Origin of the sequence: Pedobacter anseongensis (genome assembly GCF_037482965.1) — a bacterium.
Taxonomy (GTDB): Bacteria; Bacteroidota; Bacteroidia; order Sphingobacteriales; family Sphingobacteriaceae; genus Pedobacter; species Pedobacter anseongensis.
Window position 1 is genome coordinate 634,385 of sequence record NZ_JBBHKB010000002.1, and the last position, 115,343, is coordinate 749,727.

The following is a 115,343-nucleotide window of genomic DNA, read 5'->3' on the forward strand; positions in this document are numbered from 1 at the left end:
ACAAATTTTAATAAAATTTCGGAGCCAACCGCTCCGAAATTCATTTTTTAAGCGCCTGTACCCAAGAAAGATACAACAACCGCAAATAGTGCAACCGCTTCAACGAATGCTGCAGCAATTAACATCATCGTTTGAATTTTAGACGCAGCTTCTGGTTGACGAGCAACACTTTCTAAAGCTGAACCACCAATTTTACCGATACCAATACCTGCACCAATTGCAGCTAAACCTGCACCAATTGCAGCAATACTTCCTACTACCATTTTAATTTAATTTATATGTAAACAATATTGTTTCTAATTAATGGTCGCCATGTTCTTGTACGGCCAAGCCGATAAACAAAGCGGTTAATACAGTAAAAATAAAGGCCTGTATAAAACCTACTAACAATTCAATCATACTAATAAACACCACAAATACTACTGATACTGGCGCAATAAAAGCTGATTTAAACACAAAGATTAAGCATAATAGTGCTAACACTAAAATGTGGCCTGCCGTTATATTTGCAAACAAACGTATCATTAAAGCAATAGGCTTTGTAAAAATACCCATCAACTCTAAAGGTGCTAAAAATATCTTCATTGGCACTGGCACACCCGGCATCCAAAAAATATGCTTCCAATAGTGACCATTTGCTTTAACATTGGTAATAAGGAATGTAATTACAGACAACACAAGTGTAAGGTTTATATTACCAGTTAAGTTTGCACCTCCTGGAAAAATAGGCACCATCCCCAATATATTATTAAACCAGATGAAGAAAAATACCGTCAATAAATAGGGCATATATCCTTCGTACTTGGCACCCAAATTAGGAATAGCGATATCATCTCTGATAAATAGAATAACCGGCTCAATTAAAGATTGGAAACCTTTTGGCGATTTACCAGCACGTTTCCTATATGAATTTGCCACACCAATAAATACAATTGCCAGTATTACAGCAGAAAATATTAATGTGAATACATTTTTTGTAATTGATAAATCTAATGGCATTCCATTAGCAACCTTGTGTTTTGCATCAACACTCACATATTCACCATGTTCATTTGGTGTAGCAGACGCCACGTAAATTTTCTCATGATAGTTTACAAACTTTTGGCCATTTTTTTCTACAACATGTTTTCCTTCACTATCATGATGGAATGCACTCGACATAAAAGTAACCAAACCATTGTCTGTCCACAACAGTACAGGAAGCGGTACCGTAACCGACTTTTCCCCTTCACCCCACAGGTGAAAACCATGCGCATCGGCAATATGATGTAAAATAAAACCTGTAATATCGAACTTCTCTTCTTTAGCTCCTTCTGCAGCTGCAGTTGCATGATTTTCTGCCGAAACTGGAGCTTCCGGGGTCGGATGCGCCGAAACATTTAGACTAAAAAATGCTAAAAAAAGCGCAAAAGCGGTGCTTTGTACAATTTTTTTTGATTTAAAAATATGACTGAAGTGCATTTACTGTATGTTTTTTACTTTTTTATTGAGTGGCGCAAGTTACACAACAATGCGTAAATTTCAAAGCCACTAAATAAGAAATATAAAGAAAAAAAATTGAACACAAAAAGTAGGCGGTTTACAGGTGTTGTAAGCACATAAACGAGAATAAAAGCCATCGAAAAAAGCATCTTTATCCCAAAAGATGCCATGATGGCCATCACTCCCGATTCTGGTTTTCTTTTAATGCCAATATAAGCAACTAAGTAGGCAATAAAAGTAATCCCTACCATGAAACTATATATTACCCAAAACTTTTCAATCAATAAAGTGGTGGTTGGAAAAACGTATGGCAAAGCAATCACTACCCCTGCAATAAGCAGTGTAAATAGAAAATAATAAAGAATAAAACGCGCTAAGCTCAAAATATATTGGTTTCTGCAAAGATACGAGAAAGCAGACAAATATTTAGATTTTTGGAAATAGGAAATTGTAACTAGACCAGACAGATTACCCCAATGACTATTTCCTATTTCCTATTTTAGTCAGCGACCTTACTACCATATACAAAGAAAAAATTACCCCTAAAAAACCTAGCATTGCAGCATATGTAGATTTATCATGCGCCTGGTGTTCATCAATCTTATACCCAATAAACGTAAACAGACCTATTGTAGCTAACATTTGAAATGCCATACCTGTATATTTAGCGAAATTATTTGCCTGTTTTCCGGCATCATCTTTTTCGGGATTTGTCATAATATGTGATTGGATTAAAAATATACCCTAAATATTAATATTTTATTGCCGCAATAAAATATTTTTGCATACATTTTGTTATATTGTTAATAAGCACTCAATTTAAATTCTTGAACACTTACGCAAAAATTAGTCTTAAATTTAGTTTAACCTGCTTTGGCATGGTTCTACTATATGCATGTTCAACACAAAAAGATAATGCAGCAAATAGAAGACTGCAAAACCTTTCTGCTCGCTATAACTATATTTATAACTCAAATGTTTTACTTACTACCTATCTAGAGAATCTATCTCAAACCTATAAAGATAATTATGAGCAAATTTTAAGCATATACATTGCCCCCCCTTCTATAGATTATTTAAGCGATGGAGCAACAACAAGCGAGAACAAAGAGCTCGACGATATTACTTTAAAGGCACAAACTATTGTAAGTGAAAAGAATTTTAGCAATTATATTGACGAGGCCTATATGTTATTGGGAAAGGCAAATTTCTATAAAGGAAATTATTATAATGCTGCTGAATACTTCGATTATGTAGAACGGGCTTATAAAAAAAACAAAAATGTTTATTTAAATGCGCTAAACTGGAAAGCAAGAACGTACATGCAATTGCAAAACGACAAAATGGCTTTGCGTTTATTAGATTCTGTTGCCGTTACACTCGATTCGGTTAAACGTGGAAAAGCGGATCCCTTAGCCACCCTTGCACAAATGCACATCAATAAACACGAGTATAAAAAAGCCATTGAATTTTTAGAAAAGGCTGTTAAAACTTCTGGTGATAAGCAAAGTCGCACTCGATGGCCTTATATTTTAGGTCAACTTTATGAATACGATAAAAATTATGAAGCAAGTTTAAAAAATTACACCAGAGTTGAGCATAGCAATGCGCCTTTTGAAATGTATTTTAACGCTAGGTTAAGTAAAATAAGAGTTAATGATTTAATTAATCAACAATCATCAGATCGTAAAAAGCAATTGCTAAAGCTAATAAAGGATGATAAGAATTTAGATTATGCAGATCAGATTTATTATGAGGTAGCCGAAGATTATTACGGCGATCGCGACTTTAAAAAAGCAGAAGAATTTTACAAGTTATCTGTCAAAGAAAGTACAATTAACCAAAACCAGAAAGGTTTATCGTACTTAAAACTAGCTGACCTTTACTTTAAAGATAAAAGCGATTATGTGAACGCAAAATTGTATTATGATAGTGCATTAAACACGCTTCCTAAAAACTATCTGAATTACGAGCAAATCTTAAAAAAAGCGCAAAACTTAACTTACTTAAGCGATCGCTACCAAATTATTAATACCCAAGATACTTTACAGTCTATTGCCCGTCTTGCTGCTCCTGATCGGGAAAAGAAAATTGCTTTAATGTTCGAACCCAAATTAGCTCCTGTAACTGCAGAAGTAAAAAATACTGCAAAAAAAGAGCTATCGGCTACCATCACAAACGAAAACAGAAACAATACCTTTTATTTTAGTAGCCTGACGGCCATAAGTAGAGGCTTTACAGACTTTAAAAAACGATGGGGAAATAGAATTTTGGAAAACAATTGGAGGCAAAGCGTGAAATCATCTTCGCAACTTACCCAACAAAACCAGTTAAATGCAAATTCAGGTGGCAATGTTACACCAGCTAATCCGTCAGATGCTTATACAAAAGATCAAACAGCTATTCAAATTCAAGCCTATACCAATTTGTTACCGCTTACCCAAGAGCAATTCATCCAATCAAATCAAAAAATTATTGATGCTTATTTAGAAATTGGTGCATTTTATCAACAAGTGCTGGAAGACCAGCAGGAGGCAATTAAAGTATATGAAATTTTATTAACCCGATTTCCTAAGAACAATCACCTCGAAACCATTTATTACAGCTTGTATTTGGGATATAAAGCTATAGATAAAACTCAATCTGATTACTATAAAAATTTAATCATTAGTAATTACCCATCTTCCTCGTACGCAAAAACAATTTTAGACCCCTCCTATAGCACCAAACAAAGCGCATTGGATTTAGCGATAAACAAACTCTATAACGAGGTTTTTTCGCTATACGAAAAAAAGGATTTTGCGGCTGTAATTAAAAGTGTAAATGATGCCAACCAGCGTTTCCCAGGGAATTCGTTGCAAATACAATACGATTATTTAAAAGCAATTGCCATTGGCAGAACAGAAAACCTTGATAGCTTATTAGCTGCTTTCCAAAAAATCACCATCCAGTTTCCCAACGATTCACTCATTACCCCCTTGATAAAGGATCATTTAACCTACATTAACTCAAACCTAAATATTTTTAAGAACCGAGAAATTGCGTTGTTAGATTTTGATGAAACAGCACCCAAATTTGTTGCTCAAAAAGCAAATCCAGTAGTCATTTCTAATCAACCACCACAACCCGTACCAGTGCAAGTTCCACCTGTAATAACCGCCACAAAGCCGGCTCAAACACCTACCATTGTTAATCAACCCCCTACACCAGTGCCTAATACCATTAAAACCGATGGTTTATTTACTACGGCAGAATCGAAAACTTATTATTTTGTAGTTAATGTTGGAACTACAGAGCTTAGTGTAAGTTCTTCAAGGTTCGGAATTGGTCAATTTAACCGGGGAACTTATGCTGGAAGCAATTTAAAACATCAACTTATAGATTTACCTGAGGACCAAGTGATATATATTGGTAATTTTGAAGATGTAAATCAAGTACGCAATTATGCTGAAGAAATAAAACCCCAATTACCTAAAATAATGAAAGTGCCAGCTACCATTTATAAGAGTTTCTTTATAAGTAAAGAGAATTTTGATAAAATTAAAGACAGGGCGACTTTAAACAGGTATCTTGAATTTTTTAAAACTAACTACGAACAACAATGAGTAAACCGTTAAGTCCAGAACTTACCAAAAAATATAATCTAAGACTATGGAAGCTTTTAATAGGCGGATTGGCATTTTTCGCCCTATTTATTGTTTGCATAGGTTTCGGGTTATTTGGCGATATCCCATCTTTCAGAACCATAGAAAACCCGAAAAGTAACGAAGCCACCGAGGTGATTTCTGAAGATGGCAAGGTTTTAGGAACCTATTTCGTGAAAAACCGGTCAAATGTAAGTTATTCCCAAATTTCTCCAAATGTAATTAATGCCCTAATCGCTACCGAAGACATTCGTTTTATGTCGCATTCGGGTATCGACTTTAAACGTACATTTACGATTTTCGCCTATGCCCTGATGGGCAAAAAACAGGGGGGAAGTACCATCACCCAACAATTAGCATTAAATCTTTTTTCTGAGGAAGGCAGGCAAAAAAATTATCTTAAACGAATTATACAGAAATTTCAAGAGTGGGTTATTGCGGTTAAGTTAGAACGCAATTATACCAAAGAAGAAATTATTACCATGTATTTAAATACAGTCGATTTTGGAAACCAAGCATACGGTATTAAATCGGCCGCCAGAGTTTATTTTGATACTACTCCAGATAAGTTAACGGTACCTCAAGCAGCAGTTCTAGTAGGCATACAGCGCGGAATAACGCGTTATTCGCCAACTAGAAACCCAGAAAGGGCATTAACTCGAAGAAATACCGTAATGGCTCTAATGGTAAAGGCAGATTTTTTAACGCAACAAGAGTTTGAAACCGCTAAAGAAAAGCCACTTAATCTCCATTTTAATCCAGCCACTTCGAACGATGGCATAGCTCCCTATTTTAGAGCGGTCCTAAAGTCGGATGTACGAAGGATTTTAGAAGAGCGCTCCATTACCAAAAATGGCGCACCTTACGATTTAGATCGAGATGGCTTAAAAATTATTACTACCATTAACTACGACATGCAAGTGTATGCTGAAGAAGCACAAAGAGAATACATGAAAATTTTGCAGAAGCAATTCAATAACAGTTGGAAAGGTAGAAATCCATTCAAAGGCATGGAATTGCAAATAGATCAAGGTGTAAAAAGATCTGACCGTTATAAATCATTAAAATTAGATGGAAAAACGGATGAGGAGATTGCCGCCGATTTTAATACACCTACCAACCTGAGCATTTTTAGCTGGAAAGGAAATATTGACACGGTAATGAAACCGATCGACTCTGTTAAATATTACAAACTATTGTTGCGAAATGCGATGATGGCGATGGATCCAAAAACCGGATTTATTAAAGCTTGGGTAGGTGGAATTAACTTCGAGCATTTTAAATATGATCAGGTAAAAACTGGAACCCGACAAGTAGGTTCTACTGCAAAACCGTTTACCTATGCCGTAGCTATAGAAAATGGTTATTCTCCTTGCATGCAAGTGGAGAATGTACCTGTTACGATTTCCAATCCGGGTAGCGAAGATTGGACTCCAAAATCGTCGGGCACTTTACCCGGATCGATAACTCTTCAAAAAGCTTTGGCCTATTCTCAAAATTATATTGCTGCTTATTTGATGAAAGCCGTTGGTCCGACCGCGGTAGTAAATGAGATTAAAAAAATGGGAATAACTTCAGAGGTTCCAGCAGTTCCTTCAATTTGCTTAGGTTCTTTCGATGCTTCAATTTTTGAAATGGTAGGTGCTTATGGTGTTTTTGCAAATAAAGGTGCATGGATACAACCTACTTACATCACTCGAATTGAAGACAAAAATGGTGTAGTACTTTACGAAAGTAAACCTATTGTTAAATTGGCGATGAATGAAGAAAGTGCGTATGTGATGACCCGAATGCTAAGAGGGGTAATTACAGGAGGAACTGGTTGGAGATTAAGTGGAAAATATGGAATAAACACTCCTATTGGCGGTAAAACTGGCACTACTCAAAACAACTCGGATGGCTGGTTTATGGCCATATCGCCAGATATTGTAGCTGGGGTGTGGACAGGGTGTGAAGATCGTGCATTCCATTTTACAAGCACACGTGATGGAGAGGGTGCCAATTCTGCTTTGCCAATTTTTGCGGGATTTATGAAGCGCGTATATGCCAATCCCAGATTAAAAATAAGTAGAGCCGATTTCGAACCGCCAAAAGAGGGAGTTGGCATCGAGCTCAATTGCGATTTATACACAAAACCAAACGATCAAGAGCAAAATGAACTCGATAAAAAGTTAGGGTTTTAAATCGGTGTAATGTTTAACTAATGAGCGCTTTCGATTATAAAAAGGCATTGATAGACGTTCCGCATAAACCCGGAGTGTATCAATATTACGATGCAGAAGATTTGCTAATCTACATTGGGAAAGCAAAAGATTTACGAAATCGTGTTGGCTCGTATTTTAATCAAGATAAACAGCAATTTAACGGCAAAACTAAAGTGCTGGTTTCTAAAATCAGGAGAATAAGCTTTACCATTGTAGATACAGAGATTGATGCTTGGCTATTGGAAAATAGCTTGATAAAAAAGCATCAGCCTAAGTATAATATTATGCTTAAGGATGATAAAACCTATCCATGGATTATCATTAAAAAAGAAAATTTCCCACGAGTTTATTGGACGAGGAAATACATCAAAGATGGGTCTACTTATTTTGGCCCTTATGCATCGGTAGGCATGATGCATACCATATTAGATCTTATCAAAGAGATTTATACATTAAGAACATGCAACCTCCCGTTAACACCTCAGAACATTAACGATGGCAAATTTAAGGTCTGCTTAGAATATCAGATCGGAAATTGCAAAGGTCCTTGCCAGAATTACCAAAGTAAAGAAGATTACGACCAAAATATTGAAGAAATAAAAGATATTTTGAATGGAAAAATTGGCAATGTAATTAAAAATGTAAAACAGGTGGTAAAATTAGCTGCCGAAGAGTTAAACTTTGAGCTTGCACATTCCTATCAGAAAAAGTTAACCTTTTTAGAAAAATATCAAAGTAAATCTACCGTCGTAAATAGCGCAATTACCAATATCGATGTGGTAAGCATTGCATCAGACGAAAGATATGCTTTTGTAAATTATCTAAAAGTGATGAATGGAAGTATCATACAAACGCAAACCATAGAAATTAAAAAGCGACTGGACGAAACGGATGAAGAATTATTAACCATTGCAATATCTGAGTTTAGAACCAAATTTAAGAGTACCTCAAAAGAAATTGTGGTTCCATTTAACATTCCCCTAATTGATGACAACATAAAACTTATCGTTCCTAAACTTGGTGAGAAGAAAAAATTATTGGAACTTTCTGAAAAAAATGTATTATTCTTTAGAGAAGAGAAATTAAACCAATACGAAAAACTGAATCCAGATTTACGTACCGATCGAATTTTAAGTCAAATGAAAATCGATTTAAGATTAACGCAACTCCCTCAACATATAGAATGTTTTGATAATTCCAATTTTCAGGGGAAGTATCCTGTTTCGGCAATTGTAGTTTTTAAAGATGCCAAACCAAGTAAAAAAGATTACAGGCATTTTAATGTGAAGACGGTAGAAGGCCCGAACGATTTTGCCACCATGGAAGAAGCCGTTTTTAGAAGGTATAAGAGAATGTTAGATGAAGAGGAAACTTTGCCCCAGCTTATCATTATCGATGGCGGCAAGGGCCAATTATCGTCGGCCTTAACGAGCTTGAAGAAATTAGGTATAGATAAAAGAGTAACGGTAATTGGCATCGCAAAACGATTAGAAGAATTATACTATCCCGGAGATAGTTTACCATTATATCTCGATAAAAAGTCGGAGACGCTGAAGATTATCCAGCAATTACGAGATGAAGCTCATCGCTTCGGAATCACTTTTCACCGCAAAAAAAGAGATCAAGGAACACTCAAAACCGAACTCGAACAAATTGAAGGTATTGGAAAGGCAACGGCCGGTAAATTATTGGTTAAGTTTAAATCGGTAAAACGAATTAAGGAAGCGAAAGAAGAAGAATTAGCAGCATTGCTAAATAAGAGGCAAATGCAAGCGCTGGCACAGTATTTTGCTGAATAACTTTTTCACCATCTAAACAGCTTAAGGGTAACTGAGGCTAGGTGACAAATTTTTACAACCTGTGAAACCTAAGATGGTGGATAAAGACCTGATTAAAGGCATTTAACTTAGATTTTCTAAGCTGCCTTCGATGGTAAAGAACAAAAAGAAAGACAAATTGGCTACCTAGTATTCCCAAAGTCCCTGCTCAAAATCAGATAAAATTTTCTTGAATTTCTCTGACTCTAACAATCTCTCTTTAGAGTTTGCAATGTAATCTTGAATTCTATTATCTTCTGCGTTAGACCATTTGGTAATATTGCTATAGAATAATCTTCTAACAAAAACATCATCAAAATTAATTCCAGATCGATCATTCCCATTATTGGCAATTTTTGTTTTTACCAATACTTCGCGCAAATCATCATACCTGAACCAGCCCGAAACCACAGATAGCTCGACACCGCTTTTACCAAGCGAATCGACAACAGGGTTCCCATTGTTATCAACTTGGGTTTTAGTATCGGTACGAACGAGTGCAATACCTACTATTCTAGGCTCAAAAATTCCTCTTTTAATATCCAGTACCCAATCTTCCTTAATCCTTATCGTATTAAAGGTTGCCTTAAAAAACTCGTTATTTGCTCTATTAATTTCATTAGTATTTGGATTAATACCCAAAAATGCGGTATCAGCGCTAGAGCTGTTAATTGCATTAGGGTCATTTTTCTTCGATGCATTTATAGGTTGACCTTTAAAGCTCTCATCATCACCGGCATACATATCTAGTTCTCCATTATTTAATGCCGCATAAATTACACCAACTAAATTTACCTGCGGAGATGCCAATATGGAATTACCCCTATCACGTAAATCTATTTCTCTCCACACCCGCTTAACGTAAGCAATATCTTCATCATTAATTACCGAAAAAGGCACTACCGTATCTGCAACAGCAGTCTCAGTTCCTATGTAACCATCCTTTTTAGGAATTAGTTTTTTTTTCGGTGTTACTTTTACATCGCTACCAACTGGGGGAGGAACAGTTCCCTGTGTTTGTGCAAACACATAACCCGTTGCAAAAATAAATAAGATTACTAAAATTATTCTCTTCATCGTTTCAATTATTGAACTGTAAATACCATTGAGTTTACCATAGGTTGGCGTCCGTCTGGCATTTGAACTACTATACCATCAATATAAACTCTAGAATTATAGGGCAAATTAGCTAATGCCGCTCTTGCTGGTGCACTAAATGTATCTCCAGTACATGCATAAGGCTGTGCGTCTTGTCGAGCCTTTTGAATAGTTACCACAAACTTAATTACCTTAACCTTAATATCGAATTCGAAATTATCTAATGAAGCAGTTATCTGGTTCTCTAACGATATTTTATTCCCAGATATTGCCCCAGACAGTTTTCCTGCATATTTTGCAGTGGGGTTAGGAATAGGTTTAACTCTGAATACATTACTTCCTAAACTTAACGTTTTACCATCTGAAGTACCTGAAACATTAATGGTTACTTCTTTACCAATCATACTTCCTGGCACATTAACCAGGTATCTTCCTGCCGAACCCGACAATTCTCCCGCCGAGATGCTTGCTTTAATACTTTCTAATGAAAAACCTGGAGCAGAAATTGAGAAAGGGTTTGGTATACCTGCGTAAATTACATTTAAGTTGGTAGACGAAACCGTTGCCGATGGTTTTGCAACCTGATAGGTAATGGGCTGGGTTTCGTAAGTTTTAATTTCACCATCAGCTTGCTTAACACGGATGGTTCCTTTCCAAGTATATGAACCCACCGCACCGGTACCTCCAGTGTAAGTACCAACACCATCCTTAACCAGCAGCGCATTTCCACCTACCAAAATATCAGGATTAGATTTCGAGTCACTAGCCGTTAAGAAAACTTCAGCTTTATAGGGTTGACCTTGGATAACATAACTTCCTGAAGGTACTGCAACAGCTTTAAACCTATCCAACACAATTTGTGTTTGATTCATGCTTCCAAGCAGTTTTTCCACAATCTCCTTTTCAGCACTTTTCAAATCACTTTGTATCTGAGTTAAAATAGTATTCGCAGCTGTTAAAGGTATACCTTCTCCAAAGTTAACATCCTCCCATTTTTTCCCATTTACCGATTTAACTGGGTCTTTTGCTGCCAAAGAAAATGAAACATTGGCCTGATCTTTAGGATCTAATAAGGCTATTAACTTTGCTCTAGTCTCGTTAATTTTCGCCTTTAAACGTTCACCTTCTTTTTTATTAATCATGATATTGTTTGCAATATCCATATTCTCTCTCAATACAAAATCGCCTGTTTCTTCATCAATGCCCTCACCAGCAGTCATAAATTCAGCCTTAAGGCGTTGAATTTGTTTGTTCAGTTCTTCGGAATATGCTCTAGCTTTTTGTGCTTTATCCCATAAGGGTTGCGCACGTTCTGGTTTATTCTTCAATTCGTTATTCTGAAATGAGCTAAACACTTGATCGAGACCATTGCTTACATCAGTTCTGGAAGCATCTAAAGTATCATTGAGATTCTTAAAAGCATTTAGTATTGTATCTGAAACGTTTAGTGCAAGCATTGCTAACAATACCAAATACATGATATTGATCATCTTCTGCCTTGTCGTTTCTCTTCCTCCAGCCATAGTTAATTAGGTTTTGTTTTTGGTGATTTAATTAAAAAAACTAATTAAGTACGCGGTTGATTCATTGCCGTTAGCATATTTCCATAAATAGAATTCAAGGAGGCAAGATTTTTAGCCAATTTACCCACTTCATCTTTGAACTGTTTTGAATCTTCCATCGAATCGTTAAAGTTGTTCATTGTTAGTGATAAATTTGAATAGAATTTATTCATTGATTTTAAATGGGCGCTCGAATCTTGTAATTCTAATTCATACACCGCATTTAAAGCTGAAAGGTTTTTAGCTAAGTTATTTACTTGATCGTGATAGGCTTTAGAATCGACATTGCTCTCGCCCATTTCTTTCAATTGCGAAGTTGCTTTCTCGAAAGAGGCACTTAAATTATCGAAACCCGCTGAGGCGGTTTTAATTTTACCGGTAAATTCATTGGTTGCAATTGCAGCATCTGAAACATTAGAAATGGTTGCCACTTTATCGCCAAACGTGCGTAAACCTGTCCCTAAACTTTCGATTAATTCTGGTCCAATTTTAGCATCTACCAACATTTTATCTAATGCGGCAGTAGAAGAAAATCCAGTAGTTGGAGCAGCAGCTCTTACTGTAGCTTTTGGCAACTCGCCTTTAAAGCCTTCGTTTAATTCTGGATACACGCGTTCCCAAGGCAACTCTGGCTCAGGTGGGAAAAATCCAGTTAAAAAGAATAATACAGCTTCAACTCCTAATCCCACGCCAATAATAACATTTGCCCAAGATCCACCGAAGTGAATAATTTTACATAATGCTCCGATAATAACTATACTCGCTCCCCAGGAAATTGCTACGTGTAACCAACCTGGTTGTTTTCTTGCTGCCATATTCTTTTTTTGAATTTTTTTAGTTTTTTGAAATTAGTTTAAGCTGTTACCTGCGAAATCTGATACACAACGAAAGCCGATGTATGACCGAGCTTTATCTTGCACTTCGTAAGTACCCACAGAATTTTGAAGGAAAAAGCCAATATCTTTCCATGAACCTCCACGAACAACTTTCGAGCCTTTAGCAGTATTTGTATAATTTGGGTTAAAATCTAACAATAAGCTGGTGGCTGATCTATTATAAGCAGTATTTGTCCACTCGGCCACATTACCTGCCATACAATATAAACCATAATCATTTGGCAAGTATGCTTTTGCATTTACAGTGTACATCCCACCATCATCGGTGTAATTTCCTCTGCCTACTTTAAAGTTAGCTTGTAAACAGCCTTTAACGTTCATGATGTATGGACCACCCCAAGGGTATTTTGTTTGTGCATTACCCCCTCTGGCTGCGTATTCGAACTCCTGATCAGTTGGCAATCTATATTTTGCCCTAGAATTAACTGGAATTCCTCTTGCAGCGCCCACATTGTTATAGGAAACCGTTCTCCAATTACAAAATGCATTAGCTTGTTCCCATGTTACACCCACAACAGGATATTCATCATAAGAAGGGTGATTAAAATAGGACTCAACCATCGGATCGTTCTGCGAATACGAATAATCCATTTTCCATACCATAGTATCTGGATAAACCTGTACCGAAGGGTGTTCATTCGTTTTACCTGGTGTAGGATTGTCGGTATAGGTTTCGATAAAATCTTGTCTACTTTTATTTGGATCGTTTCTGCCTGCAGCAACTAAATCTGAATTCACATAGCTATAGGCATATCTTAGTTTTCTAACGTCGATTTCATTTCTTCCTGGCAAAGCATCATTACCTGTATAATACATATTTTGCAATTTGGGAGTATACTGACTTCTTTTACCCCAAAGCGCTCCTTTCCTACTTGCAGCTTTCCAGTTAATGTTTTGTGGACCTGTAGGTGTAGTTCCAGCAGGAACTGCCTTATATAAACCTGGTGCACCCGCCTGACCCATCGACGTGATGGCGATTGAATCTCTAACCCAGTTTACAAACTGCCTATATTCGGCATTGGTAATTTCGGTTTGATCCATATAGAAGGCTGTAAAGGATGTCATCCTACTTGGTGTACCCGAATAAAAACTAATGTCTTCCTCCGTCATACCAATCAACGTTCTACCTTGTGGGATGAAAACCATACCAAAAGGAATTGTTTTATTCTTAAATTTTTTATTGTATGCGCCTACTAGTTCTCCCTGTTGACCATTCTTAGAACAACCAAAAAAAAGAACTGAAATGGCTAAAAAACCAAGAAAGTATATTTTTCTCATAAAATCAGTTATAGCAATATCAAATCTATATTAATAGCAATTTTATCGAAAATCATCGATATATCCAATATTTTGCATAAATAAATAAAACAAAATTTGAATAAAACTTTTCAACGTAAAAAGATGAGATTTATTACTTGTTCGATTTTTTGATATAATTTTCTATCGCCATAATCATTGAAGGGGCTTCTGGACTTGGAGCTGCAATGTCGACGATTAAGCCTGCATCTTTCACTGCCTTGTGCGTATTTAATCCAAACGCAGCAATTCTAGTTTTATTTTGCTTAAAATCTGGGAAATTAGTATAAAGAGACTGGATGCTCGATGGACTAAAAAACGCGATAATATCGTAAAAAACCTCTGCCAAGTCGGAAAGATCACTCACTACAGTTCTAAATAAAACGGCAGGTGTAAAATCGTAGCCATTTTTCTGTAGAAAATTCATGGTATCTTCAGTTGCTACATCAGAACAAGGGTAAAGAAATTTTTCCGTCGCATGTTTTTTTAATACTTCGGCCAAATCTGAAGCGGTTTGCTTGCCAAAAAAGATCTTACGTTTTCGGTATTGGATATACTTTTGCAAGTATAAAGCTGTAGATTCAGAAATGCAGAAATATTTTAAGTCGGCCGGCACTTCGTACCGCATTTCTTCACAAATTCTAAAGAAATGGTCAACCGCATTGCGACTGGTAAATACAACTGCCGTAAATTCCGCTAAATTAACTTTATCCTTTCTGAAATCTCTTGCCGGAACCCCTTCGACATGAATAAAAGACCTAAAATCAATTTTCAAATTGTACTTTTTAGCCAAATCGAAATAAGGTGACTTTTCCGTTTCGGGCTTTGGCAATGTAATCAATATACTTTTTACTTTGAGTACTCTATCTTCGTTCTTTTCCTGCATATTAGTAGTTACCGCTTAAAAACCTATTGCTTTGATTAATATTAATATAGGGCAAATTTCGAGGGTGCAAAAGTACAAAAATAAATAGACTTTTGAAAATCGATTTTGAGATAAAATATTAATTCCCGCTCTAATCAGTTGTAAAGCAAATATAATTACCAATAAAACAACAGAAGTTGCCATATAAAATTTGCCATAATGAGGTGGCGACAACGCAAATGCAATCACCAATGGCATGAAAAGTAGTGAGGCATTGAAATAAGTCAAATATAAAATAGAAATGTATTCATTTATTGGCTTCTGCACGTTAAAGAAGTAACCAAGTAAACGAAGTACCACAATTTTGAGCACATATAAAGCAATGATCCCAATAGATATGGTTACAAAAACTTGAAAACCATCTTTGGCAAAATTTACGTCTTCGTGTTTTGCTGCTAAATAAAAAAATAAACCTATAGTAAATCCAAAATGGACAAACAAGAGAAAAAAGGGCCACGAAGTAAATAAATTTTCTTCCCTATTAATGTTACTCAATACCCGATTACTAAAAAAGGATTGTACAATTGCCGTTAACTGCTTATCAAAAATAGTTTTTAAAAAGGCAAAGAAAACAAGCAAGAAAGCGATGGTGGCAATAATCCAACCTTCACCACGAGAAATTAAATTTCCCTGCTGGTATTTAATAACGTGTTCTGCATGTCGATAGTTACGAAGTGATTCTTGAAGGTAAAGAAAAGGTTGCCAGAAATTTTTTTTTAAACTGTCGCTGTATAAAGCAATTTGTATCGAATCGCGTGCACGTAGCAAAACGGGAGCCACAGTATCTCTTTTACTAATAATCGATTGAGTTCTTGCACTATCTAAACTATCTATTGTTCTAGCTCGAAGTACAACTGAATCGACCTGTTGAGGGGCAAAGCCCACAATACCTAAAAAAAGAAGTAGAATCAGTATCCGGTACATTTGGCAAAAATAGTGCTTTATTCTTGTTTTATTAGATTTGCCGATATTTATGCTACTTGTTTCTTGAATTTGGCAATAATAACCCCAGTTAGAAAGATAACCAAGGTACCAATAACAATTACCATATTCGCATGTAATGGATTTCTCAGAAAGGCATATTCTTCAGGTATCAAATAAGAAACGGTCATCCATACAATCACCAAAATACCCGTAATTGTTGCTGCAAAAGCTTCCATATTTCCCGATTTTTTACTCAGAATCCCCAAAAGGAAAAGACCAAGCATTCCGCCTGCAAAAATGCCCGAAAGCTGCCACCAAATATCCAGAATACTTTTCACTCCAATCATTGCAATTCCGGTAGCCATACCTGCAAAACCAAACACAATTGTAGCTATATAAAGAAGCTTCATGTTTTGTTTTTCACTGAGACTGGGCTTGAAATAGCGCTTGTAAATATCTTCCACAAAAACAGTAGCCGATGCATTCATTCCAGAACTAATGGTACTCATTGCAGCTGATAAAATTGCCGAAACAATTAAACCAACAAGACCTGTAGGAATCATCGTTACCATAAAATGAGGCATCACTTTATCTCCATAATCAGAAGGATTAAGTGTGGCCGCAAGATTAGAAATTTCTGTTGCCGAAGCCCCCTTAACAAGGCGTTCTGCAGCCGCAGCCAGCTTTACAGGTTCTATCATTGCTGGATTAACTTGATAATACGCGTATAAGCAGGTTCCTATAATGAAAAACAATAAAGATGCTGGCACGTAGATCCACACGCAAAGCCATATCGATTTAGAAGCTTCTTTAGCTGATGAGGCCGTATGGTAACGTTGTACGTAGTTTTGATCCATACCAAAATTGTTCAAATTGATAAAGAAGCCATACAATAATACCACCCAAAACGTGGCTGTTGTAAAATCAAGATTTAAGCTACCCAAAGAAAATTTGTGGTCTCGAGTACCAATGTCGATAATCTTACTTATACCTCCGGGCATATTGGAAACCACCAAATAGACAATTAAAACGGCCCCTAATGTTTTCAATACCCCTTGCACCACTTCCGTCCAGATCACTGCTTCTATTCCACCCATTACAGTATATAGAATAATGCATATTCCGGTAATTAACATAATTAACTGCATATCGAAGCCTGTTAGGGCTTGCAGGGTAAGCGATATCCCAAAAAAAATGGAGCCCATTCGTGCTAACTGAGTTAATAAAAAACAAACAACCGCATAGGTTCTAGCCCAGGGGCCGAAGCGTTTTTCGAGGTTGGTATAGGCAGAAACCTCCCCTGTAGCACGGTAAAATGGCACAAAATATTTAGCGGCCACCCATGCTGCTAAAGGCATGGAAATACTGAAAACAAATGCATTCCAATTGCTGCCAAATGCTTTGCCTGGCACACCTAAAAAAGTATTGCTACTTAAAAAAGTAGCGTATATAGAAAGACCAATTGCCCAACCTGGAATTTTGCCCGAGGCTTTGGTAAATTGTTCAGCGCTCTTGTTTTTTCTTGAAAAAAAAACACCAACCAGTACCATTGCAACAAGGTATAGTGCTATGATAGCAAGATCTAATATGGGCAAGTTGTTCATCATAGATTTTAATTGGTCATATATACTACCGTATTTCTTGCGCTAACCGTACAATAGCTTTTATGAGCTGATAATTGTTACTTTTGTTACCTGTAAAACGAGACGAGTAATAACTAAGTAACAGAAATAGCATAAACCATCGAAAATACAAAAAATTAAGAGAGAAACTAGCATGGCCGGCATCTATATCCATATCCCTTTCTGCAAAAAAGCATGTACCTATTGCGATTTTCATTTCAGTACATCTTTAAAATATGCAGATGAAATGGTAGATGCCATTTGTACTGAAATCCGTTTAAAAAAAAATCGTCTGCAAAATGAAAGTATAGGAAGCATCTATTTTGGTGGAGGCACTCCCTCTGTGCTATCAACACAGGCATTCGAGAAAATATTCGACACGTTAAATGCATGTTTTTCCATATCGGCCGATGCCGAAATTACGATGGAGGCTAATCCCGACGACCTCGATCATCAAAAAATAAATGCATTGAGGCAGCTTCCTGTAAACCGTTTCAGCATAGGCGTCCAATCCTTTTTTGAGGAGGATTTAATTTGGATGAATAGGGCGCACACGGCTATTGAAGCCGAAACCTGTATTAAAAGGAGTCAAGATGCAGGCTTCGAAAATCTGAGTATCGATTTAATTTATGGTTACCCTTTATTAACAGATCAGAAATGGTTGCACAATATTGCTGCGGTAATCGATTTAAAAACGCCACATATCTCTGCCTATTCGCTAACGGTTGAACCGAGAACCGCTTTGGCAAACGCTATTGAAAAGGGAAAACAGCTGGGGCTAGATGATGAGCAAAGCGCTTCCCAATTTATACTTCTTAATGAGCACATTACTGGTTCAGGATTTGAGCAATATGAAATTTCGAATTATAGTCTTCCAGGACGTTACGCTGTACACAATACCAATTATTGGAGAGGTGTGCCTTATTTAGGTATCGGTCCATCGGCGCATGGTTTCGATGGCACTACACGTTATTTAAATGTTGCGAATAATTCTAAATATTTAGCCTCATTAATTAAAAATCAACTTCCAGAAACCATAGAAGAACTATCGAAAATTAATCGATTTAACGAGTATATTATGACGGCCTTACGTACCCAATGGGGAGTAAACCTGAATAAAATTGAAATCGACTTTGGAAAAACGTATGCGGAACAAGCTCGATCACAGGCATCGAAATTTATAGCTGACGAGAAATTAATGCTCAACAAAGATATCATCACCCTTACGAAAAAGGGCAAATTATTTGCCGACGGAATTGCAGCCGAGTTTTTTGCTGAGGAAGATTCATCCACTACAGGCTATAGTTGAAGCTGGGATTTTCGCAGTTATTGTTTTTATTAGCCTGTTAAATTTATCCATAATTGGGTATTCTTTTCGATTATGTTCATTTTTAATGTGTATGGACATTTAGACTATGAGTTGTTTTCCGTAAAATTTCGTAAAAGCAAAGTTGGCGGAGGATAAATACTGGAATGGCGCAATGAATAAATTTAAAAAATATTTACGCTCCTAAAATCCGACCTCATTTATTCTCCGTATCTGCTTTCATATTAATCAAAAAGCAATATGAAAAAAATATTTTACTCAGCAATTGTCGTAGTAGCTATGGCATTTGCTAACAATGCTCAGGCACAAAAAAATCCGATGGTTGGTGGCGCTGCGATGTATGCGAACAAAGATATCGTAGACAATGCGGTTAACTCTAAAGACCACACTACTTTAGTTGCAGCAGTTAAAGCGGCAGGATTAGTTGAAACCTTAAAAAGCGCAGGTCCATTTACCGTATTTGCACCAACAAATGCTGCATTCGACAAATTACCTGCAGGTACAGTAGGCACTTTGGTTAAGCCTGAGAACAAAAAAACATTAACTACCATTTTAACTTATCATGTAGTTGCTGGTAAAATGGGAAGTAAAGAAATTGCAGCAGCAATAAAAGCTGGTGGTGGTAAAGCAGAGTTAACAACCGTACAAGGCGGGAAATTATGGGCTTGGATGGAAGGCAAAAAACTAATGCTTAAAGACGAAAAAGGGGGCACAGCAATGGTAACTATCAAAGATGTTTTTCAAAGCAATGGAGTAATTCACGTTATTGATACTGTTTTAATGCCAAAATAGCATTAAGCGTGTTCTTATCTACCAAATTAAAGCGTTCTCGATATCGGGAGCGCTTTTTTTTATCTTGTTAACATCGAATTATCATAGCCTTAACATTTATGAGATTAATCATATTTTTTTTAAATATTAATTTACACTTTTGTATTGGACAATTAATTAAACCAATTATTTTCCAAGATTTACTTGATTACACATTATGAGTTTTATTTTAAAACCTGTTGATACTGTTGAGACTATTAGTCCAGAAGATTTTAAAAAAAATTACCTGGACCCTAGAAAACCCTTAATTATTAAAGGCTTAACAAAAGATTGGCCCGCTCGAGAAAAGTGGACAACAGCTTATTTAAAAGAAATTGGTGGCGATATTGAGGTAAATTTAGTTGATAATTCGAAGGCCGACCCAAACAAACCTATTAATGCTTCTATAGCAAGCATGAAATTTGGGGATTACTTAGATTTGATAAAGCGAGAGCCTACTGAATTACGCATTTTCTTTTTCAATTTATTTAAGCATGTTCCAAGTTTAATTAATGACATCAAGATCCCAAAAGATTTGATGGGAGGATTTATCGAAAGCATGCCTGCCATGTTCTTTGGTGGATCTAATTCGGTAACTTTTTTACATTACGATATCGATTTACCTCATCTTTTCCATACTCATTTTGGCGGCAGAAAACATATTATCTTGTTCGATAACAAGTGGAAAGAGCGTTTATATTGTTTACCAAATGCTACGTATGCCTTAGAAGATTATGATGTTGCCAATCCAGATTTCGAAAAATTTCCAGCATTAAAGGGCGTAGAAGGTTATGAAGTGTTCTTAGAGCATGGGGATACGTTGTTTATGCCTACAGGAATGTGGCACTGGATGAAATATGTTGATGGATCTTTCTCCTTAAGTTTAAGAGCCTGGGATAAATCGCTCACTAGAAAAGCTGCGAGCGTTTTCAATTTGGCGGTTAAAGGTGGCTTAGATAGCGTGTTAAAAATGGCGCTTAAAAAGCCTTATGCAGAATGGAGAGAGCGAAGAGCAGTAGTAATTGCCGAAAGGGCGATGCGGAATGGGAGTCCGAAGTAGGATATTCTAGTTTTTTCACTTATCTTTCAGTTTAATACTTATAGCCGTTGCATGACGCTACGACCATAATAATTACTTCAAAAGAATAGTTTGAAAAATCTCTCAAAAAAAAACGATCAAATTAAAACTGGTCTCTACGCTGCAGTAGTTGTTTTTTTGGCTTATACCATGATTTTCGGATTTCGAAAATCGTTTACTGTTGCCACTTTTGACGGCATTACCATAGCAGGCTACAGCTACAAAACCCTATTGGTGATTTGCCAGATGTTGGGCTACCTTTTGGCCAAATTTTATGGCATTAAATACATTTCTGAATTAAAACGAACGGGTAGAGGCAAAATCATTTTAGTACTAACCGGCTTGGCTTGGCTTTGCTGGTTATTTTTTGCCCTCACTCCAGTCCCTTATAATATTGCTTTTCTTTTCTTAAACGGTTTTCCATTGGGAATGTTATGGGGTGTAGTGTTCTCCTATGTAGAAGGACGCAGAAGTACCGATTTTATTGGTGCAACCTTAGCTGTAAGTTTTATTTTTGCATCTGGTTTTGTGAAATCGGTTGGCGCCTGGTTAATGGTTAATTTTGGCGTTTCAGAGTTTTGGGTGCCATTTTATACTGGATTAGTGTTTGCACTACCGTTGTTGTTTTTTGTATTTTTAATGGAGAAAATTCCTCAGCCCACTGCCAATGATATTGCTTATAGGGCAGAGCGAATAGCAATGTCTCTTGCCGATAGAAAAAACTTTATTAAAGAATTTTTAGGGGGATTAATTGCCTGCGTACTTATTTATTGTTTCGCTACCATATTTAGAGATATCCGCGATAATTTCGGGGCAGAGATGTGGAAAGAAATGGGATTTTTTAATCAACCTACCCTATTCTCCAAAACAGAAACACCTATAACGTTAATTGTGCTTCTACTAATTGGAAGCATGGTATTAATTAGAGATAATTTCACTGCACTTAAAACTGCCCATTATTTTATTTTAGCAGGATTTTTACTGGCTGGAACGTGCACGGTTTTATTTTGGATGCATTCTATCTCGCCACTTTTGTGGATGACTTTGGTTGGGCTGGGCCTGTATATGGTGTATATTCCCTTTAATGCAGTATTTTTTGATCGTTTAATCTCTACATTTAAGTATGCGAGTAATGTGGGCTTTTTGATTTATATCGCCGACTCATTTGGTTACGTAGGGAGCATTGGTGTGCTTTTGAGCAAGGAAATCTTCAAAATCCAATTGAATTGGGTTACGTTCTTTTCGAATAGTGTAGTGGTTCTTTCGGTAATGGGAAGTTTGATTACGTTGTACTCATTATACTATTTTAGTAAGAAATACAAGCAGCTAAAATTATCGTCCAAATAGGCGCCAAATATGACATCCGGCTTAAAATACTAACGCACTAAACTTTTACCTTCGGTATTCCGTTTATACCCAATATGAGAGGTTTTCAATTTTCAAAATTCTTGGCCAATACTCGCCCAAAAGGGGGGTTCGATGAGATGCTCAAACTCTTTACCGAACTGCTAAATTACACAGCGGGTGATGCAGGAGAAACCTTAGCGTGGATGAATGAATTGGATAAACAATATAAGTTTACCAATAATGATTATGCCATGGGCGATTTTATTGATGACCTAAAGGAAAAAGGTTACCTCAAAGAAGAAAATGGAGAGGTTAAAATCACCGCAAAGACTGAACAAACCATTCGAAAGTCTGCCTTAGAAGAAATTTTCGGGAAACTTAAAAAAGCAGGAAAAGGAAACCATAATAGCAATATTTCGGGTATTGGAGAAGAGAAAAACGCCGATAGAAGAGAATATGCATTCGGAGATAGTTTAGATCAGATTGATATGACTGCCTCAATTCAGAATGCGCAAATTAATCATGGTATTGGCGATTTTACACTTACAGATAGGGACTTAGAAGTTGAAGAAAAAGATTACAAAACACTCACTTCAACCGTGTTAATGATCGATATCTCCCACTCCATGATTTTATACGGAGAAGATCGAATTACTCCAGCAAAGAAGACAGCGATGGCCCTGGCCGAGCTCATTAAAACCAAATATCCAAAAGACACACTCGATATTGTTGTGTTTGGGAACGATGCTTGGCCCATCACTATCAAAGATCTGCCTTATTTACAAGTTGGTCCTTATCACACCAACACCTTAGCTGGGTTGGAGCTGGCTACCGATTTATTACGTCGTAGAAAAACACATAATAAACAAATTTTTATGATTACCGATGGAAAACCCACTTGTTTGAAAGAAAATGGAAAGTATTATAAAAATAGTATGGGATTAGACCGAAAAGTTATTGGCAAAACCCTAAATATGGCTGCCCAGTGCAAACGATTAAATATTCCAATTACTACTTTTATGATTGCGCAAGATCCGTATCTTCAGCAATTTGTAAGGCAGTTTACCCAAGTTAACGGAGGAAGAGCATTTTACAGCTCTTTATCTGGCTTAGGGGAATATATTTTTGAAGATTATATTAAGAATAGAAGAAAAACTTTTAGATAAAAGGGTTGAAAAGTTGGAAGGTTTAAAGGTTGGAAGGTTGCAATTAGCCACCCAGAACTTTAAAACATTAAAACTTTAAAACATTTCAACAATAAAATAATGATAGAAATAAAAACACTAGGCCAACTAAAAGCCACAAATTATACCTCACAAAGCGTTAAAGACGAACTGAGAAAAAATCTCATTAACCAGTTGCAAAACAAAGAAGCTGGTTTTGAAGGTATTCTTGGTTACGACGAAACGGTAATTCCAGAACTTCACACGTCAATTTTATCACGTCATAATGTGTTGCTATTGGGCTTACGCGGTCAAGCCAAAACACGTATTGCCCGTTTAATGGTCAATTTATTGGACGAGTATATCCCATACGTTGCTGGGAGCGAGATATTCGACGACCCGTTGAACCCTATTTCGTGGTTCGCCAAAAATGAAATTGCACAAAAAGGCGATGATACCCCCATCTTATGGCAGCACCGCAGCGAACGGTATACCGAGAAGTTGGCAACTCCTGATGTTACCGTAGCAGATCTAATTGGCGATGTAGATCCAATTAAAGCGGCTACGTTAAAATTAACTTATAATGATGAGCGAGTAATCCATTTCGGACTTATTCCAAGGGCACACCGAAGCATTTTTGTAATTAACGAACTGCCAGATTTGCAGGCAAGAATACAGGTTGCTTTATTTAACATGCTTCAAGAAAAAGATATACAGATTAGAGGTTTTAAGCTACGTTTGCCATTGGATATTCAGTTTGTATTTACAGCCAATCCGGAAGATTATACTAATCGTGGCAGCATTGTAACCCCATTGAAAGATAGAATCGAAAGTCAAATTTTAACTCATTATCCAAAAACGGTAGAAATAGCTAAAAAAATTACGTTCCAAGAAGCGAAACTTACTCAAGAGCAACGCACCTTAATTGAAGTAGATGGTCTGGTTAAAGACTTAGTTGAGCAAGTAGCATTTGAAGCACGAAAAAGTGAGTTCATTGATCAAAAATCGGGAGTTTCGGCACGTTTAACCATTTCTGCCTACGAAAATTTAATTAGCACAGCAGAGCGAAGAATGTTGATTAATAACGAAGCGTTTACCTTTGTTCGCCTATCAGATTTAAGTGGAATTATTCCGGCAGTTACCGGGAAGATAGAATTGGTGTATGAAGGCGAATTGGAAGGCCCTGCAAAGGTGGCGCACACCTTAATTGGTAAATCCATCAAACATTTGTTTGCCAGATATTTTCCGGATCCAGAAAAAGCAAAGAAAAGCAAAAATGCAAATCCATATACCAAAATAACCGATTGGTTTACGGAGGGGAACACGATTTCGATTGGCGATGAGTTAGTTCTAGCAAATTATAAGAAAGCGCTAATGGAGGTTGACGGATTATACGAGCTAGTTAAAAAATTCCATCCAAAGTTAAGCGAAAACCAGACCTTACTATTAATGGAATTTGTATTGCATGGCTTGGCAGAATTTTCTCAATTGAGCAAAGACTACCTAAACAGTGGTTTTGGATTTTCTGATATGTTCGATAGCCTTTTCAATGTAGATTTGGCTGATGATGAGGATGAAGATTTTAGATAAATTATGCGTACTCCTGTTATCTTGTTATTTATAAGCGTTCTTTTATTAGCCTTTGATTATTATTGTTATTCGGCTATTTTATCCGTTTTTAAAAAGTGGAAGCCCACTACTAAAAAGTTTTTTACGACAGCGTATTGGAGTTATACAATCTTATTAATTATAGGTGTTTTTTGTGCAATATATTTTCAAAAGGTATTATTTCTATCCCTTAAATCAATTATTCTTGTCGCTTTCTTCTTAACGGTAATCTGCAAGCTATGTATGTTGCCGTTTTTGTTAGTCGATGATTTAAGGAGGCTAGTGATCAAGTTGGTTAGCATAACAAGAAAACCAACCACCCAAAAAACCAAAAAACCAACTACCGAATCAATCACACGTTCTGAGTTTTTAACCAAAGCGGGTTTAATTGCAGCAGCAGTTCCTCTAAGTTCATTAAGTTGGGGAATTATTTCGGGTGCTTACGATTATCATGTAAAAAGAGTAAAGCTCATCCTTCCCAATTTACCAAAAGCTTTCGACGGGATTAAATTGGGGCAAATCTCAGACATTCATTCGGGAAGTTTCTACAATAAGACTGCCGTAAAAGGCGGTGTAGATATGTTGATGGCCGAGAAACCAGATTTTATTTTTTTTACGGGCGATTTAGTAAATAACTTAACGAACGAAGTTAGAGATTATCAAGATATTTTCACAAAAGTTACAGCGCCATTAGGTGTGTATTCGACATTAGGCAATCACGATTATGGCGATTACTATTTCGGTAGAGAGAGTTCGCCTGCAAAAGTAAAAAATCTCCAGGATATGATTACCACACATAAACTGATGGGGTATGATTTGTTGATGAATGAAAGCCGAAGATTAAAGGTTAACGGAGAAGAGATTGGGATTTTAGGCATTGAAAATTGGGGAACAGGACGGTTTCCGAAGTATGGGAAAATGGAACTTGCGGTAAAAAACACAGACGATTTACCGGTTAAATTATTACTCTCTCACGATCCATCTCATTGGAGAGGAGAAGTGCTAGAAAAATACAGTGATATCGATGCCATGTTTAGCGGGCACACCCATGGCATGCAATTTGGGGTGCGTTTAAAAGAATTTCAGTGGAGCCCTGTTCAATATATTTACAAAGAATGGGCAGGATTGTATCGTGAAAAGCAACAACAATTGTATGTAAATGTTGGATATGGATTTTTAGGCTATCCTGGTCGTGTAGGAATCCTGCCAGAAATAACGATATTTGAGTTGAGGAGGAGTTAATACAACACTCAAAATTAGTTATGATAAAAAAGGCATTTTTTTCTAGTTTAGATTTTCTGCTTTTTAGCAATTTATTTATTGCCTTTTGTGCTGTTGCTCAAGGTATGGTTACCTATTATTTACTCAAACTCCCTCCTGAGAAACCAGTTCTCGCGTTTTTATTTTTCTCAACATTAATGGTTTACAACTTAAGCATGCTCTTATCCAAACCAGAGCAGCCGCATAAATCACCATTTAAAAGGGTAAGGTGGATTTTCTCACATCACCGCTTAATTATATCGATAACGTTAATTGCTGGGCTCTGCATTGTCCCAATTGCTTTACTTTATCTCAGTTACCAATCTAAATTGTTGATGAGCTTTGTGGGTATACTCGCTCTTGCCTACAATTTTCCCTTTTTAAAAATTGATCAGAAAAACATCGGACTAAGAAATATTCCTGGAATAAAGTTATTCCTAATCGCCTTTGTATGGTCGGCAAGTTGTGTTTTATTACCAATTGTTGAGGTAGGGAAATATGGTATTTCAGTGTCACTGGGAGAAACATTGCTTCTTGTCGGGAAACGATTTCTATTTATTTGCGCCATCACTATTCCTTTTGATATAAGAGATTTATTTCAGGATAAGCTTTATGAGTTAAAAACTGTTCCAGTAATGCTGGGCGAGAAAAAGGCCTGGATATTTTGTCAAGCACTGCTAGGAGCTTATCTCGTACTGCTAATTTTGTTTACGAAAACAATCAATGCAGATGTAATTGGTATAGCTTTAACCATTTTTATCACAGGTTGGCTCATCTTCAAATCTAACCTTAAAAAGAATGAATATTATTATTTCTTCTTTTTAGATGGCACAATGCTATTGCAGTTTTTAATAGTATTGGGGCTTAGTTATTTTAAACATTAAGAAATCAAGGAATATTAAGGCTAAATTTTCTTAATCCCTTAATGTTTAGCAGTAAGCGTGAAGGTTTTTTCCATCTTACATCCAACCTATCCCGCATTAAACCGATACCCTATGCCTCTAACCGTTTGCAATAACTGCGGATTATCTGGGTTCAATTCAATTTTTTTACGTAAGCGTACAATGTGCATATCTAATGTTCTCGTATTTACATCAGAATTATATCCCCAAACCACCAGCATCAATTCATCTCGATTGATTACTTTATTTGGATTACGCAAAAAGTATAACAATATGCGGTTCTCTAAAATGGTTAATTCGATTTTTTTACCTTCGCGAAACAGGGTGTGGATATTGGGATGATGCTCCATATTCCCGAAGCGATGGATTTCAGATCGATCGTTATTCAATAAAAATTTAACTTTACTATCTAGCATTGCCACTAAAACATCCATATTAAAGGGTTTAGTAACATAATCAGAAGCGCCAAAATTATAAGCATCAATTTTATCTACATCTTGTGCCTTTGCGGTCATCATAATCACTAAACCTTCATAGCCAGCCTTTCTAACTTCTTCGCATACTTCTGCACCCTCTTTACCCGGCAACATCCAATCTAGCAGTACAATATCCGGCTTTTCGGTCATGATGCTTTCTACCGCAGATAAACCATCGCTGTTTTCTAGCACTTGATACCCTTCTGCTTGTAAACGATGTACGACTAAAAAACGAAGATTTTCATCGTCTTCTACGATTAATATTTTAATTCCTTTAGACATGTTACTTTATTTATGTTATAACGTTTTAATGTTGTAACGTTTTAATGTTCTTGAGCGTTGAGATAAAACAACTTTCCAACATTTCAACATTTCAACTTTCTAACCACTTAATTCCCTATGTAAGGTAGCACAATTTTAAACTCTGTTCCTTTATCGACCACACTCTTTACCGAAATTTCGCCGTTCATAAAGTTAACCAGTTCTTTACAAAAAGCCAAACCTAAGCCCACACTTCCATTCTGATTATAACGGTTCTGTATGCGATAAAACTTTTTAAAGATATTATTTATTTCTGATGATGGAATACCTATTCCTTCATCTTTAAACCTGAATACAATTTTATCTTTAATTAGCCGCGCGGTAATGTGCAACTTCTTATGTTCTTTATTCGAATATTTATAGGCATTTTCTGCCAAGTTATCGAATAAACTACCTAACAAAACCGGATCCGTAATAAATGTAGTAAAACCCGAAATCTCGTACGTGAATTCAAAATCAGGGTGCTTTAACTTATGTACATCGATTGTGCTTTCAATAAAATCTTCTATATTTATTTGATCGCGGTTTAAGGTGATCGCTTTATTTTCAATTTGTGTAAAAGCTAGCAGCTTGTTCATTAAACCGTTTAGTTTATCTGCCTCCTCATCTAGGATCTTTCCGTATAGTTTCTGTTCTCTTTCGGTTATATTTGCAGCGCTCTTAATATTATTTCCTGCAATTTTAATTACGCTAACAGGTGTTTTAAATTCATGCGTAAGGTTAGTTACAAAATCATATTGTAGTTTAAACATTTTATGGTTAATATTTAAGTTTCGGTAAATGAGGAAAGCTACTAATACTAAGACCCCATAAAATAGAAATAACAAAGAGGCAATGGGTAAGAAATAGCTAAAAATCTCCTTTTTCACGAATGATTTTGAGGAGATAAAATAGAGCTTGTAATCTGAAAATGCCCCACCTAAGGTAATTTCTCCTGTTATATCTGAGGATGTATCTAAGGGATCGTAATTTATCGACTCAATTCTTACATTCTGATATAGCAATGGTCGAGTATTTTTTATTTTAATCTTACTAGGATCCAGTTTAAACGAAAGCATATCTTGCTGATAAACAGGCTGCAAATTTAGCTTGTTCATCATCATCCGCTTATAAACCTTTAAAATTTCGAAGCTTGGAATATTAAAATAGTCGATTCCATTCGATTGAATATTCATGAAGTTGCCAGAAAGTTCTTCCTGACTAGGGACTTTTGTTGTATCTAGCACTTTAACAAAAGTTCCCAATTTAACGGAGGCTTCATTAAAATCTTCTAAATTGGCGTGGTTTCTCACTTCGTTTTCTCCATAAAGCTTAATAGAATCTTTGGGAATGTGCTTTCCAAATTGATAAACATTCTTAACTGAAATCGAGAGATCTCCATAATCCACCCTATTTTCGTCATACTTAACATTTTTAACTTCAGCGTCATAAAATATGACCTTAGTTACGAATGGATATTGTGTTAGGATCGTATCCACAAATTTGGTAGCCAGCGCCGAATCTAAATAGCCATTATAAAAAGAGATTTCAGGTAATTTGTTGAAGAAGAAATCATTATAAGGCTTCATGCTTTCTTCGAGCACATTGGCTTTGGCCGATACAAAATCGTTTTCTATATTCTTCCTGCTAAAATTAAATGCTAAAAAAAGGGAAAGAATAAATACAAGTGAAATTAAGACAATAAAAGTTACTATCAACGAAAAATTCTTGCGGTAACCACTATCCTTTTCTGAAACCATGCTAACTGGTTATTTCTTTTTCAAATTGCTTTCTAAGAATTGTTCTAAAGCAGTATATACCTTTTGTCTAGCTTCCTCACGCCCCATTGAGAATGGAGCTTCTTCCTTTTCAAAATAGGTAACAGGGATATTCCGCTTTTTAAGTTCCTTCACTAAACGGATTGCATCGCTTGGATTAATTCTAGGATCTTTAACATTCTGTGTAATAAAGATAGGGATATTAATTTTATCGGCATGGAAAACGGGTGAGACTTGTCGCATAAAATCCACATCGGTTTCTGGATTACCTACAATATCATAAACCATCTGCAAGTTCGACTTTAAAAAAGGCGGAATAGAGATCAGGTAATTGAATAAATTAAGAACACTCGAATTCGAAGCAACACATTTATACAAATTCGGACTTTTAATCGCACTATTTAAGGCGATAAATCCTCCAAAACCACTGCCATAAATTGCAATTTTTTGCGGGTTGGCAATTTTCTCTTTAATTAACCATTGCACCCCATCATCAATATCATCTTGTATTTTTCCGCCCCATTGCTTAAATCCAGCCACATAAAAACTCTTTCCATAGCCTGATGAGCCTCTGTAGTTCACCTGAAATACAGCATATCCTCTATTGGCTAAAAATTGAACTTCAGCATTAAAACCCCAATTATTTCGTTGTCCTGGCCCATTATGAGGCACCACCACAACAGGTAAATTTTTCCCGCTCGAGTTTAACGGTAAGGTGAGGTAACCATTTATTTCCAGGCCATCGCGAGAAGTATATTTTACAGGTTTCATCTGGCACATCTCCAATTCATTAATGGAAGAATTAATGTCGCTTAATTTTTTTAAGGTGCCCCTGCTGGCATTATATAAATAATAAGAGCCTGGATTACGGTCCGTAAACGTTCTAACAATAAATACGTTTTCGCTTTTATCTTGGTCTATGATGCGCGATTCGGTATTCGGTAATAATTTATCCAACTTATGATAAAAGTTTTTAGCACTTGGATTTAGATAATATTTTTCCTTTTTCCAATTTTCGTACACTACGTACTCCATTTTACCCTTATTCTTAGAGTACTGGGCATCAACTACATTTAAAGTGTCGTTTGCAAACAGAACACTTCTTTCTTTTCCGGTTAAGCAGTTGAGCTCTACTAATGCCGATTTATCCCTATCTACATCAGAAATTGCATAAATAATATTGGGTTCATTTTCCGAAAAGGCAATCGGCATAATGGTGGTTCTAAAATTAATGGTAATAACAGGTTTAAATGTTTGTGCCTCATTTTCTCGAACTAGCAACGTCTGATTTACACCATCATTAGACACTGCCATTCTCAATTTACCCCTACTATCCGTCATCCAGCTTGTTATGTTGCCTGGATTTTGAGCCACCATGTCCATTTTTCCGTTGCGTACGTTTAATCGGTAAACATCAGATACAGTAGAGTCTCTTTTATTCGAAAGTACCAATAAATATTTATCATCAATGAGCTGGTCTTCTAGAATACGGATCCGTGTTTTTTCGTTTACGCTTAATTGACGTTCGTTCTTACCTTGTTTATTGATGATGAAAAGGTCTGACTGATGACGTACACCTTCCTTCTCCTTATAATAAATGAGTTCGTTATTACTTACCCATGAGTAAAAGCTAATATTTTTTTCTATCAACTTGGTGAGTTGAGTAGATTTACCAGTTTCCAGATCTTCAACAAAGAGATTTTGTTTTTTGTCTTGTAACTTCAGATAAGAAAGGCTTTTGCCATCGGGCGAAATACGATAGGTAGCTTTGTCCTGCGATTTGAAAAAATTATTCACAGGAATTACATCTACTTTGCTTTCTTGCTTACAAGCAAACAGTAGTGCAATGAGTATCAGCCAACTATATTTCTTTGCAATTGCCATATTTCATTCTTGAGGTAAAAATACATACCACGGGATTGAAATGCCGTTTAACATTAACATTGTTACGTATTAAACATCAGCATTTGGTACTCAATGTAGCAAGATTGCGCTGCATTTATAGAAAATATACAGTAACAATTAGAATACGCTGATACAATTTTCAACAATTTAATTTCCTTTTTATCGGTGATGAAGCGATCATGATTTTGTATTATTTATCGATGAGCTTTGGGAAAATCAGGATGGTTGCCTATTTTAGCATTTGTAATAGTCTGTCTTGTTTTAATCACCCGATATGTCAATAAAGAAATTTAGCTTAATTGTTTTTTTATGCTTTTCGTTCTTTTTGCTAAGAGCTCAAGACCAGATTGATGAAGAATTGGCTTATCAATATTATCAACAAGGCGAATACGACAAAGCAGCAGTTTTATTAGAAAAGCTCTTTAATCAGACCAAAAACGATAATTATTTTGAGCTCTATTTTACTTCCCTTATAAAAATTAAGAAGTATGCGGAAGCAGAGACCATGACTAAAAAATTAGCTAAGCAATTCCCCCTCAAAACGCAATATCCAATTGCTTTGGGTAGGATATACTTAGAAAATGGCCGAACTGAAGAAGCAAATAAGCTATTTTTAGATGTAATTGATCGAGTACAAAAAGACGAATTTAGCATTCGAGAATTAGCTCAGCATTTTTATCGGTTTGAAGCGTATGATATGGCAATTAATACGTTTTTAAAAGGCAGAAAGCTATTGGGTGATGACCAGGCCTTTATTTTTGAGCTAATTAGTATCTATCGTTTTAAGAAAAATAAGACAAAGCTAATTGATGAATATATCAGTGTGCTTTCGTCGAACCCCCAAATACTCCCCCAAGCACAAAATGCCTTTGCATCTACATTTGAAGGCAATTCAGATTATCAAGTATTACAAGCTGCATTATTAAAAAAACTGCAAAAAGAGCCAGATGTTGAAGTGTACAATCAACTATTAATATGGCAATTTTTGCAACAGCAACAATATGAAATCGCTTTAAGGCAATTGATTGCACAAGATAAGCGAACAAAAGATGATGGAGCCTCGCTTTATAATACAGCTAATACATTCGTGTTCAATAAAGCCTATCCAACTGCAATTAAAGCCTTTGAGTACATAATTACTAAAGGCAAAGAGAATCCATATTATTTAGGAGCACGAATTCAATTGGTAAACACAAAATTTGAGTTGGCAATTACAGGAAAATATGAGAATCAAGAGCTTAATTTATTAGCCGATCAGTATAGGAGCATTTTAGATGAGTATGGAAAAAACTCACAAACGATGTTTGCTCTCCAGCGATGGGCATATTTACAAGCATATTACTTAAACGATCTAAAAAAGGCGGAAGCAGCCTTAGAAGAATGCCTTACCATCCCCGGAATAGCACCCATGGATCTAGGTAGAATTAAGTTAGAACTTGCCGATACCTATATTTTAACCCAACAGCCTTGGGAGGCCGCTTTAATTTATGAGCAAGTTGCAAAGCAGTTCGAAAATCAACCTATAGGTAACGATGCGAAATTTCGTTCAACTAAGCTTTCTTTTTACCAGGGTGATTTTAAGTACGCAAAATCTCAGGCAGATGTTTTAAAAGCTTCGACCTCTCAATTGATTGCAAATGATGCACTAAACTTAAGTTTATTGATTTCAGACAATTTGCTAAGCAAAAATGATAGCCTAGCACTAATTATGTATGCGCAATCAGAGATGATTCAATTTAGGAATAAGCCAGCATTAGCATTAGCTAAACTCGATAGTATTGGCATTTTGTACCCAATGAATAGCCTAACAGATGATATTTTAATGGCTAAAGCTAAGATTTTCCTAAAAACAAGTGAAGTAAATAAGGGAATCGACATGCTAAACGAAATTATCAAATCATATCCAGAGAGTATTTGGACAGATGATGCATTATTTATGTTGGCCGATTTGTATGAAAAGAAGTTGGATAGCGTAGACCAGGCAAAAGCACTGTATCAGAAATTGATGAACGAGTACCCAGGAAGCATCTTTAATGCCGAGGCCCGTAAACGATTTAGAAATTTAAGGGGCGACAATTTAGGCACATAGCTTAAATTTTTTATCTTTACCGCATGTTATTATACAACGTAACCTTGATTATTGAGGAATCGGCTGCTGAAGAATGGCTACAGTGGATGAAAGAAGTTCATATCCCAGAGGTAATGGCAACTGATAGATTTGTTTCTAATCGATTATTAAAAGTATTAGACTCGCCCAACGAAGGAGTAACCTATTGCGCGCAATACGTTGCAGAAAACGAGGCAAATTATCAAGATTACCAAACCAATTTCGCTCCTGCTTTACAAGCTAAGCTGCTAACAAAGTTCGAGAATCGCTTCGTTGCTTTTCGGAGCCTGATGGAGTTTGTTGGGTAATACTGGCTAATTTATTTCTTAATTAAGTCATAAAGCTCATCTAATTTCGGAGAAAGTACAATTTCTATCCTGCGATTTTTGCTTCTACCTTCGGCATTAGCATTTGAGCCAAGCGGTTGGAATTCCCCTTTACCAGTTGCGGTCATCCTTACACTTTCTACCTTTTGCTCTTCGGTTAAAAAGCGTACTACAGAAGTTGAGCGAAGCACGCTCAGGTCCCAATTATCTTTTATCTGACCTAGATTCGTTATTTTTTGAGAATCCGTGTGTCCTTCTACTGCAATATTAATTTCAGGTTGCTGTTTTAAAACAGTTGCTAACGAAGTAAGTGCCTGCTTCCCTTTCTCATCAATAATTATACTTCCTGATGGGAATAATAATTTATCCGTTAATGAAACGTAAACCTTACCATTTTTTATCTCTACGGTTAACCCATTTTTGGTAAATCCGAGTAAGGCTTCTTGAAGTTTAGCTTTTAGCTGATTCGTAGCTTCATCACGTTTACGCAAAATCTCTTCCACTTCTTTTAAACGTTGCTCACGCTTTTTTAAATCTTCAGATAGTTTATTCAAGTTCCCTGAAAGTTTATTGATCTCAGAAGAACTGTTGCTACGTAACTTAGAATAATTTGCATCCATTTCAGCATATTGGGCTCTTAAATCGGCCAGTTGCCCATTTAAACCCACTGTATCTTTTCTTAATCTTGCAATCAATTGCTCCAAACCTTCCCCCTTTAACTGCGATTCGTTCCAGCCAGTAGCTAATGAATCTTGTTTAGCCAGCAAAGCTTTATACTTTTTTGGTGATAAGATTACGCACGAAGTGATTGTTGAGGTAAAAAGGAAGAATGATAGGGCTAAGAAAGTATTTTTCATTTGGGTTAGTTTTTTATTGATTCGTTTCTTGGTCGTTTCCCTTCATTCGATGGTTATTTGCGCCATGCTATAGCCATCGGATGAAGGTACTGTAATGGTTAATTGAAAACTGTTAACTGGCAGTTGCTTTTCTCAAAAATAGCACGAAAGGTTGAATAATTTCGAAAGCAGTTTTCAACTTATTAACGATAGTTGGCTTAAAAAATTCTGCATCTCCAATTTTATAAATGGCAATAAAGCTCTTTAACTTAAGTATCTCTATTTGTGGATGATCAATTTCATAGCCCTTTGGTGCTTTTTTAAGTTTATCTTCCTGGCTTAAAGTATACGTTTTCTTAAAATCATCAGCAGCGATAACACTTAAAAATTCTGATGCATTATAATCAATTTCCTCTCTAATCATTTTTAAAATCTGCGGTTCAGGCTGCCAAAATCCCACGCCAAAAAAACAATTACCGGGCTGTAAGTGAAGATAGTAACTTGGTGTATTTGGCCCATAACCTTTTACATCAAACGCAATACCATAATTCTTTTTATAAGGATCTTTATTTTTACTAAATCGGACATCACGATAAATGCGCATCAATGCCTTTTTAGGCTCTGTATCTGCCGAGTACTGCGGATCAATGGCCGAAAATTCTTTAATTAGTATGGCAATCATCACTAATAAATCGGCCTTTGCCTCTTCGTAGAGATGCTTATTTTCAGCAAACCATTCGCGGTTATTATTTTCGCTTAAAAGCTCGAGAAAATGTAAGGTCTTCTTCTTTAACATTTTTCAATGGTTAAATTATTTCATTATCAAAATAGTATGCCAATTGTGCGCACAGCTGCAACACACAACCCGCAGCCTCCAACAATTAAGGTTTATCATACATTGCGTTATATTTAATTTTGGGCGATAACCAATGTAATAAAATTATGCGTGAATATCGATAATTGAATGGGGATAATAGCAAAGAACCTAGAAAAATTACGCCTACATATAGCCAAATTGCGCCAAAATCTAATCGACCTCCAGAAACAAAATAGGTAGCAAAACCCATAGCAATCATCTCGGCCATATTCATAGCGTAACTTACATACATGGCAGCATAGAAGTACCCAGGTTCAATTTCGAAGCGTTGGTTACAATGGCTACAACAGTAATTGGTTCGCTGAATGTTAAAGCCATATAAACTACCGGAAAAAATATCTCCTCTTCGGCAGCTGGGGCATTTTCCGTGAATAAGTGCGTACCATTTTGAAGTATTCTTCATCCCGCGCAACTCTTGTTATGAACTTATGGATTCTGCGGTAATTTTCTTACGGTAATTTCGATACCATAAGATCCCTACACCGGCAATGAGAATATAAGGAAATATTAAAAGATAGATAACGCCTTGATTTATGCCCTTTGATTGCGTATTACCATTTTTGCTCCCTTGCTCGGCATTAATGGTGCACATAGAACATTGCGCTTGTGCCTTAGGCACGGTTGCAAAGATTGAAGCTAGTAAAAATAGAATAAAAACGATCTTTTTAAACATAGCTCAAATATACGGATAAATCATAAAGTGCATTTAAAAATTTTGTCATAAAAAAATGCCCCCGATTTGGTCGGAGGCATTAAACATAAACTAGGTATTATAGAGCGCCGTAAATAAACGAACCTAGATTTCCAGTCCGGTATAGCCCTCCCAAATTGGGCACAGCTGGATTACTACTCGAAACCCAATCTATTTTAAATGGACCAGTAAGCATATAATCTGCCAATGGCTTAATTTGTACAGCCCTCGTTGGCCAGTTAACGTTAGGCACAGGATTATTATCAAGTGTTATTACATCTCCGACCTTTGTATAATTATAAGTAGCAGAGGCTACAAATGCAGATGTACCGGACAAATAATTTACTTCTACAGTAAACACGCTATTACTTGTAAGGATAAAATTTGTAGAGGTAACAGACCTGCCAGTACCAATAAATAGGGCAAGCATTTGATTATAAACAGCTGTAAACTCTGAGGTTACCCCAGCAGCTAAACCTGTAGATGGTATAGATATTCTTCTATAAGGGAAAGTTGTAGGGAAGCCAAATAATGAAGCTAAAGGCGTTAAAGGCGAGGGGTTAGACTTAATAATATATTCAGTCCCTTTATCATCATAGAATGCAAGCGTAGTAGCGTCTTTAAAAAGAATTCTCACTAATCTAACTCCATTAATAAGAATTCCATTACCTAATAGCTCTGCTCCATTTAAGTTAAATGCATACTTTCCAGTCCCAGATAAAACTTTACCATCTGATGCAAGGCCAGACAAATCTATCCTTTTTCCTAAGGTTAAATTATTGGTGGTATTAATAGATACGCCAATTTTAGCAAGCTGAGCCCCGGTACCCAGTTCAATATAAGGGTTTTTAATCCCAGACATAGAGGTTGAAAACTTATCAATCGCCGTTTTATATTCCCCAGCTAAATAACTGGCTTTCTGTGCTGCTGTAGCTTTTACCAGTTTAAAAGGTTGCCTGTATTTCTTCCCTATAAAAATGATGCTATCTCCAGCTATCCTATCGAAAGTAAACTCGATGTCACTACTATAACCAATCTTAGACGCTCCTCCCAAAGTGCCATTCGGATCGTCGAGCATGGAAATATAGTTATAGGTATCGAAAACAAGTTCAGTGCCCAAATCTTGCTTAATTCGATAATACGAAGCTCCTGATGTTGATGAACTTGTGGCGGTCATGTCTCCGTACATAACCACATTATTTGAATTATCAAAACTCATGTAAAAGCCATAGCCTCCACCCGCTTGTGTAGGTAAAGTTGCGATCCAGCCATTTGTTGCACCCGTTAAGGTGGAAGACACTAAACTGATTTGTTCTGCCGCACGTTCTTGGGGCAGCTTATCAAATTTAGCAACATATGATGTCTTTTTGCAGCTTATCAGTATCGATAGCACTGCAACACATAAAAATAATCTTTTCATAATTTTAATAAGCAAGAGGGCCATAAAAATAGTTAGTAGGTGAGCCTTTTATACTAAATCCACCTATCTTCATATAATCTTCAACACTTGCATTTACAGGAAGCCAATCGGCAACCAACGTGTTGTTAGTTAAGTAATCTAAGAATGGTTGGATGGATGCTTTTGTAAATGCAGCATTTCCTACCCAAGGCGCAGTTGTCCCGGCAGCTGTTCCAGTAGTAAATGTTACTTCACCCGCATTCACATTAATGGCTGTATTTAGGGCATAAAACGATTGGTAGGTTGTTGTTCCGCCAGTAAAATTAGCCTCAACATACATTGTGGTCGGCGAAGTAAAATTTAGCTTAAGAAAATTAAGATTATACCCCTGAGCAGCAATGGCCGATTTTACCCCATTATAAAGCAATGCAAATTCTGCTGATCCACCATATTTAATATAAGTATCAGAAGTTGTACTTACCGTCATCGATGCAAATGTTGGAATCAAGTTCGTTGTCGAAGCTGGGTAACGTCTTTTATTTAACCAATATGCAAATTTTGTTTGATCGCGATTAATACTCTTCATGTAAAGTTGCACCTCTTTTTGCAAAGCTTTAAAATTAATACCTAAGTTGGTAAAGTAATTGATTACATTATTTTGTTTTTGAATCAATCTACTCTTACCTTCAGCCGATGCGCCATTGGCCCAATCATCATACCATACCTGACCATTGATTAATGACCAACTAACAGTTTCTGCATAGTCCTCCGTATGTACTCCGCTTGCATAGCTCGTTACAAAACCGTACTTACGTGCAGTATCGGTCGGTGTTAAATCATACGGTTGCTTATACAAACCTCTCGAAATGGTTTCAAATTCAGGTGGTATAGGAATAATCTGATTTAAGATGTGTGTTTGCTCGTGGTGCATAATTCGCTGCCTGTCCCAAGCATAGAATTGACCTGCTGGTAAGGGTTGGTATTCGTTAACCCCATACAAGGTTATTCTTCTCCCTCCAGCTGCGGTACCTGCAACCCCTGGATCGGAGGTATTTGCATACGAATATGACCCAAACAACACCCATTCTTTAGGTATGTATTTTTTGGCAAACGCTTCTCCAGCAACTTTTACATAGGGATTAATGAAACCATCCAATACAATCTGCATCGTTGGCTGGATATTCTCCAATTTACTAGGTACAACATTCGCAGTATTGCCATGATAATAGCGGTTATATCTGTAAATCACATCAATATTAAATGGATTTAGGAAATTAGTTGCTATCCATTTGTCTAAAGGAGAATTCGCATTAGGGTTATCGGGATTAAAGCCACTATAATCTACATTTAATTTTTCTACTTTACGGCATGCAGAGGCGGTAATTATTAATAAAATTACGCCTGTTATTTTAAGTATTTTCTTCATTTTCATCTTATCTAGGATTCAATTCTACACCCGACAATTTAACTTCAACTGGTAGTTGGAATAGTCTACGCGGATTATCTGGTTTTAATTCGGTAAATGTTTCTAAACCATTTGCATCGTAATTATTGTGCTTTACCGTCATTTTTTTTCGCATCAAATCAAACCAACGAATTCCTTCAGATAAGAACTGCGATTTTTTTGCATCTAATATGGCTGTAATTAAAGCCTCTTTGGGATCGGTTATTGTCGGATAAAATGTATTAATTTTAGCTTGTGTTATCGCATCATTGTTAGGATTAAACCCACTTATTCTGACACTATAAAAATCAGTTAAATCCTTTAATGCGAGGTTAGTCTGACCTAACTCTGCATATGCCTCAGCCCTGTTCATTAATGCCTCATCAACTGTTAGTGCTGCAAAAGTTAAATAAGGGAAACCAGTGCTTGGGGTAGTGTAAAAAAAGTTCTCCTTATACTTATAAGTCGTATAATTCGGCACCCCAAAAGATAAGATTTTATTATCCAACGTTTTTCCGGTAACGTTAAATGGAGCTTGGAACATCTTAACCAAATTAACTCCATAACCATGGCGAGGCGAAGTGGTGCGCTGATAGGTAGAATATGCATTAATTACAAGGAGGTTATATTTTTGGCCACTACCCATAAAATTTGTACGGTGTTCTTCACTTGTCCAAAGTTTAATTGTGGTAGAAATTGGCCGCATGTTATTTACGAAATCATTTCCACTTACCGTTAAGGTGGCGTTATCAATCACTTTTTGCCATTCACCTAGCGACAAATATAAACGAGCGCCAAAAGCTCTTGCCGCTGCAGGTGTAAAGTGATATTTCGGCACGTCGTATGCAGAGGCTGATAGTAATTTAACACCTTCTTCATAGTCCTTTTTTATACTTTCATAAGTAGAAGCAACTGTACCTCTTGTGTACTGCTGTATTACTTTGGTTTCTGGCTTAGTTACATAAGGAATACCTGGCGCTGTATTTGCTCCGCCTATAGCATAAGAAGTGGCAAATAAGTTCACTAACATATAGTGTGCATATGCGCGACATACTAACGCTTCGCCTTTATAAGGCAATGCATCTGAACCAAGATTTTCTGTTTCAATGGCCTCTAAGGCTTGATTCGCAGCAGCGATAGCCTCATAGCATGCATTCCAATAAGCAGTTGGGGAATTGGTGCCATCGCCTATTACGTCTTGCCACGCATACGGTAAATCAAAAACATCGGATGTTGTTCCAACACCAACTCCTTTATCTTCTGTATTATCTGAAGCTGCCTCAGTAAACGTTAGGTAATCTCTCGAAGGATACGCAGTGGCCACAAGTTGTGATAATTTTTCTACGGTGTTAATTTCGGCTCTATTATCTGGAGCTTGGTCGAGGTATTTTTTACAGGAAGGCGTAACAAACAATAATGCCATTCCAAGTATTAAACATACTATTCTATTCATTTTCATAATTTCTTTCAATTAAAATCCAACTTTTAATGATAAGGTATATTGTCTTGATACAGGAAGGGCTACCCCACCAGTTGCATAAAACTCAGGGTCTTGTCCGTTCAAACGTTTATCAGAATATAATAACAAAAGGTTATTACCTACTAATGAAACCGAGGCACCAGTCATCTTTAATTTGGTGTAAATGCTTTTAGGAATGTTGTAAGACAGTGATATTTGTCTTAATTTAATATAATCTCCTTTGGCTACGCGTTCGGTTGAGAAATTATAAAGGTTATAAGGGTATCTAATATCCACAACAGCTCCATTTGCATCAACGATTTTGGAAGCCGATAATTGATCTAAAATAGCAGGAACTGAAGTGAACTTTTCATCACCTGGCATAACCCATCTATTTAAAATATCTCTACTCATTGAAGATAAATCATTAAAACTACTTTGTGAGCTAGGATTTAATCTGATCACGTTACCTGCTGAAAATCCCAATAATGCCGATAATGATAGGTTTTTATAGCTAAACTGGTTATAAAAACCACCTGCAAAAGTTGCATCTAATGGGCCTTCATACTTTAAATTTAAGAGCTCATCACTCTGTAAGTATACATAACTGGTTGGTCTGCCATCCGTACCAATAAATGTTGGATAGCCATAGTTATGATCTAAACCAGCAAATTGAACAGAGAACAAGCTTCGCTGGGGATAATCTTCTACTGGTGATCCATTAGCAGAAACCGATCTAAAGATATTTGGATTGATTTCTAGATTAGTTACTTTATTTTTATTAAAGCCAAAATTAAAATTGGTGGTCCATTTAAAATCAGAATGGTCAATTGCTTTACCCATAATGGCAAACTCTATTCCTTTACCAGACATTCCCCCATAATTTGCTATTTTAGTATACTCACCCCCAATGCCCGAGGTTTGAATAGAACCAATTAAATCAAAAATATTTCTTTTGTAAACATCTACAGTTAGGTTTAATCTACTTTTAAGTAAAGCCACGTCTAATCCAATATTTAAATCTTTAGTCTTTTCCCAAGTTAACTCCGAATTTTCTAAATTAGAGATATAGATAAGTGCCTCTTGATCGTTTAAATTTGGTCTTCTCGAAATTTGGTTATAAAATACTGCAGAAGAATTTGTTGCATTGCCAATGCTCGCTACCAATCCATACGATGCTCTTAACTTAGCACCATACAGGATGTCGCTTTTTGGCCAAAAATCTTCATCGCTAATGTTCCAACTTCCTGCCACATTCCATGTTGGCAACCATCTAGCGTTTGCATTTTTTCCTAACTTATTCGACCCATCGTATCGACCAGAAAGTTTTAAGGTATACTTTTCCTTGTAGGTATAGGATGCATTTGCAAAAAATGCGGTATACCGTTCGAAATTATTACCCATACTAAAATAAGCTTTCCCTTCTTCGGCCGACTCTTTGAAATATTTGTAATATGGCGTTACTAAACCACCATTATCGAATTGATAACCTACGCCATCGAACGATTCTTTTTGGCGGTCGATGTAACGAACCTCCATTGAACCAAATGCTGAAATGTTATGGTCAGAATTAAATGTTTTGCTAAAATTTAAGTTTTGTCTAAAGTAATAAGATTTCAAATTATCATTAGATACTTTATAGAAACCGCCAGAAGGTAAAACACTAATGGGTAAACTTCCTGGCAAATCAGGGTCAGTATAAAGATTTCCATTTGCCTGAGATGAAGTTGCATCATCAACAGTTCTAAAAGAAGTAGCCATATTCGAGCTTTCTAAAATAGAGATTTGCGTTTCTGTCTTCACAAAACGATAGGCCCCATCTACTGAATACGATAAACTTGGAAGTATTTTATAGGTTAGATTTCCCTGAACTTTAAAATCAAGCATTCCCAAATTTAGATAGTTCGTATTTAACTCATTAAGAATGTTAAATGGCGCACTGTTTTGTCTGAAATACTCTAACTTTCCATTTTCATCGTAAGGAGTAATCATGCGACTGGTATTAAGCGCATAGGAATACGGATTGATGTCGAAATTTCTAAAGTAATTTCCGTATACAACATCTTGTTGTAGCGAAGTAGCACCTGGTGTTTTCTGATTTCGTATCGATCCCGAACTTAAGAGTTCTGCACTAAGCTTATCACTTACGTTAAAATTTGCACGATAATTTCCGGTAAAACGTTCAACACTATTACCAATGGTTACTCCATTATCTTTCGTAAACGATGTTGATGCATAACTCTTAAATTTATCAGTACCCGAGTTTATACTTAATGAATGTTCTTGTTGCAAGGAATTCTTAAATAACACATCAAACCAATCGGTATTAGCATTTGCATATCGAGTTAAAAAGGCAATTTTACTTGCATTATCATTCTTAAGTAGAAAATTACCATTTGCATCTACCTCGTATAATTTGTTATACATTTTGTAGAATGGCCCACCACTTGTACCTCTCGAAGCGGTTGGAACTTGATAATAACCTTTATTCTGCATCTCGATTAAGACGGCCATTTGATCGGCAGAGTTCATCACATCGAAATCGGCATATGTTGGTTTGTTAGATGTAGTAAAGTTTGTCCTATAGCTAATTGCAGGTTTACCTTGCGTTTGTCTACCCTTTTTTGTAGTTACTACAATTACACCGTTCATCGCCCGAGCACCGTACATTCCCGTTGCTGCAGCATCTTTTAGAATGTTAAAGCTTTCAATATCATCAGGATTTAAACCTGCCACAGAAGAACCAATTAATGTATTCGCATCACCTGTGGTAAGAGCTTCATTTGATATGTTTACAACATCTTCTAAAATGATACCATCTACAACCCATAGTGGCTTATTGTCACCTGAAAATGAGGTTGCCCCACGAACGCGAATTTTTGGTGCGGCACCAAATGTACCCGAAACATTCTGAATAGTAACCCCAGCAACCTGACCTTCTAACATCCGGCTCACATCGGTAACACCTGCTCTTTCAGCATCCGAAGCTTTAACCAAGGTTGATGCACCTGTAAATGTTTTCTTTTCTAGGGTTTGATAACCTGTTGATACAATATTTACTTCCTTAAGCAGTTCAGAATCCTCTTCCAAGTCTACATTAATCAGTGTTTTACTACCTACTGTAATTTCAACAGTTTTAAAGCCTAAATATCTAAACACCAAAACACTAGATGCATCTTTTGCCGAAATTTGGTATTCACCTTTCTCATTTGTAGAGGCAACAACATTCGTCCCCTTTACAAATACGCTAACGCCCGGAATTGCTTTTCCTTCTTTTTTATCTTTAACAACACCTTTAATGGTAATGTCTTTTTTGATTGTTTTTATAACCGTTTCTTGCGCTTTTAAGATCACCTGGTTTCCAACTTGGCGGTAATCTATGTTCTTTTGCTTTAACGTCTCTAATGATTCTTGAATAGTTCCCAATTTCTCAGGAACATCGAGCACCATGGCTTTACTAATTTCGTCTGCATCATAAACGAAACTAACCTTGTATGCCCTTTCAATTTTTTTAAGGTAATTTTCTAATCTTTCTGGCTTCCCTTTGCCTTGCTGTGAATCAGCATTAGCCACGAAGGTCCAAAAGATTGCACCAACGAGCAGTACCTTCCGGCAACAACTCATTACAGTTTTTCTTTTGTAGAAGTTTTTCTCCATAATAGTTTTTAGTTGATTTGTTTAGGTGTTATTAGGTTGATTTGATTGTGTTCTTTTTTGATTTTAATATTATAGGTCTCATTTAAGATAACCAACACGTCGTTCAGGCTCTGGTCTTTAAAATTTGCATTTAATTTTTTTGCCGTACGCCGATCGTTTTGAAGCTTAATTACTACGCCATAGTAATTGGTTAATTGCTTACATACTTCTTCTAGCGGAGTATCTACGAATACCAAAGATTTTGTTAACCAAGCATCTTGATTTACTGAACTTTGAGATAAAAACTCTTTCTTTTTAATATCATATGCTAAGCCTTGTCCAGCGGTTAATATTGAAGTTGCACCCTCTTTATATGGTGAAAACAACACTCTTCCTGTTTTAACGCCCAATACGATACTTGAATCGGTTAGTCTGATGTTAAATGAGGTACCCAATACGGTTACATCCGATTTATCCATGGTTACCTTAAAAGGATGATGTATATTTTTAGCAACCTTAAAAAAAGCTTGTCCTTTGGTTAAAATCACTTCACGAGTTTCGCGTTTAAATTCAGCCGGATACTTTAACTCACTATTTTGTGCTAAAATTACAACAGAGCCATCCGCTAGTTTTACCGAGTCGATTTGGTTACTTGAAGTAGTTTTTACTAGATAATTAGGTGTATTACTGTCGATATAGAACCAATAACCCAGGGCTAGTATTAGTAAAGACGCAGCTACGCCACTAAACCATACCTTTGCAAATGATTTTTTTGGAATAATTTGATGCAAATTCTTTGCGAACCGCTTTGTAGAATCGGCTGCATTTATTTCTTCAAGTTTTGCAGCTTCGGCAGCGTATTTCCAGATCTTTTCAATTTCTAGAAAATAAGCTTCATTTTCTTTAGATGCCGAACGAAACGAGGAAATTTCTACTTGTAGCGATGGGCTAGTGGGATTGTTTAAATATCTCGTAATCAGATCAAGAGATTGGTCGTGCTGAGGCATATAATTGGAGTAGGTTATATGCTATGACAAACGGAAACAAAAAAACCCCTAGTTTGTTTTTAAAAAATTAACTAAAACAAAAAAAGGTTGAAAATTATCTTAATTCTATCCGATTTATATGGTGATTTCTTCTCCAATAATGATTTTCGCAACACTTTTAATGCTAGAGCAATGTGATTTTCTACTGTGCGTTCTGAAATAGCTAACATACTCGCTATCTCTTTATACTTTAAGCGTTCGAAACGATTAAGCTTAAAGATTTTTTGGCACTGGGGAGGTAACTTATCAATCTCAGCGTGTAATAATACAATAAGATCATTTTCTTCGTCTAAATCAATTAAATATTCTTCTGTAAATTCGGCAGCTATTTTTTGATGATGCTGTGCAATATTTTTTTGCCGATTAACATGGTTGATGGATGCGTTAATAACTGATTTATAGAGATAGGACTTTATAGATTTAACTTCTACTAAATTTTCGGGAGCTTCCCAGATTTTTAAAAATACATTTTGCACAATTTCTTCTGCAATGAAGGCATCTTTTATATGTTTACTGCTTGCCAATAATAAACGCTGAAAAAATAAAGTATAAAATTTCGTGAAGGCAGTTATTTCACCCTCATGGATTATCGTCACCAAATCATTGCCTGTCTCTATCTCCACTTTTAGCAATTGTGTGTTCTTTGTTACATTCGAAGATAGAGATTCTGCAGTATAATTCCAGTGGCTTTATGCAGAATAATAAGGGGAAATCATCAGATATACAATTACACCCGTTACCGCTACATACAACCATAGGGGAAAAGTTATTCTGGCAATCTTTTTATGTTTATCAAAACGTTCTGCTAAAGCCCTTACATAGGTTACCAATACGAATGGAATAATAATTACCGATAAACTTATATGTGTAATTAAAATAAAATAATAAACATATCGAACACTACCTTCTCCTCCAAAGGGGGTCGAGTTAGCGGTCATATGATAGGCCACATACATGCCTAAAAATAGAACGGAAAGCAAAATGGCAAATTTCATCAAATTTTCATGAAGCTTTCTTTTTGCATTTTTTATGGCCCAAACCGCTATTAATAAAACTACAGCGGTTAATCCATTAATGGTAGCATAAATTGGAGGTAAAAAAGACAAGGGTTTTATGGTTGGATCCCATTTCCTTAAATTAACTCCAAAGAGCAACGCAACCACTAACGGAATAGCGATTGATAAAACGACGATCCACTTATTATATTTTTTTTCTACTGATGATTCCATTGTGGTTTTTTGGCTTGTTTGTGACTGATTTTTTGGGGGCTTTATCTTTCCGTCTTCCCGACTTTCGGGCTACTATCTACCTACCGTCCTTCATATTCCTCAGCTCTTCTGCTATAAGCACTTTAATCTCATCATCCAATTTTGAAAGAGCTTCGTTATTTGTTGCTTCATAATAACCTCGAATGCGGTGTTGGGTGTCGATAAGAACGAACATATTACTAAATGTAAACTTTGTTTCGCCGTTTTTAGTGCTTTTAATAGCATCCAAAAAAAGTCCGTCATGTATAAATTGATAAATTTCCGTGCTATCACCAGTTAGCAAATCCCATTTTTTTGTATTGGCTGAAATCTGATTGGCATACGTGTGCAAAAGATTGGGTTGGTCTACTATTGGGTCGATACTAACGCTCATAAAGTGAAGCATTGTATTTTTACTATACATTTTCGTAAAGCCTTCCATTGCCTTATTGGCAAAATCGACTCCAAACCCGCGATTACTAGCATGAAATAGATTCAATAGAAAAATCTTTCCTTTATGATTTTCCCAACTTACTGTATCGCCATACTGATTAATCAGTTTAAAATCGGCAATTTCGTGATATATGGTATCTGGAATCTTCTCTCCCCTTACCGAATGAAAAGTTTTAGCAACTTGCTTAGGGCCATAAATAGCGAGTGGCTTGTATCTATTTTTTCCTTTTTCTTGAAGTAAATAATATAAAAATCCTGGTACCGCTAAAATGGTTACCAGGATTAATATCTTTTTAATTCGATTAGAATTCATTAATGTTGAAACATGTGATCGTGTATATAGTTTCCTTCTACAAGCATTAAAACAATGAAATAGATAATGAATACGAACGAAACTGTTAAGGCAAGTTGTAGTCCAAGTTTTTCAAATTTTAAGTGCATAAAGTAGGCTACAATATAAAAGGCCTTTAATAAAGTTAAGCCAATGTAAATGAAATTACCTACATGATGAGACATGTATCCGTTAGGGATAACCCATAAGGCTATAATAAATTCGATAACAGTAATCAATAGTAATACTCCAAATACCGACCAAATTTTCTTTTTTGTCATTCCTTCATGCTCGCCATGTGCATGTTCTTCTGAATGTACGTTGTGCTCTGACATATATATTTATTTATAACGTAAAATTAAACCAAGTAAAAGAAAGTAAATACAAACACCCAAACTAAATCTACAAAGTGCCAATATAAACCAACTTTTTCGATCATAAGATAGTGCCCACGTCTTTCGAAAGTACCGTTGATGGTCATAATTAAAATAATGATATTAATCATCACACCACTGAAAACGTGGAAGCCGTGAAAACCTGTAATCGTAAAGAACAAATTGGCAAATTGTTGGGCTGCAACACTGGATATTGATCCTTTAAAGAAATGCGCCAACTCTTCTGGACCAGGGATTGAACCCCACCAGAAACCCTCATGGTGCAAGTGCGTCCATTCTATGGCTTGACATCCTAAGAACATAAAACCACCTATTATGGTAGCCACCATCCACCAAATCACTTCTTTTTTTGCCTTTCTATGACCTGCCTCTACAGCTAATACCATAGTTACCGAACTCATGATCAATATAAATGTCATTAATCCCACAAACACCAAAGGGTATCCGCTGTCGGCAATACCAGGTATAGACTGAAATACCAAATCGGGCGAAGGCCATGTAAACTTTGTAAACCTTTGTGCTCCATAGTAAATTAACAATGAAGAGAAAGTGAAGGCATCTGATAGTAAGAAAAACCACATCATTATTTTGCCATATTCTACCGACCATGGAGAATGGCCACCAGCCCATGCAGTGGTTTTAACTTGATCTAATTTCGATAATGAATCCATTTAGTAATCGTATAATAGTTTGTTAAAAATTCTAACTGTTCAAAAGTAAAAAAACATACAGATATATCCATAAAATATCTATAAAATGCCAAAAAATTGAAGCAATTTCTTGTTTATAAATTGCTTTCTCTGGTGATAATGCTTTATAAGAACCGATTAAGCTATTCAGAATAAAGCAAAGCCCTGCAAAAATGTGCAATAAATGAAATCCCGATACGATATAAATCATCGAGATCGCTGCATTGTTGTTAATCAACGTAGCTCCTGTATGATACAGAGCAGACCATGCACCAAATTGCATATAGCCAAAAGCAAGCCCTAAAGCCAGTGTAATCCATAAAAATAAGCGTTGAGTACTTATCTTTCCACTTTTTAATGCTCGTGTAGCTAAAAATAGGGTGATACTACTCGCCACTAGAACAATAGTACTATAAATGAACATATCTGGCAATACCAAGCCATGTCCTTTATCTTTAGATGCCTTAAATACGATATAATAGCTTGTCCACCCCCCAAACATAATGGTCGATGAAACCACAAATAACCAAACAATAAATTTTTTTGGCCGTGGATCAAATTGCACATTCTGCGCTGCTGTAAATTCCATTTTATACTATTAAATTAAATAATAAGATGAGTTGTACCAGTGGGATATAAAAAAAGGAACAAAACATCACTTTTCTTGCACTGGACAAATCTAGTTTAACCATTAATTGATAGGCGTAGTAACTAAAAGCGATGCCAGCCACAATAGAAACGCCTGCTATATAAAAGCCTCCAAAACCACGAATAGTTGGTAATAAGCTTACTGGTATTAAAATCAATGTACTTATAAAAGTAATGATGGCACTTGCTCTATCCCTTTTCTTTGTTGGCAATAGTCTAAATCCTGCTTTCTTATAATCATCATCTAATACCCAAGCAATTGACCAAAAGTGGGGAAACTGCCATACAAATTGGATAACGAAAAGTATAATTGCAATTTCATAGTCGATCGGCACGTATCCAACCTCCGATTGGCCGCCTATTGCCGCTACATATCCAATTAACGGTGGCAAAGCCCCTGGAATTGCGCCAACAAATACGGCAATTGGCGATTTACGTTTCAAAGGGGTATAGGCGAATGCATATAATAAGATGGAGAATACAGAAAGGTACCCAGTTTCTGGATTTAACTGCACTAATAATGACGTCCCCGCTATTCCCATTACTAATCCTAAAACTAAACCTTGCCCTGTAGTCATTCTTCCAGCTGGCATTGGTCGGTCTTTTGTTCTCGACATTAATTTATCTAAATCAACCTCAATAATTTCATTAAAACAATTTGCTGCACTTGTAACCAAAAAACCACCTGCGATTAAAATAAGCCAGTTTGTCCAATTAATACCTTCAGCAATACCTCTTTCAATTTGTATTCTCGATCCAATTAAAAAGGTAATGGATGCCGAAAACACCACCAAAAAAGTTAGTCTGAATTTTATTAATTTAGAAAAGTCTGAAAAAAACTGTTTCAATTTAATTGGTTTTAGGTGTATAGGTATCTGTTCTGTATACTAATAGGTAGAGGTAGTATTGGAGACTAAATAGCATCGTTGAAAATAAAATGTGTACGGCCTGTGCATAAGGAGGTAAAGCAAGATAAGCAAGTAAAAATCCACTTGCAATTTGTACGATCAAAATCACAATAATATAATTAGCGGCCATTAAAGGCAGTGCTTTACCACTAAAACGGTCGGTTACCATTTTGTAAACGATAAAGTTACATATCGCCACTAGAATAGCAAAATCTCGGTGATAAGAAAACACGCTTCCCACCTTTGTAATCCATGTATTTCTAGCCGAAAATTGTAACGATTTAGCAATTGAGTCGATGCTTTCACGTACTTCTGTCCCCATTACGATCTGCAAAATGCTCACGATAATGGTAAATGCTAAAAACCCTTTAAGCCAGGCAATACGGTACATAATCACGGTTCTTTGCTTATGCAGTTGCTTAGCATAATTATAAGTATAAATAGAAATCGCTAAGATTACAAGTGCCAAAAGCATATGTACAGTAACCACCCACTGGGTAAGATTTGTTGAGACCACAATAGAACCTAACCAGCCCTGGTACCCCACCACAAAAATATTTATGATGCTTAATACCAAAATTCGTTTCGCCGTCTTGCGATAAATAAATGCATATGCAGCCGTGCTCAACAAAAATAAACCCAATAGAACACCTGCTAACCGATTAACATATTCTGTCCATGTTTTTGCCGCATTAAATTCTTCTGGAATGGTTATGCTTTGATCGCGCCTAATTTTACCTGCGAGTTCCACTTTACCCATACTTTCGAGGTATTTCGCAAACTTTTCATTCTTAGCTAGCCTTTGGGCAACATATTTTGCTTTATAATTTGCGGGCAATTGAGAAACATCGGTTGGAGGAATGTATTGATCAAAGCACTTTGGCCAATCGGGACAACCCATTCCTGAACCGGTACTACGCACTATGCCCCCTGCCAAAATAACCAACAGCGTTACAACAATTGTTATAAAGTTCAGTCTAATAAATCCATTTTCAGATTTAGAAATCATTGGTTGTAGAATAGATTAAAAAAATAAGGTACCTGTTGTAAGTTACGTACTTTCAGCAGATACCTTATTTAATATGCTTAAACTAGATAGCTAGTTTACTCTGCTGTTTGTGAAGGTTTGTTTTTAGCGTCCCAAGCCTTTTGAATTTCTTCAGCTTCTACATTTCCTTCAAAATCATGTGGCATATTAGAGCTCATGGTTTCAGAGAAAGGAGTAGTTTGTTGGATAAAATCGGCATCAGAACCTGGTTTACTATAATCGTAAGGCCAACGATGTACTGTTGGGATTTCTCCCGGCCAGTTACCGTGGATACGGTCTACTGGAGCCGTCCATTCTAACGTATTTGCCTCCCATGGATTTTGTGTAGATTTCTCTCCTTTAAATATAGAGTAAAAGAAGTTAAATAAGAATGCTACTTGAGCTAGTGCGGCTACAATTGCCGACCATGTTACCAAAACGTTTACCGTTAACCATTTTTGCATGAATTCAAACTCAGTGAATGCATAATAACGACGAGGAACACCATCCAATCCTAAAAAGTGTAATGGGAAAAACACAAGATAAGCACAAATAAAGGTAACCCAAAAATGCAAATAACCTAGTCTTCTATCCATTAAACGACCAAATAACCTAGGAAACCAATGGTAAACTCCAGCAAGCATTCCGAAGATCGCTGCAGAGCCCATTACCAAGTGAAAGTGGGCAACCACAAAATAAGTATCGTGTAAGTTAATATCTAAGGCAGCGTTACCTAACCAAATACCAGTTAAACCACCTGAGATAAAGAAAGATACTAAACCAATAGCAAATAACATTGCTGGCGTAAAGCGGATATTACCTCTCCAAAGCGTAGCCAACCAGTTAAAGGTTTTAACAGCAGAAGGAACCGCAATAATTAGTGTAGTAATCATAAATACACCACCTAACCACGGATTCATACCTGTAACAAACATGTGGTGACCCCAAACGATAAATGATAAGAGCGTAATGCCGATTAAAGAGTAAACCATGGCATGGTATCCGAAAATTGGTTTTCTTGAGTTCACCGAAATAATCTCTGAGGAGATACCCATTGCAGGCATAATTACGATATATACCTCTGGGTGACCAAGGAACCAGAACAAGTGTTGCCATAAAATTGGGGATCCACCTTGATTTGGTAAAATATCGGTACCCATTACAATGTCAGACAAGTAGAAGCTCGTACCAAAACTACGGTCGAACACCAATAAAACTACACCTGCAACTAATACAGGAAAAGATAGAATACCTAGAATAGCGGTTAAGAAGAATGCCCAAATAGTTAATGGCATCTTCCACAGATCCATTCCTTTTGTACGCATGTTTATGATGGTTGTTACATAGTTGATACCACCCATTAACGATGAAGCAACGAATAACACCATACTAATTAGCCATAATGTCATTCCCAATTCAGAACCAGGTATTGCTTTTGGAATGGCGGATAAAGGCGGGTAGACCGTCCACCCTGCACTTGCAGGACCTGTTTGAATAAAGAATGAACTCATCATGATTACACAAGCCATGAAGAAGAACCAATACGAAAGCATGTTTAAGAAAGGGGATGCCATATCTCTTGCACCTACTTGCAATGGAATTAACAAATTACTAAATGTACCACTCAAACCTGCAGTTAACACAAAGAATACCATGATGGTACCGTGAATGGTTACGAGCGACAAGTAAAAGTCGGCCTTAATTCTACCACCTTCAGCCCATTTACCTAAGAAAGTCTCAAGGATTGGGAAGGTTTTATCTGGCCATGCCAATTGAATTCTAAATAAAATAGATAAACCCATTGCAATCACTGCCATAATGATACCAGTTATTAAAAACTGTTTGGCAATCATTTTATGGTCCATGCTAAATACATACTTAGACAGGAAAGTTTCATGGTGATGACCATGAGAATGAGCATCGTGGTGGGTATCGTGTACTGATATAGTTGACATAATAAGGGCTCTATATTATTTTTTTAAAGCGATTTGACTTGTTTTTGCAGTATCCTTTGCAGTAGTATCTGCTGCGGCTGGCGCCACTGCTGGCTCAGCTAGTAATGGTAATTTAAAAACTTTTCTTAAATCATTGGTTAGATAAGTAGCTTGTTTAACCACCCATTCTTTATACTCCTGCTCTGAAACCACTCTTACTGCTTTTTGCATATTGTAGTGATTAGTACCACAAATTTTTGCACAAAGTAAGATATATTTGAAATTAGGGTCGTTTGTTTTTGCCTTCATTTCGGCAGTAGTAATGGTCGGTGTAAATTCGAAGTAAGAAGTCATGCCTGGCACGGTATTTAATTGCACTCTAAAATGAGGCATATAGAAACTGTGCAGCACATCTTTACTGGTTAGCGTAAAACGAACGGGTTTATTTACCGGCAATACAATTTCATCGGCCACTTGATCATCCAAGCTATTTTTATCGTTAAAATCGATACCTAATCCATTAAGTCCAGTGATCAATTTATAATTTTTCTTTCCTACAACTCCATCAGCACCTGGATAACGTACATCCCATACAAACTGAGAAGACGTAATTTCAATGCTAATCGGCTTGTTATTTGGGTCTTCCATTTTGTAAAATATAGATCTCCATGTTAAAAACCCATATAATACAAGTATTGTTAAAACGAAAGCCGGAATAACAGTCCAAATTCTTTCTATTGTGTTATTATGAGGATAATAGTATGCTTTTCTATCTTTATTGTGCCTATACATGTACGCGAAAGCGAACAATATAATATGTGTGGAAATAAATACGATAGTGGTAATAATCAACGTTACATTTAGCATTTCGTCAATTCTAACTCCATGCTCAGATGCAGCCTCAGGTAAAATCATTTTTCCATGCACCGTATATTCCCAATACACACCATATAAGCCGACTACAAGGAACAATGCAAATAAAACCGCATTTATTTTATCCCAATTGATTCCTTCGGCTTTACCTTCTGTTGCACGGCTTAGCTCGTAAACTTTTAATGCTTTACCAATAATGGCAACGAACAAACATAGTAGCAAAAACAGCAATACATAAAACACTGTAGTTTTATAAATCGGTGTCATATCTACAGGTTTAGCAGCTGCAGCCGCGGCTCCTTGTGCAAATGCGCTGGTGCTTGTAAACGCAGTAAATAATACTGCTAGAGCCGCCATTGTTTTATTACTTATCAATCTTTTTAAACTCATTTTCTTAAAAGTAGTACAATGTACTTTTATATTAATTTATATGTGTTAAAGCCCCTATCCGTTATAGATGGTGGTTTAAACTTTCTTGTAAAAACGGGTGATTTTTAGCTATTAATGGTTTCTTACTTAAGGTTGTTAACACCGTAAAGGTAAACAAACCGATAAATCCTAAAGCCGTACCTACTTCCAAAATCCCGAAGCCACTTCCGCTTTTTGTACCAAACTCAAATACCCCAGGCATAATCATTTGATAATAATCTACCCAATGGCCGCATAGCACAACAATAGAAACCGTTAATAGTATGTTTTCACTTCTTTTATTATCACGATCCATTAGTAATAATAATGGAGATAAGAAGTTTAGCACTAAATTTAAATAGAACCAGAATTCATATCCATTAAAGCGTTTGTAGAAGTATACGGTTTCTTCAGACATGTTTGCATAGTAAATCAATAAGAATTGAGCAAACCACACATAGGTCCAGAAGATAGAGAAACCGAAAATAAATTGACCTAAGTTATGTAAATGGCTATTGTTTACCCAACTCATGTAACCAGATTTCTTTAATAAGATGATGATGATTGCTATAGTCGCTAAACTGCTTACCCACATGGCAGCAAAGTTATACCAACCAAACATGGTAGAAAACCAATGTGCTTCTAAAGACATAATGGTATCGAATGCAAATATTGGCGTGGTAAAGCCATAAATCACCAAGAATATACATGAATATTTAAAGCTTTTACGGTAAGAATTTAATCCACCTGCTAAATCTTCATTATTCGACCATTTTGCCAATAATACCGCAAAAATACTATACACGCCTAAGAATATAACCTGGCGCGCCATAAAGAAAGGCACGTTTAAAAATGCAGATTTGCCCGCTATTAATTTATCATAATTAGCAGCATTTGGATCAGTGAGACCTTCTTCTGCCCAGTGGTGATATAAATTATGGGTATATAAGCCTAGACCTATAACTACCAATAATATAATTACCGCTAAAGGCAATACTTTTGCCATTGCTTGTGGTACACGAAGTATCGAAGCAGACCAACCTGCTTGTGCAACAAATTGAACAGCTAAAAAGAAAGCGCCCGACATACATACACATGCAAAGTAGTATGCCATAAGTAACAGGTTAGCGAATGTGCGCTCATGAGCATCACTCATAAAACCATAAGCAATAGAAGCCACACCAATAACGATGCCCACTATACTCAGGATTTTAGCTTTCCCTGTAAACTCAAATTGTTCAGTTAAATTATAATGATGAGTTCCCATTTATATCTGCTTTTCTTATTTTTGTTTTTGTAATTGTTGAACATACATCACCACTTTCCATCTTTCTGTTGGGGTAAGTTGCGATGCATGAGATCCCATTGCATTATATCCATACATAAGCGTATGATAAATTCTACCGGTAGATAGCTGGCTCATTAACCCGCCACGAGAAGATTCTTTACCCTCTCCATAAAAAGCTGGGGCGGTAATTCCTTTTTCTAACATCGTTATTGGACCTTTACCATCTCCTTTTGCTCCGTGACATACACCGCAAAACACTTCATAAAAATGTTTACCTTCTAAAAGATTCTTTTCGGTTATTGGAAGTGGATTAACTACACTTGCTTCGGCAGCTGCCAAGCCCTCTTTAGTGTTGGCAAATTCATACCTTACAAAGCCAATTGGATCTGTATTCGCAGGTGGGGTTTGAGCCGTTTGTCCATTTGCAAAATTCTTGTTCGGTTGATCTTGATTGTAAGCAATCGGATCATACATATTTCTTGCATACTCTAAACCTGTACTATTTTTATCTCTACAGGCCGAAAGCATCGCCACAGAAGCAAGCACTATAAATGTGGCGTAAACTATATTCTTCTTATTCATAGCTAACATACTTCCTTTCATTATACTTCACTTCTAAAGCTCCTGCACCTTTTAATAATTCGTCTATTTTAGTGTGCTCTATATTTTGTTTTGCGTCAATCGCAATGATAAAACGATCGTTAGTTGCACGTAAATCCATTACTCTTGGCGCTCTTCCCGGAAACAAGTGGGTTGATGCATAATAAGATCCTACAAGGCCGAAAGCACAGAATAAAATCGTTAACTCAAACGTAATTGGAATAAAGTCTGGCAAAGCAAAGTGAGTTTTACCTCCGATGTTAATTGGCCAATCCACAACGGTAGCTAAATAAACTCCTGTTAGCATGGTCATTGTTCCAGTTATTCCGAAAAAGAAGGCAGCGATATCTAATCTAGATCGTTTCACCCCTAATTTTGCTTCGATGCCGTGAATAGGCATAGGCGTATATACATCATGAATTTTGATGTTATTTTCCTGTAACTTTTCGATGCCGTGCATCATTTCGTCAGGATCGCCAAAACTGCCTAAAATATATTTGATATCACTCATTGTTATATTTTTGCGTATTCTTCTTGTTTAACACTATCAAACTTCTCTAAAGACTCAACGTATTCGTTTACTTGTTCTTTATCAAGGTGGCCTTCTTTAATCAATTCTAATTTAGCTTGCTCACTTGCACTTTTCAATAATAATTTTACCTCAGCGATTGCGATAGACGGCAACACTCTCAAGAACAATAAAAATAAGGTAAAGAATACTCCAATTGAGCCTACAAAAACACTTACATCAACCCATGTTGGATAAAACATAGCCCAACTTGATGGCAAATAATCACGGTGTAATGAGGTTACGATAATTACGAAACGCTCAAACCACATCCCGATATTTACAACGATTGATAAAATCCAAGTGGCTGCAATGCTTGTGCGGATTTTCTTAAACCATAGTAATTGAGGTGAAATCACGTTACACGTCATCATCATCCAATATGCCCACCAATAAGGACCGGTAGAACGGTTGATAAATGCATATTGCTCGTATTCTGAACCCGAGTACCAAGCGATAAAGAATTCGGTTAAGTAAGCTACACCAACAATCGAACCCGTTAAAATGATAATCTTATTCATCGATTCGATGTGGAACATGGTGATATAGTTCTCTAATCCTAATACTTTACGTGCTACCAATAACAACGTTAACACCATCGCAAAACCCGAGAAAATTGCCCCCGCCACAAAGTATGGAGGGAAAATAGTGGTGTGCCATCCCGGAATAACCGATGTTGCAAAGTCCATCGATACAATGGTGTGTACCGAAAGTACTAGTGGGGTTGAAATACCTGCTAAAATTAAAGATACTGCTTCAAAACGTTGCCAAGTTTTAACATTACCCGCCCAACCGAATGAAAGCACAGTATATATTTTTTTACGCATGCCTACTGCACGATCTCTAATTGTAGCGATATCGGGTAATAAACCAGTATACCAAAATAATAAGGATACCGAGAAGTAGGTAGAGATGGCAAACATATCCCATACTAATGGTGAGTTAAAGTTTACCCAAAGTGACCCAAACTGATTTGGCAAAGGTAAAACCCAATAGGCTAACCAAGGCCGACCCATGTGCGATACTACATACGTTGCTGCGCAGATAACGGCAAAGATAGTCATCGCCTCTGCCGAACGGTTAATCGAGTTGCGCCAATTCTGACGGAAGAGTAATAGCACGGCAGAAATAAGTGTTCCGGCGTGACCAATACCTACCCACCACACGAAACCGGTGATGTCCCAAGCCCATCCCACTGTTTTATTTAAACCCCATGATCCGATACCGAACCAAAAAGTATAACTTACAGCAACTACCCAAAGTGTAGCCCCGCAAAGTGAGATAATAAAGCCTATCCACCAAGCTTTGTTAGGCTTGTTTTCTACCGGTAGTAAAATATCTTCCGTAATTTTTGCATACGTGATGTCTTTACCGGTAATTAATGGTTCTCTTAAAATTGATTCGTTATGTCCTGACATAATTTATATTGCTGTAAGTACGACCTATGCGTGGTGTGCTTCTTTAGTTTCTGAATCTATATTTCTAACTTTTGTCATATAACCAATACCTGGTTGTACGTTAATCTCCTCTAAAACATAGTAGATACGTTCGCTCGCTAATGCTTTAGCAACTTCCGAATTCGGGTCGTTTTTATCACCAAAGATAATGGCGTTAGCTGAACAAGCTTGTTGACAAGCCATTTTAATATCTCCATCTTTTAAAGCACGTTTTTCCATTTTAGCCGTTAATTTACCAGCTTGGATACGTTGAATACACATCGAGCATTTTTCCATTACCCCACGAGAACGTGTGGTTACATCTGGATTTAACACCAATTGCGTGAACTCATTGTTCAAATAGTTATCGAAACGTGAATCATTCCAGTAATTAAACCAATTAAAACGACGTACTTTATATGGACAGTTATTTGCGCAATAACGCGTACCTACACAACGGTTATAGGCCATGTGGTTTAAACCGTCAGAAGAGTGTACCGTTGCTAATACTGGACAAACTGTTTCACAAGGCGCGTGATCACAATGTTGACATAGCATCGGCTGATGAACAACAGAAACTTGATCAAGATTTTCCATGTGAGCAATCTCTTTCTCTGTAGTTACTTCATGTCCTGCTTTCTCATCATTAAAGCTATAGTAACGATCAATACGTAACCAGTGCATTTCTCTACGCCTACGTACTTCATCTTTACCTACAACAGGTATGTTATTTTCTACATTACAAGCAACAATACAAGAACCACAACCCGTACAAGCATTCAAATCGATTGCCATTACCCAGTCGTTCCCTAATTTCTCATACTTATCTGTAGTCCACAAATCATATACTTTATGTTTGTGGTGTTTACCAGAACCTGAAGCTGGATCTTTTAAATAATCTTTTAAAGTAGTTTCTCTGATGATATTTCTACCCTCGAAAGAATGGTGAGTTTGTGTTTGCGCCAATTCTTCTCTTCCACCTGTAGCAGACAATTTAGCAGTTGTAGCATATTTAACTGTCCCATTGCTAAAACTAACAAATGGGAAAGCATTTTTACCTACGTTGTCTCCTGCTTTACCTACTTTCGAGCGACCATAACCTAAAGCAACTGATGCAGTACCCATCGCTTGCCCAGGTTGGATTAATAACGGAAGATCTACTGAATGTCCGTTTTCACCTTTAACGGTTAAGATATCAAATTCTTTATAGCCTAATTTCTCAGCTTGTTTAGGAGCAAGGGCGATATAGTTATCCCAAGTTACTTTCGAAACTGGATCTGGCAATTCTTGTAAAAATGCATTATTTGCATGTTTACCATCGCGCATCGGAATGCTTTCATAAACATGTAATTCAATATCTTTTTGTAAAGCTTTACTACTTGCACTTATTGAAGAAGCAACTGCCTCTAAAGACATGTTGAAACCGTAGGCCCCTGAAGTTTTTGCCGCAGTAGTAACTACACCTAATTGCAATAATTCTGTCCATGTTTTACCCACAGCAGGTTGAATTTTGCTTTCATAGTTATTGCGTACATATTGATAATAATCCTGAATAGCTGCATCAGACCAAATTAACAAACTTTGTTCGGCCTGACGAGAGGTAAATACTGGATTAATCGTTGGCTGTATTATTGAATAATAACCTTCGTATGTATTTGCATCACCCCACGATTCTAAATAGTTAGGTGTAATTGCGATAGCATCACAAAGATCAGAGGTTTCATCCACACGATCAGAGAACGATACTTTTAACGCTACTTTGGCTAAAGCCTCTGTAAATGCTTTCGAATTCGTTGCATCATAAGCAGGATTGCTATTTAAGAAAAATACAGCCGCCACTTCGCCTCTGTTCATTTCATTAATCAACTCAGCAAACTCAGCATCGTTGCCTTCATAACGTTTGCAGGCATTATCCAAATCAATTGTAGTACCATAACTGCCAATAGCAGCGTTTATAGCATTTACTAAAATCTGAGTAGATACATCATTAGAGCCTGAAACAACAAGTGCTTTCCCTTTATTCTGAATTAATTCTTTTGCAACTAATTTAAGCGCTTTATCGGCATGTACATTATTTGGCAATGCGCCCCCGCTTAAATTACTTCCTGTAATTGCATTATATAACGTAATTAATGCTGGTCCTTCTTCTGATAATTTAATAGGCACTCGCGTATCTGCGTTCGTACCCGTTAAACTCATTCCTGTTTCGAATTGAAAATGACGAGACATTTTCTTTTTCTCCAAAGATTTGTAATCTCTATTCGAAACATATTGAGCAGTAAATTCTTCTCCACTAATCCAAGTCCCTAAGAAATCGGCAGCAAAACTCACAATTAAATCTGCTTTGTCGAAATTATATTTTGGCAATACGGCTTTACCAAAGCTATTTTCGTTTGCTTTGATAATACCTGTATACGATACGGCATCGTATTGTACATGTTTAGTAGTAGGATATTTTGCAGCAAAATCTGCTACAACGCCCTTTGCAGATGGACTATTTAAACTAGAAGAAACAATTCGAATTTTTTTACCAGAAGCTTGTGCTTTGTTTAATTCTCCTTTTACGAAAGTATCTACCTCACTCCAACTTGCCTCTTTCTTTTTAAGCAAAGGCACTTTTAATTTAGAAACATCGTATAAATCAAGAACAGAAGCCTGTGCTTGTGCATCCGTTCCTCTACTAAATATACCACCGTTAGGATTAACCTCTACTTTAATTGGCCTACCCACTACCGTTTTTACCAATACCGGACTTCCATTAAAGGTTGAAACATAATAGTTGGGTATCCCAGGCACAACCTCTTCAGGCCTGATTAAGTAGGGGATTGATTTGTGTACAGGTGCTTTCTGACAAGCGGCTAAAGTAACGGCACCTAACCCAAAACCTAACGCTTTTAAAAAGTCGCGGCGTGGCGTAACGGTACTTAAACCTGCTTCACTTAAAACATCTTCTATTGGAATGGGCTCTGCAAATTCGCTTTTGTTGTTTTCAACAAAATCGGGAGTGTTTTTATACTCCTCTAAGCCTTTCCAGTATTTTTTATTGCTTTCCATTTAAGCTATATTACTGTTTATCGAACGTTTTTACTAAACTCTTATTAATTAATAATGGCATTTGCCACACTCTAAACCACCCAATAATGCAGGTGTAATTTTTTCACCTTTTTTAATCTTCTCGTGTGCGGCAATCACATTAGTATAAAATGCATCGTCTTTTTTATCAGAGATATCAGCTGCTTTATGACAGTTAATACACCACTTCATCGTTAAAGGAGAAAATTGACGAATTTCTTCCATTGTGTTAACCGGACCGTGACAAGCAAAACATACTGGGTCTGTTGGTTTTAAACCTGCTTCTTTACGGATAGCCGATTCTCCAACCACAACGTGTTGAGAGTGATTGAAATAGGCAAAATCGGGCAAATTATGCACACGAACCCATTCAATTGGTTTTTCTTTAGTTTTATCGTAAATCTGTGTAGCAGGATCGTAACCTAACGCATTGTATATTTTTTGAATTTCTGGTGAAATTGAACCATCCTCTTTTACGGCCTGAACAGCTTTATGACAGTTCATACATACATTTAAGGAAGGGATAGTTGCATTTTTTGATTTAAAAGGACCTGTATGGCAATATTGACATTCGATTTGATTGATACCGGCATGCAATTCGTGAGAGAATTTAATAGGTTGCGTAGGTTGATAACCAGTATGCACACCTGTTTCCCACATGCCCATCCAGCCAAACGAACCTAAAACCACCACTAAGCACAATACAGAGAAGAAAACAAATTTCTTATTTTTAAATAATCTACCAACGCCAACACTAAGTGAAACACTTTCTTCTTCTACAATCTCAATTCCTTGTTTTTGAAGAATTAGGCGCTCTAACATTTTAACCGCTCTGCCTAATACCACCAATACCACGATTGAAAGAATAATAATCGCAATAACCCCAACGATTGACAATGCTGAAGCACCTTCATCAACTGCTGCCGCACCAGCCGCAACTATTGGCTTAGGCTCACCAACTTTAGCATAAGCTATAATGTCTTTAATTTGAGCATCGGTTAACCTTGGAAAGGCTTTCATCTCCGTAGGAGCATACTTCTGGGCTTCGATTGCTTGTTTATTCCCTGAAGCTGCCAAAGCCATGTTGTCTTTAATCCATGGGATCAAAAACGACTCTTCCAATTCATTCATCTTAGGCGTTAAAGCCGGGCCTGTACTATTCGTTGCGAGATTGTGGCAAGAAGCACAATTATCCTTGAATAAAGTCTTACCTGCTACCAAATCTTGCGCTTGCGCTCCTGATAGTATTAAAAAAGAGAAAGCAGCTAAAAGAAAGGCCGACTTCCAAACTCCTTTAAAATTTAATGAGATATTCCTCATAATGAGTATTTTATGCTATTTTTTGAAATATAATTTAAACCTAACTAAACCCTCGGTTCACACCGCTCAGAAAGATTTGAACAAAAGTAAAATTTATTAAGATACCAATGACATATAAATGACAGAGAAATACAATTTATAATCATTCTAAATTATTGAATTTTCTTGCTTTCTGCTTGTAAAATCGGCAATTTTTACCCTATGGTACTTCATTTAAGCGGATGCTTTCGAAAAAAAATTTGGAAATTAATTTTCATTAGATTTTCGTCACCCGATGAGTATTAGCATCATGCTTATTCTTATCAGACGACGAAATCCTTGATTACTGTTTCAAAATCCATGCAAAAATAAGTGGCGCCACAATCGTTGCATCCGACTCTACAATAAATTTCGGGGTATGAATATCTAATTTTCCCCAAGTAATCTTTTCGTTGGGTACCGCACCCGAATAGGATCCATATGAAGTAGTTGAATCAGAAATCTGACAGAAATAACTCCAAAAAGGAATATTCTCCATTTCCATATCTTGGTAAAGCATAGGCACCACACAGATCGGAAAATCGCCCGCTATACCCCCACCAATCTGGAAGAAACCAATTCCCTTACCTGCAGAATTTGCAATGTACCAATCGGCCAACCAACCCATATATTCTATACCACTTTTCATGGTTGTCGCTTTTAATTCCTTCTTCATTACATACGAAGCAAAAATATTTCCCATTGTAGAGTCTTCCCATCCAGGAACTACAATCGGTAAATTCTTTTCGGCCGCCGCTAGCATCCAAGAATTTTTTGGATCGATTTCGTAATATTGCTCTAAATCGCCACTTAACAACATTTTATACATAAACTCATGTGGAAAATAACGTTCTCCTGCGTTGTCTGCATCCTTCCAAATCTTATGAATATGCTTTTGCAAACGACGAAAAGCTTCTTCTTCAGGAATACATGTATCGGTTACCCGGTTATAGTGGTTTTCCAATAAATCCCATTCGTCTTGTGGACTAAGATCGCGGTAATTAGGAACACGCTTATAGTGCGAATGCGCAACCAAGTTCATAATATCCTCTTCCAAATTGGCACCTGTACACGAAATAATAGCCACTTTATCTTGTCTAATCATTTCGGCCAAAGAAATCCCTAACTCCGCAGTACTCATCGCACCAGCAAGAGTAATCATCATTTTTCCACCCTCATCTAAATGGGTTTCATAGCCTTTAGCTGCATCCATCATTGCCGCAGCATTAAAATGAAGATAGTTAGTCTCCATAAATTTCGATATCGGTCCTCTATTCGTGCTCATCATTATATTTTTTTGTTCGATTGCAAAAGTAAGGGTTTGCTACCACTTTGACAATCTTTAAAGATTGTCAAAGTGATAGGACATTGTCGTATTCGAGACTACGTTTGAATTAATTTCATTAGCTTCGCGTTAAATGAGAAAACTATCCTTCTTAACTCTTCTTATTCTTTTTAGCGCATCTGTATCCGCACAAAAAAAACTAATCGAAAAACTGCTTTCCAACGAAAAAGATACTACACGAAGTGCTAGCTTTATACCTCTACCTGTTTTTGGCTATTCTCAAGAAATAGGCTTCGATTTTGGGTTAGGCGCACTTTATTCATTCTATTTAGACCGAAAAGACACCCTAAACCGTAGTTCCAATTTTTCGGGTACAGTGTCTTATTCTACCAAAAAGACCTATAATTTTTCACTAAAAGGCGATGCATGGACAAAAGGCAATCTCTATCACGTTATTGGCGATGTTAGGTTGAAAAAAATACCTTTCAATTTTTATGGCGTGGGGAATAACACCCGCCAAAAGGATGAAGACCGTTTAGTGCAACAGCAAATTAAATTCGCATTTGATATTGAAAAAACTTTTCTCAAATCGGCCTACACAGGCCTATCGCTAGGTTTCGAAAACTATCAGTTCAGCGATAAAATTAGTGGTGGCATTTATAGTACTTCGTCTTTTTTATATAAAAAAGAAGGCGGAAATGCAGTTTTCTTGGGCATTTCACAAAGTTACGACACTCGAAACTCCAATAATTACCCTACAAAAGGTATGTTTGTAAGAGCAACCTATCAGTACGTCCCTAACATTTTTAGCGGAACTAATTTTACCGGCAGCATAATCAAACTAAACTTAAGGAATTTTTGGCCAATTGCACCAAAATTAGTCTTTGGTGTACAGGCCTTATATAATACCATTCAAGGTTCAAAAATTCCATTTTATCTCTTGCATCAACTTGGAAACGATGGAACGATGCGTGGATATTACTCCGGTCGCTATCGCGATGAAAACCTTTTGGTTTCGCAAGGCGAATTACGCTACCGTTTTACAAATCGCTTTGGCGTAGTAGCTTTTGCTGGTGCTGGAAAAGTTTTTTCGAATGGCCATTTCTCTTTAAATGAACTAAAACCTAATTATGGCCTTGGCGGGAGATACTTCTTCGACACTGCTAAAGGCTTAAGCATACGCTTAGATTATGGTGTTGGAGAGAAGAAAACAAATGAAGATCGACAAAGTGGGTTTTATATTAGTTTAGCAGAAGCTTTTTAAAGGCGTATAGTGATAAAATTTTCTTTCCTCTTTTTTCTACCATTATTTTTACCAATTTTGGTAAATAAGCCCATGTGTATGAAATCATTACTCCTACTATTTTTATTCCCGCTTTCTGTATTTGCTCAAGGTTTTACTGCTGCTGAAATTGCTGCATACCAAGCCCAAGCCAAACGCGTAACCATTATCCGCGATAATTGGGGTATTGCGCACGTGTATGGAAAGTCGGATGCTGATGCTGTATTTGGTTTATTATATGCACAATGTGAAGACGACTTTAAAAGAGTAGAATTAAATTACATTGAAAAATTGGGCAGATTGGCAGAAGTAAATGGAGAACGTTCAATTTTTAATGATCTTCAAATTCGTTTATTAATTGATACTGCCGAAGCTATGGCCGATTATCGGAAGGCACAACCTTGGCTTAAAAAATTATTGGATGCACATGCAGCAGCCATTAATTACTACCTCTTTAAAAACCCAAAAGTAAAACCAGCGTTATTAACGAAATTTAAGCCTTGGTATTCTTTATTGTGGACCGACGGAAGTATCGGCGCCATTAATACCGCAGATTTAACGCTAGCTGAACTTAAAAAGTTCTATTCTGGAGATTATTCGAAAACCGTATACCAACCCATTATTAAAGATCAACATAGCGGATCAAATGGTTTTGCCTTTGCCCCTTCACTAACCGAATCGGGGAATGCTATACTTTACATCAATCCGCATACTACTTTTTATTTCAGACCAGAAATACAAATGCAGAGCGAAGAGGGCCTAAACGCTTACGGTGCAGTAACTTGGGGACAATTTTTCATTTACCAAGGGTTTAATGAATTTTGCGGATGGATGCATACCTCGAATAACATTGATATCGCCGATATGTATGCCGAAAAGATTACAAAAACCAATAAAGGCCTCTTCTATGAGTACGATAAAAAACTTTTACCTGTTGTGTTAAAGAAGATAAACATCAAGTACTTCGATGGGAAAACACTTAAAACAAAAACATTTACTACCTATTTTACAAATAATGGGCCAGTAATGGCCATTCGCGATGGAAAATGGATTAGCTTAAAATCTAAAAACAGAAATACGACAAGCTTGGTGCAAAGTTGGGTGCGTACTAAATCAAAAAGCTTTGAAGATTATCAAAAAGCGATGGATTTAAAGGCAAATGCATCAAATAATACAGTTTATGCCGACGCAAAAGGAAATATCGCCTATTGGCATGGAAATTTCATCCCTATTAGGGACACAAAATACAATTGGGCCGAAGTAGTAGATGGCAGCATCTCGGCTACGGCATGGAAAGGTTTACATCCTGTTAAAGAGACTGTACATGTTTATAACCCGGTAAACGGATGGCTTCAAAATTGTAATTCTACTCCCTTTAGTGCGGCGGGAAAAAACAGTCCGATAAAAGCGAATTACCCTAGTTATATGGCTCCAGACGGCGAAAATTTTAGAGGAGTGGCGGCCGTTAAACTTTTAAGTCGCCCTATGAAATATACTTTAGATAAGGTTATTGCAACTGGATACGACAGTTTTATGCCAGGTTTTGAAGTGCTTGTTACCGCAGCGTTAAAGGCCTACGCCCAATTGCCACAAAGCGACCCGATGATTGAAGAATTAAAAGAACCCATAGCCATTTTAAAGGAATGGGACTTTAGGTCGGGAGAAGCATCGATCGCAACTACGTTAGCGATGGAATGGGCACCCCGGTTAAACAGTGCGATCAGACGAGTATATATTAACTCAGGAGAAAAAGATCAGGTTCAGGGCACTACTGAATTTGCAGCTAGCGCAAGGCCTAATGAACTTCTTGAACCTTTAAAAGCAACTCTAGCCGATTTGAAAAAGCGTTTTGGGAATTGGAAAATTGCTTGGGGGGAGGTAAATCGTTACCAACGCTTAACAGGAGCAATTAAAGAGAAATACGATGACAATGCGCCAAGTATACCTGTAGGCTTTGGTTCTGCGATGTGGGGCCAACTGGGATCATTTATTAGCACTCCTTTTTCAACCAATAAGCGTTATGGCTATAGTGGGAACAGCTTTGTCTGTGCCGTAGAATTTGGCAGCCGGATAAAAGCAAAATCCATTTTAGCAGGAGGCAATAGCGGAGACCCTGCTTCGAAGCATTTTAACGATCAAGCATTAATGTATACTAAAGGGCAATTTAAGGATGTCTTGTTTTATAAGGAAGATGTAGTTAAACATGCCGAAAGGACGTATCAGCCCGGGATGTAGGTTATGGTTTACTGTTAATATTGCCGCTTTTACTTTTCTGAACATATAAAAGATCTTTTGTAATGACATCTAATTCGATACGCTGCGCATTTATAATTTCTTGATCTCCCCCTTTAAGTGAAGCAAAATGAGCAGTAATGACATTTGAATCTTTATTTGCACTTATTTTCTTAGCGTTTATTAAATAATTATCAATTTTCATCTTCACATTTCCTGTTAAGACGACACCATAATCCATAATTCTAGAGACCTTAATCGAATCTGATTTTAGAAAATTTAGATTAGAAAGCCTGCTTATTGTTTTAACTTACTTACATCAATCGCCCTAGCCATTTTAGTTTTTAGGTTATAATGTATTTCATCTGCAAGGATCTCAGTTTGGTTATGTTTTAAACTGGCTTTTCCATATAAATGCACCATTTGATTTACTTTATCAACAACTGTCGAATCTTGCGCTGTATACTCAACCTTATTATTCCCTAAAGTTTCCAAAGCTATTGTTCTAACTTTGGTGGAAGCAATTTTTGGCCACCTATCAAATAAAACTTTATCACCTTTCATTAATTTAAAACTAGTTAGTACTGGATATGTCCCTTTCCAATAAGAAGCATTATAAATTTTAATCGTAACCTGCTCTCCTTTTGAAATCATTGCATTTGCTTGTTTAACAAATTTGGCTTCCACAAATGCTTTCAAGAATACGCCATCATCCGTTTTCAAGATAAAACCATCCATTAGTTTGCCAGATGGCGAGTAACTATATTTTACAACTGTTCCACTAACCGTTGTACCGTTATATTTTTCATAAACTGATTTATTTTTTGCAGCAATCTCAGATAGTTTGGGTTCCTTGCCAATCCAAACCACAAGTCCCATATTACCTGACTTTTTCTTTTCAATACCTAGAATATCATAATTAGAAGCAAAAGCTAAGCCCTTATTTGTCGATAAACCTTTCACAAATGCAGCATCAAATTTTTGAGCTTCTGCTTCAGTATACAACTTACCATTAATAAAAAACCATAAAGTTTGAGTAAACAATTTTTCTTGACTTCGAAAGCCAGTGCTAACAGACAGTGGTTTCCCTGGTGAGTTAATAGTGATTTTTTCATTCAAATATCCTTTATTATCCTTCTCTTTAACGTGTTCTACAAAAGGCTTATCTTGAACAAATTCTTCAACCTTAGTTGAACGTTTAACACTTGCGTATACCACTTCGGTAGCAAGCAACCAAACTAATCCTAATGCCATAGGAATAGCCATAAAATAAGCCAATTTTTTCATATTCTTTGATTTTGAGTTAAATAACATTTTAATTCTTTGTTTAATGGGGCTTTTAACAAAATTGTGAAGTAGAGGATTTGAGCTTCTACTTACTGCTAGCTTTAGCAATAGGTTTGCATAGGGTGCAGTACCCACATGTTGCGAGGTAGCTTCATCTGCTTCGTATTCGTGCACCTGTTCTAACGCTTTATCGTATAAATAAACAATCGGGTTAAACCACAGCACGGCCTTTGCAATCATCATTAACACTTTATCAATAGAATGAAATTGTTTTGCGTGAACTGCTTCGTGCGCAAGTAGCACCGCAAGTTCTGATTCGGTTAAACTATTTTCGTCTATAAACACATAGTTAAAAAATGAGCAATTGGTAAATCCTATTTCCTTTACGAACAATTTTAGTCCGTTAATTTCTTTAACTGGTGCTTTAGTATGTTTAATCAGCTGGTATAATCGCCATATAGCCAAAAGTATAAGGCAGCCCACTATGCAACCATATGTATAAGGCAACATAGCATACCAACCTATATGTTTTTCTAATTCTGGTTCGGCATTAAGTAGTATTGGAGTATGATAATTAGCACCCTCTATACCTACACTTTTCAATGCAAGAGGTTCAGCAACCGAAGCGATAATAGGAATTGGAGCTGCTACTATTCGCTCTATCGAAAATTGCATCGCCGGAATAATAAAACTAATCAGCAAACTAGCCAATAAATAAAATCGATTAATTTTAAAGAAAGTAAGCTTGCTTAAAACGAGCAAATAAAACGCAAAGAATAAGGCCGAGCAAGCACTTACTTTTAAGAGGTAGCTGAATAGTTCCATGAGTTAAGATTTTTTATTGATGATAGCTTTCAATTCTTCAATATCTGCTTTGCTCAGTTTCTCTTCGTTGACCATAAAAGAAAGTAAGCTACTTGGCGAATTATCGAAATAGCCAGAAAATAATTTAGAGAACGTGGTTTTGGTATAATTTTCTTTGCTAATGGCTGGAAAATACTCATAGGTTTTACCATAGGCCTTGTACGAAACGTAGCCCTTCTTTTCAAGCAACCTTACTATTGATGAGATGGTATTATAAGGTGGTTTTGGTTCCTCTTGTAGCTCATCGATGATATCTTTCACAAATGCTTTTTGCAGTTTCCATAAAACTTGCATGATGCGCTCTTCAGCTTTAGTTAATTCTTCCATAAAATAAATCTATAACTTAATTTTCAGTTATACAACTATAAAATCAGTTATAAAATTTAAGTGCCTGAATTATAAGGAGATAATTTTATCTAGCTCCTGCGCTACACGCTAGATAATCATTAGAACTTAATCTTAAAGTGCTCTTTAACCTGGTCTTTTTTAAAATATACTAAACCTATAGCGAATAAATCTATAGTAACCGTTACCTGAGGATGGGCTTTAATCGTTTCCCATGCGTCTTTCATGCCTTTGCCCCAATAGATGTCGTTAAAAATCAAAAGCGTGCCCTCATGTATGTTTGGCAAACAGGTATTAAAATAATTAAGTGTTGCTTCTTTGGTACGATTTCCATTGATGTAAACTAAATCCAATTTAGCGGTGTTTTCCACTTCCTTTGGAAAAAGATCATTAAAATTTCCAACTTGGAGTTCAACATTAGTTAACCCGAGCGAAACAAAATTTTGATAAGCAACATTTGCCGTATCTGGGCAACCTTCCATAGTAACCACTGTAGCTGTTGGATTAGCTTTGGCCAAATATACAGTTGTAATCCCTAAGCAGGTTCCAAGTTCAATTATATTTTGTAAAGGATGATGATGCGCCAAACGATAAACCAATTGTGTTAAACGTGGATTTTTTAATGCATTCTTGGCTACTTCACTTACCTTTTTTTCTCTGCGCCTATTTAGATGAGAACCAGCCTCTAAATTGCTAATGGTAAGTATGGTATCGTCATTTAAAAGTTTTTTTCGCTGCTTTTCAATCTCCTCATATACTTTTTTTGCAGAAAAATCGTAAATTACCTCATCTACCAGCTTGTAAACAAATGGAGAATGTGTTCCATGCCTACTTTTCGAAGTTAGGCGATGTTTGACATAATCGGCGAAAAATTGAATTAACATGCCTATAAAAATAGGTAAATAGAATATTCCAATTTGCATTTTAATGGAAAATCTTGCAGAAATTGATGCATTAGTAAAATTGTTAGACGATCCTGATGAGGAAGTGTACCACCATGTACAAGAACGCTTGTTAACGTATGGGATCGAAGTGGTTTCTTATCTCGAAAATGCCTGGGAACAATCGTTAAACACCGTTTTGCAAGAAAGGATTGAAAACTTAGTACACACCATTCAGTTTACCACAGTTAAAGAAGATCTAAATTTATGGTATCAAAGTGGTGCATTCGATCTTTTACAAGGCGCACTCATTCTTAATCGTTACCAATATCCGGATTTAGACGAGCAGCACATCATCAATCAAATCGAAGAAATTAAACGCGAGATCTGGGTGGGCTTGCAATACGAAATGAGCTCTATCGAGAAAATAAAGCTTATTAATCATGTATTTTATAACCAATATGGCTTTAGCGGCAATACCAAAAATCACCACGACCCCCAAAACTCCTATTTAAATCAAGTATTAGAAAGCAAAAAGGGCAATCAGATTTCGCTTGCTATTTTATATGCTACATTAGCGCAAAAACTTGATATTCCAGTTTATGGGGTTAATTTACCACAGCATTTTATCCTCGGCTATATTGACGATAGTAATGACGAAAAAGAATATGGTGTACTTTTTTATATTAATGCTTTTAACAAAGGGGCCATATTTGGTAAGCACGATGTAGACCAGTTCTTACGACAGCTTAATCTAGAGCCGCAACCAGGCTTTTATTCGCCCTGTAGCAATACAGAAATTATTAGGCGTATTATCAGAAATTTAATTTCTGCTTACGAAAACCTAGGCACTAACGAAAAGGTTGAAGAGCTAAAACAGTTGCAAGAAATTTTGATATAAGTTTTTTTAGTAACTTGTTACATGCAACACCTTCAACGTTTAGCTTACGATGTAATTGGCCTACTCTTCCCAAACCTTTGTAGTGGATGTGGAAATAGCCTCCATACTAGTGAAAAAGCCATTTGTACACATTGTTTGTACGATTTACCCTATACCGATTTTCACCTCAATAAAAGTAATCGAGTAGCTAAACAGCTTTGGTCTCGATTGCCTTTTGAAGCCGCAATGGCCATGTTATATTTTAAAAAAGGAACCAAAATTCAAAATTTAATCCACAATTTGAAATACAATGGAAAAACCGAAGTGGGCCATACACTAGGGAATTTATTAGGGCAACGCTTACTCCTTAGCGAACAATATAAAGCAATAGATTACATCGTACCTGTACCTTTACATCCAAAAAAAGAAAGAACAAGAGGATACAACCAAAGCGTTTGCATTGCAGAGGGAATTTCAGAAGTGTTTGGCGTGCCCATTCATAAAACTTTATTAATTCGTAAAAAAATAACTGAAACGCAAACAAGAAAGTCGAGATTTATTCGTTACGAGAATATGCTTTCCGTATTTGAAGTGTTAGCGGCCGAACAATTGCAACGTAAACATGTTTTGTTAGTGGATGATGTAATTACAACAGGTGCCACGCTCGAGGCCTGTGGCAATGTCTTGATTTCAGGTGGGGTTGATAAATTAAGTATAGCTTGTATAGCATTTACGCAATGAAAATAAAATTGCTTCTTCTGATATGTTTTTCCCTGCTTTTCGCATCATGCGAGAAAGACGAAGATATTACAAGTGAAGTATATGCCAAACTTTCATTTTCTATTGATAGCGTTTTATTTGATACCGTATTTACATCCATCGGCTCTACAAGTAGGCGATTAAAAATATATAATCCTAACGAAAAGGCAATTCTAATTGGTCTAATTAAATTAAAAGGAGGAAATTCTTCTGCTTATAGCTTAAATATTAATGGTTTAGCCGCAACAGAAACCAAGTTGGTAAAACTAAATGGTAAGGATTCAATGAATGTCTTTATCAAAGTAAATATTAATCCTACAGAACAAAAGCTTCCATTTATAGTTAAAGATTCTATCGAATTTCTGTATAACGGCACCAAAAAAAATATCCCTTTAGTTGCCTATGGACAAAATGCGAACTTCATTACCAATGGGTCTATAAGGAGCAACACAATTTGGGATAACAAACTTCCTTACCTGGTTTATAAATCATTAACTGTTGAAGAAGGTGCAACACTTAGTATAGCTGCTGGTAGTAAAATCCTATTCCATAGCAATGCCACCATGAGCATTAAAGGAACGCTAAATGTATCAGGCACTAAAGCAGATAGCGTGCTATTTGCGAGCGACCGTTTAGAAGATATCTATTCAGAAGAACCCGGGCAATGGAATGGATTACATTTTTATCCCCAAAGTAAAAACTCACAAATTAATTATGCGATCATAAAGAATGCTGTAGCAGGGATCACCTCCGACTCCCTTTCGGTTAACTCGCAACCGAAATTACTCTTAACCAATACGATAATTAAAAACATGGAAGTAGTTGGCTTTTTAGGCTATCAAACTACTTTAACAGGTTTCAATAACCTATTTTATAACTGTGGGCAGTACTTAGTGTACGGCGTTGGCGGGGGGAAGTACAACCTTAAGCAAAATACGTTCGTTGGCTATAATCCGCAATATGCTCGAAAAACCGCAGCCGTTTATTTTTCTGATTTCATTAGCAGTACGCAAGCCGATCACCTTACCGTTGATGTGCAAAATAATATTATTTGGGGCAACTTAGCTAATGAGTTTGTAATCGATAAGAAATCTTCGTTTACATCTGTTATTGCCATCGTTAAAAACAATTTATTAAAAACCAACGAAAACAGCTATGCAACTAATGGTAACCTCCTAAATGTAGACCCTGCATTTATTGGCAATTTTAGCTTAAGCAAAAACAGCCCAGCTTTAAATAAAGGCTTCGATTTAAGCACTGACACTTATTTTAACCTTTTTCTGGAAAAAGATCTTCGAAATAATACCAGAATATTTCCCTCAGAATTAGGTTGTTACGAGAATAATTAAAAATTTTTAATTATTTTAAAACTTTTTGATAATTATAAGCGTTTAGTATTCGAGAGCGTTAATTTAGATGGTAAGGGTCGGTAAATCTTCGGAATTATCGGCCCTTCACTTTTTAAGATTTTAAGAGGCTTGGAAGTAATTAACTCTAATAGACCTCTCCTAGCGTCGAGGTGACGGTTAACAACAACGCGTCTTAGCGAGCGAGCGTAGCGACGAGATAGCTGTAAGAATTATTGACAGACCTCTTCTGGCGTCGAGGTGACGACTCACTTACCGAGGTAACAGTTATTTAGGATTAAGTATTCAAATAAAGGTTTAGCACTTCTTTAATCTCATTCGGGTTAAATGGCTTTAATACGTGACCATCCATTCCCGACTCTTTAAACTTCTTATGTTCATTGTGCAATGTAGATGCTGTTAAGGCAATTATCGGAAGCTTTTTATAATACTCTTCTGGCAGCTCACGAATAATCCTTGTGGTGTCAAAACCATCAATACCTGGCATTCTAATATCCATAAAAACCAAGTCGTAGCTATTATTTACTATCTTATTGATCGCTTCTTCACCATTCGATGCAAAATCTATGGTTAAACCCCACTTGCTTAAAAAACGTTTTGCGATTAAAATATTTACCTCATTGTCATCAACTACCAATACACGTTTATCGGTAAATAAGCTTGGCAAATTAACTGGAGCATAGTGCCTATCGCCTTCTTGTACAGCAGCAAAGTTAATGGTAAATGAAAAGACCGTTCCTTTTCCCTCTGTACTTTGAACCTTAATATCAGAATGATAAAGCTTCAGTAATTTTTTAGTAATCGCAAGCCCTAAACCCGTACCTCCATATTTTCGGGCTATATCTGTTTTAGCCTGGGTAAACGTTTCGAAAATGTACGATTGTTTATCTTTCGGGATGCCTATTCCTGTATCTTTTACTTCGAAGTAAATTAAAGCCCCCGCAGAGTCGTTCGATTTTAACTTCACACAAAGTTGGATTTTACCATAATCTGTAAATTTAATTGCATTGCCCAGCAAATTAACAAGCACTTGATAAAGTCGTGTTTTGTCGCCCAGCATCACAGCTGGGATACGATCGTCGTATTCTAAAAGCAGCTGATTACCTTTTTTAGCCGCATTTACTTGAAGTGAATTTATAATATCAACGCTTAAGGTATGAAGGTCGAACGGGATCGATTCTAGATGAAGATTCCCCGTTTCAATTTTTGTAAAATCGAGAATATCGTTAATAATGTTTAGCAAATTTTCGCTCGAAAACTTTAAGATATTCAAATCGTCGATTTGTGATTTTTTTGGGTCGTTATCGATTAACAAATGAGTCATCCCAATCACCGCATTCAAAGGTGTTCTAATTTCATGGCTCATTACCGACAGGAACATTTCTTTGGCTTCGCTTAATTGCAAGGCTTGCTCACGCGACTCGACCATTTCTCTTTCTACCTGTTTTCGCTGCGTGATGTCGTTTATGAGCTCTACTTGTCGCTCTACCAAACCTTTATCATTTAAAATAGGGGTATTAGATACCGAAAGCCAAATTTCTTCTCCATTTTTTTTATGTGCCAAAACCTCTATGCTATAGGGTAGTTTTTGCATGGCTTTCTTTCTCGATTCTGCAATCAACTCTTTATCGGTTGCTGGACCAGATAAAATATCGCCCAACATTTTGCCCGAAAGTTCATTTAGCTTATAACCAATCAACTTTTCTAGGGCTGCATTTACCCAAGTAATCTCTCCATTTTCATTTGCAATGGTTACGCCGGTATTGGTATTACTGGCTACTAAAGAGAGGATCTGTAATTCCTCCTCTACTTTTTTCTTAGCGGTAATATCGATGATAATTTCTACCTCACTTTCTATCTTTCCCTCCTCATCAACTACCACTGTATTATAAACCGATAACCATATTGGTGTTTTATCTTTCCTGTAGGCAAGCATATCAACCGTAAACGATTTCCCTTGCTCAGTCATTTCCCTCGCTCTTTCAATAATAGACCAATCGGTCTCTGGTCCACTAATTAAATCGCCCAGCCGTTTACCCTTTAAATCGGCTAAGCTAAAGCCTGTTATTTTTTCGAAAGCAGAGTTAATCCACGTTACTTTGTTTTTAGAATCATTAATTACCACGCCGTTATCAATTTTACTTGCAACAAACGACAGTTTTGTTAATTCCCCTTCAACGCGTTTACGTTCGGTAATGTCTCTCCCATAGCAATACCAGCGTTCGCCTTTGGCAACCATTCCCCAACCTATCCATTTTACCTGTTTAGTTTTACTGATTAACCTAAAATCGATGGTAAATTGTTTCTGCTTATTTTTTAATCCTGATTCAACAGCAGCGACTGTTCTGTTAATATCGTCGTGATAACAATAAGACCACATGCTATTTCCTATAGTTTCTTCAACACTATAGCCAAGCATATTCGTTACCGCATCGTTAATAAATAAAATATCGCCTTTACGATCTAAAATGCAATGAATTTCTGGAGAAACCGTAAAAATATCTACAAATTCATCAAAGCGTTTAGTTTGTGCTTTAAGCTGTGTATTCTTTCGCTTTAATGCAAGTTGAGCTATAACTTGAACGGCCAAGGTATCTAATGCTTCTAACTGATGTTCATCGAGTGCTCGAGGTACTAAATCTAACAGCACTAAGCATCCCAACGCAAAGCCCTCAGCATCTTTTAGTGGAGCGCTTGCGTAAAAACGGATCGAGTTCGTTAAAGACAGCATTGGATTATTTGCCAAATCCTCGTTCAACTGCACATCTGGAACCACAAAAATGCTATCCTCCATCATGGTGTACTGGCAAATCGTTGCGTTTCGGGGCAGCTTTCTATATTCACTGCCTATGCCTACTGCCGACTTTAAAATTACATGTTCGGCATCCACAAAAGAAACGTAGGCCATGGGTACTTTTGCAATCTGCGCAGCCAACTTCACCAAATTATCTAACTCGTGTTCTAAACCCTCACCCAAAATGTCATAAGAATACAATGCGGCAAGCCGCTGCTCCTCATCTTTTGGAGAATGGATTGGGTTTTTGAACATACTTTAGTGATAATTTCTATTTGTAAAGAGGGAAATTACGAACTAAAGCTTGAACTTTCGCTTTTATTTGATTTAAATTGTTTTCGTCTTCTGGATTCGTTAACACCTCGTCTATCAACTCAACAATTTGCACCATTTCAGATTCCTTAAAGCCTCTACTGGTAATTGCTGCTGTTCCCACACGCATTCCTGAAGTTACAAAGGGCGATTTATCATCGAATGGAACCATATTCTTGTTTACAGTGATGTCTGCTTTTTCTAATGCATTTTCGGCAAGCTTACCTGTAATGTTCTTATTGCGCAAATCGATTAACATCAAATGGTTATCAGTTCCTCCAGAGATAATACCATAGCCTTTAGCAACAAAAGCTTTCGCCATTGCTTGTGCATTTGCGGCAACTTGTTTAATATATGTTAAATAATCGTCTGTTAAGGCTTCCCCAAATGCAATTGCTTTCGCAGCGATGATGTGCTCTAATGGTCCGCCTTGTGTGCCCGGAAAAACAGCCATATCTAGCAGGCTCGACATCATTCTTGGTTCCCCTTTTGGCGTTTTTAATCCCCATGGATTTTCGAAATCCTTACCCATCATAATCATCCCACCACGTGGACCGCGTAAGGTTTTATGAGTGGTGGTGGTTACAATGTGACAATGAGGAAGTGGATTCGCTAAAAGACCCTTTGCTATAAATCCTGCTGGATGCGAAATATCGGCCAATACCAATGCGCCGATTTGATCAGCCACCTTGCGGATAAATGCATAATCCCATTCTCTAGAATAGGCAGAGGCTCCACAAATGATTAACTTAGGTTTTTCGGTTAAGGCGACTTCTTCCAATTTGGCATAATCGATTAAGCCATCTTCCTTTTTTACCCCATAAAAGTGAGGTTGGTATAATTTCCCCGAAAAATTAACTGGAGAACCGTGTGTTAAATGTCCGCCATGCGATAAATCGAAGCCTAAAATTTTATCTCCAGGCTGAATAACCGCTAACATTACCGCTGCATTGGCCTGTGCACCCGAGTGTGGCTGCACATTTACCCATTCGGCACCAAATAATTTCTTTGCTCTTTCAATTGCAATATTCTCAATCTCATCTACTACCTGACAACCCCCATAATAGCGTTTTCCAGGCAATCCTTCTGCATATTTATTGGTTAAAACAGACCCGGCTGCTTCCATTACTTGTTTGCTTACAAAGTTTTCTGACGCAATAAGTTCAAGGCCGTTCTCTTGTCTATCTAGTTCTTTATCGATTAAGTCAAAAATTAAGGTGTCTTTTTTCATTATATATGAGGGTTTTCTAGGGAATTTTTGGTAAAAATAATAATTTTTTGGCTCATTTTACCCTAAATGTAAAGTGTAATGTACAGCCCTACCTTGTCCTGCTTGTAAAGCAATGCCCAAAGCCATTTTCCTGTATATGACTATTTTTATGAATTCCTAGATCGTTTTAATAGACAACATTACAAATTAGGCCAGTCCTTATTTTGACAATTATACTTATGAGCCGATTAACATCATTTATTGGCTCAAAATTTGGAACGATTCTTCGTAAAAGTGTTAAACAAAATACCGTACTTTGTATTTCCTTATTTTTTAACGTTGCATGGAAGTTAAGACTGGTCCATTATTAGCTACTATAAATTACCCTGCTGATTTAAAGCAGTATAGCGAACACGATTTAGAACAAATCTGTCAAGAGTTACGTCAGTATATTATCGATGTGGTAAGTGTTAATGGCGGGCATTTTGGTGCAAGCTTAGGTGTGGTAGAATTAACCGTAGCCTTACATTATGCGTTAAACACTCCATACGATAAATTAGTTTGGGATGTTGGGCATCAAGCCTATGGGCACAAAATATTAACGGGACGTAGAGGTCAGTTTCATACCAACCGTATCATTAATGGCATAAGCGGTTTTCCAAAAATAAGCGAAAGCGAATACGATACCTTTGGTGTAGGGCACTCATCAACCTCAATTTCGGCTGCCTTGGGCATGGCTGTTGCTTCACACTACAAAGGTGAAAAAGACCGCCAGCATGTTGCGGTTATTGGCGATGGAGCCATGACAGCAGGTTTGGCATTCGAAGGCTTAAACCATGCCGGCATTGAGCATTCTAACCTTCTTGTGATATTGAATGATAATTGCATGTCTATCGACCCAAATGTTGGTGCTTTAAAAGAATATTTAACCAGTATTACCATTTCTAAATCTTATAACCGTTTTCGGGATGATGTATCGCATGTTTTAACCAAACTTTCTGAGCTGGGTCCGAACGCGCATAAATACGTTAAGAAAATAGAAAAAAGCATAAAGGGTACGTTACTTAAACAAAGTAATTTATTTGAGGCTTTAAATTTCAGGTACTTTGGTCCGGTTGATGGGCACGATGTAAAGCGTCTTGCCGCTACCATTAAAGACTTATCGGCCATTCCTGGCCCTAAGCTTTTGCATTGCGTTACCGTAAAAGGAAAAGGATTTGCCCTGGCAGAAAAAGATCAAACCAAATGGCATGCACCTGGCTTATTCGATAAAATTACGGGCGAGATTAAGAAAGCTGTAAATGATAAACCACAGGCACCTAAATATCAGGATGTATTTGGGCATACTTTAGTAGAATTAGCCGAAACGAACGAAAAAATTGTAGGCATTACACCCGCAATGCCATCAGGTTCGTCGTTAAATATTATGATGAAAGCGATGCCAAATCGTGCGTTTGATGTGGGTATTGCCGAACAGCATGCCGTTACTTTTTCGGCTGGTTTGGCTACACAAGGTTTGGTGCCGTTTTGCAATATTTATTCGAGCTTTATGCAGCGTGCCTATGATCAGGTTATCCACGATGTAGCGATACAAAACTTAAACGTAGTTTTTTGTTTAGATCGGGCCGGCCTAGCTGGGGCCGATGGCGCAACACATCATGGTGCATACGATTTGGCCTATATGCGTTGCATTCCTAACATGGTGGTGGCCTCGCCGATGAACGAGGAAGAATTACGAAATTTAATGTTTACGGCGCAACAAGAAAACATCGGCCCTTTCACCATTCGCTATCCAAGGGGAAGTGGGGTAATGCCCGATTGGAAAAGACAGTTTAAGGCATTGGAAATTGGCAAAGGCCGAAAAATATGTGATGGAGAAGATGTGGCTATACTCTCTATCGGTCATGTTGGTAATTTTGCTGTCGAAGCCTGTAAAGAATTAAACAGTGAAGGCATCCATCCTGCACATTATGATCTGCGCTTTGTAAAACCCTTAGACGCAGGCTTGCTCCATGAGGTGGCCAAGCGTTATAAACACATTATTACTATTGAAGATGGATGTTTGCCAGGGGGAATGGGCAGTGCTATCGTAGAATTCATGGCTGATAATGGATATCAGCTCAATGTAATTCGACTAGGCATCCCTGATGAGGTGATTGAACATGGCGAACAGCCAGAATTATGGGCGCTATGTGGCTATGATGCAAATGCGATAATTGCCGCAGTAAAGAAGGTTGGGGTGAGTAGAACAACGAAGGTGTTGGCATCTTAAGTTCGGGCGACCGCTGAAGGGCTCTTATTAGCTTCTCTCTTCCTTAAGATTCGAGGCCGAGCAGCAGGGTATATATCCCTCATAGTTTGTTAGCATAAAATTATAAAAATTATAAATTGGAAAAAAATTCAAAAATATACGTTGCGGGCCATAGAGGTATGGTGGGTTCGGCCATTCTTCGAAAACTAGAGAAAGAAGGCTATACGAATATCATCACACGTACTTCAGATCAACTCGATTTACGAAACCAGCAGGCTGTTGCCGATTTTTTCTCGCTCGAGCAGCCTCAATTTGTGTTTTTAGCAGCAGCAAAAGTTGGGGGTATTGTGGCAAATAATACCTACCGCGCCGATTTCTTGTACGAGAATTTAGCCATTCAAAATAATGTTATCCATCAATCGTACCTTAATAAGGTAGAAAAATTGATGTTTTTAGGTTCGAGCTGTATTTATCCTAAAATGGCTCCACAACCCTTAAAAGAAGAGTATCTACTTACAGGGTTATTAGAAGAAACGAACGAGCCCTATGCCATCGCAAAAATTGCAGGCATTAAAATGTGCGATGCCTATCGCGATCAATACGGATGTAATTTTATATCGGTTATGCCTACTAATTTATATGGCTATAACGATAATTATCATCCACAAAACTCTCACGTTTTACCAGCTTTGATTCGCAAATTTGATGAAGCGAAGCGAAATGATGATTCAAGTGTACTTATATGGGGTTCGGGAACACCTAAGCGCGAATTCTTATTTGCTGACGATCTCGCTGAGGCTTGTTATTTTTTAATGCAAACCTATAACGATTCGCACTTAATAAATGTTGGCACAGGAACTGATATAAGCATTAAAGATTTAGCATTGTTGATTAAAGATGTAGTAGGGTTTAAAGGAGATTTAGTATTTGATACTACGAAACCTGATGGCACCCCTCGCAAACTCATGGATGTTTCGAAGTTGCACGCACAGGGTTGGAAACATAAAATCGAATTGAGAGAAGGGCTGGAATTGACTTACAAGGATTATCTTCATTCCAATCGTCGTCTCGAGTGAGTGAAACGACGAGAGAACTAATGAACAAAGATATCTCCTCGCTAGCGCTATGTCGATATGACGATAAATCCCTAATCTAAAAATCCTGATAGATATTTCTAAAGGTACTTCTTAAGCCGAAGGTGATTTGCTTGGTGCGGTCGCTACCTAGCGCATTCTTTTCTGTTCTAGAAATACCGCCCAATTCTAACCTCAAATTGTATTTAGGGTTAATTAAATAAGAAATTCTAACATCAGCATAGGTTAAGCTAGTGGTTAAGCCATTAGTGGTATAATACCCATCCTCTCTTAGGCGATCTCCGTATGGGCGATTAATGTCTTTCCCATAGGTTTCGCCATTCAGGTCTAAACCATAGCGTGCATAAGTTCCTTGGGCATAAACGCTAAAGCGCTTAAACTCATATTCCCAAATGCTCAAAAACTCTCTAAAATTGGCTCCTAACGGGTGTGCCAGTGCCTCTACATAATGGCCATAATTTAATAACGAAGTCCGTTGACTATAGGTAAATGGTCTAGCCGTGTTAAATTCGGCCAAATAGGTTAAGTTTTTAACCTTAAATGCATCAAAGCCTTTAAAGCCCAATTGGTAAGCAAACTTATTTACCCAATCGCCTTTTCCCCTAAGCACTTTACTTAAGGTAAACTCATCTAGTACTAACTGGCCATAAACCGTCATGTTTTTTAGCAATTTGTATTTGCCAGTTAATCCCAATAATGCATTATCGGGCGAGTGATTCATGCTTTCAATAGTTCTTAAAAATACAATCGGATTTAAGTAAGACACATCAAACCCACGGGTACCTACCGAATCGGCTTCTTGCCAAATCACAGAATCAAAAAACCCTAATGATAAGCGGTTGTTTACATTCCAATCTAAATAATGAAACACACCCCATTTTTTTCGAAAACCACTATCATAACTAAACTGGGGCGATAAAGGGTCTTGAAACTGTGCCCACATGGCCAAGTATTTTACATTGCCAAGAGTAGTCGCAATTTTAAAAGATGGATAGGCCGAAGCCACATCACTCAACACCATCGATCGGTAACCATCGCCGATAAAGTTTTTATCGTGCGCAAGGGTAAACGAAAAATATTTATTCGGGGTATAATTAAGAATGGCAGTAGAGTAGGTCCACTCCTTAACGTTGGCAGGCCCCAACTCTGCATCCCTACCCCTATCGTTCATCATCCCGGGAATGACGCCCTTATCATAAATATATTGAGTTAAATAATTATTAAAGCGGGCTTGGTTTTCGAAGCCGCTGGCATAAAACGATAGTTGTTTTCCTATTTTGCCACCCAGTTGATATCCTCTTGTATTTGTCCAGGTTTTAATATCATGATCTATGTCTTTCCCTATTAACAAGTCGGGCAAATAGTCGAGGTAAAAGTTAAAGTCTTTTTTATTCACTTCTACCAGGTGCTCGCTAAACAGCTTCCTTTCTATCCAGGTGGTATAGGTTCTTGGCGCATTCAAAAGCGAATCGAGCTGGTGGGTAATTAAGCTATCGTGGTTAAGCACGGGTTTTAGCGAAGTATGAAAGCGCGTATTTTGGTTATACAAAGATTTATTCAGTTTTTGGTACTGCCTAAAGCTGTAGGGTAGTATATCTTGTGCGGTGGCAGAGAATGAAAGGACAGAAAGGAGTAGGACTAAGATTTTCTTCATTATGCTTCCTCAGCTTGGTCCAGTTCTTCGAACACTGAGTTTTTGCTTTTAAATTCGGCAACCAAATTCTTCATGGCAATTACCACATTGCGGTCGGCATTTACCTTAGCATGATTAATCAAGTTATAAATCTTCTCCTCGATTTCATTGAAAATATATTCGCGCACCTTACCAATCATAATTTTTTCGTGATGGGTAGGCATGGTATTTTCATTATCATTTAGCAGTTCCTCAAACAACTTCTCTCCAGGTCGCAAGCCAGTATACGATATTTTAATATCTTCATTAGGCACCAATCCCGCAAGGCGGATCATTTTTTTGGCCAGTTCTACAATCTTAACCGATTTACCCATGTCGAATATAAAGATCTCACCCCCTTGGCCCATGCATCCAGCCTCAAGCACTAAGCGGCACGCTTCGGGAATGGTCATAAAGTAGCGGGTAATTTCTGGGTGCGTTACGGTAACCGGGCCACCTTTTTCTATTTGTTGTTTAAAACGGGGAATTACCGATCCGTTAGACCCCAATACATTTCCAAAACGGGTGGTAATAAATTTGGTAATGGGTTTTACCTTTAATTCGTTTATGTAGCTTAGGCCATTGCTAAAAATAAAGTCGCGCGTGGTTAACGAATTGTTTAACGACTGTACATAAATCTCGGCTATTCGCTTACTGGCTCCCATAATATTGGTTGGGTTTACCGCCTTATCCGTACTTATCATTACAAATTTTTGCACGCCATGTTTTACAGATAAGTCGGCAATGGTTTTGGTACCCAGTACATTCGTTTTTATCGCTTCAGACGGATTATCTTCCATTAACGGCACATGTTTGTAAGCGGCTGCATGATATACATAGTGAGGCTTATAGGTATCAAAAAGATACTCCATTCTTTTTTCATCTTTTACATCACCAACAAATGCATGGAAATTGGTATTGCTGTATGTTTCTGAGAGTTCTAAATAAATATGATGTAAAGCCGTTTCCGACTGGTCGCAGAGCACAATTAACCCCGTATCGAAATTAATTAACTGTCGTACCACTTCACTCCCAATTGAGCCTGCAGCACCGGTTATTAAAATACGTTTACCTTTTAGTTGGCTTTGTATCGATTCAGTATCTATTTCAATAGGCTTTCTATTCAACAAATCTTCGATATTAATATGTTGAATTTGTTTTGTATGGAGTGTACCCCCTGTCCATAAATCGGCTGGGGGAATATTTAATACCACCACATCATTTTCCAAACAAATATCTACAATAGAGTTTTTGCGTTCGTTAGGAATGGTGTAAGAAGCAAAAATAATTTCATCTACTTCATGTTCTACAATAAGTGATTCTAACTTTTTTGCATTTAATATCTTTACTCCATCAATCGTTTTGCCTACTTTACGATCATCATCGTCAACAAAGGCGATAATGGTTTTATTCACTTTAGCATCGTGATCAAATGTACGCTTGGTGGCTAAACCTGCTTCTCCAGCTCCATAAATAATTACTTTCCGCTTAGATAGGGTTAAGTTTTTAATGTACATAAAAAAGTACTTGATCAGCACCCTATAGGTAATCAGCAATAAAAAGCTTAACAATCCATTTACAAACAACGTTTTTACCGAAACCATAGATTGGTTTCCAAGTGTCATGTATATCAAATTCAAAAACACAAAGGTAACGTTACTTACAAATACGGCAAATAACACCCTAAACGTATCTTGAGCGCTAGTATACCGAATAATACCTGCGTAAGTTTTTACGTTATAAAATACAATAAGGTTAATGCTGGTTAAAATAAGAATACCACGACTAATTCTAATCGGGTCCATACTTCCTATGTCGAAGTTATGCTTTAATAAATAGGCTATGCATAAAGAAATAATACAAATTATAGTGTCGAGCAGTAGGATTACCCAACGCGGAACGATGTTTATCTTCCCTAACTTCATGTTTTAGTATAGTTTATTCAAAAATACGAATAATTATTTAATCTCAAGCAAGCTATCAATTTTCAAGCCAGTAATGAAGATAATACTTACGGAAAGGATTTACATAAAGATCTATAAAAGAGATTTATTTTATTAGGCTCAGACTTTGCGCTATATTTTCTACTACTCTTTCTATGGCTCCGTTACTTAAGTTAGATCCCGAAGGCAAGCAAAGTCCATTCACGAATAAGGCTTCCGAAACACCGTTACCATAAAATGGCGATTGGGCGAACACAGGCTGCAGGTGCATGGGCTTCCATAGCGGTCTACTTTCTATGTTATCTTGTGCTAGCTTGTCGGCAATCACTTCCCTAGTAACACCCCCTGTTTCTTTGGGGTCAATAATTATCGCGCTTAACCAACGGTTAGAAAAACAACCTTCTGGTTCGTCCAAAAAGTTGATGCCATCTATTGAAGCAAAATAAGATTTGTAATACTCGAAATTGGCTCTCCGCTTGGCTACACGTTCATTTAGCACCTCCATTTGCCCTCTGCCAATGGCTGCACACACATTGCTCATTCGATAGTTGTAGCCTATTTCGCTATGCTGATAATGAGGTGCATTGTCTCGTGCTTGTGTGGCCAAAAATCTCGATTTGGAAATGTAGGCTTCATTGTCAGAAATTAACGCGCCACCACCAGATGTGGTAATAATTTTATTTCCATTAAAGGATAAAATGCCCATCAAGCCGAATGTACCCATGGCTTTGCCGTTTAACGTAGATCCCAAAGCTTCTGCAGCATCTTCAATTACTGGTATTCCAAACTCTAAAGCCACCGTATTAATCTCTTTCATTTTAGCTGGCATACCATATAAATGCACCGGGATAATGGCTTTTGGTATTTTCCCCTTTCTAATCCTGTCTAAAATGGCCTCCCTTAATAATATCGGGCACATGTTCCAAGTATCAGTTTCACTATCAACAAATACGGGTACAGCACCAACGTACGCTATTGGGTTGGCACTAGCCGAAAAGGTCATGCTTTGACAAATAATCTCATCGCCTGGTTGTACACCCAACATAACCAGCGCCAGGTGAAGCGCTGCTGTACCTGAACTCAATGCTGCCACATGCTTGCTCCCTGTATACTTGGCCAAATCTTGCTCAAACCCATTTACATGAGGTCCCAATGGCGCAATCCAGTTCGTTTCGAAAGCTTCATTCACATATAATTGTTCTTTTGTACCCATGTGGGGCGAAGAAAGCCAGATTTTATCGTTCATTATCTTAGATTTACATTAATCTGATTTAAATTTACTATTAGGAGCCTGTAGGTTATCCTTTATTATACTGATTATCATAATAATTCTGATAATCACCACTCGTTACACTAGTTAGCCAAGTTTCATTAGCTAAATACCAGTCTACCGTTCTTTCTAAACCTTCCTCTAACTGTAAACTAGGTACCCATCCTAGATCCCCCATCAGTTTACTACTATCAATTGCATAATGCAAGTCGTAACCAGGTCTATCCGTTACAAAAGTAATCAATTTAGCTGACGCACCTTCTTCCCAATTTAATTTTATATCCATTATTTTGCATAACAAATAAATTAAGTCAATATTCTTCCATTCACTATGTCCACCTATATCATAATTAGTTCTAGCTTTTGCTCGATGGAAGATTGTGTTAATCGCTCCAGCGTGATCTTCAACCCAAAGCCAATCACATATATTTTCTCCTTTGCCATACACTAGCACAGGTTTATTATTTTTAATATTACTTATTGCTAAAGGAATACGTTTTCTGGGAAATGGTTTAATCCATAAGTATCTGTGTAAATACTAACAAAATGATCAGAAGTTTCTTCAGTTATCACCTTTAAAAAACGAATAGTTTGGCAGATATTGAATATCTTTTAGATTTTCTAAATTTCCAGCATACCTAAGTTTATCTGGGTTTATAATAATTGTTTTTTAAACTCCATTCGTTTTAATTAATTTCAATAAGTACGCGCCATATCCACTCTTAACAAGTGGGCTAGCTACTGCTTTTAATTGTGCAGCATCGATAAAACCCATCCTAAAGGCAATTTCCTCAATACATCCAATCTTTAAACCTTGACGTTCTTCAATGATTTGAACAAACTGTCCAGCCTGCATTAATGAGGCGAAAGTTCCGGTATCTAGCCATGCTGTACCTCTACTTAGTACACCAACCTTCAACTTGCCCTGCGATAAATACGCTTTGTTTACATCTGTTATTTCATATTCGCCACGTGGTGAAGGTTTAATATTTTTAGCAATTTGCACCACCGTATTATCATAAAAATATAATCCCGGAACGGCGTAATCGGACTTTGGATTTTGGGGTTTTTCTTCAATAGAAATAACATTATTTTGCTCATCAAACTGCACCACGCCATAACGCTCTGGATCAGAAACCTGATAGGCAAAAACTACTCCTCCATCGGGATCGGAGCTAGCTTGTAATAAACGGGCCATACCATCTCCATGAAATATATTATCACCTAATACTAAAGCTACCTTATCGGCCCCAATAAATTCTTCTCCAATTACAAATGCTTGGGCCAGCCCATTAGGCTCGTACTGCACGGCATAAGAAAATTTACAGCCTATCGAAGAGCCATCTCCCAATAACTTCTCGAAGTTTGGTAAGTCGTGCGGAGTAGAAATAATGAGTATCTCTTTAATGCCGGCGAGCATTAAAGTAGAAAGAGGGTAGTAGATCATCGGTTTATCGTAAACCGGCATCATTTGCTTGCTGCAAGCCAAAGTTAAAGGATGTAGGCGTGTACCACTACCTCCTGCTAAGATTATTCCTTTCATTAATTGAGTTTAATGATATTTATGCTTGATTATATTTTATGATTTTTCCAGGGTTTCCCACTACAACAGCATAATCAGGGACATTTTTTATAATTACTGCTCCTGCGCCAATAGTTGCCCATTTGCCTATTTTGATACCCTGAATTACTATTGCGCCAATTCCAATGTGCGCACCTTCGCCAACTTCTACATTACCTGCTAAGCCCACTTGCGGAGAAATGTGAACAAAATTGGCAATTTTACAATCATGGTCTACTGAAGCATTTGTATTTATAATTACATGCTCTCCAATAGTAACATTGGCATTTATACTTGTATTTGCCATAAGCACTGTGCCCCCACCTAAAATTACAGATTTAGCAATAGCGCTTGATGTATGTTTAGCAAGCTGCTTAGTTTGCATTAAGTTTTGAGCAATCGTTCTTCTTATTGTATTATTTCCAATTGCAACAATAAATTGATTCGAATTTAACAGTTTAAATTCGGCTATATTTCCATTAACTGGAAAATTATTTAAAAACTCAATCGAACTATTATCATCCCATATTCCCGAAATTTCGGTGTTCGTTATGGCAAGGATATCAAGTATTACTTTCGCATGCCCGTTTGCGCCAATTATATGCATTTTAACTTCCAGTAAATTTTTCCATGGTTACTGAGGTAGAAGAAGATATCCCTTCTTTTACTAGCACTTTTTTAATGGTTAACCACACTATTTTCAAATCTAATAAAAAACTCACATTATCTACATACCAAACATCTAATTCAAATTTACGTTTCCATGTTATTGCATTCCGGCCGTTTACTTGGGCCCAGCCAGTTATTCCAGGTTTCACTTCATGCCTTCTGCCTTGCTCTTCAGAATATAAAGGCAAGTATTCTGGTAGCAATGGTCTAGGGCCAATTAAGCTCATATCTCCTTTTAATACATTCAATAGCTGCGGAATTTCATCTAACGAAGTTCTCCTCACAAAAGAACCAATGGCGGTTAATCGTAAATGATCTGGCAATAAATTACCATCCTTATCCTTGCTATCGTTCATTGTTTTAAACTTGATAATCTTAAATAACTTTGCCTGCTTACCCGGCCTTATTTGGAAGAAAAAGGGTTTACCATCATTGGCTATCATTAGCGCCAGCATCACGACAAGAAAAACAGGAGATAAAAATAAAAAAGCTATTGCAGCCACTACAAAGTCTATAACGTATTTAAAAAACGACTTATACACGGGCTATATCTTTTAAATAGTTTAGGTATTTATCTGCCAATACTTTTCTGTCAAAATTCCCTTTTGCAAACAAGTAACCAGCTTCACCTTGTTCATTAATAAGCTCAGGGTTATTCATATACAAGCGTATCTTTGCAGCAAAATCATTAGCATCTTCAGGCTGTACAAATACCCCTGCATTTGCTTCTTCAACTAACTCCCTAGATACACCGTCGATAGCCATAAATATGGGTTTCTTGCAAGCCATATAATCGAAAGTTTTATTGGAATATACTGTTTTAAAGGTATCAACATTTTTTAGTACCGAGGCTCCCATATCAGATGCAAAAATATACTCGAAAACTTCTGCTTTAGGCACTGGGTCTAAAAAAGCTACATTCGTTAGATTGATCGTTTCAGCCAATTCCTGTAATTTTCTCTTTTGCATTCCCTGCCCAATTAACACAAATAATAGATTCGTGTTCCTCATCAAATCAGCTGTTTCCAATACCTGGTCCAAATGATTAGCTACTCCGTGCGCTCCAACATAAGTAACTACAAAACGGCCAGTCCAACCTTGTTTTTCTCTAAAACTTGCAACGTCAAATGTATCTAGTAAATGATCCGAAAGACTAAAATCGGCAGCGTTCGGAATAAAAATAATTTTATCTTGAGCCACCCCTTTCTTCTCAATTAATGTCTTCTTAAAAGCAGGTGTAAGCACGTTTATTTTCTTTGCTTTTTTATAGATAAAGCCTTCCAAGGCATAGGCAAGCTTTATGATCCATTTATTGGTAACCACTCCCGTATCAATTGCCGATTCGGGCCAAAGATCTCGTATTTCGAAAACAAAAGGCACTCTTTTTAACCTAGAAAGTAAGTATCCTGTAATTCCAATAAATAAGGGCGGCGAGGTTACTAAGATAATATCGTATTTACCATTTACTTTAAAAAGCCCAGCCCACAATGCCGAAAACACGAACGAAAAGTAACCCCAAAGCCTGCCTACAAAACCAGCATTGTAACTTTCAGAAACATGGGTACGCCATACGTTTACTTTCCCTTGCTTATTATTCACAAAATACTTGCCTTTATATACATCTCTCTTCTCATTGCCATTATAGTGCATCATTCCGGCAATTACCGTTACTTCATGCCCTAGTTCGCACCACTGGGCGGTTAGTTCATTAAACCTGGAACCACCTGGATCATCTTGCTCTAAAAAATATTGATGTAATAAAAGTATCCTCATGATTTAACCCCAATTATCGTTTTTATTGTGTCATTGTAAGTTTCAAAAGAGACTTCAGTACAGTTAGCTTTTACTCCATAAAAATCAGCCACATAACCTTCCGTAAATCGGGCATCTATTGGTTCATTGTTAATCGTTGCCGAAAGAAAAGTCAGTAATTCAGGAAAAGCAGTATGCCAAAGCTGTTTCAAAATTAAGTCTTTAGGCTTATGTAGCATGTGATCTTCAATTTCCCAAACTGGCTCTTCCTTATAAATTTTAACCTTTCTTTTGTACATAATGGCAGGATTAATGTGTTTAAAGCAATTTATCTCGCCTTCAAAGATAAAGTATTCATCAGTTTCTTCAGTACGTACAGATTTGCATTGGCTCCAATTGTACCAAATAAACCTAGCTCCTTTCTCCATCTGATCAAAATCGCCCAGCATTACGGTATTGTGTGATTGAGTTCCCATAAAATACTTTAAATCCTTCTGGTCTGCATTATACTTGTAAGAGCCGGCGTCATGCAATAAATTTTTATCCTTATACCAAATATCCAGATGTAAGTTATCCGCTTGTGCAGGCCTATCTTTATGATTGCCACAACGTATAAAACTCAAGCTCTCGTTGGTTCTATACAAATAATAGCCTCCTTTTTCGAAAGCAGTAAATCCCTCATTGGCAATTACTGGTATTTCAAGCCTATTTTTTATGCCATACCATTTCGCATCTTCAAATTTTTGCGAATCCCAATTCATGCCCAACGCGTAACTTAGGGCTTCCAATTGCGGCCTATAATCTCTATAATGCGCGTTAGATAGCTTAAAAAATAATGCGCCATCATTGTTTCCATAATTCGGCAGCCATCCAGTATTGGTATTCATGTGATTCACCAAGAAATCAAGGCTCTTTTTTGCTCGTTCGTATACTACTGGAGCAAACGCTTCATGGTTAACGGCCGATAAATTTAAAGCCCAGGTTAACAACTGAACAACCACCCTATGATAGTTCATCGAAAATTGCAAAAAGCTTCCGTCTTCGTAAATTTGATACGCAATTTCTTGTTCAAACCATGCCTTTCCTTTATTCTTCCAGTTTTCTGCTCCTTTAAACTTTGGAAAAAGTAAACCAGCCATGTAGAGCAAAAGTGTTTCGGTTATTGCGTGGTTATTACGCACAGCAATACGCGAAAAATTAATGTTATGATAAACATGTTCTACTTGCCAATAAATGTAGTGTTGCATTTTATCGAACAGCGCAGCGGTTAAAGAAGGCGAGTTTTTATAATAGTAAAGCGCAAATGTCCAATTCATTACACGAAGCGAAATTTCTTGGCTGCATTTAAAGTTTGGCCCTTGGTTAATCGGGTTCGCAGCTATCCATCGTTCAATCTCATCAAACACATGCTTCGAACAATCTACACCAGCATGCTTATCGTACCGAATGATGGTATATAGATGCGAAAACCGAGATGGCTCCCACACAAATTTAATATCCCCTGCTTTGGGGTCGTAATCATTTATATCTAACCAGTGTAATGCAGTATTATATCGATAGCCGGTGGCGGGATTGGTTATCCAATCGTAACTAGCTCCAAGCTTATAGTGAAGGCTCGAAAAAAATGGGTACTCAAAATCGACAAGCTTTTGATAGTCCTTCGTTAGTTCGTCTGTTAGATTCTCTTCAAAAATTAGTTTCTCCTTACTTTCAAAAAAAAAAGGCTGTACTTCTCTTTTCCAGCTTTCTAGATCATAGGCTCTATTAAATTGAGGCTGTATTGGGAACTTGTTTTTCAGCAAACCTGTTCTTTTCTTTAGCTCAAAACCTGTTCTGAAGAATATATATCTCCAGCCCATGTTATCAACCAATTGCACAACTTTTTTAAACTTCCCTAACATATCATACAATTTACTAGGACTGCTTATCAATCGATAACAAATGCTCTACAATTCTAACTGCTGTTTTACCGTCCCACAATGGCGGGATGCCACCTTTTTTCCATTCGCCATTAAATAGCTTTTCGAATGCAGGTTTAATGGCCATGGGGTCAGTACCTATCAATTCGTTTGTACCAATCGTAATCGTTTCCGGTCTTTCTGTATTATTCCTTAGCGTAATACATGGAACTCCCATTACAGTAGTTTCTTCCGTAATTCCTCCCGAATCCGTTACCACAAGCTTAGCCTTTGCTACTAAATAGTTAAATTCTAAATAGCTTAAAGGTTCAATAAAGTATAAATTAGGCGCCGAAATACCTAGGCCTTGTAGGTTTTTTGCAGTTCGCGGATGCACTGGGAATATAATTGGAATACCTTGGCTGTGTGCAATAATTTCGTTCATCAGCAACTTTAACTGTTCCTCTTGATCCACATTTGCAGGGCGATGTAAGGTGAGCACCATATAATTTCGCTCTTCAAGCTGCGCCCCTTCCCAAATTTGTGGGGTTATAAAACGTAGTCTATTTTTTAACAGGGTATCAATCATTGTATTACCAACAAAATAAATCCTATCTTCTTCTACACCCGATCTTCGTAAATTATCATTCGCTACTTCAGAAGTAGTGAAGAAATAATTTGTAATACTATCCGTTACCAAACGGTTAATTTCTTCTGGCATAGTCCAATCATCAGAGCGAATACCTGCTTCTACATGGGCTACTGGGGTTTTTAGCTTTTGTGCCGTAATTGCACAGGCCATAGTAGAAGTTACATCACCAACCACCAACACCAAATCGGATGGATTTGCCAGTAATTCTTGTTCAAATCTTACCATTATGGCCGCCGTCTGTTCAGCTTGTGAGCCTCCTCCAGCCTCCAAATTGGCATGTGGTTCTGGTATTTCAAGTTGTTCAAAAAAATCGCCCGACATTTTCTTATCAAAATGCTGACCGGTATGTATTAAACGAAAATCGATTTGTTTTCCATTTTGCTTTGCATCCTGTATAGCGTGCACTATAGGTGCAATTTTCATAAAATTAGGGCGAGCACCGGCAATTATCGTAACTAACATCTTCTAAAATTTATATAATATCTATCCATTTTCCTTCTTTCAAACTGCTAATAGCGGCAAAAGAAGCTTTTGTAGTGTTTATGATTTCATCGAATGGAATCAGTGCAGCACCTCCATTTTTTATACGATCAATTAACAATTTAAACTGGGCGCTATGCCCTTTATCCAAACTCGTTTTTAAATTAGAAAAGCCTTTAAAACCATAACCTGTAGTTGTTCTAAAGTTATCGATAATCGCTGTGCGCTCTTGAGAATAAATCTCAATCCGCTCCTTAGAATAGGCTTTAGAACCGTTCGAGAAATAATTAATTACGCCGGTAGAACCGTTTTCGTATTTAAGCAAAATAGAGGCATTGTCAGTATTTTCATTGGGATTAACTTCCATTGCATTCATACATACCGATTTAACCTTACTTCCAGTAAAATAGGTGATTAAATCTATAAAGTGACAGGCCTCGCCAATAATTCGTCCGCCACCAACATTCATATCATGTATCCACACACTATCTGGAATAAATCCCGCATTCATAGTTGCAATGATGTTCATTGGAGCGGTTCCAATAATACTTTTCAGTTTTACTGCGTGAGGTGAAAATCGTCTGTTAAAACCAACGGTTAAGGTTTTAGCATTTGCAGATTCCTTTTGTTTATAGGTGTTAATTATTTCTGTTAGCTGTTCGTCGTTTAGGGCTAATGGCTTTTCAACAAAAACATGCTTATTAGCTTTTAAAGCTTCATTAGTCATTAAAGCATGTTTATCATGCCGTGTAGTAATTAACACCAAATCTACCTCATCATCATTTAAAATTTCATGATAATTTGTAGTAGAATGGGTAAAGTCATATTTTTTAGCCAAAGCGGTGCCACTAACACCCCCAGCACTTGCAATAAACTTATAATTTGCTCCTGTATTTTTCAATGCGGGCAACATTGTCATTTTGGTAAAATTACCAGCACCAATAATTCCTATAACCCCTTTTAAACAGTTAAAATTAGCAGTACTTAACTGTATAGTTTCATTTGGTGCTAAGTTCACAACACTGTTATACTTAAGAATGGAAGCTATAGATTTCCTATTGCCAATATCCCCATAAATAGTATTAAACTCTTCGAGCGGCACTACTTCAGTTACCATTTCTTTAACTTGTAGCTTATTAGTAGCAATTGCTTGCAATATAGCTTCAAAATTTCTCTTCTCTGTCCATCGAACAAAAGGCAATGGGTAGTCTCGTCCTCTTTGCTCGTAATTTTCATCGTATCTACCTGGACCATACGAGCAAGATACTTGGAAGCTTAGCTCCTTTTCATAAAACTCGGCTCTACTTAAATTTAAGCCTATTACGCCCACCAAAATAATTTTACCTCTTTTTCTACTCATCTTTGCAGCTTGAGATATAATTTCGTCGGTTTTTGCAGAAGCTGTAATAATTACTCCATCACATCCAATTCCATCTGTATGTGATTCTACAAATTTTACAGGATCGCCTGTTTTAGGATTAAATGGAATTACTCCCCATTGCTTACTGAGGTTTAGCTTATCTTCATCAATATCTACACCAATTACTTTACAGCCGTTTGCTACTAGCAGCTGTGCGGTTATTAAGCCAATTAGACCCATCCCTATTACAACCACGGTTTCGCCTAACGTAGGGTTTAATAATCGTATTCCCTGCAACCCTATTGATCCGATTACAGTAAATGTTGCTTCCTCATCACTCACTTGATCGGGAATATGGGCAACTAAATTTTTTGGAATGGAAACAAACTCAGCGTGTTGGCCATTTGAAGCTACACGATCACCAACTTTAAACTCTGTAACACCTTCTCCTACAGAAATTACCTTCCCTACATTGCAGTAACCTAAGGGAAGTGGTTCACCTAATTTATTAAATACAGCTTCCAAGGTAGGCATTAAGCCATCGGTTTTTATCTTATCAAGTACTTGTTTTACCTTATCTGGTTGCTGACGAGCCTTCGATATTAAATTAGACTTTCCAAATTCTACTAACATTCGTTCGGTACCTAAAGAGACCAAAGAATGTGAGGTTTGAATAAGTACAGTTCCTTTTCTAACTTGTGGTGCAGGAATTTCTTCGAGTATAGTATCTCCCGTTTTAAAGGATTGTATGATTTGTTTCATTTAATTAGCAATATTGTCATTTATTTTCAAACTATGTTCTTGAATTTCATGTTCACTTTCGAACCTTTTTCTTAAAAACTTTGCGGGAACCCCCGCCATAATACTATAAGCCTCAACATCCTTCGTAACAACTGATCCAGCTGCAATTATGGCTCCTTCATTAATTTTAACGCCATCTAAAATTATAACACCATGACCAATCCAGCAATCCTTGCCAATATGAACCCCGAACCTCTCAGATCTACCGGTACTTCTGCAAGGAACTCCCACAATATCAAAACGATGATCACCACCAACAATGGAAACCTGAGAGGCAACCATTGCAAAGTCATCGATAAATAATTCGTCAATAGAGAAATGGCTATTATTACCTATATACACATAATTACCTACTTTCATACTTGAAACCCTTATCAAATTTCTGCGACCCATGTAAAAATTTTTGCCAACAGATTTGAATTTATACTTAAATTTCAGTAGTAAAAACATTCGTAGTTTTTTTAAAAATGTTTTTATCATAATTATTTGTGTTTCAATAGTAAGTTATTCATTACAGCTAACTGCTTTTCAGGATTATAATGTTCTGATATTATTCTTCTCCCGTTTTCCCCAATTATTTTTCTTTTTTCTTTAGGTAGAAGCATTAAATATTCAATTCTCTCTGCTAATGAGGCTGGGTCATCGTTCTTGTAAAAAAACCCAGATACTCCGTCTTGAACACATTCAATTTCTGGACCATGAAGACCCATCGAATCATTTGTGATTATTGGGGTACCATATGTGAGAGAATGTATTGCAGTTAAACCTACTGCATCAGGAATGATACACGCAATAGATTTTATGAAATAATTAGCAAGACTATTCTCGTCATAACAACTCCCTAAAAAAATTACCCTATCATTAATAGCGAGCTCTTCTGTCCGCTTTATAAGTTTTAACTTTAAGTCACCGTCCCCAATAATTAATGCCCCGACAAATAAACCTTTGTTTTTTAATAAGGAAATTGCGTCTATTAAGATATCTAGTCTCTTCCGCTGCTCAAGACGGCCAGTAAAAACCACATAATTTACTTCCATATAAAATGGGGATTTTAATTCCCCGATGTTCAGGTTATTTAATATCCTTTCCTGCATCTTATAATTTAGAGAGTTGTAAATGACACAAATTGGTTTTTTAAACCCACTAGATTTCATGATTTCTTTAGCCAACTTATCATATACAACGCCTCCATGACTAAAACATTTTAAAAAAATCAACTTTAGCTTATTATTTAAAGATCGACGTCTTGATCTCACCCCATGACTCCAAAAATATGTTGGGGTATTATTTAACCTAAGAAGAAATATAGAAATCCATGTAGATAAAAATTTCCAGTCCCCAAGAAAAATAACGCCATCGAATTTTTCCTGCTTTAACATTTTAAAAAGATTCGGTTGCCATAAAAAATTTTTAAAGAACCAAATATTTTTTAGCCTTATAAAACGATCCTCAGTATCAAATTCATATAGCTTCAAATTTCTATATGAACTATTCACCCTATCTCCAGCCAAAAAATAATAGCTATTAACTTTACAATTTAACATCTCTTCGATTATTGGCCCTCGATAATGCGCAAAAAAATGGTAAACTATTGCGATCTTTTTCTTTCCTTCTTCCCCTTCTGTCATTCCTATAGTATATGATTCATATAATTCATTAAAACATCGTTACAATCCAGTTTAACTAAAGGTTGCATATCATTACTAGTTCTAATTTTATTTTCTCTATACGGTGTTGGCGTCTCCCACCAGATTATTCCACCAACTGTGTTTAAATTTTTATACTTATATTGTTTAATAAAAGTAATATAACGTTTCATTTCAGTGGGGCTGAGCATCTCATACCCATACTTTTTATTTATAGGATGTACCAAGTACCATACGAATGGTAGTACTGGTTTTTTGAGTCGTGCGCCATAGCTAAAGGCTTGATCTAAATTCTGTTTTAAGTAATCGTAATTTCTCTTTAATGTTATTTGTTTATCAGGATAAATAATATAAAGTGATGGCATGATATAGTCACAATTAGAAAGGATAGCATCTAATTTCCTATCACTATTATCATTTTCTTGAACATGAAATGTTCGAATTGGCAATCCATATATTCCTATTTTTACATTTGGCCTTAACTTTTTAACGTATTTTATTAGGCTAACAAATGTTACTAGAGAATGTTTAATCCGAGGATCATCTTTCTTTAATAATTTCAAATTTTGGAATAATTGATTTTCTAGATTAATACACAACAGTCCTTTATCCTCAATTTGAGGATAAATTTTTGATAAATAATTCGATACACTCTCATAAAATATACTGCCATCCTTCTTTGGATCAATCATGAATCCACTTAAAATATCTATTGATAGAATCCCCTTTTTCTTACTTATTATATCCCATGTTTTCTTATTATACCTTTTCTTAAATAAATAAAGGTTAATATCCTTTGGAACTTGCGAAAATAACTGACTGCCTATTGAAAGAAAAATAATTAATACAAATAGTCTTTTCATTTTAAGTCTTTCTTAATTTGAACTTTGTTAAAAGCGTTTCTAGCGAAAAGAGTAAAGCTATGGAAGTCCAAAACCATGCAGCGCTAGAAATTGATCCACTAAACATATTCTGCATAAAAGATTCTATAAAAATTATTGCTACCCAAGAATATTTTGGTATATACTTAAAGACTCTAAAACAAATCAAAAATGCACGAAGCAATAAAATTACTATAGGAATAAATCCTAAGAGTCCAGTAGTCTGCAATACCTCAATTAACATATTATGAGGGTGTCCTGTCCAATTTTCAACTCTTAGCTTATCACCAATTATTGGATTATTCAAAAATTGATTGAATGAAGATTTCCATATCTCTAACCTTATCGCAGAAGTACTCCCAGTTTCAATCGCTTCGGAAGTTCCAAAAAATCTTCGAACTAACCCACTCCCCATCATCTCATCTAAATATACCAATATTACGGATGAGACGATTAACGCAAAAGAAATCTTAAGAGTGAACTTTACGTTGTTCCTAGCAATCAACATTAATAAGAATGGTAAAAATAATGCAAATAAGGCCCCTCTTGATGCTCCTAAAAAGAAAGGAATAATTGAAAGTGTAATTGCCAGATAACAAATTAGCCTTTTAAAAATGGCAACTTTATTATAAACAAGATATATTACTGTTATACTAATAATTAATGTTGAGCAATATGATAATGCTAAAGGAGAGATCACTTCTTCCCCGACAGAGTCAGTCCTTAATCTTGAAACTTGGCCAATAAAATGGCCATACAATACAATTGCTGCTAATGAGAATGCAAATCCCGTCATTATTAGCGTTTCAATAATAGTAGACAAATGCTTTTCTCTTAGGTCAAATATTGTTATTGAAATAAATGGTATTATTGAAAAAGAAACAAAGTAAAAAAACAAGTCACCATAACTTAGGTAAAAATCCTCACCTGTGGAATAGTCTATTACAATTCTTATAAGATAAAAAATCATAAATAGAAAGAACCAACCTAATTTAGCATTTAATACATTAGTTTTTAAATTGAACACTAAAAGGGAAATCAATGAAATACCAATGAGACCACGAATTGGCACTGAAACTTGCTTTGTAGCTTCTCCAAGTTCTGCATTAACCAAAAAGAGTAAAATAAAATAAAACCCAAAAAAAGTTAGTGAAAAAATTACTATCAAAAGCAGCATATTTATTTTATCTAACCGGATTTTCATAATCTATATTATTATTTAATAATATCTACACAGTTCTAATTAATACCCTGCTTGCTCCTAATAATATTTAACAATTTCGACACGTTAAAATCAACTGAAAAAATATTCGACATTGCCTTTCCTGCAAAACCAATGGATTCCCATTCTGATTTTTTAGACAATGATAAATCAATGGCTTGTCTATACGAATCCAAATTTGGGTAATCAATTAACCACCCATTTACATTGTTTTTAATCATCTCTGATGGACCTCCCAGTTTATAGGCAATAATTGGCTTCCCTGCTCCCAATGCTTCTGCAATAGAAATTCCAAATGCCTCAACGTTTCGTCGAGAATTAACTGCCACATCTATAGTTGAATAAAATTTGGACAAATCAGTTATTTCTCCTAAAAAGTGAACATTCTTACCATAAAAGGCTCCAGCCAAATTATGAAGCTCTTTCAAGTATTCCGCTTGGTTTGAAGCTCCTGCAATTAGCAAATGGCCATTTGATTCTATTGCTTTCGAATTAATAAACCCACCTATGAGTAAATCTTGCGCCTTGTCGTAACATACCCGGGCTACCATACCATATACAGGTACGCCTTCTGGTATTCCAAGTTCATTTCGATATGTTTTATCTCCTAAAATAATTCTTTTACTATCAAATCCAGGATATACAAAATGACGACATACATCACCCAAACTTTTCTTCGTATACTCACTATTAGCAATAGGAACGATAGAGAATTTTTTGCACAAAAATGAATACATCATCTTTGCTAGTCTGTTGCTAACAATTCCCGGAAGATGCCAAAAAGCAGCTGAATCATATTGCTTAGCCAAAAAGCTTGCTAAAAACAAAAAGTTTGGTCTTCTATAAATAACAGCGTCATAATTGCCCGAAAGTGAAGTCACAACTTTTTTTAAGTTTCTCTTTCCATATCTATATGTTTGAATTATCGCATTAATTCTATTTGAAAAATTGCCAATATAACTCCATTTTAAATTATCCAGTTCTACAAAATTATCACTCAAAGAGGCATAAAAATCTTTTCTTTTCCCATTACCAATAATCACAAGATCAACTAAAATCCCCTGAGACCTCATGCACTTGATATATTGTGTTTCACACGTCAATACTCCACCTCCATCAGTACTGCTTACAATCTTTAGTATTCTCATAATTTTTTAAATATTTGTACTGATCATCTTTCTCTCTCTCCTCCAAAAAGTAATTTGAAATATTCTTTAAGCAAAATTAAGAATAAATAAAAGATCACATAAACTACCTTGACTTGACTCCAAAAACCTAAATTACTTTCACGAAACAATCTGTATGTCGGAATTATGAATGTTAGTACAAAAAGAGTTGGAATATAAGTAATTTCCTTTACAAAACCTTTAATATTTTTAAAGTCAAACTTCTTTTGCCCTCCAAACACCCTTCTTTTTTTTTTAGCAAGTTCAGAATATTTTGACCTTGCAGGATGTTTGACAACAACGTCGTCGGCATATGTTAACGAAATATCAAAATTGTTCGCACGCCTATTCCATCCAAAATCTTCTCCTGATTTTAAATCTGAATTGAACAGTCCCACAGTATCAAAAAAAAGTTTCTTTGTAAAGAAATTTGCAGTAATTGCACCTTTCAATTTGTCTACATTTCGCTTTTGGTTGAATGCAAAAAAGCTTTCATATAATTCAGGCCAAGTTTCATTACCAACCTCTTTAGGAAAAATCTTAACCTTCCCCGCTACACGCTCGGCATTTTTTTCTTCAAAATAAAAAAGTGCATTTTGTATCCAATTCCTATCTGGTAAACAATCGGAATCTGTGAACCCTACAATTTCCCCTCTTGCAATGGAAAGTGCTGCATTCCTTGCAGCATATGAACCAGCTTTTGGCTCTACAATAAGTTTAAAGTTATTTGGTATATCGGTAAGTTCAAACCCGTCACTTGAATCATTATTGATTATAATTACTTCAAAGTTATCCAGAGAAAGGCTTTGGTTTTTTAAGCATTCTAAGCACAAATTCAATCTATCCCAATCTCTATAAGTTGGAATAATTATTGAAACTTTGGGAGTTGTATTAGTTAACATTTTAATATCTTAGTTATTTGCGCCTTATATAAGTTTAGTCAAAGTATTAAAGAAATATATACTATATCTGACTTCAAATTCTAAAATCGCTCTTACCATTGCTTTAAATATTCTTTTGTAAAATAACTTTCTTATTATTTTTTTATACTTTAAACCAGTATTTCTATTTAGCGCCATTATTGCATCAAATTTATTCAATTGTCTTACGTTTGAACCTAATTTATTTGTAATAGATTTTATACTTTCGTCGTGCATTCTTCTCAAACATAAATAATCATCAAGCACAACAAAAATACTTCCATTTAATATAAGTCTTGAATAAAACTCCCATTCTTGATGTTTTACCAGATTTATATCGAAAAGCAATTGCTGCTGAGCAAGATACGTTCGATTAAAAAGTGGCCCTGGTGTTAGGAAGTGTATCTTATAAAGCAGATAGTCTTCAACAAGATTATTACTCATAAGCTCATATTGAGGATAACTATATTTATCATTAACAGTAAACTCCCCCATTTTAGCGACCATAAAATCTATCTCTGGATTCCGTTGTAATGTCTGAACTTTTTTCTCCAACATATCAGGTAACATTAAATCATCTGAATCAAACCATTGAATATATTCTCCAGAAGACATTTCAAACCCGAAGTTTCTACAAGTTGGAGCTCCTTTTTTTAAATTCTCAGGACGCTTGAAATACTTAAATCGAGCGTCGTATTTTATATAACCTTTAACTACTTCTACCGTATTATCAGATGAACCATCATCAATTATTAAACATTCCCATGATGTCCAAGTCTGAGATAAAATAGAATTGAGTGTTGCTGGCAACAAATGTGCCCTATTAAAGGTGGGAACTATAATAGATACTACCCCCTTTTCCATCTTATTATTTTCATTCAGCATCGAATTATCCATGTTTTGATGCAAATAACACCTTTAGAAAAAAGAATGCGTCATTAACTTTTGTACTTTTAATAGCGAGCTTTAACCCCTTCTTCGCTCGCTTCTTTATGTCTTTAAATGTCAAGTCTTTACTTTCTGAAATATATTTTGCAGCTACAGTCCTAGATTTAATACTATTTTTGAGCCTCATAATTTGGGATTCACCAGACCACATACCTGCCTCATGCACCCTATAATTGGCCATGATTTCAGGCAAGATTGCGAACTTTCCATACGCTCCTAGTGTAACCCACATAAAAAAATCACCATAAGGTATTGTTGAAATATCCTCAGGATAGTGCTTTATTTTATTCTTGAAAACTGCAGACAACGTTGGAATGTGATTAATACAAATCTCAGATTGGTCAAAAGATTTAAAATGTAACGCGGTTGGAAATTTAATTTCACCGTCAATATCTCTTCCTACATGATGCCCACATAAAACGTATTCAGTATTCTTTTCTAAAAAGTCTACTTGTTTTTGCAGTTTTTTTGGATCAGTCCAATAATCATCTCCCTCACACATTGCTATATATTTACCTTTTGCTCTAGGAAAATTATACTTAAAACTAGGTCTGACCCCCTGTGAGTATTGATTTACCGATTGATAAATAGGCTTAATTAAATCAGGGTAATTCTTTTCATATTCCCTAATTATATTAACAGTACCATCTTTGGATGCATCATCATGAATCAATATTTCAAACGAAAAATTAGTTTCTTGCAATAAAAAACTCTCTATGCATTGCCTAATATATTTTTCATGGTTATATGTAAGACAACAAATGCTAACTAATATATCTTTCATTTAGTTTCTGGGAAAAAACTGGTTCTAGAATAAACTCCATTCTCGATATAAACAACATTATTCACTATTTTAAGTTCATTTTTTTTTATCGAACTTAAAATAGTGAATAGCATTGGTATTTGTTGATCAAGTATACCCTCATAGCCTAACTCATTGAAAACGGCAACTGAGGTAACTGATTGCATTATGATAGGTCCAGTATCAATGCCTTCGTCAATAAAGTGTGCTGTATTTCCTAATACACAAGCACCCGCCTGAATTGCCTGATCAATAGCCTTTCTGCCGGGAAAGCTGGGAAGCAAGGATGGATGAAAATTAATTATCCTATTCCTATAAACATCAACTAAATCACCCTTAAGAATATGATCACCAAAACAAAAACAATAATCTATATCATGTAAATTTAAATATGATAAAATATTATCTGAAAGCTTGAGTGACTTATTTGGCCCTTCGATCTCACTAAAATCCTTACAGATAAAAGGTATTGCAAACTTATCAAGATCGCTTTTCAAAAAGGCATTTCTACTATCATCAGAAAAAACCAATTTGATTTGGCTCATCAAATCACTATCATTAAGCGATAATATCTTAGACAAGCGCCCAGCGGAGCCTGAGACATAAAACGCTATTCTGGGATTTATCATTCTAATGTGAAGTCGTTTAAAAATTCAACTGCTTTTTTCTTAGTATTAAACATCATCAAGTCCAAAATTGATAGAAATGGAATAAAATTATCGCCAAACTGCTTGTATTCAATTTCATTAGCTCTTAAAAACTGAAGCACAATAGATCTATCCTGGAATTCTTCCTTGCTGTAAAGTTCCTTCCCCCCAATTGCATTAATGTATTTTGTTGCATTGAGTTGTTGGCAAATAGCCAAAACTTTACCTTGACTTTTCAAACTTGAATCTGTTGGAATAGTAGATGATATCACTATCTCAGTATTAATATCTAAATAGGAACAAATCCTAACTACTGAGTGGTGGATAAACTCAAATAAGTTGGGATTGTTATAATTAAATATTTCTTCAACAATAGGAAATACAGTCTGAAACATCAATGCCTTTCTATATGCAGCCTCAATCTTTCTAAGTAATTTAGCTTTTTCGCTTTCAAAAAAGGAGCTAGCAATTACTCTTTCGTAGACATCCAAAAAGTCTGAATCCTTTTTTAACGGCAGAGAAATCGTTTCATCTTTACCGTTAACTAAAATTCTGTTTCGGTTTATCCACCCTTTTTTTGTAAATTGAATATTGTCATATATAACAAATTTATCTACAGCAGAAATAAGCTGAAAATACCCAATATAAGGCAAAAAATAAGGTTGCATAATTGCTACTACCATGAACTACTACTAAAAAAGTTCTTTCATTAGCTTGAAATTTTTCTTTGCTTTCTCTTTTGCCTTTGGAATTTGCTGTTTTAATTCATCTTGGTATTTTTCAATATTGTTCCAACATTTATCAATTTTCTCATTTAAATCACCATCTAATGCAGGATCAGCAACATATGCTTCTGCGCCTGCTTCAATTGCAAAACCTTTCAACTTATGCGCTTTAGGTTCGTGACCATAATCAATAACAACAGTTGGTACATATTGACTTAATCCTGCTACAGCAGCATGTATGCGTCCGCTTACCAACATTGAGAAAGCGCCAATAATTCCCTTAGTTGTCCAGGTATCATAAACACCATTTAAACAGATTACATTTTTCGCAATTCCTCTATCATTTAATATTCTTTCCAGCTGTTTAGTAACAACATAGTCACGCCCATGAATTAGCTCAAAAGGCTCCTTTCCAGGGATAAACCCATTTGAATGAGACATTAGACATACTTTCGCGCCTAAAGAATCTAAGTGTTCCACTGCTTCTGCAAATATCGTGTAATCAGAATCTTCACGAGGCCATTTATCGAATGGCCCCGTTAAAAAATTCCAGCCACACAATATAAACCCAACCACTGGTTTCTCAGAATTTGAGATACCTTCTGAATCTAGTAATTCTTTAATTTCGCTTTGAGCTTTTGGTTCAAATAAAAATGCAGGGCATGCTAGATCATGGAGTTTATTTAGGTTAAATCCATATTGTGTAAGGATATCTCTGCTTACACTTTCACGATTGGTTACGAAATCAAAATTCTCAAATACTTCTTTAGCAAATTCTAAGTTCTTATTCTCTGAAAAAGGTCCAGGAGAACCTGCAACCATTACTGTTTTCTTACCTAAAAGCTGTGCAACCCTATCTTTACATAGGCCTACATGGAAACGGTCTTCCCCTAGAAAGTCCGCATTATCTCCCCAAATATCCCCACTAAAATCAATAACTAAATCAGCATTCAAAACTTCGTCAATATATGGAGTGGTACATTTCAGCTCTTTCGTTTTTACATATTCTTTGGCTATTTCTAACTCCTTTTCTGCATCAAACGCATCCGTTCCAGACCAACCGTAGTATAGTTCCATAGGTACAACATCTACACCTTCCGCATTACAAAAGTCGTCGGATAATTGCATCGTTGTCCTTATCTCACAATTTGGGAATACAGATCTCAATTCTCTCATAAAAGGTTCTATTATATAAAAATTACCTATATTTCCGAATTCCATTCTTCCCCAATGCAAAGTGCATTGTCCTATTATTAAAATTTTCATATTTTTAATTGTTTTGCGTTCTTAAAATTAATCTACATATCAGATCTACTTCTTCTCTTGTTAAATCATAATAAAAAGGTAAACACATTACCCTTTTCGAAATATCATCCGTTACTGGCAATGATATTGGTGAAAGGTATGGTAAGCAATTTGCTAATGAAGGATAAAAATACCTCCGAGTGAAAATCTCCGAAGCCTTTAATTTCTCCATGCAGTTCAGCATCAATTCCTCACTTTCAAAAATAAGAGGAAAATAAGCATAATTTTTAGAAGCTGACTTATTCCAAAATGGCGCAGTCGCCTTAAGGGAACTTAGCTTGGTTAAATAATGATCTGTAATTTGCTCACGCTTAAGATGTATATTTTCTACATACTTTAGATTAGCTAATCCCATAGCAGCATGGAACTCAGAATTCTTACCATTGATTCCCAATTCTGAAAACTTCTCAGTACCACTAAAGCCAAAATTTCTAATATGGGCCAACTTCTTTAAAAGCGAAGGATCTTTGGTAACAATTAGTCCTCCTTCTATCGAGTGATACAATTTGGTAGCATGAAGGCTACAAGTAGAGATATCGCCATATTCAAAAACTGATTTACCATTTACCTCAACTCCAAAGGCATGAGCTCCGTCATAAATTACCTTTAAATTGTGCTTTTTTGCAATTCGATCTATTTCTTCCACTTCACAGGGATTACCATATACATGTGTAGCTAAAATTGCTGAAGTATTGGGTGTAATTGCAGCTTCAATCTTTTTCGGATCTATGTTTAAAGAATTCGAATCTATATCAACAAAAACGGGATTACATCCTTCCCATACAATACTACTTGTAGTGGCCACAAAAGAAAAAGGAGTTGTTATAATATCTCCCTTGAGTTCAAGTGCTTTAATAGCCATTTGTAAGGCGATGGTCCCATTAGTAACAAATAACAAATGCTTTAGTTTCAGGAATTGCTTTAATTGAATCTCAAGGTCACTTGCCAATGGTCCCATATTAGTTAGCCATTGCCTTTGCCAAATACCATTTAAATAACTACTAAATTCTTCTTGGGGTGGTAAAAAAGGTTTAGTTACTGGGATCATCTCTTTAAAATTAATTGTTTAAAATCCGATAGTGCATCTATTTTTAACAGGCGAGAAATTAATATATATATACCACTATACAATAAAGCGGTTACTAGCAAAAATGCAAAATCAGGTAAATATAAGCTTTTTATACAGAACAAGTTGAGCAAGTACAACACTAAGCCGCTTATCGAGCCAGAAAAAAGAATAGGAGCTATATCCTTTATTTGTTCTTTCATTTTATAATTTAGAAGCTTACCACTATAAAAGGAATTCACATAAAAAGACAAAACTGTTGATATTATTTGGTAATAAAGAAGTGCATAAATACCAAACGGAACACAACACACAATGCCTATTGTAGTATAAAATTTCTTTATCAGCTCCAATTTCAAGAACAAATCAGTTCTCCCTTTGACCTTCAATATATTGAGGTTATAAGAGTGTAATGGAAACATTATTCCAGAAATACAAAGAAGTTGAAAATAGGGCACGGCAGGTAGCCACTTCTCTGTAAGAAGCAGACGGAAAAAAGGTTCGGCAACGCATGCGAGAAAAACTAACAATGGAGTAATCCAAAATAAGACTTGCTGCATCAACTTCATATAGGCCAATTTCAGCTTCTTATCATCATTTTGAATAGATGAAAATAGTGGATAGGTAACTTTATTTAATGCTGTCGAAATGTTCTGAACGGGAAACATTCGTAAAGAATTAGCCCGGTTATAAAAACCCAATTCAGTAATCGAGAAATACTTACCAATAATAAGGGTATAAATATTTTTATAAATGGTATCCAGTAGACCAGAAATTGTTAATTTATATCCAAAAAAAAAGTGATACTTTAAACGTTCTAGATCGAAAACAAAACTTGGATACCAGCCAGTTGAAAACCAATGTTGAGCAGTAAAAAGAGTAGATTGGACCAAGTTCATCCATACAATACTCCACACTCCAAATCCTTTGTAAGCTAAAAAGACACCAACCAAGCCCCCAATAACTACAGATGGGATTTGCATGGTCATCTGTAATTTAAAGTTCATCTCCTTAGTTAGTTTAGTTGTTTGAACACCAACGAAAGCCCTAATTATAAAAGTAAGCGTGTAAACCTTTATAATAGATTCAAGCCTTACTTCATTATAAAAATTCGAGATATATGGAGCAGCAATAAAGAGCAATAAATAGATTACCACACTACCTAAGAGATTGACGAAAAAGACTGTAGAATAATCGCGCTGATCGGGAGATTCTGTACGGATCAAAGAAGAGGTAAGTCCAGCATCTACTAATGAAGTACCCACATTCATAAATACAGTCATCATGGCGATAAGTCCAAAATCCGAAGGCAGTAAAACTCTCGCTAAAACAATCTGTATGAAAAAATTTATAAACTGAACACTGAACTGCTGCGAGAATGTCCAAAACAATCCAGAAATAGTACGTTTTTTTAAACTCACTTTTTATTGTCCTATACCATAATATTTAAACCCAAAATGCTCTAATTCTTTTGAAGAAAGTATTTTCCGACCATCAAAAACAAAAGATGGCTTTTTCATATTCTCTTTTATTTTTGTCCAGTTGTAATTCCTAAACTCATCCCATTCAGTTAATATCGCAATTGCATGACTATCATTACAAGCTAAATACGGATCATTTGTAATTTTAACTAATCTTCTATTGGTTTCGGAATCTCTAGTACCCAAATAATCAAGGTCGCTATACACCTGCTCTGCCGTTACCTTAGGATCGTAAATTTGCAATTCTGCCTCTTCATTGAGTAGATAATCGGCAACGTAAATTGCAGCCGATTCCCTAGTGTCATTGGTATCTTTCTTAAACGCCCAGCCCAAGAAAGCTATTTTTTTTCCTGAAACAGTATTATATAAAGTACGTATTATAGTCTCTGCGAACCTTCTTTTTTGATGATCATTCATGATGATAACTTGTTCCCAATAATCCGCAACCTCTTTTAGACCATACGAACGCGCAATATAGACTAAATTAAGAATATCCTTCTGAAAACAAGACCCTCCAAAACCTACAGAGGCCTTTAAAAATTTAGACCCTATTCTACTATCCATTCCTATGGCTTTAGAAACCTCGTCTACATTTGCTTCAGTTCTTTCACACAATTCAGAAATCGCATTAATAGAAGATACCCGCTGCGCCAAAAATGCGTTGGCAGTTAATTTAGATAGCTCAGAAGACCAAAGGTTGGTAGTCAGAATCCGGTCGTTAGGCACCCAGTTTGCATATACCTCTTTTAAAGAATTAATTGCCTGCTCATTTTCCCCTCCAATTAAAACTCTATCGGGTGATAATAAATCATCTATTGCCGTACCCTCTGCTAAAAATTCTGGATTTGACAAAATGTCGTAATTAACTCCATTACCTGTATTCTCTAATATACTTTTTAATGCCTCAGCAGTCCTAACAGGAAGTGTCGATTTCTCGACCACAATTTTGTCATCCTGAGCTACTTCGGCAATCTTCCGAGCACATAACTCAATATATTTTAAATCAGCTGCCATCCCTTTACCTTTACCGTATGTTTTTGTAGGGGTATTTACAGAGATAAATATCATCTGAGCCGCTTTTATTGCACTTTCCACATCAGTAGAAAAGAATAAATTTTGACCCCTCGCTCTGTCTACAATTTTAGCTAGGCCAGGTTCATAAATTGGTAGTTTATCTAAGTCGTTTCCATTCCAAGCATCTATCCTAGCTTGGTTCACATCTACAATTGTAACCTTTATGTGTGGGCATTTATGTGCGATTACGGCCATAGTTGGTCCTCCAACATACCCAGCCCCAATACAACAAATATTTGTAATTTTTTGAATCATGTATTTTGAGTTAGATGCCCTAGAATTACAGCCTAGAATTAACAATATTCCTATCTAAGCAAGCCTTAGTGTCAAATAATATCCCATCTGCCTTAACTAAGTCCTTATAATCCATTAGAAGGAATTCATCATGAGCAACTGCGAGTACAACAGCGTCGTACTGACTTTTAGGTGAAGCAATTAAGTTGATGCCATATTCATCGGCAACTTCTTCACTATCGGCCCATGGATCATAAACCTCTACATTCATCCCAAATTGTACTAGTTCTGAGTAGATGTCTACAACTTTCGTATTTCGTACATCAGGGCAATTCTCTTTAAAAGCAATACCTAATATTAAAACTTTACAGCCTGCTACCTTATGCCCTTTTCCAATAAGTAGTTTTACCACTTTGTTTGCAACAAACATTCCCATATTATCATTTACCCTTCTTCCCGATAAAATAACCTGGGGGTGATACCCTAAGGATTCTGCTTTATGAGCAAGATAATACGGGTCTACGCCAATACAATGCCCACCTACTAAGCCTGGTTTGTATTTTAAGAAATTCCACTTTGTACCAGCAGCTTCTAAAACATCGTGGGTATCGATACCCATTTTATCAAAAATTAGCGCCAATTCGTTTACAAATGATATGTTAACGTCTCTTTGGGCATTTTCAATAGCTTTGGATGCTTCAGCAACTTTAAGACTGGCTGCCTTATGGGTTCCTGCTACTATAATTGATTTGTATAAGTTATCTACAAAATCAGCTATGTCTGGAGTGGATCCAGAGGTCACCTTTTTTATTTTTGTAAGTGTATTAACTTTATCTCCAGGATTAATACGTTCAGGGGAATACCCACAAAAAAAGTCTTCATTATATTTTAGCCCACTAAATCTTTCTAACACCGGAACGCAATCCTCCTCGGTACAACCCGGGTATACCGTAGATTCATAAATCACTACATCACCCTTTTTTAATATAGCCCCTAGCATTTCTGATGCCTTTATCAATGGGGTTAAATCAGGAGCTTTAAATTGATTTATTGGTGTCGGAACAGTAACAATAAAGACGTTGTAGTTTTTAAGATCAGCGCGATCAAAAGAAAAATCCAACTTGCCATCACCGTAGCTCCCTGATGCTATCAATTTCAACTCTTCAACATCTGCCTCTCTTGTACGATCTTCTCCTCTTTTCAGTTCATTAATTCGGTCTTCATTTATATCAAACCCTAAAGTCGGGTATTGCTTGCCAAATTCGAGAGCAAGGGGTAACCCCACATAGCCCAGTCCAATAACAGCAACCTTTGTATTTTCTGCTAATTCCATTTTATAATTTATACTAATTTAGATAGTTAACCTTTATTAAAATCTACTAAAGAAATGCTTAACCATTTTTTTTAATGTGGGTTTTGATTTTTTGGCATCATCTGAATAATAGCCATAACCGTAACCATAGCCGTATCCATAACCATAACCATAACCATAGCCATAGCCAGCTCCATCCATTTTTACGCCATTAAAAATAATATTGATTCTTGGAAATTTTTGCTCTAAGCGAAGTGATTCTACCAAATTTAGTTGATGTTTAAATGTAACACCTTGTCTTACCACATATAAAGTAGCATCAGCAAGTCTACCCAAAACTTGAGCGTCGGTTACCAGCCCAATTGGCGCAGTGTCAATAATAATTTCATCAAAATCTTTTCTAAGAATATCTATCAAATCATCCATTTCACTTTGAATCAATAATTCTGAAGGATTAGGAGGAATGGGACCGGAGCTGATTACATTTAAATTCTCATTTAGTACCGACGATTGAATAACGTCTTTAACAGAAGCTGCACCTATTAAATAATTACTTAAACCAATACCCTTTTCGATACCAAGATATTTACTGGCTTTCGGTTTTCTTAAATCTAACTCTAAAAGAATAGTCTTCTTGCCGCTTAGCGCCAAAGAAGCTGCGATATTACTAGCAACAAAACTCTTTCCTTCTCCAGACATGCTAGACGTTAACAAGGTTACGTATCCTCGATTTATTTCGCGCTTTCCTTGCACGTACTGAAGATTGGTTCGAATAGCTCGAAATTGTTCTGCTATCGCCTTTCTGCTACCCGCAGTCACAACGATAGACTCGGAGCCTTCATTATAAATAATATCTCCTAAAATAGGCACCCTAGTGGCTGCTAAAATATCTTTTTTACTAACAATTTTGTTGTTCATAATCTCCTTGCCATAGAGGTATCCAGCAGGCAACAATAAACCTATTATTACAGCAAGAGCCAAAGTGAGCTGTCTCTTAGGCATTATCGGACTTTTTGAACTATAAGCCGGATCTACAACTCTGCTATCAGCAACTGAAGCAGCATACGATAGGGCCGTTTCTTCTTTCTTTTGAAGAAGATATAAATATAAGCTCTCTTTAATGGTTTGTTGTCTCTTAATACTAATGAATTCACGTTCCTGTCCTGGAATCTTTTTGATCGAACTTTCATATTGACTATTATTCCGTAATAATTCGGATTTAGTGCTGTTCAGAGAGATTAAAATATTTTTTATGCCAGCCCTAATGCCCTCACGGGTAGTTTCTATTTGGCGATTGATGGGATCAAACAAAGGGTTGTTAGGCACGGTTGTAGCCAGTAGTTGATCTTTTTTAAGTTGTAGATCACGCAATTGGTTAATTTGCCCCAAAAGAACAGGATCATTGATACCAAAGGTGCTAGGAAGTTTCTCCAATGATGAATTACTTTCTACGTAGTTTTGTATTTGATTAACCACCCCTATTTGAATATTAATCTCATTCAGCCTAGCATCATTAGACTTAACATTATCAAGAAACAAATTTGCCTCACTTGTAATATTCGTTAAGCCTTGGCTACTTTTAAAACTTTCTACCACGCCTTCAACTGCAGTTAATTCCCCAGTAATCAATTTTAATCGTTCATCGATAAAATCTAACGTACTTTGCGTTGTCCTATTTTTATCTGACAAACCATCTTCGTTATATACTTGAACTAAAGTGTTTAAAATATCTATACCTTGTTTAGGAACATTAGCCAAATAGGTAAGCTTAAGCACAGTGGAATTTTTGTTAGATAATTGAATATTCAATTTACCCAGGCATGAGTTAGCAACATTTTCCGGGTCAGAAATCAACACAGTAACGGGGCCAAGATCACTCTCCTTGAACAAGTTATTAGTTTGTATTCGATAAACTCCTAGGATATTGTTTTGAACTTTGTTTAATTCCCCGTTTATTACTTTACCGTTTCCTGATAAGCGATAATGAGTCCGGTTTGGGAAAGTAAGTTGCCAAGATCTATTGTACATCGCACTATCCAAATCCATTGCAACAAAATCAACTGGTTTAATAGAATAGATGTCACTATTAATAATTCTGCCTTCAACCTTAAAACTAACCATCAAATTTAACCGGCCAACTACTTTTCGCATTAAGGTTTTTGATTTCAGAATTTCTATTTCATTGTCGACAACTTTTGAACCAGTAAAAACATCTAAATCAGAAAGGACATCGCTTGTAGGCATGCCACCCTTTTTTTGATCCCTTATTAAAAGTGTTGTACTCGCTTCATAAATAGGCTCAGTATACCTCAAATAAAGAAAGGCCATCCCAATCGAGAATATAATTCCAACCACAAAAACAGGCCAGTGGAAATAAATCCTTCGTAAAATATTACTTATGTTAATCTGCTCTTCTGAATTTAACTCTTCAGAATGCTCTCTATTTTCAGCTTTCATTGGAAAAGTCTAACAATTACTACACTTATAACGGAAAGAGCACTCAATACCAGGGTTGCATTTCTATAGGCAACGTCTGAGCTAGCCACTTTAGATTTACCAGGCTGTATGTATAAAACATCATTATTTCTGAGATAATAGTGAGGCGAATTGAAAATATCCCTATTAGTAAGATCCAATCTAATGAACTGGCGCTTGCCTTGATCTTCTCTAATTAATAATATGTTATTTCTTAATGCTGTCACATTCAAATCACCAGCAAGGCTCAATGCATCGGTAACCGAAGCCCTTTCACTTTGAACGGGGTAAACCCCAGGCCTTGAAACATCCCCTAGCACTGAAACTTTAAAATTAACTACTCTTAGACTTACCACTGGTTCTTTTAAGAATTTAGTGAGTTTTTCTTGCACTAAGTTCCGTGCTTGAATAGAGGTTAAGCCTTCAATTTTTATGGACCCCACCAAAGGCAACTGCACAGAACCGCTTTGATCTACTAAAAATCCATTTGTACTATTACCACCCCCACTACTACTTGAAGTGGTATTTCCCATGTTAAATATTGCTGAGGCCTCCATATTTAAACTACTCACCGTCATTGCAACGACATCGTCCTTTTGTATTTTAATTAGTGAAAAATTTTCAATTTGTTCTTCAATTGTCCCCTTTCCTTCAAGGTCTTGAAAATATGGAATGTTTTTATAGGAAACGCAACCACTTAAAAAAAGGATTAAAACGATTATTCCTAGGGAATTGATTTTTTTCATACTATAGATATAAATTCTTTATATGCAAATGTAAGACTTTTCGTCTAATAATATAATTATAAACAAAGTTCGATCGTTCAGCCAAGCCCACCTAATAAGCAAATTTAATGCCGAATTTTTAAACAACGATAATCTAATTGTTTAACAACAGCTAAGACTTGATTTAATTGCATGTAAAAGTACCTATAGAAAACCATTTCAAAGCAAATAATCTAGGTAAGAGAGAAATTAGTCTATAAACAGTGGATTCATAGATGATAAATACGGCTTCGACGTTAGAAACTATATATTAACCCTACTTTAACATTAAAGTTCGAAACATCATTTTTATCGCCATTCCAATATTCGCCTGCAGGTGGTGGCGGTAAATAATATTGATAATTAAGTGCTCGGACAAAACCCATTTGAGAATTTATCGTAAATTTTTTAACCGTCCAATCAACTTGTCCGATAAAACCTAAATCGACCCACCTTTTTCGAGAATCTTTAGTCGCTTCGAACGTTTGGATGTACAAATCATTGTTATGTACTTGTCTTTCGATGACTAAGCCGATACGTTTTAGTCCCTTTACCCATGCTACATCTAAAGTTTGCATATTGCTGGGCCCGTTTCCAGCTCCTAAAAATTGTCCTTTATTTGTGTAACCTTGTCTCAGCTGTGTATGTGTATACCATGGGGCTACCGCCCGCACATGATTACTGTTGGAAGACTCTAACTGACTAAATTCTACCCCAACCTGTATACATTCATTTGTTTTTTGCTTAAGAGGAACTAACTTGTTAAATCCAACTATATAAGCTCGTGTATGTTCTGGCTCTAAAAAAGCATCTCTGAAATTCCACGAATGATCTTCGCGCCCCCACTGGAAATAGATTTCAGAATTTGACTCTGGCCAAACCCAACGCATAAATAAGGAAATGAGCTGATCTCTATCTCTCGAATCCTCAGTGTTAGAGTTCGAATTTTCGGCAAACGCAGCTTTGGTTAAGAAAGAAAAAACAGGAAGGTAATCCCCAACGCTATTCAAACTGTGCTGATAAGTAGTGAAAGCACGATCAAAGCCCAAATATAAGCCTGGTACCCATTTTGGCTGATAGGTAAAAACGAGACCATTAATATACCTCCAATCATTATCTTTTGCAGCGTAAGTTGAACCGATTGGCTGCCCTACACCAGAATTTTCTAATCGACCAGCAATTAACTGCCCTTCGAAAGAACCGATTGGCGTTTTAAGAGGTTTACCGGTGTTTAAAGTAAGGTGCTTAAATCCAGATGCATTGTTCGACATCAATAATGAGTTATATCGGCCAGGCCCCCACCATAAATTCTCA

93 protein-coding genes and 1 pseudogene (1 of these 94 cut by a window edge) are annotated in these 115,343 nt (G+C 36.4%); 20 read left to right on the forward strand and 74 right to left on the reverse strand.

The window, feature by feature from the left end:
* Nucleotides 1-47: 47 nt before the first annotated feature.
* The 3 genes from atpE to WG904_RS09995 form a co-directional block, all read right to left on the reverse strand.
* On the reverse strand, nt 48-263 hold the full coding sequence (gene atpE / locus WG904_RS09985; RefSeq protein WP_339579162.1) for an ATP synthase F0 subunit C: 216 nt from the start codon (nt 261-263) through the stop codon (nt 48-50).
* 37 nt (nt 264-300) lie between these two features.
* Complete coding sequence (gene atpB, locus WG904_RS09990; RefSeq protein WP_339579163.1) at nt 301-1,461, reverse strand: F0F1 ATP synthase subunit A; 1,161 nt, start codon at nt 1,459-1,461, stop codon at nt 301-303.
* Between the two features lie 501 nt (nt 1,462-1,962).
* Nucleotides 1,963-2,199 (reverse strand): AtpZ/AtpI family protein, encoded by a 237-nt coding sequence (locus tag WG904_RS09995; protein WP_339579164.1) that lies wholly within the window; start codon nt 2,197-2,199, stop codon nt 1,963-1,965.
* Between the two features lie 161 nt (nt 2,200-2,360).
* On the opposite strand from WG904_RS09995, the gene porW reads away from it, so the two are divergent.
* The 3 genes from porW to uvrC are packed head-to-tail and all read left to right on the forward strand — an operon-like array spanning nt 2,361 to nt 9,129.
* On the forward strand, nt 2,361-5,087 hold the full coding sequence (porW, locus tag WG904_RS10000; protein WP_339579165.1) for a type IX secretion system periplasmic lipoprotein PorW/SprE: 2,727 nt from the start codon (nt 2,361-2,363) through the stop codon (nt 5,085-5,087).
* Entirely contained in the window at nt 5,084-7,309 is a 2,226-nt protein-coding gene (locus WG904_RS10005; RefSeq protein WP_339579166.1) for a penicillin-binding protein 1A, read from the forward strand. Before porW ends, WG904_RS10005 begins: the two co-directional genes overlap by 4 nt.
* A 20-nt stretch (nt 7,310-7,329) precedes the next feature.
* Nucleotides 7,330-9,129: an excinuclease ABC subunit UvrC gene (gene uvrC / locus WG904_RS10010; RefSeq protein ID WP_339579167.1), complete on the forward strand. Its 1,800-nt coding sequence runs from the start codon at nt 7,330-7,332 to the stop codon at nt 9,127-9,129.
* A 165-nt stretch (nt 9,130-9,294) separates the two neighbouring features.
* On the opposite strand, the gene porN is transcribed toward uvrC, so the two are convergent.
* The 7 genes from porN to WG904_RS10045 all read right to left on the reverse strand — a co-directional run bounded on the left by porN (nt 9,295) and on the right by WG904_RS10045 (nt 17,455).
* Nucleotides 9,295-10,224, reverse strand: a complete 930-nt coding sequence (porN, locus tag WG904_RS10015; RefSeq protein ID WP_339579168.1) for a type IX secretion system ring subunit PorN/GldN — start codon at nt 10,222-10,224, stop codon at nt 9,295-9,297.
* An 8-nt stretch (nt 10,225-10,232) separates the two neighbouring features.
* The gene (gene porM / locus WG904_RS10020; protein WP_339579169.1) at nt 10,233-11,768 is read right to left on the reverse strand and encodes a type IX secretion system motor protein PorM/GldM; all 1,536 of its coding nucleotides are present in this window, start codon (nt 11,766-11,768) and stop codon (nt 10,233-10,235) included.
* 44 nt (nt 11,769-11,812) lie between these two features.
* On the reverse strand, nt 11,813-12,622 hold the full coding sequence (gene porL / locus WG904_RS10025) for a type IX secretion system motor protein PorL/GldL (protein ID WP_339579170.1): 810 nt from the start codon (nt 12,620-12,622) through the stop codon (nt 11,813-11,815).
* 33 nt (nt 12,623-12,655) lie between these two features.
* On the reverse strand, nt 12,656-13,981 hold the full coding sequence (gene porK / locus WG904_RS10030; RefSeq protein ID WP_339579171.1) for a T9SS ring complex lipoprotein PorK/GldK: 1,326 nt from the start codon (nt 13,979-13,981) through the stop codon (nt 12,656-12,658).
* A gap of 133 nt (nt 13,982-14,114) precedes the next feature.
* Nucleotides 14,115-14,885 (reverse strand): uroporphyrinogen-III synthase, encoded by a 771-nt coding sequence (locus tag WG904_RS10035; RefSeq protein ID WP_339579172.1) that lies wholly within the window; start codon nt 14,883-14,885, stop codon nt 14,115-14,117.
* A gap of 15 nt (nt 14,886-14,900) precedes the next feature.
* Nucleotides 14,901-15,848, reverse strand: a complete 948-nt coding sequence (locus WG904_RS10040) for a DUF4271 domain-containing protein (RefSeq protein WP_339579173.1) — start codon at nt 15,846-15,848, stop codon at nt 14,901-14,903.
* A 47-nt stretch (nt 15,849-15,895) separates the two neighbouring features.
* A complete protein-coding gene (locus tag WG904_RS10045; RefSeq protein WP_339579174.1) occupies nt 15,896-17,455 on the reverse strand; it encodes a sodium:solute symporter family protein in 1,560 nt (519 codons plus the stop codon).
* Between the two features lie 169 nt (nt 17,456-17,624).
* Between WG904_RS10045 and hemW the strand changes: the two genes are divergently transcribed.
* The 8 genes from hemW to WG904_RS10085 all read left to right on the forward strand — a co-directional run bounded on the left by hemW (nt 17,625) and on the right by WG904_RS10085 (nt 26,947).
* Nucleotides 17,625-18,779 (forward strand): radical SAM family heme chaperone HemW, encoded by a 1,155-nt coding sequence (gene hemW, locus WG904_RS10050; protein ID WP_339579175.1) that lies wholly within the window; start codon nt 17,625-17,627, stop codon nt 18,777-18,779.
* A gap of 258 nt (nt 18,780-19,037) precedes the next feature.
* Entirely contained in the window at nt 19,038-19,589 is a 552-nt protein-coding gene (locus tag WG904_RS10055; RefSeq protein ID WP_339579176.1) for a fasciclin domain-containing protein, read from the forward strand.
* A gap of 196 nt (nt 19,590-19,785) precedes the next feature.
* Entirely contained in the window at nt 19,786-20,667 is an 882-nt protein-coding gene (locus tag WG904_RS10060) for a cupin-like domain-containing protein (protein ID WP_339579177.1), read from the forward strand.
* Between the two features lie 90 nt (nt 20,668-20,757).
* Nucleotides 20,758-22,032, forward strand: a complete 1,275-nt coding sequence (locus WG904_RS10065; protein WP_339579178.1) for a DUF5690 family protein — start codon at nt 20,758-20,760, stop codon at nt 22,030-22,032.
* A gap of 74 nt (nt 22,033-22,106) precedes the next feature.
* Nucleotides 22,107-23,198, forward strand: coding sequence for a vWA domain-containing protein (locus WG904_RS10070; RefSeq protein ID WP_339579179.1), 1,092 nt, complete (start codon nt 22,107-22,109; stop codon nt 23,196-23,198).
* A 99-nt stretch (nt 23,199-23,297) separates the two neighbouring features.
* Nucleotides 23,298-24,785: a P-loop NTPase family protein gene (locus WG904_RS10075; RefSeq protein ID WP_339579180.1), complete on the forward strand. Its 1,488-nt coding sequence runs from the start codon at nt 23,298-23,300 to the stop codon at nt 24,783-24,785.
* 3 nt (nt 24,786-24,788) lie between these two features.
* A complete protein-coding gene (locus WG904_RS10080) occupies nt 24,789-26,045 on the forward strand; it encodes a metallophosphoesterase (protein WP_339579181.1) in 1,257 nt (418 codons plus the stop codon).
* A gap of 20 nt (nt 26,046-26,065) precedes the next feature.
* Nucleotides 26,066-26,947 carry a UbiA prenyltransferase family protein gene (locus tag WG904_RS10085; RefSeq protein WP_339579182.1) on the forward strand — a complete coding sequence of 294 codons (882 nt, stop codon included), beginning with the start codon at nt 26,066-26,068 and terminating at the stop codon, nt 26,945-26,947.
* Nucleotides 26,948-27,033: 86 nt separating this feature from the next.
* On the opposite strand, the gene WG904_RS10090 is transcribed toward WG904_RS10085, so the two are convergent.
* The 3 genes from WG904_RS10090 to WG904_RS10100 form a co-directional block, all read right to left on the reverse strand.
* Complete coding sequence (locus WG904_RS10090) at nt 27,034-27,723, reverse strand: response regulator transcription factor (protein WP_339579183.1); 690 nt, start codon at nt 27,721-27,723, stop codon at nt 27,034-27,036.
* 107 nt (nt 27,724-27,830) lie between these two features.
* Nucleotides 27,831-29,501, reverse strand: a complete 1,671-nt coding sequence (locus tag WG904_RS10095) for a sensor histidine kinase (protein WP_339579184.1) — start codon at nt 29,499-29,501, stop codon at nt 27,831-27,833.
* Nucleotides 29,502-29,510: 9 nt separating this feature from the next.
* Complete coding sequence (locus tag WG904_RS10100) at nt 29,511-31,403, reverse strand: S9 family peptidase (protein WP_339579185.1); 1,893 nt, start codon at nt 31,401-31,403, stop codon at nt 29,511-29,513.
* A 295-nt stretch (nt 31,404-31,698) separates the two neighbouring features.
* On the opposite strand from WG904_RS10100, the gene WG904_RS10105 reads away from it, so the two are divergent.
* Together WG904_RS10105 and WG904_RS10110 are read left to right on the forward strand one after the other, a co-directional pair.
* Nucleotides 31,699-33,513 carry a tetratricopeptide repeat protein gene (locus tag WG904_RS10105; protein WP_339579186.1) on the forward strand — a complete coding sequence of 605 codons (1,815 nt, stop codon included), beginning with the start codon at nt 31,699-31,701 and terminating at the stop codon, nt 33,511-33,513.
* Between the two features lie 23 nt (nt 33,514-33,536).
* Complete coding sequence (locus WG904_RS10110; protein WP_339579187.1) at nt 33,537-33,839, forward strand: DUF4286 family protein; 303 nt, start codon at nt 33,537-33,539, stop codon at nt 33,837-33,839.
* A gap of 11 nt (nt 33,840-33,850) precedes the next feature.
* Here the strand turns inward: WG904_RS10110 and WG904_RS10115 are convergent, their stop codons facing one another.
* The 26 genes from WG904_RS10115 to WG904_RS10240 all read right to left on the reverse strand — a co-directional run bounded on the left by WG904_RS10115 (nt 33,851) and on the right by WG904_RS10240 (nt 63,745).
* Complete coding sequence (locus WG904_RS10115) at nt 33,851-34,714, reverse strand: OmpA/MotB family protein (RefSeq protein WP_339579188.1); 864 nt, start codon at nt 34,712-34,714, stop codon at nt 33,851-33,853.
* A 112-nt stretch (nt 34,715-34,826) separates the two neighbouring features.
* Nucleotides 34,827-35,489, reverse strand: a complete 663-nt coding sequence (locus WG904_RS10120; RefSeq protein ID WP_339579189.1) for a DUF2461 domain-containing protein — start codon at nt 35,487-35,489, stop codon at nt 34,827-34,829.
* Between the two features lie 85 nt (nt 35,490-35,574).
* Nucleotides 35,575-35,973: a DUF983 domain-containing protein gene (locus tag WG904_RS10125; protein ID WP_339579190.1), complete on the reverse strand. Its 399-nt coding sequence runs from the start codon at nt 35,971-35,973 to the stop codon at nt 35,575-35,577.
* A gap of 15 nt (nt 35,974-35,988) precedes the next feature.
* Nucleotides 35,989-36,243, reverse strand: coding sequence for a hypothetical protein (locus WG904_RS10130; RefSeq protein ID WP_339579191.1), 255 nt, complete (start codon nt 36,241-36,243; stop codon nt 35,989-35,991).
* Between the two features lie 97 nt (nt 36,244-36,340).
* Nucleotides 36,341-37,681: a DUF4302 domain-containing protein gene (locus tag WG904_RS10135; RefSeq protein ID WP_339579192.1), complete on the reverse strand. Its 1,341-nt coding sequence runs from the start codon at nt 37,679-37,681 to the stop codon at nt 36,341-36,343.
* Between the two features lie 4 nt (nt 37,682-37,685).
* On the reverse strand, nt 37,686-39,086 hold the full coding sequence (locus WG904_RS10140) for a substrate import-associated zinc metallohydrolase lipoprotein (protein ID WP_339579193.1): 1,401 nt from the start codon (nt 39,084-39,086) through the stop codon (nt 37,686-37,688).
* A gap of 7 nt (nt 39,087-39,093) precedes the next feature.
* On the reverse strand, nt 39,094-40,557 hold the full coding sequence (locus tag WG904_RS10145) for a RagB/SusD family nutrient uptake outer membrane protein (protein WP_339579194.1): 1,464 nt from the start codon (nt 40,555-40,557) through the stop codon (nt 39,094-39,096).
* 18 nt (nt 40,558-40,575) lie between these two features.
* Complete coding sequence (locus tag WG904_RS10150; protein WP_339579195.1) at nt 40,576-44,220, reverse strand: SusC/RagA family TonB-linked outer membrane protein; 3,645 nt, start codon at nt 44,218-44,220, stop codon at nt 40,576-40,578.
* A gap of 8 nt (nt 44,221-44,228) precedes the next feature.
* On the reverse strand, nt 44,229-45,206 hold the full coding sequence (locus tag WG904_RS10155; RefSeq protein WP_339579196.1) for a FecR family protein: 978 nt from the start codon (nt 45,204-45,206) through the stop codon (nt 44,229-44,231).
* A 71-nt stretch (nt 45,207-45,277) separates the two neighbouring features.
* Nucleotides 45,278-45,868: an RNA polymerase sigma-70 factor gene (locus WG904_RS10160; RefSeq protein WP_339579197.1), complete on the reverse strand. Its 591-nt coding sequence runs from the start codon at nt 45,866-45,868 to the stop codon at nt 45,278-45,280.
* 66 nt (nt 45,869-45,934) lie between these two features.
* Nucleotides 45,935-46,474 carry a DUF420 domain-containing protein gene (locus WG904_RS10165; protein ID WP_339579198.1) on the reverse strand — a complete coding sequence of 180 codons (540 nt, stop codon included), beginning with the start codon at nt 46,472-46,474 and terminating at the stop codon, nt 45,935-45,937.
* Between the two features lie 76 nt (nt 46,475-46,550).
* Nucleotides 46,551-47,258, reverse strand: a complete 708-nt coding sequence (locus tag WG904_RS10170; RefSeq protein WP_339579199.1) for an SCO family protein — start codon at nt 47,256-47,258, stop codon at nt 46,551-46,553.
* On the reverse strand, nt 47,258-47,611 hold the full coding sequence (locus WG904_RS10175; protein ID WP_339579200.1) for a cytochrome C oxidase subunit IV family protein: 354 nt from the start codon (nt 47,609-47,611) through the stop codon (nt 47,258-47,260). The genes WG904_RS10170 and WG904_RS10175 overlap by 1 nt, the downstream gene beginning before the upstream one ends.
* 23 nt (nt 47,612-47,634) lie before the next feature.
* A complete protein-coding gene (locus WG904_RS10180) occupies nt 47,635-48,342 on the reverse strand; it encodes a cytochrome c oxidase subunit 3 (RefSeq protein WP_339579201.1) in 708 nt (235 codons plus the stop codon).
* A 31-nt stretch (nt 48,343-48,373) separates the two neighbouring features.
* Entirely contained in the window at nt 48,374-48,949 is a 576-nt protein-coding gene (locus tag WG904_RS10185; protein ID WP_339579202.1) for a cytochrome c oxidase subunit 3, read from the reverse strand.
* Nucleotide 48,950: 1 nt separating this feature from the next.
* The gene (gene cyoE / locus WG904_RS10190) at nt 48,951-49,856 is read right to left on the reverse strand and encodes a heme o synthase (RefSeq protein ID WP_339579203.1); all 906 of its coding nucleotides are present in this window, start codon (nt 49,854-49,856) and stop codon (nt 48,951-48,953) included.
* 1 nt (nt 49,857) lies between these two features.
* Nucleotides 49,858-50,925, reverse strand: coding sequence for a COX15/CtaA family protein (locus tag WG904_RS10195; protein ID WP_339579204.1), 1,068 nt, complete (start codon nt 50,923-50,925; stop codon nt 49,858-49,860).
* Nucleotides 50,926-51,020: 95 nt separating this feature from the next.
* A complete protein-coding gene (locus WG904_RS10200; protein WP_431844422.1) occupies nt 51,021-52,808 on the reverse strand; it encodes a cytochrome c oxidase subunit I in 1,788 nt (595 codons plus the stop codon).
* A 105-nt stretch (nt 52,809-52,913) separates the two neighbouring features.
* Entirely contained in the window at nt 52,914-54,140 is a 1,227-nt protein-coding gene (locus WG904_RS10205; RefSeq protein WP_339579206.1) for a cytochrome c oxidase subunit II, read from the reverse strand.
* A 61-nt stretch (nt 54,141-54,201) separates the two neighbouring features.
* Entirely contained in the window at nt 54,202-55,425 is a 1,224-nt protein-coding gene (locus tag WG904_RS10210; protein WP_339579207.1) for a quinol:cytochrome C oxidoreductase, read from the reverse strand.
* Between the two features lie 15 nt (nt 55,426-55,440).
* Complete coding sequence (locus WG904_RS10215; protein WP_339579208.1) at nt 55,441-56,028, reverse strand: c-type cytochrome; 588 nt, start codon at nt 56,026-56,028, stop codon at nt 55,441-55,443.
* On the reverse strand, nt 56,021-56,557 hold the full coding sequence (locus WG904_RS10220) for a DUF3341 domain-containing protein (RefSeq protein ID WP_339579209.1): 537 nt from the start codon (nt 56,555-56,557) through the stop codon (nt 56,021-56,023). The genes WG904_RS10215 and WG904_RS10220 overlap by 8 nt, the downstream gene beginning before the upstream one ends.
* 2 nt (nt 56,558-56,559) lie before the next feature.
* On the reverse strand, nt 56,560-58,032 hold the full coding sequence (gene nrfD / locus WG904_RS10225; RefSeq protein ID WP_339579210.1) for an NrfD/PsrC family molybdoenzyme membrane anchor subunit: 1,473 nt from the start codon (nt 58,030-58,032) through the stop codon (nt 56,560-56,562).
* 24 nt (nt 58,033-58,056) lie between these two features.
* Nucleotides 58,057-61,104 carry a TAT-variant-translocated molybdopterin oxidoreductase gene (locus WG904_RS10230; RefSeq protein ID WP_339579211.1) on the reverse strand — a complete coding sequence of 1,016 codons (3,048 nt, stop codon included), beginning with the start codon at nt 61,102-61,104 and terminating at the stop codon, nt 58,057-58,059.
* A gap of 48 nt (nt 61,105-61,152) precedes the next feature.
* Nucleotides 61,153-62,442: a c-type cytochrome gene (locus WG904_RS10235; protein WP_339579212.1), complete on the reverse strand. Its 1,290-nt coding sequence runs from the start codon at nt 62,440-62,442 to the stop codon at nt 61,153-61,155.
* A 322-nt stretch (nt 62,443-62,764) separates the two neighbouring features.
* Nucleotides 62,765-63,745, reverse strand: coding sequence for a deoxyhypusine synthase family protein (locus tag WG904_RS10240; protein ID WP_339579213.1), 981 nt, complete (start codon nt 63,743-63,745; stop codon nt 62,765-62,767).
* Nucleotides 63,746-63,878: 133 nt separating this feature from the next.
* Here WG904_RS10240 and WG904_RS10245 point away from each other — a divergent pair, with 133 nt between their 5' ends.
* Nucleotides 63,879-65,009: a BamA/TamA family outer membrane protein gene (locus tag WG904_RS10245; protein ID WP_339579214.1), complete on the forward strand. Its 1,131-nt coding sequence runs from the start codon at nt 63,879-63,881 to the stop codon at nt 65,007-65,009.
* Nucleotides 65,010-65,087: 78 nt separating this feature from the next.
* A complete protein-coding gene (locus WG904_RS10250) occupies nt 65,088-67,262 on the forward strand; it encodes a penicillin acylase family protein (RefSeq protein WP_339579215.1) in 2,175 nt (724 codons plus the stop codon).
* A gap of 1 nt (nt 67,263) precedes the next feature.
* Here the strand turns inward: WG904_RS10250 and WG904_RS10255 are convergent, their stop codons facing one another.
* The 4 genes from WG904_RS10255 to WG904_RS10270 all read right to left on the reverse strand — a co-directional run bounded on the left by WG904_RS10255 (nt 67,264) and on the right by WG904_RS10270 (nt 70,639).
* A complete protein-coding gene (locus WG904_RS10255; protein ID WP_339579216.1) occupies nt 67,264-67,464 on the reverse strand; it encodes a hypothetical protein in 201 nt (66 codons plus the stop codon).
* A 92-nt stretch (nt 67,465-67,556) separates the two neighbouring features.
* Nucleotides 67,557-69,371, reverse strand: coding sequence for a M56 family metallopeptidase (locus WG904_RS10260; protein WP_339579217.1), 1,815 nt, complete (start codon nt 69,369-69,371; stop codon nt 67,557-67,559).
* Between the two features lie 3 nt (nt 69,372-69,374).
* Complete coding sequence (locus tag WG904_RS10265; RefSeq protein ID WP_339579218.1) at nt 69,375-69,737, reverse strand: BlaI/MecI/CopY family transcriptional regulator; 363 nt, start codon at nt 69,735-69,737, stop codon at nt 69,375-69,377.
* Between the two features lie 119 nt (nt 69,738-69,856).
* Nucleotides 69,857-70,639: an O-methyltransferase gene (locus WG904_RS10270; RefSeq protein ID WP_339579219.1), complete on the reverse strand. Its 783-nt coding sequence runs from the start codon at nt 70,637-70,639 to the stop codon at nt 69,857-69,859.
* A 43-nt stretch (nt 70,640-70,682) separates the two neighbouring features.
* Here WG904_RS10270 and WG904_RS10275 point away from each other — a divergent pair, with 43 nt between their 5' ends.
* From WG904_RS10275 to WG904_RS10285, 3 genes are read left to right on the forward strand one after another with little or no spacing between them, the layout of a single operon-like run.
* Nucleotides 70,683-71,537, forward strand: a complete 855-nt coding sequence (locus WG904_RS10275) for a transglutaminase-like domain-containing protein (protein ID WP_339579220.1) — start codon at nt 70,683-70,685, stop codon at nt 71,535-71,537.
* Nucleotides 71,538-71,558: 21 nt separating this feature from the next.
* Nucleotides 71,559-72,257 carry a ComF family protein gene (locus WG904_RS10280; RefSeq protein WP_339579221.1) on the forward strand — a complete coding sequence of 233 codons (699 nt, stop codon included), beginning with the start codon at nt 71,559-71,561 and terminating at the stop codon, nt 72,255-72,257.
* Nucleotides 72,254-73,624 carry a hypothetical protein gene (locus WG904_RS10285; protein WP_339579222.1) on the forward strand — a complete coding sequence of 457 codons (1,371 nt, stop codon included), beginning with the start codon at nt 72,254-72,256 and terminating at the stop codon, nt 73,622-73,624. The genes WG904_RS10280 and WG904_RS10285 overlap by 4 nt, the downstream gene beginning before the upstream one ends.
* Nucleotides 73,625-73,919: 295 nt before the next feature.
* Here the strand turns inward: WG904_RS10285 and WG904_RS10290 are convergent, their stop codons facing one another.
* Entirely contained in the window at nt 73,920-76,691 is a 2,772-nt protein-coding gene (locus WG904_RS10290; protein WP_339579223.1) for a PAS domain S-box protein, read from the reverse strand.
* Nucleotides 76,692-76,707: 16 nt separating this feature from the next.
* Nucleotides 76,708-77,979 (reverse strand): serine hydroxymethyltransferase, encoded by a 1,272-nt coding sequence (gene glyA, locus WG904_RS10295; RefSeq protein ID WP_339579224.1) that lies wholly within the window; start codon nt 77,977-77,979, stop codon nt 76,708-76,710.
* A gap of 322 nt (nt 77,980-78,301) precedes the next feature.
* On the opposite strand from glyA, the gene dxs reads away from it, so the two are divergent.
* Both dxs and fcl read left to right on the forward strand, forming a co-directional pair.
* Nucleotides 78,302-80,230: a 1-deoxy-D-xylulose-5-phosphate synthase gene (gene dxs / locus WG904_RS10300; RefSeq protein WP_339579225.1), complete on the forward strand. Its 1,929-nt coding sequence runs from the start codon at nt 78,302-78,304 to the stop codon at nt 80,228-80,230.
* Nucleotides 80,231-80,346: 116 nt separating this feature from the next.
* A complete protein-coding gene (gene fcl / locus WG904_RS10305; protein WP_339579226.1) occupies nt 80,347-81,285 on the forward strand; it encodes a GDP-L-fucose synthase in 939 nt (312 codons plus the stop codon).
* A 76-nt stretch (nt 81,286-81,361) separates the two neighbouring features.
* Here the strand turns inward: fcl and WG904_RS10310 are convergent, their stop codons facing one another.
* The 29 genes and pseudogenes from WG904_RS10310 to WG904_RS10450 all read right to left on the reverse strand — a co-directional run.
* Entirely contained in the window at nt 81,362-82,957 is a 1,596-nt protein-coding gene (locus tag WG904_RS10310; RefSeq protein ID WP_339579227.1) for a gliding motility protein RemB, read from the reverse strand.
* Nucleotides 82,957-84,900 (reverse strand): polysaccharide biosynthesis protein, encoded by a 1,944-nt coding sequence (locus WG904_RS10315; RefSeq protein ID WP_339579228.1) that lies wholly within the window; start codon nt 84,898-84,900, stop codon nt 82,957-82,959. Before WG904_RS10315 ends, WG904_RS10310 begins: the two co-directional genes overlap by 1 nt.
* Nucleotides 84,901-85,024: 124 nt before the next feature.
* Nucleotides 85,025-86,164 carry a DegT/DnrJ/EryC1/StrS family aminotransferase gene (locus WG904_RS10320; RefSeq protein WP_339579229.1) on the reverse strand — a complete coding sequence of 380 codons (1,140 nt, stop codon included), beginning with the start codon at nt 86,162-86,164 and terminating at the stop codon, nt 85,025-85,027.
* A 52-nt stretch (nt 86,165-86,216) separates the two neighbouring features.
* Nucleotides 86,217-86,755: pseudogene (locus tag WG904_RS10325) on the reverse strand (GDP-mannose 4,6-dehydratase); the annotation flags it as partial.
* Nucleotides 86,756-86,858: 103 nt separating this feature from the next.
* Nucleotides 86,859-87,731 (reverse strand): glucose-1-phosphate thymidylyltransferase RfbA, encoded by an 873-nt coding sequence (rfbA, locus tag WG904_RS10330; protein ID WP_339579230.1) that lies wholly within the window; start codon nt 87,729-87,731, stop codon nt 86,859-86,861.
* A 19-nt stretch (nt 87,732-87,750) separates the two neighbouring features.
* Entirely contained in the window at nt 87,751-88,356 is a 606-nt protein-coding gene (locus tag WG904_RS10335; protein ID WP_339579231.1) for an acetyltransferase, read from the reverse strand.
* Between the two features lies 1 nt (nt 88,357).
* A complete protein-coding gene (locus WG904_RS10340) occupies nt 88,358-88,960 on the reverse strand; it encodes a sugar transferase (protein WP_339579232.1) in 603 nt (200 codons plus the stop codon).
* Nucleotides 88,953-90,191: a glycosyltransferase family 4 protein gene (locus WG904_RS10345; RefSeq protein WP_339579233.1), complete on the reverse strand. Its 1,239-nt coding sequence runs from the start codon at nt 90,189-90,191 to the stop codon at nt 88,953-88,955. Before WG904_RS10345 ends, WG904_RS10340 begins: the two co-directional genes overlap by 8 nt.
* Entirely contained in the window at nt 90,188-92,071 is a 1,884-nt protein-coding gene (locus tag WG904_RS10350; RefSeq protein ID WP_339579234.1) for a heparinase II/III domain-containing protein, read from the reverse strand. Before WG904_RS10350 ends, WG904_RS10345 begins: the two co-directional genes overlap by 4 nt.
* Nucleotides 92,072-92,084: 13 nt before the next feature.
* A complete protein-coding gene (wecB, locus tag WG904_RS10355; protein ID WP_339579235.1) occupies nt 92,085-93,182 on the reverse strand; it encodes a non-hydrolyzing UDP-N-acetylglucosamine 2-epimerase in 1,098 nt (365 codons plus the stop codon).
* Nucleotides 93,183-93,192: 10 nt separating this feature from the next.
* Nucleotides 93,193-95,322, reverse strand: a complete 2,130-nt coding sequence (locus WG904_RS10360) for a bi-domain-containing oxidoreductase (RefSeq protein ID WP_339579236.1) — start codon at nt 95,320-95,322, stop codon at nt 93,193-93,195.
* Nucleotides 95,323-95,841 (reverse strand): acyltransferase, encoded by a 519-nt coding sequence (locus WG904_RS10365; RefSeq protein WP_339579237.1) that lies wholly within the window; start codon nt 95,839-95,841, stop codon nt 95,323-95,325.
* Between the two features lie 2 nt (nt 95,842-95,843).
* Nucleotides 95,844-96,989 carry a glycosyltransferase family 4 protein gene (locus tag WG904_RS10370; protein ID WP_339579238.1) on the reverse strand — a complete coding sequence of 382 codons (1,146 nt, stop codon included), beginning with the start codon at nt 96,987-96,989 and terminating at the stop codon, nt 95,844-95,846.
* Between the two features lie 2 nt (nt 96,990-96,991).
* On the reverse strand, nt 96,992-97,870 hold the full coding sequence (locus WG904_RS10375; RefSeq protein ID WP_339579239.1) for a hypothetical protein: 879 nt from the start codon (nt 97,868-97,870) through the stop codon (nt 96,992-96,994).
* A gap of 1 nt (nt 97,871) precedes the next feature.
* On the reverse strand, nt 97,872-99,092 hold the full coding sequence (locus WG904_RS10380) for an O-antigen ligase family protein (protein ID WP_339579240.1): 1,221 nt from the start codon (nt 99,090-99,092) through the stop codon (nt 97,872-97,874).
* Nucleotides 99,093-99,127: 35 nt separating this feature from the next.
* Nucleotides 99,128-100,258, reverse strand: coding sequence for a glycosyltransferase family 4 protein (locus WG904_RS10385; RefSeq protein ID WP_339579241.1), 1,131 nt, complete (start codon nt 100,256-100,258; stop codon nt 99,128-99,130).
* Between the two features lie 23 nt (nt 100,259-100,281).
* Nucleotides 100,282-101,178, reverse strand: a complete 897-nt coding sequence (locus tag WG904_RS10390; RefSeq protein WP_339579242.1) for a glycosyltransferase family 2 protein — start codon at nt 101,176-101,178, stop codon at nt 100,282-100,284.
* Nucleotides 101,179-101,202: 24 nt separating this feature from the next.
* On the reverse strand, nt 101,203-102,060 hold the full coding sequence (locus WG904_RS10395; RefSeq protein ID WP_339579243.1) for a glycosyltransferase family 2 protein: 858 nt from the start codon (nt 102,058-102,060) through the stop codon (nt 101,203-101,205).
* A gap of 25 nt (nt 102,061-102,085) precedes the next feature.
* The gene (locus tag WG904_RS10400; protein WP_339579244.1) at nt 102,086-102,928 is read right to left on the reverse strand and encodes a glycosyltransferase family 2 protein; all 843 of its coding nucleotides are present in this window, start codon (nt 102,926-102,928) and stop codon (nt 102,086-102,088) included.
* A complete protein-coding gene (locus WG904_RS10405; protein ID WP_339579245.1) occupies nt 102,925-103,575 on the reverse strand; it encodes a formyltransferase family protein in 651 nt (216 codons plus the stop codon). Before WG904_RS10405 ends, WG904_RS10400 begins: the two co-directional genes overlap by 4 nt.
* Nucleotides 103,572-104,276 carry a WbqC family protein gene (locus WG904_RS10410; protein ID WP_339579246.1) on the reverse strand — a complete coding sequence of 235 codons (705 nt, stop codon included), beginning with the start codon at nt 104,274-104,276 and terminating at the stop codon, nt 103,572-103,574. The genes WG904_RS10405 and WG904_RS10410 overlap by 4 nt, the downstream gene beginning before the upstream one ends.
* Before the next feature lie 9 nt (nt 104,277-104,285).
* The gene (locus WG904_RS10415) at nt 104,286-105,584 is read right to left on the reverse strand and encodes a polysaccharide pyruvyl transferase family protein (protein WP_339579247.1); all 1,299 of its coding nucleotides are present in this window, start codon (nt 105,582-105,584) and stop codon (nt 104,286-104,288) included.
* A 4-nt stretch (nt 105,585-105,588) separates the two neighbouring features.
* Nucleotides 105,589-106,671, reverse strand: coding sequence for a DegT/DnrJ/EryC1/StrS family aminotransferase (locus WG904_RS10420; protein ID WP_339579248.1), 1,083 nt, complete (start codon nt 106,669-106,671; stop codon nt 105,589-105,591).
* Nucleotides 106,668-108,110 carry a lipopolysaccharide biosynthesis protein gene (locus WG904_RS10425; protein ID WP_339579249.1) on the reverse strand — a complete coding sequence of 481 codons (1,443 nt, stop codon included), beginning with the start codon at nt 108,108-108,110 and terminating at the stop codon, nt 106,668-106,670. The genes WG904_RS10420 and WG904_RS10425 overlap by 4 nt, the downstream gene beginning before the upstream one ends.
* A 3-nt stretch (nt 108,111-108,113) precedes the next feature.
* Nucleotides 108,114-109,499, reverse strand: a complete 1,386-nt coding sequence (locus WG904_RS10430) for a nucleotide sugar dehydrogenase (protein ID WP_339579250.1) — start codon at nt 109,497-109,499, stop codon at nt 108,114-108,116.
* Between the two features lie 25 nt (nt 109,500-109,524).
* Nucleotides 109,525-110,811, reverse strand: coding sequence for a nucleotide sugar dehydrogenase (locus WG904_RS10435; RefSeq protein WP_339579251.1), 1,287 nt, complete (start codon nt 110,809-110,811; stop codon nt 109,525-109,527).
* A gap of 36 nt (nt 110,812-110,847) precedes the next feature.
* Entirely contained in the window at nt 110,848-113,247 is a 2,400-nt protein-coding gene (locus tag WG904_RS10440; protein WP_339579252.1) for a GumC family protein, read from the reverse strand.
* Complete coding sequence (locus WG904_RS10445; RefSeq protein WP_339579253.1) at nt 113,244-114,011, reverse strand: polysaccharide biosynthesis/export family protein; 768 nt, start codon at nt 114,009-114,011, stop codon at nt 113,244-113,246. The genes WG904_RS10440 and WG904_RS10445 overlap by 4 nt, the downstream gene beginning before the upstream one ends.
* Nucleotides 114,012-114,286: 275 nt before the next feature.
* Nucleotides 114,287-115,343: the 3' portion of a capsule assembly Wzi family protein gene (locus WG904_RS10450; RefSeq protein ID WP_339579254.1), read on the reverse strand. The gene runs 623 nt beyond the window's last position; 1,057 of the gene's 1,680 nt are visible here — the last part of the coding sequence; the start codon falls outside the window, past its right edge; it ends in the stop codon at nt 114,287-114,289.

Coding starts and splice junctions, on each gene's coding strand:
- atpE (WP_339579162.1), bottom strand. CDS start 263: ATGGTAGTAGGAAGTATTGCTGCAATTGGTGCAGGTTTAGCTGCAATT.
- atpB (WP_339579163.1), bottom strand. CDS start 1,461: ATGCACTTCAGTCATATTTTTAAATCAAAAAAAATTGTACAAAGCACC.
- WG904_RS09995 (WP_339579164.1), bottom strand. CDS start 2,199: ATGACAAATCCCGAAAAAGATGATGCCGGAAAACAGGCAAATAATTTC.
- porW (WP_339579165.1), top strand. CDS start 2,361: ATGGTTCTACTATATGCATGTTCAACACAAAAAGATAATGCAGCAAAT.
- WG904_RS10005 (WP_339579166.1), top strand. CDS start 5,084: ATGAGTAAACCGTTAAGTCCAGAACTTACCAAAAAATATAATCTAAGA.
- uvrC (WP_339579167.1), top strand. CDS start 7,330: ATGAGCGCTTTCGATTATAAAAAGGCATTGATAGACGTTCCGCATAAA.
- porN (WP_339579168.1), bottom strand. CDS start 10,224: ATGAAGAGAATAATTTTAGTAATCTTATTTATTTTTGCAACGGGTTAT.
- porM (WP_339579169.1), bottom strand. CDS start 11,768: ATGGCTGGAGGAAGAGAAACGACAAGGCAGAAGATGATCAATATCATG.
- porL (WP_339579170.1), bottom strand. CDS start 12,622: ATGGCAGCAAGAAAACAACCAGGTTGGTTACACGTAGCAATTTCCTGG.
- porK (WP_339579171.1), bottom strand. CDS start 13,981: ATGAGAAAAATATACTTTCTTGGTTTTTTAGCCATTTCAGTTCTTTTT.
- WG904_RS10035 (WP_339579172.1), bottom strand. CDS start 14,885: ATGCAGGAAAAGAACGAAGATAGAGTACTCAAAGTAAAAAGTATATTG.
- WG904_RS10040 (WP_339579173.1), bottom strand. CDS start 15,848: ATGTACCGGATACTGATTCTACTTCTTTTTTTAGGTATTGTGGGCTTT.
- WG904_RS10045 (WP_339579174.1), bottom strand. CDS start 17,455: ATGATGAACAACTTGCCCATATTAGATCTTGCTATCATAGCACTATAC.
- hemW (WP_339579175.1), top strand. CDS start 17,625: ATGGCCGGCATCTATATCCATATCCCTTTCTGCAAAAAAGCATGTACC.
- WG904_RS10055 (WP_339579176.1), top strand. CDS start 19,038: ATGAAAAAAATATTTTACTCAGCAATTGTCGTAGTAGCTATGGCATTT.
- WG904_RS10060 (WP_339579177.1), top strand. CDS start 19,786: ATGAGTTTTATTTTAAAACCTGTTGATACTGTTGAGACTATTAGTCCA.
- WG904_RS10070 (WP_339579179.1), top strand. CDS start 22,107: ATGAGAGGTTTTCAATTTTCAAAATTCTTGGCCAATACTCGCCCAAAA.
- WG904_RS10075 (WP_339579180.1), top strand. CDS start 23,298: ATGATAGAAATAAAAACACTAGGCCAACTAAAAGCCACAAATTATACC.
- WG904_RS10080 (WP_339579181.1), top strand. CDS start 24,789: ATGCGTACTCCTGTTATCTTGTTATTTATAAGCGTTCTTTTATTAGCC.
- WG904_RS10085 (WP_339579182.1), top strand. CDS start 26,066: ATGATAAAAAAGGCATTTTTTTCTAGTTTAGATTTTCTGCTTTTTAGC.
- WG904_RS10090 (WP_339579183.1), bottom strand. CDS start 27,723: ATGTCTAAAGGAATTAAAATATTAATCGTAGAAGACGATGAAAATCTT.
- WG904_RS10095 (WP_339579184.1), bottom strand. CDS start 29,501: ATGGTTTCAGAAAAGGATAGTGGTTACCGCAAGAATTTTTCGTTGATA.
- WG904_RS10100 (WP_339579185.1), bottom strand. CDS start 31,403: ATGGCAATTGCAAAGAAATATAGTTGGCTGATACTCATTGCACTACTG.
- WG904_RS10105 (WP_339579186.1), top strand. CDS start 31,699: ATGTCAATAAAGAAATTTAGCTTAATTGTTTTTTTATGCTTTTCGTTC.
- WG904_RS10110 (WP_339579187.1), top strand. CDS start 33,537: ATGTTATTATACAACGTAACCTTGATTATTGAGGAATCGGCTGCTGAA.
- WG904_RS10115 (WP_339579188.1), bottom strand. CDS start 34,714: ATGAAAAATACTTTCTTAGCCCTATCATTCTTCCTTTTTACCTCAACA.
- WG904_RS10120 (WP_339579189.1), bottom strand. CDS start 35,489: ATGTTAAAGAAGAAGACCTTACATTTTCTCGAGCTTTTAAGCGAAAAT.
- WG904_RS10125 (WP_339579190.1), bottom strand. CDS start 35,973: ATGAAGAATACTTCAAAATGGTACGCACTTATTCACGGAAAATGCCCC.
- WG904_RS10130 (WP_339579191.1), bottom strand. CDS start 36,243: ATGTTTAAAAAGATCGTTTTTATTCTATTTTTACTAGCTTCAATCTTT.
- WG904_RS10135 (WP_339579192.1), bottom strand. CDS start 37,681: ATGAAAAGATTATTTTTATGTGTTGCAGTGCTATCGATACTGATAAGC.
- WG904_RS10140 (WP_339579193.1), bottom strand. CDS start 39,086: ATGAAGAAAATACTTAAAATAACAGGCGTAATTTTATTAATAATTACC.
- WG904_RS10145 (WP_339579194.1), bottom strand. CDS start 40,557: ATGAATAGAATAGTATGTTTAATACTTGGAATGGCATTATTGTTTGTT.
- WG904_RS10150 (WP_339579195.1), bottom strand. CDS start 44,220: ATGGAGAAAAACTTCTACAAAAGAAAAACTGTAATGAGTTGTTGCCGG.
- WG904_RS10155 (WP_339579196.1), bottom strand. CDS start 45,206: ATGCCTCAGCACGACCAATCTCTTGATCTGATTACGAGATATTTAAAC.
- WG904_RS10165 (WP_339579198.1), bottom strand. CDS start 46,474: ATGGAATCATCAGTAGAAAAAAAATATAATAAGTGGATCGTCGTTTTA.
- WG904_RS10170 (WP_339579199.1), bottom strand. CDS start 47,258: ATGAATTCTAATCGAATTAAAAAGATATTAATCCTGGTAACCATTTTA.
- WG904_RS10175 (WP_339579200.1), bottom strand. CDS start 47,611: ATGTCAGAGCACAACGTACATTCAGAAGAACATGCACATGGCGAGCAT.
- WG904_RS10180 (WP_339579201.1), bottom strand. CDS start 48,342: ATGGATTCATTATCGAAATTAGATCAAGTTAAAACCACTGCATGGGCT.
- WG904_RS10185 (WP_339579202.1), bottom strand. CDS start 48,949: ATGGAATTTACAGCAGCGCAGAATGTGCAATTTGATCCACGGCCAAAA.
- WG904_RS10195 (WP_339579204.1), bottom strand. CDS start 50,925: ATGATTTCTAAATCTGAAAATGGATTTATTAGACTGAACTTTATAACA.
- WG904_RS10200 (WP_431844422.1), bottom strand. CDS start 52,808: ATGGACCATAAAATGATTGCCAAACAGTTTTTAATAACTGGTATCATT.
- WG904_RS10205 (WP_339579206.1), bottom strand. CDS start 54,140: ATGAGTTTAAAAAGATTGATAAGTAATAAAACAATGGCGGCTCTAGCA.
- WG904_RS10210 (WP_339579207.1), bottom strand. CDS start 55,425: ATGGGAACTCATCATTATAATTTAACTGAACAATTTGAGTTTACAGGG.
- WG904_RS10215 (WP_339579208.1), bottom strand. CDS start 56,028: ATGAATAAGAAGAATATAGTTTACGCCACATTTATAGTGCTTGCTTCT.
- WG904_RS10220 (WP_339579209.1), bottom strand. CDS start 56,557: ATGAGTGATATCAAATATATTTTAGGCAGTTTTGGCGATCCTGACGAA.
- nrfD (WP_339579210.1), bottom strand. CDS start 58,032: ATGTCAGGACATAACGAATCAATTTTAAGAGAACCATTAATTACCGGT.
- WG904_RS10230 (WP_339579211.1), bottom strand. CDS start 61,104: ATGGAAAGCAATAAAAAATACTGGAAAGGCTTAGAGGAGTATAAAAAC.
- WG904_RS10235 (WP_339579212.1), bottom strand. CDS start 62,442: ATGAGGAATATCTCATTAAATTTTAAAGGAGTTTGGAAGTCGGCCTTT.
- WG904_RS10240 (WP_339579213.1), bottom strand. CDS start 63,745: ATGAGCACGAATAGAGGACCGATATCGAAATTTATGGAGACTAACTAT.
- WG904_RS10245 (WP_339579214.1), top strand. CDS start 63,879: ATGAGAAAACTATCCTTCTTAACTCTTCTTATTCTTTTTAGCGCATCT.
- WG904_RS10250 (WP_339579215.1), top strand. CDS start 65,088: ATGAAATCATTACTCCTACTATTTTTATTCCCGCTTTCTGTATTTGCT.
- WG904_RS10255 (WP_339579216.1), bottom strand. CDS start 67,464: ATGAAAATTGATAATTATTTAATAAACGCTAAGAAAATAAGTGCAAAT.
- WG904_RS10260 (WP_339579217.1), bottom strand. CDS start 69,371: ATGGAACTATTCAGCTACCTCTTAAAAGTAAGTGCTTGCTCGGCCTTA.
- WG904_RS10265 (WP_339579218.1), bottom strand. CDS start 69,737: ATGGAAGAATTAACTAAAGCTGAAGAGCGCATCATGCAAGTTTTATGG.
- WG904_RS10270 (WP_339579219.1), bottom strand. CDS start 70,639: ATGTTAATTCAATTTTTCGCCGATTATGTCAAACATCGCCTAACTTCG.
- WG904_RS10275 (WP_339579220.1), top strand. CDS start 70,683: ATGGAAAATCTTGCAGAAATTGATGCATTAGTAAAATTGTTAGACGAT.
- WG904_RS10280 (WP_339579221.1), top strand. CDS start 71,559: ATGCAACACCTTCAACGTTTAGCTTACGATGTAATTGGCCTACTCTTC.
- WG904_RS10285 (WP_339579222.1), top strand. CDS start 72,254: ATGAAAATAAAATTGCTTCTTCTGATATGTTTTTCCCTGCTTTTCGCA.
- WG904_RS10290 (WP_339579223.1), bottom strand. CDS start 76,691: ATGTTCAAAAACCCAATCCATTCTCCAAAAGATGAGGAGCAGCGGCTT.
- glyA (WP_339579224.1), bottom strand. CDS start 77,979: ATGAAAAAAGACACCTTAATTTTTGACTTAATCGATAAAGAACTAGAT.
- dxs (WP_339579225.1), top strand. CDS start 78,302: ATGGAAGTTAAGACTGGTCCATTATTAGCTACTATAAATTACCCTGCT.
- WG904_RS10310 (WP_339579227.1), bottom strand. CDS start 82,957: ATGAAGAAAATCTTAGTCCTACTCCTTTCTGTCCTTTCATTCTCTGCC.
- WG904_RS10315 (WP_339579228.1), bottom strand. CDS start 84,900: ATGAAGTTAGGGAAGATAAACATCGTTCCGCGTTGGGTAATCCTACTG.
- WG904_RS10320 (WP_339579229.1), bottom strand. CDS start 86,164: ATGAACGATAAAATCTGGCTTTCTTCGCCCCACATGGGTACAAAAGAA.
- rfbA (WP_339579230.1), bottom strand. CDS start 87,731: ATGAAAGGAATAATCTTAGCAGGAGGTAGTGGTACACGCCTACATCCT.
- WG904_RS10335 (WP_339579231.1), bottom strand. CDS start 88,356: ATGCATATAATTGGCGCAAACGGGCATGCGAAAGTAATACTTGATATC.
- WG904_RS10345 (WP_339579233.1), bottom strand. CDS start 90,191: ATGAGGATACTTTTATTACATCAATATTTTTTAGAGCAAGATGATCCA.
- WG904_RS10350 (WP_339579234.1), bottom strand. CDS start 92,071: ATGTTAGGGAAGTTTAAAAAAGTTGTGCAATTGGTTGATAACATGGGC.
- wecB (WP_339579235.1), bottom strand. CDS start 93,182: ATGTTAGTTACGATAATTGCCGGTGCTCGCCCTAATTTTATGAAAATT.
- WG904_RS10360 (WP_339579236.1), bottom strand. CDS start 95,322: ATGAAACAAATCATACAATCCTTTAAAACGGGAGATACTATACTCGAA.
- WG904_RS10365 (WP_339579237.1), bottom strand. CDS start 95,841: ATGATAAAAACATTTTTAAAAAAACTACGAATGTTTTTACTACTGAAA.
- WG904_RS10370 (WP_339579238.1), bottom strand. CDS start 96,989: ATGACAGAAGGGGAAGAAGGAAAGAAAAAGATCGCAATAGTTTACCAT.
- WG904_RS10375 (WP_339579239.1), bottom strand. CDS start 97,870: ATGAAAAGACTATTTGTATTAATTATTTTTCTTTCAATAGGCAGTCAG.
- WG904_RS10380 (WP_339579240.1), bottom strand. CDS start 99,092: ATGAAAATCCGGTTAGATAAAATAAATATGCTGCTTTTGATAGTAATT.
- WG904_RS10385 (WP_339579241.1), bottom strand. CDS start 100,258: ATGAGAATACTAAAGATTGTAAGCAGTACTGATGGAGGTGGAGTATTG.
- WG904_RS10390 (WP_339579242.1), bottom strand. CDS start 101,178: ATGTTAACTAATACAACTCCCAAAGTTTCAATAATTATTCCAACTTAT.
- WG904_RS10395 (WP_339579243.1), bottom strand. CDS start 102,060: ATGGAAAAGGGGGTAGTATCTATTATAGTTCCCACCTTTAATAGGGCA.
- WG904_RS10400 (WP_339579244.1), bottom strand. CDS start 102,928: ATGAAAGATATATTAGTTAGCATTTGTTGTCTTACATATAACCATGAA.
- WG904_RS10405 (WP_339579245.1), bottom strand. CDS start 103,575: ATGATAAATCCCAGAATAGCGTTTTATGTCTCAGGCTCCGCTGGGCGC.
- WG904_RS10410 (WP_339579246.1), bottom strand. CDS start 104,276: ATGGTAGTAGCAATTATGCAACCTTATTTTTTGCCTTATATTGGGTAT.
- WG904_RS10415 (WP_339579247.1), bottom strand. CDS start 105,584: ATGAAAATTTTAATAATAGGACAATGCACTTTGCATTGGGGAAGAATG.
- WG904_RS10420 (WP_339579248.1), bottom strand. CDS start 106,671: ATGATCCCAGTAACTAAACCTTTTTTACCACCCCAAGAAGAATTTAGT.
- WG904_RS10430 (WP_339579250.1), bottom strand. CDS start 109,499: ATGATTCAAAAAATTACAAATATTTGTTGTATTGGGGCTGGGTATGTT.
- WG904_RS10435 (WP_339579251.1), bottom strand. CDS start 110,811: ATGGAATTAGCAGAAAATACAAAGGTTGCTGTTATTGGACTGGGCTAT.
- WG904_RS10440 (WP_339579252.1), bottom strand. CDS start 113,247: ATGAAAGCTGAAAATAGAGAGCATTCTGAAGAGTTAAATTCAGAAGAG.
- WG904_RS10445 (WP_339579253.1), bottom strand. CDS start 114,011: ATGAAAAAAATCAATTCCCTAGGAATAATCGTTTTAATCCTTTTTTTA.